A 112723-nucleotide genomic window follows, 5' to 3' on the forward strand; every position below is an offset into this window, starting at 1 on the left:
AAGCCGCGGTTTTAATCCATTCTGACCAGGGTTCACAGTACGGCAGCGATGACTGGCGTCGTTTCTGTGCCGCCAATAGGCTCGAACCCAGCATGAGTCGGCGAGGGAACTGCTGGGACAATGCGGTCGCTGAATCTTTCTTCAGTAGCCTGAAAAAGGAACGTATCCGTAAGCGCATCTACAAAACGCGTGAATTGGCTCGCGCCGATGTATTTGACTATATCGAAGCGCTTTACAACCGTGTCCGCCGTCATAGCCATCTTGGCGGCGTCAGTCCCGAGGCCTTTGAACTAGCCGCGGCGTGAGGCTGGAGGTTGTCTACCGTTTCCGGGACAGTCCAGATTTGGTGTCTAGCTGATGCGGGACTAGCGTAGACATTTTTCTGCACACTGGTTGAGGAAACAAAACACACCAAGCCTCGGGGGAAGTACGCCATGAGGCATATGCAGGCAAAACCGCTATTACGTGACCCGATTTTTCTACATCACAGCCTGGATTGATACCTCCGCATCCTCCCCCAAAAAACCACCACTCTGATGCGCCCACAAGCGCGCATACAGCCCGCCCTTGGCCAGCAGTTCAGCATGGCTACCCTCCTCCACAATCCGCCCCTGATCCATCACGATCAGCCTGTCCATGGCCGCAATCGTGGATAGCCGGTGTGCAATCGCCACCACGGTCTTGCCTTGCATCAGCCGGTACAGGCTGCTTTGAATCGCGGCTTCCACTTCGCTGTCGAGCGCGCTGGTGGCTTCGTCCAGCAGCAGGATGGGGGCGTCCTTGAGCATGACGCGGGCGATGGCGATGCGCTGGCGCTGGCCACCGCTCAGCTTCACGCCGCGTTCGCCCACATGGGCGTCGTAGCCCTGGCGGCCCTTGGGGTCACTCAGGGTCTGGATGAAGTCGTGCGCTTCGGCGTGGCGGGCGGCGGCGATCATGTCGGCCTCGCTCGCGTCGGGGCGGCCGTAGAGCAGGTTGTCGCGCACGGATCGATGCAGCAGGCTGGTGTCCTGGGTGACCATGCCGATATGGCGGCGCAGGCTGTCTTGCGTGACGTGCGCGATGTCCTGGCCATCGACCAGAATACGGCCGCTATTCAGGTCGTAAAAGCGCAGCAGCAGGTTGACCAGGGTGCTCTTGCCGGCGCCCGAGCGGCCGATCAGGCCGATTTTTTCGCCGGGGCGTATGGTCAGGTCGAGTTGTTCGATGACCGGCTTTTGCGCGTCGCCATAGGCAAAGCGCACGGCTTCGAAGCGCACTTCGCCCTGGCTGACCTGGAGCGGCTTGGCGTCGGGCGCATCCTGCACGGCCACGGCGCGCGACAGGGTGTTGATGCCGTCCTGCACGGTGCCGATGTTTTCGAACAGGCTGGCCATTTCCCACATGATCCAGTGCGAGATGCCGTTCAGGCGCAGGGCCATGGCGGTGGCGGCCGCCACGGCGCCCACGCCCACTTCGCCCTGAATCCACAGCCAGAGCGTGAGGCCGGCCGTGCTGGCGATCAGCCCCATGCTGAGGATGTGGTTGACGATTTCGAAGCCGCTGATCAGGCGCGTTTGCTGGTAGAGCGTGCCCAGGTAGTCCTGCATGGCGTCGCGCGCGTAGTGGGCTTCGCGCTGGGTGTGGGCGAACAGTTTGACGGTGCTGATATTGGTGTAGGCATCGGTAATGCGCCCGGTCATCAGGCTGCGCCCATCGGCAGTGGCCTGGGCCAAACGCCCGAGGCGCGGCACGAAGAACCACAAGGTGGCCACATACAGCGCCAGCCAACCCAGGAAGGGCAGCAGGAGGCTGATATCGAAGGCGCCCACCACGGCCACCATGGTGATGAAGTAGATGCCGACGAAGACCAGGATGTCGCAGACGATGAGCACGCAGTCGCGCACCGCCAGCGCGGTCTGCATGACCTTGGCCGACACGCGGCCGGCGAATTCATCCTGGTAGAAACCCATGCTCTGGCCGAGCAGATGGCGATGGTAGTGCCAGCGCAGGCGCATGGGGAAGTTGGCGAACAGGCCCTGGTATTTGCACAGCGCCTGCAGCGCAATCAGCACCGGGCTGGCCAGCAGAATGCCGGCCAGCAAGAGCAGCTTGTCGCCTTCGCGTTCCCACAGCTGCTGGGGCGGCACATCGGCCAGCCAGTCCACCACCGAGCCAAGCATGCTGAACAGCAGCGCTTCAAACGCGCCAATGGCGGCGGTGAGGACGATCAGCGCCAGAATCAGCCCGCGCATGCCGCGCGTGCCGGCCCATAAGAAGGCCATGAAACCGGCCGGGGGTTGCTTGGGGTGGGTGTCGGGGTAGGGATTGACGCGTTTTTCGAACCAGTGAAACAAGGGGGGCCTCCTCAGGCAGGGCTGGCTATCGCTGTGTTTGTGGCCAGTCCGCCCGATTCTGCCCGCCCGCTGTGGCGCTGCCAATGCACGGGGCGCACAGCAATGCTGCGCTGTGGCGGATACGGGAATATATTGCTGATCAGGCGCTTACCCGCGCCCCGCCACCCGACCGTGCAACCCATGAGGAAGCGCATGTTCCGCCCCGCCGCCCTCATCGTCTTCCTGCTCGCCCTGCCGCCGGCCCAGGCGCAGTTACGCGTGTGCGTGGAAAACGATTGGGCGCCGATGGCCTTTGCGCGCGAGGGCAAGCCGGCCGGCGCGATGGTGGACCTGGCAGCCGAGGCTTTTCAGGCGGCCGGGCTGACGGTGAGCTTTGAAAGCGGCAGCTACAACCGCTGCCTGGCACTGACCCGGCGCGGTCACTACCAGGCCATGCTGGATGTGGCGCAGAACAGCGAGCGCCAGCCGCAATTCATCTGGCCCAGCCAGCCGCTGCTGGTACTACCGCTGCACTTGATTGGTAGCAAGCCCGGCACGGCCAGCCCCGGCGATTACAGCGTGCTGCGCGGACTGCGCGTGGGCATGACCCTGGGTTATGAATACCCGGATGCGCTGTTGCAGCAGCGGCTGGTACGCGTGGTGTCGCCCAGCGAGCAGGCGAACTTCCACCAGCTACTGGCGGGCGGGATTGATGTGATGGTGTTGTCGGCCGGTTCCTACCAGGCGCTGCGCGAGGCGGCGCAGCTGAAGGAGGGCGAAGCCCCGCATGATTGGGGGCGAGTGGATGAGCTGGCGCTGTATATCGCCTTCCATGCGCGCCACCCACAGGCAGCACACTGGGCCACGGCCATCAGCCATAGCCTGCAGGGCCTGCAGCGTAGCGGTGCGCCGCAGCGCATTCTGCAACGCTGGCAGGCGCGCCCCTAGGGAGGCAGCCCAGTCAGACGAGTAAGTCGACGCCTCAATAGCGCTTGAGCTTGCAGTCGATCTTCACATAGCCAAGCTCCAGGCTCAGCTCATAGCTGTCCTTGTTCACCACCATGCTCAGTACATCGGTGGAGAAATTGAACATCATCTTCAAATAGGCCTTCAGGTCTTCCTTGCTGGCATGGCCTAGCCCGGTCTCGCGGTCTTGCAGGAACTTGTCGATGCGGGTGAGCACGGCGGCGATCTCCTTGCGGGCATCGTCAGCGGGCGAGATATCGAAATCGAGAATCATGATGGGCTTTGCATTCGCAGCGAGGGATAACAGATAGCGCTGATTTTGCCAGATAGTTTGCTGCTACTGACTAAGGCAATCGCTCGCTTGGCGGGCTTTGGCCGGATAATGGCCAGGCAGCGCCGCCCAACCGCCACCGAGCCGACAGCCCCATGCCCACTACGCCCCCCAAGCCACCTAGCGCCGGCTATCTGCCCGCCGCCAAAGCCGCCTTCGAGCAGACCGCCGGCCAGGTGGAAGCCATGCATAGGGCGATTGCCGACAAGTCCTTCGACACCCTGCAGCGCGTGCCGGTGATCAGCGTGCCAGTCAAGCTGGTGCGCAGCGTGCACGACGCGGTGCTCGGTGGCGCGTATGGCGCAGTGCGCCTGGGCGGGCGCGGACTATTGGGGCTGGCCGGGGCCATCTGGCGCCCCAAGCCCAGCCAGCAGCCGGCCAGCCGGCTGCAAAGCGCGCTGAATGGCGCGTTTGGCGATGCACTGCAGGCCGATGCCAATCCGCTGGCCTTCGAGATGGCGCTGTACGCACATGGCGCGAGCGAGCCGCTGAGCCGCGCAGCGCTGGCCGATGCGCTGCAGGCGCACAACGGCAAGCTGTGCGTGCTGATCCACGGCCTGGCGCTGGATGAGCGCTGCTGGCAGGGCGAGGGCGCCTTCGGACCGCGCCTGCAGGCGGAGTTCGGCTATCTACCCGTCTACCTGCGCTACAACAGCGGCCTGCCGATACAGGCGAATGCAGCGGCACTGGCCGGCTATCTGGAAGACAGCCTGGCCGGGCTGCCTGGCCTGCATGAGCTAGTGCTCGTCGGGCACAGCATGGGCGGTCTGCTGGCACGCAGCGCCAGCTACCAGGCCAGCCAGCAACAGCTGCGCTGGCTGGGCGCGCTACGCATGGTGGTGTGCGTGGGCTCGCCGCATCGCGGTGCACCGCTCGAACGCATCGGCCGCCTGCTTACCGTGGCCATGCAGGTGAGCAAGGTCAGCAGCCCGCTGGCTGAGCTGGCCGCCCAACGTAGCCAAGGCGTGCAGGACCTGCACCACGGTCTGCTCGACCCGATCAGCGGCCAGACCGAGCCGCTGGTGGCCGGCGTGGCCTACCGCCTCGTGGCCAGCACCATGTTGCGCCACCCGCAGCAGCCAGCCGCGCAGATGCTGGGTGATGGCCTGGTGCCGCTGCGCAGCGCGACCGACCCTGATCTGATGGGTGATGTGGCACGCGTCGAGCTGGGTGGCATCGGCCATATGGGCCAGCTCAGGCACCCGGCCGTGTATGCGGCGCTGCAGCAGTGGCTGAGGAGCATCACGCCACACTGATCAGGCAGGCCTTGCCTATAGTGTTGGATAGCTGCCTCGGCCACAGGCCCGCCAGGCGCTCGCCACGGAGACAAAGCCATGCTGAAAGCCTTTCGCAATGCCCGTATTTCCCTGCAGGTACTGATCGTCTGCAGCCTGGTCTGCACCATCGTATTCAGCGCCATCACCGTTTACGTGGCCACCCAGACCCGTGCCGTGGCGGTGTCGGAAGCCAAGCGCAATCTGGGCAATACCCTGAATGTGCTGAATGGCCTGCTGGATGTGGCCTATAGCGCGGCCAAGCGGCGCGGTGAACGCGAGATTTCCATCTTCCATGACTATATCGGCGGCACATTGAAGCCGAATGGCGAGACTGTGGAGCTGGCCGGCATGAGCGTGCCGGTGCTGGCCACCGATACCCAGGTGATGACCGGCAATCTGGCCCCGCTGGAAGCGTTCAAGAAGGCCAGCGATGGGCTGGAAGGCGCGGTGGTGCAGCGCGTGGGCGACAAGTTCGTGCGCACCGCCACCCTGCTGAAGAAGGACGACAAGCCCATGGTGGGCAGCATCATCAAGGACGATGACCCGGTGGCCGCCGCCATCCTGGCCGGCAAGCCTTATCTGGACATCATCCTGCGCAATGGCAAATACAGCGTAAGCCGTGCCGAGCCGATCAAGGGGGAAGACGGCGCCCTACTCGGCTATTACTCGGTACGCGTGCCGCTGGCGGGCGATATCGAGGCGGTGAACAAGATCCTCGCCGGCATCACCATCGGCCGAAGCGGTTCCGTCTTCGCCATGGCGCCCGAGGAAGGGGAGGACCTGGGGCGGCTGATGATCGCGCGCGACAATGTCGGCAAGACCGTACGCGAGCTGGGTGACCCGGCCATGCAGGACGTGGCGCGCGAGCTCTTGGCCAACCCGCAGGGCGACTTCCATTACCAGACGGCACGCGATGGTGACCAGGCCGAGAAATTCGTCGTGTATGCCTACAACCCGAACTGGAAATGGCATATCGCGGCTGGCAGCTTTACCGATGAGTTCATCCAGGGCGCGCTCGATCTGCAGCGCAAGCTGATCCTGCTGAGCGTGGTATCGGCGCTGGTGACCGTGCTGCTGCTGTATCTGACCATCTCGGCGCGCCTGCAGCCGCTGAAAAGCGTGCAATCGGGCCTGGCAGCCATCGGCCAGGGGCGCTTCTCCACCCGCCTGCCGGAAGGACAGCCGCGTTCGCATAACGAGATGGACAATCTGGCCCAGGAGATCAATGGCATGGCCGGCAAGCTGGGCGAGCTTGTGCACGGCGTCAGCGTAGCCTCGACCCAGGTGAATGAATCGGCCGCCGCGCTGAAGAATCAGACCAGTGAAATTGCCGATGCCAGCCAGCAGCAAAGCCGCGCAGCCTCGGAAATGGCTGCCGCCATGGAAGAGCTGTCGCAAAGCATTGCCGAGGTGGCCAGCCATACCCAGTCGGCCAGCCAGCTGACCCACGCGGTGCGCGACTCGGCCAATCTGGGCCGCCAGCGCATCGAATCGAGCATGCAGGAAATGGGCAATATCTCCAGCGCGGTGGACGAGAGCGCACAGGCCATCGTCAGTCTGGGCGAGCATTCCAAGGAAATCACCGGCATCGTGAGCACGATCCGTGATATCGCCGAGCAGACCAATCTGCTCGCGCTGAATGCCGCCATCGAGGCAGCCCGCGCGGGCGAGTATGGGCGCGGCTTCGCGGTGGTGGCCGACGAGGTGCGCAAGCTGGCTGAGCGCACCAGCAGCTCCACCGGCGAGATTACCCAGATGGTGGCCGGCATCCAGACTGAGACGCAGAACGCCGCACAACGCATGCAGGTGGTGAATCGCATGACCCAGGATGGCGTGCAGACCGTGCGCGCCGCTGGCGAAGTACTGGCGGAGATCAGCCGCCAGTCCGAGCAGGTGGTGACCATCGTCAGCGATATTGCCGATGCCACGCGCGAGCAGACCACGGCCAGCCATGTCGTGGCGCAAAGCGTGGAGCGCATCGCCAATATGGCGCAACAGAACGCCGAGGCATGCGCGCTGGAAGATGAAACCGCCAACCAGCTGGCTGGCGTGGCCGTTACCCTGAACGGCCGCCTGAGCGGGCTGAGCGCCTAGCGCATCACGCACCGGGGCTTTCACCGGCAAGGCGGTTACAATGCCGCCTTGATTCCCTTATCCAAACTGTCCCGTGCAAAGCAGCCGCGAACTCTATTTCCGCATCCTCAGGCATACGCTGGTCTACAAGTGGCCGCTGCTGGCCTCGATGCTCTCCCTAGGCCTGGTGGCCGTGACCGAGGCCAGCTTCGGTTGGCTGATGCAGCCCCTGATCGATATGAACTTCGGCGGCAAGGCCGGCGAGCTGCCGCTGATCGGTAAGATTCTGCCAGGCGACATCACCAGCAACTGGCCGCTATGGGGGGTGCCGGTCGCGCTGCTTGGCGTGGCCGTGCTGCGCTTCGTGGCCACCTATGTGAATGCCTATGCCGCATCCTGGCTGGCTGCGCGCGTGCAGCACGATCTGCGCGGCCTGATGTTTGCGCGCCTGATGCGCCTGCCAGTCGCCACCTATGACCAGGAATCCGCCGGTGTGCTGCTGTCGCGCGTGGCCAACGATGTGGGCGCGATCACCCAGGCGAATACCCAGGTGCTGACCGTACTGTTCAAGGATTCGCTCACCGTCATCCTGCTGCTCACCTCGCTATTCATCATCGACTGGCAGCTGACCCTGTTCTGCTTTGCCGTGATCCCCGGCATTGCCATCTGCGTGACCCTGATGGGCAAGCGCATGCGCCGGCTGAGCCTGTTCGGCCAGAACGCGGTAGCCAATCTGGTGCGCATCCTGGATGAATCGTTGGGTGGTCAGCGCATCGTCAAGGTATTCGGCGGCCAACCCTATGAGGAAGCCCGCTTCGACCAGGCGGCCAAGCATGTGCGCCATGCGATGGTGAAGCTCGATACCACCTCGGCGCTGAATTCGGGCGTGGTGATGCTGATCGTGGCCGTGGTACTGGCGGCCATCATCTATTTCGCCTCGCTGCGCAGCCAGGCCGATGTCCTGACTGCCGGCGCATTTATCACCTTCATCATGCAAATGCTGCAGCTGCAGCAGCCGATCAAGAGCCTGACCAAGGTGAACGAGCAGCTGCAGCGCGGTCTGGCGGCCGCCGAAACCGTGTTCGGCCTGATCGACCGACCGAGCGAGCCCGATACCGGGACCCATACCGTGGCGCGCGCGCGCGGCGAAATCCGCTTCGAGAATGTGCGCTTTCGCTATGGCAGCAGCGAGCGTTGGGCGCTGGATGGCGTGGACCTGACCATTGCACCGGGCGAAGTGGTGGCGCTGGTCGGTGGATCGGGCGGCGGCAAGACCACCATGGCCACGCTGTTACCGCGTTTCTACGACCCACTGGAAGGCGCGCTGAAGCTGGATGGCGTGGACCTGCGCGACTACCAGCTGGCCAATCTGCGCCAGCAGATCGCCATGGTCAGCCAGGACGTAGTGCTGTTCAACGACACCCTGGCCGCCAATATCGCCTATGGCGCCGGCCAGATCGATATGGACAAGGTGCGCGCCGCCGCCAAGGCCGCCTATGCGGCCGACTTCATCGAAGCGATGCCCAAAGGCTATGAGACCCAGATCGGCGAGAACGGCGTACGTCTATCGGGCGGCCAACGCCAACGCCTGGCCATTGCCCGCGCGCTGTACAAGGATGCGCCGATCCTGATCCTGGACGAAGCCACCAGCGCGCTGGACAGCGAATCGGAACGCCAGGTGCAGGCTGCACTCGACGTGCTAATGAAGGGCCGCACCACCCTGGTCATCGCCCACCGCCTGTCCACCATCGAAAACGCCGACCGCATCGTGGCCATGCAGGGCGGACGGATCGCCGAGATCGGCACTCATGCGGAACTGCTGACCCGTGGCGGGGTATATGCGCGCTTACACAGCAAGCAATCTATGTCCGCCATATCGCCTTCCGGCGAGGAGCAAATTTAAGTGGCCATCGCAAAAGTATCCATCCTGATTCCATATTACAACGACACGGCGCATATTGAGGCGGCCATTCAATCGGCTTATGCCCAGACCTACCCGAACTGGGAGGTGATTGTGGTTGACGACTGCTCTCCGAAACCGGAGGCAGCGGCCTTGATACGTTCCCTGCAGCAGAAATATGGCTTTACGCTGCTCAGTCCTGCGCGAAATGGCGGGGCCACGCGCGCCTTGCAGCTTGCGTTTGAACATGCGAGTGGCGATTACATCTCGATCTTGTCTCAGGATGATCTCTACACGCCGGATAAACTTGCCAAGGCCATGCAGGCCATCACGTCCGAAGCGCTAGATGCCGTTTATTTCAATGGGGCCATCATCGGTGACGACTATCCGAGTACGCCCCCTAAGCCCTTCGAAACGGCTGAAGTAGAGCACGCCCAGTCAAGCGGAGGCTGCGCAGCGGTTTCCAGCCTACTGGCATCCAATGACACCCATGGTTGCCTGCTGACCCAAGGGGCCGTCTACTCGCACCGCCTCTACGGCGAACTAAGCTGGGTCAGAGAGAAATTCATCCTCGACGACTATCCCATGTCGGTCATTGTCTGGCGGGACTACAAAGTCCGCTTTTACCCTGATGTCGTGTATCTGTATCGGCATCACGATAACAATATCCACAAGCAGTATTGGCGCTGGTTCCCCGCGCGGCTGCAGGTCGTCGCCGAGCTTGTGGAGCCGGAACGAAGGCTTGATACGCTGGCGTTCTATCTGATGAATATGGGGGAGTTTTCCATGCAGAATCGACGCCACGATGATGCGGCTCGTTTCATCGCGGCGGGCATGATGCTGGCGGACTCCAGCGGCAACCAGAAGCTTGCGATGAGCCTGTTCAGCAAATTGGCCGGCAAGATGAGTCGCGAGTCAAGCCAGGCGCTCAACAGCCGCATGCATGCGCTCTTGGGTCGGCAGTCCTTAAAAGGGCGTTTGGTCGGTGTCATGAAGCGAATACTGATCGGCCTGGTGCCCGTGCGCGCTTGGCGCAAGCAGTTGCGCAAGAAGCTGGCCATTTAGGCCTGTCCGTCCTTGGAATACCTTCAAAATGCAACAGCCCAAGATCAGTATTCTCATCCCGACTTACAACTATGCCCGCTTTATCGGCCAAGCCCTGCAGTCCTTACTGAGGCAGGATTGCACAGATTTCGAAGTTATCATCAGTGACGACGCCTCCACAGATGGCACCGAGGCGGTGGTGCGCCAACACATCGGCCATGATCCGCGCTTCATCTTCCATCGGCACACCACCAATCTTGGCATGGTGGCCAATTGGAATTGGTGCCTAGCCCAGGCCAAGGGGGAGTATGTCCAGTATTTGTTTGGTGATGACTTTTTCATTAGCCCTGCGACTTTATCGACCCTTGCCAAGGCCCTGGATGCCCACCCGCGCGCAACACTTGCAGTTTCTGCCCGGCGTACAGCGGATGAGCATGACATGCTGGGCAGACGTATGCTCGACCTAGGGAAGGGCGGGCTTTATTCTGGACAAGCCGTTATCTGGCACTGTTTAACCCACGGAGAGAATAAGGTGGGCGAGCCCTCGGTCGTGATGTTCCGCCGAGCATACGCCGATCAAGGATTTGACCCGCATTACAAGCAGCTGGTCGACTTAGCGTTGTGGTTACGTCTTTGCCAGCAGGGAGAGCTGGTCTTTATCGACACGCCTTTGTGCGCGTTTCGTGTCCATGGCCTGCAGCAAAGCGCGGTCAATGCACAGAACAAAAGCACGCGTCTGGAACTGTATGAACTGTTTCGCAGCTATCTGCCATCCAGTTCCCACGCAGTTGCATCGCCGCTATTGCGTCTTAGCTATCGGACAGGTGTGTACCGGATCATGTACCAACTAAGGAAGGATGGCTTGTCTGCGCCGCCCATCATGGCAGCCCATCAGTATCTGGCGCGACTTCTACCGCGGCCTTGGTATTGGATAGCGGCGTGCCATTATCGCCTGCAACGGATTCAAGCCAATTTCCGGCGCATTTTGGACAAGTAATTCGCTAGCCATTAGCAATGGTTCGGCAGCCACCCTGCCGGGCTGATCAATGCGATCAAAGAAGAATCAACTATGGATATTCGGCTGTTCCCCTTACAAAAGCACGGTGATGATCGCGGCTCGCTGATTGCGCTGGAAGAGGGGCGTAATGTGCCCTTCACCGTGCGGCGCGTGTATTACCTGTTTGAAACCAAGCCTGGCGTACGGCGTGGCTTTCATGCCCATCGCGATTTGAAGCAGCTGGTGGTGGCGGTGCGCGGTAGCTGCCGCTTTCTGCTCGACGATGGTCGCGAGCAGATCGAACTGCTGCTCGACAATCCGGCGCAGGGGCTGCTGGTGGAATCGATGATCTGGCGTGAGATGTATGACTTCTCGGAAGACTGCGTATTGATGGTGCTTGCTAGCGCGCTGTATGACGAAAGCGACTATATCCGCGACAAGGCCCAGTTCATGGCCTTGGTCGAACAGGAGCCGCAGGCATGATTCATCCGCTTAGCGATGTGCAAAGCACGCAGATTGGTGCCGGCAGTCGGGTGTGGCAGTTCGTGGTCATCCTGGCCGGCGCGCGCATTGGCCGCGATGCCAATATCTGCTCGCACTGCCTGATCGAGAACGATGTGCTGATTGGCGACCGGGTGACGGTAAAATCCGGCGTCCAGCTGTGGGACGGCATCACCCTGGAAGACGATGTGTTTGTCGGGCCGAACGTGACCTTCAGCAATGATCCGTTTCCGCGCTCCAAACAATATCCGGCCAGTTTTCCACGCACGTTGGTTCAGGCGGGTGCCTCCATTGGTGCCAATGCCACGATCCTGCCCGGCATTACCATAGGCGCAGGCGCCATGGTGGGTGCCGGTAGCGTGGTGACCCGCGATGTCCCGCCGCATAGCGTGGTGGTCGGCAATCCTGCCCGTGTGCTGCGCACGCTGTAATCCGTATTCTCCGAGTCTTCTTATGTCTATTCCCTTTCTCGATCTCCAAGCCATCAACCAGCGCCAAGCCGATGCCCTGAAAGCCGCGTTTGCACGCGTGCTCGAATCCGGCTGGTACATCCTGGGTAAAGAGGTGCAGCAATTCGAAGCTGATTTCGCCCAGTATTGCGGCAGCCAGCATGCGATTGGTGTCAGCAACGGCCTCGACGCCCTGCACCTGATCCTGCGCGGCTATGGCATCGGTGCCGGCGACGAGGTCATCGTGCCCTCGAACACCTATATCGCCACCTGGCTTGCCGTGACTTATGCCGGCGCCACCCCGGTGCCGGTTGAACCGGTGGAAGCCACTTACAATCTCGACCCCGCGCGCATTGAAGCCGCCATCACGCCGCGCACGCGCGCCATCATGGCCGTGCACCTGTATGGCCAGCCGGCGGATATGGACCCTATCCTGGCCATTGCCGCCAAGCATGGTTTGAAGGTGATCGAGGATGCCGCACAGGCGCATGGCGCGTACTACAAGGGTCGCCGTGTCGGTACCCTAGGCGATGCCGCCGGCTTCAGCTTCTATCCGGGCAAGAATCTCGGCGCGCTGGGCGACGCGGGCGCCGTCACCACCAATGACCCGGTCTTGGCCGAGCAGGTGCGCGTCTTGCTCAACTACGGCTCGCGCACCAAGTATGTCAACGAGGTGCAGGGTTACAACTGCCGCCTGGATGAGCTGCAGGCCGCGCTGCTCGGCGCCAAGCTGAATCTGTTGGATGCCGATAATGCCCGCCGACGTGCCATAGCGGCGCGCTATCTGGCCGGCTTGCAAGGCTTGCCGCTCCAGCTGCCCAGCGTGCCAGAGGGTATGGAACCGGTCTGGCATCTATTCGTCGTACGCCATGCACAGCGCAACCAGCTACAGGCGCGCCTGCAAGCAGCAGGGGTTGGCACGGTCATTCATTACCCCACGCCACCGCATCTGCAACCCGCCTATGCCGAGCTGTCGATTGCGCGCGGGCAGTTGCCGATTGCCGAGCGCATCCATGAGGAAGTACTGAGCCTGCCCATGGGACCACATCTCTCCGACGCCGACGTCGACGCCGTGATTGCAGCTGTACGTGCGGCCCTTTAATCCGACAGCTTGCCAACCTCCATTACCCACCTCTAGGCCATGACCCAAGCCCCCCAATCCGTCGGCCTTGTCACCGCCCAGTGCGCGGTGTTCGATGCGCCTTTCCAGCTGCAGGGCGGTGCCGTGCTGCCTGGCTTCCAGCTCATGTACGAGACCTATGGCCAGATGAATGCCGAGCGCAGCAATGCGATCCTGATCTGCCATGCGCTATCCGGGAACCACCATGTGGCCGGGCGTTATACGGCGGAGGACAAGTATCCGGGTTGGTGGGACAGCATGGTGGGGCCGGGCAAGCCGATCGATACCAATCGTTTCTTCGTGGTGGGTCTGAACAATCTGGGCGGCTGCCATGGCTCGACCGGACCAGCCAGCCTGAACCCAGCCACCGGCAAACCCTGGGGCTCGGCCTTTCCGGTGGTAGTGGTCAACGACTGGGTGCAGTCGCAGGCCTTGCTGGCCGACCGACTCGGCATCGATAAATGGGCGGCCGTGATCGGCGGCAGCCTGGGCGGCATGCAGGCGCTGCGTTGGACGGTAACCTTCCCGCAGCGTGTACGCCACTGCCTGACCATCGCCTCGGCCCCCAAGCTGACGGCACAGAATATTGCCTTCAACGATGTAGCGCGTACCGCCATCCTGGCCGACCCGGATTTCCACGGCGGCGACTACTACGATAAGGGCGTCGTGCCGCGGCGTGGCCTGAAGCTGGCGCGCATGCTCGGTCACATCACCTATCTGAGCGACGAAGGCATGGGCGGCAAGTTCGGCCGTCAGCTGAAGGCGGAGGGTGGCTATCAGTTCAGCTACGAGACCGAGTTCGAGATCGAAAGCTATCTGCGCTACCAGGGCGACCGCTTCGCCGATGTGTTCGATGCGAACACTTATCTCCTGATGACCAAGGCACTCGACTATTTCGACCCGGCACGCCACTTTGGCGGCAGCCTGCCCAAGGCGCTAGAGGCCACACCGGCCAAGTTCCTGGTGGTCAGCTTCACCACCGACTGGCGCTTCTCACCCGAACGCTCGCGCGAGACGGTGAAGGCGCTGCTGGATGCGAAGAAATCCGTCAGCTATGCCGAGATCGAGTCAGTGCATGGCCACGATGCGTTTTTAATGACCGATGAACCGTATATGCAATTGATGCACGCCTACCTGAACCGCGTGGCAGAGGAGGTGGGCGTATGAGTACGAAAACAGAACTGCGTCCCGACCTCGCGCGTATCGCCAGCTGGATTGCGCCGCAGACACGCGTGCTCGACCTCGGTTGCGGAGATGGCGAGCTGCTCGCCCATCTGCGCGATGCCAAGGCTGTCAGCGGCTATGGGGTCGAGATCGATATGCAGGGGGTGATCGGCTGCGTGGCACGTGGCGTGAACGTGATTCAGCGCGACCTGGAATCGGGCCTGGCCGGCTTCGAGGCCGACAGCTTCGACTATGTGGTGCTATCGCTGACCATCCAGTCGATGAAGCATGTGGAAGCCATCATCGACGAGATGCTGCGCGTGGGTCGCACCGGCATCGTTACCTTCCCCAACTTCGGTTACTGGGAAAACCGCTATCAGCTGGCGCTGGGCCGCATGCCGGTGTCGGAGACGATACCCTACCAGTGGTACAACACGCCGAATATCCACCTGTGCACGCTGAATGACTTCGATGCGCTACTAACCAGCCATGGCGCGCGCATCACCAGCCAGATGGTCATGCACCAGGGGCGGCGCATCACCTTCCTGCCCAATCTGCTCGGCAGCCTGGCCCTGGTGCGCTTCGAGCGTCGCTAGCCACTGTTTTGAACCACCGGGCGCGCCGATGCGCGCCTTTTTTATTTGGAATACGCAGCGCAATGCATGGTTTCGAGCAAGCTTTACCCAGCTATATTGACCGCCTGGCCGAGGATGGCTGGGTAGTCGTGGATGATTTCCTCAATCCGGCCCAGATTCGCGCCCTGCGCGAAGAGGGCGCACGGCGTCTGGAGGCCGGGGAGTTCCACCGCGCCGGTGTGGGCCGCGCCCAGCAGCAGAGCGTGCGCGACGATATCCGCAGCGATGCGGTGCGCTGGCTGGACCCGCAGCAGCACCAGCCGGCCGAGCAGCCATACTGGCAACAGATCGAGCAACTACAGGCCGCGCTGAATGCCCACCTCTTCCTCGGCATCCGCGAGGGCGAGTTCCACTATGCGCACTACCCGGCGGGTGGCTTCTACCAGCGCCATCTCGACCGCTTCCGCGATAACGATGCGCGGGTGATTTCCTGCGTGCTCTACCTGAACGAGGATTGGCAAGAGGCGGACGGCGGTCAGCTGCGCCTGTGGCTGGATGCCGAAGGTAGTCGTGAATACCGCGATATCGCCCCGCAGGGCGGGCGACTGGTGCTGTTCCGCTCCGAACGCTTCTGGCATGCCGTACAGCCAGCCTCGCGGCCGCGCTGGTCGGTAACCGGCTGGCTGCGCCGCGCAAGCTAGCCGACCACCAACAAAAAAGGACGCCATAGCGTCCTTTTTTGCATCTTGCTCCCCAGCGATCAGTGCTTGGGCTGCATCAACTTGTCGGTGTACGCCATCACGATGGCGGACAAGAGGAAGGTGCAGTGAATCAGCACCTGCCACATCACGCTGGCATGGTAGCCGGCTGGGTGGGTGGTCGACGGGTCGCTCAGGCCGATAAAGGTCTTCAGCAGGTGAATCGAGGAAATGCTGATCAGCGCCAGCGCAAGCTTGGTCTTCAGCACGCCGGCATTCACATGCGACAGCCACTCGGGACGATCCTCATGCTTGTCGAGCGAATCGATCTTGGACACGAAGGTCTCGTAACCGCCAATCACCACCATGATCAGCAGGTTGGCGATCATCACCACATCGATCAGGCCGAGCACGATCAGCATGATCTGGGTCTCGGTGAAGGTGGTGGCATGGCTGACCAGATGCACGAGTTCGTGCAGGAAGTGGTACACGTAGACGCCCTGCGCCACGATCAGACCCAGGTAGAGCGGGGCCTGCAACCAGCGGCTGGCGAAGATCAGGGATTCCATGCGGGAGATAGCGGGCTTCATCGGTTCATTCTCGGTAGGGCAAACGACAGGACGCGTAAGTATCCATAGCTGGCGCGCCTTTGCAAGCCAGGCGCGCAGTAAAAAGCCCGCCCTTTTTAGGGGGCGGGCCTTTTGCTTCGATGCGAAGCTACACGCTGATTAGAGCGAGTAGTACATATCGAATTCGACCGGGTGCGTGGTCATGCGGATCTTGTTCACATCGTTCATCTTCAGTTCGATGTAAGAGTCGATCCACTCATTGGTGAACACGCCGCCGCGGGTCAGGAACTCGCGGTCTGCATCGAGGGCTGCCAGGGCTTCGTCCAGCGAAGCGCACACTGTCGGGATCAGCTTATCCTCTTCCGGCGGCAGGTCGTACAGGTTCTTGTCGGCCGGGTCGCCCGGGTGGATCTTGTTCTGCACGCCATCCAGACCGGCCATCAGCAGGGCCGAGAAAGCCAGGTAGGGGTTGGCCAGCGGATCCGGGAAACGCGCCTCGATACGGCGGCCCTTGTCGGATGCCACGTGCGGAATGCGGATCGAGGCCGAACGGTTGCGAGCCGAGTAGGCCAGCTTGACCGGTGCTTCGTAGTGCGGAACCAGACGCTTGTAGGAGTTGGTGCCCGGGTTGGTGATCGCGTTCAGTGCCTTGGCGTGCTTGATGATGCCGCCGATGTAGTAGATTGCGAATTCGGACAGACCGGCATAGCCGTTACCGGCGAACAGGTTCTTGCCATCCTTCCAGACCGACTGGTGCACGTGCATGCCCGAGCCATTGTCGCCCACGATGGGCTTGGGCATGAAGGTAGCGGTCTTGCCGTACTGGTGGGCCACATTGTGCACCACGTACTTGAGGATCTGGGTCCAGTCAGCGCGCTGGGTCAGGGTGCTGAACTTGGTGCCGATTTCGTTCTGGCCGGCGTTGGCCACTTCGTGGTGGAACACTTCCACCGGCACGCCCAGCTCTTCCAGCACCACGACCATGGCAGCGCGGATGTCCTGATGGCTGTCGACCGGGGGAACCGGGAAGTAGCCGCCCTTGACGCGCGGACGGTGGCCGCTGTTGCCGCCTTCGCTGTCAGTCGCCGATGCCCAGGCGCCTTCGTCCGAAGTAATCTTCAGGAAGCAGCCAGTCATGTCGACGTTCCACTGCACGCCGTCGAAGATGAAGAATTCAGGTTCCGGACCGAAGTAGGCGGTGTCGCCGAGGCCCGAGGCCTTCAGATAGGCTTCAGCGCGCTTGGCGATGGAACGCGGGTCACGGTCGTAGCCCTTGCCGGTGTCCGGCTCGATCACGTCGCAGGTCAGGAACAGGGTCGGCTCATCGAAGAAAGGATCGATATTGGCGGTGCTCGGATCCGGCATCAGCAGCATGTCGGAAGCCTGAATGCCCTTCCAGCCAGCAATCGACGAACCGTCGAAGGCGTGACCGTTCGAGAACCACTCTTCATCGACCACGTGCGACGGCACGGTCACGTGCTGTTCCTTGCCGAGGGTGTCGGTGAAACGCAGATCGACGAAACGGATATCGTTTTCTTTAATTTGCTTCAGAACGTCGGCGACCGCCATGCTCATAACTCCTGTGGATGTCCGGGGTAACCGGCCATCGAATAGGCCGGCGGGGAATCAGATTGTAGAGAGTCGTCGCGCACTTTGCAGCCGCAGCATGCGCGCTCGGCAGCAATTTAGCATGAAGCGTGCCACGGCCTGGCGACTAGCAAATGCGCCATACAGGGGCATGTGCGCCAAATGAAATGCACCGTTATGGTTCATAATTTGCCATTGCGCATTGTTTTGGTGCATTTCGTCGCCGCATCTGGTTCTTTGCCATAATCCTGTCATCCAGCCTCACCTCGCGGAGATCACCATGTCGCAACAGAACGAGCTGCTCCAACGCGCCCATGCGCGTGCCGAAGCCCAGAACCTGCCCTATTCCGGCGCGCTGACCCCCGATGAAGCGCATGCCTTGCTCAGCAGCCTGCCGAATGCGCGCCTGATCGATGTACGCACCCAGGCCGAGTGGCAGTTTGTCGGCGCGCCCGAGCAGGCCATCAAGGTGGAATGGAAGAGCTGGCCCGGCATGGTGCCCAATCCGCATTTCCTCGAGCAGCTCAAGCACCAGACCGATGCCGAACAGCCGCTGTTCTTCCTGTGCCGCACCGGCGCGCGCTCGCATGAGGCTGCCGCCCTGGCTGCCGCCAATGGCTACAGCGAGTGTTACAACGTGCTGGAAGGCTTCGAAGGCGACCGTGATGCGGCCGGCCATCGTGGTCAGACCAATGGCTGGAAAGGTCGCGGCCTGCCCTGGTCGCAGGGCTGACCCCGTCACATGCGCGCCGGCTAGGTGCGCACCTCCCTTAACTGATTGAGACGCGGGTGCCAAAGCCCCGCGGAGCCCACGCTTAACATGACAGATCGCTACGCCGTCATCGGCCACCCGGTAGCCCATAGCAAATCCCCGCTTATCCACGCCGCCTTCGCCGCGCAAACCCAGCAAGTGCTCAGTTACACGCGCCTGGAAGCGCCGCTGGACGGTTTTATCGACAGCGCAGCGGAATTCTTCGTGATGGGCGGCAATGGGCTGAACGTGACCGTACCCTTCAAGGAACAGGCTTACGCCTTTGCCAATGTGCTGACCGAGCGAGCCGAGCTGGCCGGCGCGGTGAATACGCTCTGGCTGGACGACGAGGGCGTGGTGGGCGACAACACCGATGGCGCCGGCCTGGTGCGCGATCTGCAGCGTCATCTATCGCTGGCGGGTCTGCGCATCCTGCTGCTGGGTGCCGGCGGTGCCGCGCGTGGCGTGATTGGACCGCTGCTGGATGAGGAACCAGGGCAACTGCTGATTGCCAATCGCTCCGCCGCCAAGGCGGTGGCGCTGGCCGAGCAGTTTGATGAGCCGGACCTGCTGCAGGGCTGCGGCCTGAACGAGCTGCCTGCGCAGTCCTTCGACCTGATCATCAACGCCACCTCGGCCAGCCTGGCCGGCGACAGCCTGCCGCTGCCCGCCACGGTATGGCAGGCCGATGGCCTGGTCTACGACATGATGTATGGCAAGCAGGAAACCGCCTTCCTGCGCCAAGCCGCCGCCGCGGGCGTGCAGTGCCGCCTGGATGGTTTGGGCATGCTGGTCGAGCAGGCCGCCGAGGCCTTCTTCCTCTGGCGCGGCGTGCGCCCCGATACCGCACCCGTGCTGGCCGAGCTGCGCGCCGGCCTGTAAGCGCATCCAGCCAACCATCGCTCTACCAGGAAACCCACGCTCACCATGTCTACCGCCCTGCTGATCATCGATGTCCAGGCTGCCTTGTTCGACGTCTCACCGCGGCCCGAGGAGGCCGAGGCGGTGATTGCGCGCATCAATAGCCTGAGTGCACGCGCGCGCTCGGCCGGCGCGCCGGTGCTCTTCATCCAGCACGAAAGCCTGGCCGGACGGCTCGCCTACCAGTCGGCCGGCTGGCAGTTGGCCGAGGGCCTGCAGCAAGCGCCAGGTGATGCCTATTTGCGCAAGACCACGCCGGACAGCTTTCTGCGCACCGCGCTGCAGGACTGGCTGACCGAGCGCGGTGTGCGCGATCTGGTGCTATGCGGCTATGCAACCGAGTACTGCGTGGACAGCACCACGCGCCGTGCCGCTGCACTCGGTTACCCGGTGCAATTGGCCGCCGATGCGCACACCACACACGACAAGGCGCATGCCAGCGCCGTGCAGATCCGCCAGCACCACAATGCCACCCTGCCCGATCTGACCAGCTTCGGCCCGCCGATCGTGGCGAGACCCTGCGCACAGATCGTGTTCACGCCCGGCGCTAGCTAAGCGCCACATAAAACAAAGCCCCCGCCAGCGCAAGCCGACGGGGGCTGATGTTTTGCAGCCCGCGTATTTACCAGCTAGGCAAGGCGCGGCCAAACGCCGCCTGGTAATCCGCTGCCAAGCTAGCACGGTCGAAGCGGTGGTTCTGTCCGCCGCGCTGGGCAATCTTGATCGCGCCAAGCAGCGAGGCCAGCCGACCGGTGGTTTCCCAGTCCCAGCCCTTTTCCATGCCAAACAGGATGCCGGCACGGTAGGCATCTCCGCAGCCGGTCGGGTCGACCAGGGCCGTAGCCTTGGCGGCTGGAATACGGATTTCACGCCCATCGACAAAGATCTGCGAGCCATCGCCCCCCAGGGTCACGATCAGCACCTCGGTCAGGGCGGCTAGCTCGGCCAGGCTCTTGCCGGTCTTCTGGTGCACGAGCTCAGCCTCGTAATCGTTGAGGGTCACGACCTTGGCCGCGCTGATGCAGTCGATCAGCTGCTCGCCGCTGAACAGCAGCGTGCCCTGGCCCGGGTCGAAGATAAACGGCACCTTGGCGGCGGCCAGCTCGCGGCAGCGGGCCAGCATGCCATCCAGACCATCCGGGCCGACAATCGCATAGCGCAGCTCGGCCGCGACCGGCGCAAAGCTATTGTGATGCGATTCGCTCATCGCACCCGGGTGGAAGGCGGCGATCTGGTTATCGTCGAGGTCGGTGGTGATATAGCACTGCGGGGTGAAATGGCTGGCTAGCTCACGCACGCAGTCGCGGCGTATGCCCTGCGCAGTCAGATGAGCGGCATAGGGGGCGAAATCCTGGCCTACCGTGGCCATCACGATCGGTTCGCCGCCCAGCAGCTTCAGGTTGTAGGCGATATTGCCGGCGCAGCCGCCGAACTCGCGGCGCATTTCGGGCACCAGAAAGGACACCGACAGCATATGCACTTTGTGCGGCAGGATGTGGCGGTCGAAACGGTCGGGAAAGACCATGATGGTGTCGTAGGCGACGGAGCCGCAGATCAGGGTAGCCATGAGTGAAGTCCTGGATGGGGAATGGTTTGTTATAGCGCCCAGCTTGCCAACATGGCACGCGGCGGCATGAAATAGGCGCTGCTGCTGGCGGCGCGCGTGAAATGCAGCAGCTGGTCGCTGTGTCCATCGCGACGGGTGAACATGCGCGTCAACATCTTGCTGAAGGTGGTCGGCGTCTTGCAGTAGCTAAGGAAGATCAGGCCGGCCTCGCCGCCCAGGCTGCCATAGGGCATCGATTGGCGCACGATCTCCAGCTCCTCGCCCGCCTCCTCGATCACCACGCGGGCAATATGCGCGCTGGCCGGCTTGTCCTCGTCAGCCATCTCCACATCGTCCTGCTTGCTTCGGCCTATCACCCGCTCCTGCGTACCCAGCGGCGTCTGCTGCCACTTGCGCATATCGTGCACATAGCGCTGCACATGCAGATAGCTGCCGCCATTGAAGGCGCCGTCGTCATCGACCAACGCTACCTCGGGGCGCTCGTCCTCGGCCGGGTTTTCGGTGCCGTCGACAAAGCCGGTCAGGTCGCGGCTGTCGAGGTAACGGAAGCCCGCGGTCGATTCGGTTAACACCAAGGCACCCTCCAGCGCCGCCAGCGCTTGCTGGCCGGCCAGATAGCACTGGTCAAAGGCCTCGCTGCGCAAGTGCACGAAGGCGGTGTGGGTCTGGATGGCCAGCGGCTGCACGGCATCGGCCAGGGCGGGAAACGGTGCCAGCTCGCGCGGTGCGGCCGTGGGCAACAGCGTTGACCACTGTTCGGCACCGATGCCGATGGCCCAGCAATTACGCAGGGCGGGCGCGGCCGCCGCCCAGTGGTCGAGCTGCTCGGCCAGGCGGGCCAGCGCCGCCAGTGCGGCTGGCGGCGTGGTCTGTTCAGCCAGGTCCAGAGTTAGGAACTGACCATGCGCATGCATGGCCGGACAGATGGCGCTTTGGGCAAGAGAGAGAGGCGACATGGTCGGCGATAGAGGCAAGATGAGCGACAGGCCTCGATTCTAGCTGGCCTCTCGCGGTACAGGCTTGGACAAATCAGGCCCAGCCGCTATATCTTCCCGCTTGTCTTCCCGCCCGAGTGCCCGCCATGACTGCCGCCCCGCCCCTGACCGTCGACGTGTTTGCCATGCGCTGGGGGGATATGGATGCGCTCGGCCACCTGAACAACACGCTGTATTACCGCTTTTGCGAAGAGGCGCGCGTGAACTGGCTGGCCCGGCATGGCTGGGGCGTGGCGCTGAGTGGCGGCAGCGGCCCCATCCTGGCCGCCAGCAGCTGTCAGTTCCGCCAGCCGCTGGTCTACCCCTGCGCAGTGCGGGTGGAAACCTTCGTCAAGCAGATCGGCAATCGCAGCTTTACCCTTGCCCACCGGTTGAGCCGCGACGATGCCCCCGAGCAGACGGCCGCCGAGGCCGAGGCGGTCATCGTCTGGTGCGATTACACCAGCGGCAGCGCGCTGCCCTTGCCCGACACCCTGCGTGCGCAGCTAAGCGGAGCGCCAGCATGAAGGTCGCCTTTACCACCCGCGAGGCCCGCCCTGGCGATGCGCCGGCCCTGTATGGCCTGGTGCGCGAGCTGGCCGAATACGAAAAGCTCAGCCATCTATGCACGGGCACGGCCGAACAGCTGCATGAGCATCTATGGGGGCCGCGCCCCTATATCGAGGCGCTGATCGCCGAGGTCGATCGGGGCGGCCACGCGCATGCGGTCGGCTTCGCGATCTACTTCCATAACTACTCCAGCTTCGTGGCCAAGCCCGGCCTGTATCTGGAAGACCTGTTCGTGCTGCCCGAGTACCGCCGCAATGGCATCGGCGAAGCGCTGTTCCGCGATGTGGCGCGCCGCGCAGTCGAACGCAACTGCGGCCGCTTCGAATGGGCGGTACTGGACTGGAACACGCCGGCGCTGGAGTTCTATCGCAAGCTCGGCGCCACCATCATGCCCGAGTGGCGCATCTGCCGCGCCACCGGCGGCACCCTACGCGGCATGGCGGAACGCAGCTGAGCCAGCACTGTCGCAGTTCAGCCCGCCAAACGCGGGCTTAGTCGCCAATACCATGCCTTGGCGACCATCGCGTCTTACACTCCGCCCCCATCGGCGCCCAAACACGCCCTACAGAAACCGCAGCCGGGCCCATGCCGCCTGGCGCCCTAGAACAAGGAGATCTCATGCGCATCCTGCCGCTCAGCCTCGTGCTGGCCGTATCCCTCGGCTTTTCCCTGCCCGTCCTGGCGGCCGACGCCGCGCCACTGCCCGCCAGCGTGCAAGCCGGCCCCAGCGTGGAAGGCATCACCGAATACCGACTGCCGAATGGCCTGCGCGTGCTGCTGGCCCCCGATGCTTCCAAGCCGACCACCACGGTCAATATCACCTATCTGGTCGGCAGCCGGCATGAGAACTACGGCGAAACCGGCATGGCCCACCTGCTCGAGCACCTGGTGTTCAAGGGCACCGACAAGCTGCCGGGCAAAACCATCGTGCAGGAATTCGCCAAGCGCGGCATGCGCTTCAATGGTACGACCTGGTTCGACCGCACCAATTACTACGAAACCTTCGCGGCCAGCGAGGAGAACCTCGATTGGGCGCTGATGATGGAAGCGGACCGCATGGTCAACAGCCATATCGCGCGCACCGATCTCGACACCGAATTCTCGGTGGTGCGCAACGAGATGGAGATGGGCGAGAACAGCCCGGCCAATATCCTCATGCAGCAGATGGCCGCAAGTGCCTACCAGTGGCACAACTATGGCAAGAGCACCATCGGCGCGCGTACCGATGTGGAGAACGTCAAGATCGAGAATCTGCAGGCCTTCTACCGCCTGCACTACCAGCCCGATAACGCGGTACTGACCATTACCGGCAAGTTCGACCCGGCGCGCACCTTGGCCAAGGTGGCCGAATACTTCGGCCCCATCCCCAAACCCAGCCGCGTGCTGCCTGCCACCTATACGCGTGACCCGGCCCAGGACGGCGCACGTGAGGTCAGCGTCAACCGCGTGGGTGATACCCAGATCGTGGCGGTGCAATACCATGTCGCACCGGCCTCGCACCCCGATGCGGTGGCGATGAGCCTGTTGACCCAGATCCTGGGCGACACCCCGACCGGCCGCCTGCACAAGGCCCTGGTGGAGAAGAAGCTGGCCGCCGGCGTGGATGCGGGCGTGTTCGAGCTACGCGAACCTGGCTATGTACTGTTCATGGCCCAGCTGAACAAGACCCAGTCGCGCGACGCCGCCCGCAAGGCGCTGCTGGGCGTACTGGAAGGTCTGGGCAAGCAACCGATCAGCGCGGCCGAGCTGCAGCGCGCCAAGACGGCGCTGCTGAACAACTTCGACAAAACCCTGAGTGACCCGGTGGCGTTTGGCGTCAGCCTGTCGGAGGCGATTGCCGCGGGCGACTGGCGCCTGCTCTTCCTGCAGCGTGACCAGATCGAGGCCACCACGCTGGCCGATGTACAGCGCGTGGCCGGCAACTACCTGCGCGAGAGCAATCGCACCCTCGGCCAGTTCATCCCCACCGACAAGCCGCAGCGCACCGAGATACCCGCGGCCCCCGAGCTGGACAAGGTCCTGGCCGGCTACCAAGGCCGTGCCGCGCTCGCCGCGGGCGAAACCTTCGACCCCAGCCCGGCCAACATCGAGGCACGCACCGAGCGGCTGACGCTGAAGAACGGCATGCAGCTGGCCCTCTTGCCCAAGCAGACGCGCGGCAATACCGTCAGCGGCGTGCTCAAGCTACGCATGGGCGATGAAAAGTCGCTGTTCAAGCGCAGCACAGTGATGGAGCTGAGTGCCGAGATGCTGTTGCGCGGCGCCGGCAAGCTGAACCGCCAGCAATTGGCCGACCAGTTGGAACAATTGAAGGCCAAGGTGGAGATCGAGCACAGCGGCCAGACCCTGAGCGTGCAGTTCGAAACCCGCCGCCAGCAGCTGCCGCAACTGCTGGCCCTGCTGCGCAGCGTGCTGCGCGAGCCGACCTTCCCTGCGGCCGAGTTCGACACCCTACGCACCGAAGCGCTGACCGCACTGGAAGACCAGATGCGCCAGCCCGAGGCGCTTGGCCAACTGGCGCTGGCACGCCACGACAATCCGTATCCGAAGGGCGATCTGCGCTATAGCGCGAGCTTCGAGGAGCAGATTGCCGAGCTGAAAGCGGTCAAGCTCTCGGAACTGAAATCCTTCCAGCAGCGCTTCTACGGCGCCCAGAACGCGCAACTGGCCCTGGTCGGCGACTTCGACGCCCCGGCCGCCAAGGCCCAGCTGGCGCAGCTGTTTGGCGACTGGCGCGCACGCGAAGCGTATGCGCGGGTGGCCGAACCGTTCCAGCCAGTCAAACCGGCCACGCTGAGCCTGGAAACGCCCGACAAGGCGAATGCCGCCTATTTCGGCGGACTGCCGGTGCAGCTACTCGACAGCTCGGCCGATTACCCTGCATTGGCACTGGCCGCGCGCGTACTGGGTGGTGGTGCGCTGAAGAACCGCCTGATGGACCGGCTGCGCCAGAAAGAAGGCATCAGCTACGGCGCCGGCAGCTGGCTGCAGGTAGGCGGGCTGGACGATGGCGGCTCGCTGGGCCTGTATGCGATCTACGCACCGAGCAACCGCCTGCGGGTGGAAAACGCCGTGCGCGAGGAAGTGGCCAAGCTGGTCGAGGCAGGCATCAGCCAGCAGGAGTTGGATGAGGCGCGCAGCGGCCTGCTGCAGGCGGCCACCATCGCCCGCAGCCAGGACGGCAGCCTGGCCAGCAGCCTGAGCAACCAGCTCTTCCTGCAGCGCACGATGCGCTTCACCGCCGAGCAGGAAGCACGTGTGCAGGCCGTCACGCTCGAGCAGGTGAATGCGGTGATCAAGCGCTATATCGACCCGAGCAAGCTCGTGCATGTCTACGCGGGCGATTTCGCCCAGGCCAAGCCGGCGGCGCAGTAAGCCCAGACCGGTGCAATGAACAACGCCCGCAGCTTGCGGGCGTTTTTTTATGTGCGGTCCCGATTCAGCCGTCCAAGCCGGCCCAGGTCAGCACCTCGGGCAAGAGGCGCCCCCAGTTCTGGAAACCATGGTCGCCGCCGGCGATCACCGTTTGCCGGCAGCCCGCGTAGTAGTCGAGCGCATCGCGGTAATCGAGCGTCTCGTCGGCGGTCTCCAGCAGTAGCCAGTAACGCGATGGCGTGATGCGTGGCGGCTCCAGCGCAACCAGCTCGTCCATATGGTGGGCCTCGAGCAGGTATTCCTCGCCGGTATACAGATTACGCTGTGGCCCCAGGTAGGCATGCAGCAGACGGGCCGGGCGTACCGCCGGGTTGATCAGCACCACACGCGGCACATCGAAGCGCTCGGCCGCCCAGCTGGCCAGGAAACCGCCCAGCGAGCTACCCACCAAGGTCAGATTGGCCGCGCCATGTGCATCGATCAGCGTGGCGATCGTGGCGGCCGCCGCCTCAGCCGAGGGTGGCAGGGTCGGGCAGATAAAGCGCTCGGCCAGGCCGCGTTCGCGCAGGCTGGCCTCGGTCTGGCGTGCCTTGTCCGACGCCGGGCTGCTATTGAAACCATGCAAATACAGCAGCTTGTTCATGGCGGGCTTGTCTCCTTGGACTGGGATACGAAAAACGCGCCCAGGGGCGCGTTTCGCTCAGCGTGCAGATGGGGGCTAGTCGAGCTGGAACAAGCGGCCGAAATTCGCCACATCCAGCACCGCGCGCACCGTGCCGCGCGACTTGAGCAGTTGGATAGGACGCTCACCGAAGCGTTCCTTCAGCAGCAGCAGCATGCCCAGCGCGGCACTGTCCATATAGTCGACGGCATCAAAGTCCACGCTCAGCAGGCTGACGTCCTCGCTGGCCAGCACCTGCTGGGTCGCCTGCTTGAAGGCCTGATGACCTTCGAAGGTGAAGTCGCCCGCCAAGACGATGCGGGCCTGTCCGTTTTCAATACTGCAGCTTGCTTGCATAGCCATCCATATCCACTACTTAAATCATCCGTCAGCTGGCTGCACCTCCTGATTGGAGGCCGCCAGCGCATCGATCGGCGCGCGCAAGCCGATCAGCAATATCAGTCCAGGCAGGGCCGTCAGCACGGTAAGCAGGAAGAAACTCGCCCAACCGAAAGCATCCACCAACACACCCGACGCAGGCCCCACATACACACGCCCGAAGGCGGCCAGTGCCGACAGCAGGGCAAACTGGGTGGCGGTGAACTGCGGGTTGCACAGCGCCATCAACAGCGCCACGAAGGCCGTGGTGCCCATGCCGCCGCATAGATTCTCGATGCCTACCGCCAGCACCATCAGGCCATAGCTCTTCCCCGAGATCGCCAGCACCCAGTACATCAGGTTGGACACCGCCTGCAGCGCACCGAACAGCAAGAGCGCCCGCCACAGCCCCAGGCGCGGCATCAATAAGCCGCCGAGCAGCGCGCCAACCAGGGTGGCAATCAGACCGAACACCTTGTTGACTTCGCCGACCTCGACCTGGCTGAAACTCATGCCGCGCAGCAGGAAGGCGGTGGTCAGGCTGCCGGCAAACGCGTCGCCCAGCTTGTACAGCACGATTAATGCCAGCAGCATCCAGGCACCGCGCCGGCTGATGAATTCATCCAAGGGACCGGTCAGTGCCGGGAAGCCGGTACGGCGCGCCGCCCACAGTGCAAACGCACCGGCCAGTGCCACTTCACCGACCAGGTAGACGAGGCCCCAGCCCTTGCCCTCCAGCGGCACGCCCAGCAGGGCCAGCGCATAGCGCGCACACAGATAGCCGAGCAAGGCGCCCGCCAGCATGGCGGCAAAGCCTTTCAGCTCCAGGCTGGCGGCCGACTTGGGCGCCTCGGGCAGGGCCAGGCGTGGCGATAGCAAGGTAATCAGGGCCATGCCGGCCATCACGCCGGCCAGCAGGCGGTAGGTGGCCGGCCAGCCCAGCCATTTCTCCGCCGCGATCAGGGCCAGCGCGCCCGAGGCCAGCATGGCTAGCCGGTAGCCGAGCACACCGACCGCCGCGCCGGCTCCACGCTCTTCGTCGCGCAGCAGTTCGGTGCGATAAGCGTCATACGCCACGTCCTGGCTGGCGGACAGAAACGCCACCCCCACGCCGAACAGGGCCAAGAGGCCCGGCGCCTGCACCGGGTCGATCAGCGACATGGCGAAGATGGCCGCGGCCAGCAAGAGCTGGGTGATCAGCAGCCAGCCACGCCGATGCCCGAGCCAGGGCGGCTCGAAGCGATCGAGCAGCGGGGACCAGAGAAACTTATAGGTGTAGGGTTGGCCGATCAGCGCGAAGTAGCCAATGGTGGCGATATCGAGGCCAGCCACGGTCAGCCACGCTTGCAGACTGCCGGCCGTCAGTGCCAGCGGCAGGCCGGAAGCGAAGCCGAGGCCAAGCACCGCCGCCACGCGCCGATTGCCGAAAACCGTCAGATAGTGCGCGAAAGCCATGCTTACAACGCACCCGCGTAATCAATGGTCAGCGGCGCATGGTCGGAGAACTTGATGTCTTTGTAGATGCTGCCGGCTTGGGCCTGGGCGGCGATGCCTGGCGTGCTGATGTGGTAATCGATGCGCCAACCCACATCCTTGGCATAGGCCTGGCCACGGTTGCTCCACCAGGTGTAGCCGGGCGCCTCCGGGTAGAGCGTGCGCCAGACGTCCACCCAGCCATGGCCGAACAGCTCGCTCAGCCAGGCGCGTTCCTCGGGCAGAAAGCCGGAGTTCTTCAGATTGCCCTTCCAGTTCTTCAGGTCGATTGGCTGGTGGGCGATATTCCAGTCCCCACAGACGATGACCTCGCGCCCCTCGGCGATCAGCGCACGCATATGCGGCATAAAGCGCTCGAGGAAGCTGAACTTCACCTGCTGGCGCTCTTCGCTGCTCGAGCCCGAGGGCAGGTAGAGCGAGATCACCGACAGCTGGCCGAAGTCGGCGCGCAGATAGCGGCCTTCGGCATCGATATCGGCAATGCCCAGCCCCTCGACCACACGGTCGGGCGCGCGGCGGCAGTAGATGCCCACACCGCTGTAGCCCTTCTTCTCGGCAGGATGGAAGAAGCCGTGGTAGCCGGCCGGTGCCAGCATGGCTGCGCTCATATCGGGCAATTGCGCCTTCAGTTCCTGTACGCATACCACGTCGGCGCCGCTGCTTTGCAGCCAGTCGAAGAAACCCTTGTTGGCGGCGGAACGCACCCCGTTCAGATTGGCGGAAACAATACGCATGGCAGATGCTCGGCAGGACGAAGGAAGAGCCGGAATGATATGCTATAAAACTTCGAAACCCGCATGCTGTCTTGCTTTTCAGGCCTATCCCATGTCCGCATCCCGTACCGAGTTCATTGCCTTCGCCGTTCAGCAGCAGGTGCTGCGCTTCGGTGAATTCCAGACCAAGGCCGGCCGCCAGTCGCCTTACTTCTTCAATGCCGGCCTGTTCCACGACGGCGCCAGCATCGGCAAGCTCGCTGGCTTCTATGCCGATGCGGCCATCGCTTCGGGCGTGCCCTTCGACATGCTGTTCGGCCCCGCCTACAAGGGCATCTCGCTGGCCGCCACCACCGCGGTCGCCTTGGCCGAAAAAGGGCGCAATGTGCCGTTTTGTTTCAATCGCAAGGAAGCCAAGGACCACGGCGAGGGCGGCACGCTGATCGGCGCACCGCTCAAGGGCCGGGTGATGATCATTGACGATGTGATCTCGGCCGGCACTTCGGTACGCGAGTCAGTCGAGCTGATCCGCGCCCAAGGGGCTGAACCCGCTGGCGTACTGATCGCACTGGACCGCCAGGAACGCGGCCAGGGCACGCAATCGGCCGTACAGGAAGTGGAAGCCCGCTATGGCATTCCGGTGGTCGCCATCGCCAATCTGACTGACCTGATTGCCTACCTGAACGGCCAGCCCGAGCTGGAACGTAATTTGCAGGCGGTGCAACGTTATCGCGCCGACTTCGGCGTCGCTTAAGGAAATTGCTCCCCATGTCTGCTCGTGTTTCCCTGCTCGCCGCCTTGCTGCTCAGCCTGCCCGCCTCCGCCGCCATCTATAAATGGGTGGATGAGAACGGCAAGGTGCAGTACAGCGACAAGCCGCCCCAGCAGCAAACCAAGCAGGGCACGACACGGCTGAACGAGCGTGGCATGGTGGTCGACAAGACCGAAGGCTATCTGACGCCCGAGCAGCGCGCTGTGAAGGAACAGGAACTGGCCAAGCAGCGTGAGCGTGAACAGAAGGAACTCGATGCGCGCCGGCGCGACAAGGCACTGCTGAATAGCTTCGCCAAGACCAGCGAAATCGACACCCTGCTGAATCGCAATCTGGAGCAGGTGCAGGCCGGCATCCAGTCCGACCGCTCGCGCCAGGAAGTGGTGCAGAAACGCCTGGATGAGTTCCAGGCCAAGGCCGACAAGCTGAGTGCGGCGAAAAAGCCGATCTCGGCCGACCTGCAGGAAAAGATCGACACCCGCAAGGCGGAAATCGCCAAGCTGCAGCAGGACATCAAGCAGAAGGAAGGCGAGGCGGCTCAGCTGCGCGAGCGCGCCGAGCAGGACAAGAAGCGTTTGATCGAACTACGCGGCCCGAGTGCCAAATAAAAAGCCGCCCTACGGGGCGGTTTTTTATTTAGCCAAGCCGGCGCCTCAGGCGGGCCAGAATGGGTAGTCGAAGCGCTGCAGCAAGGCCACCGTCTCTGCCAACGGCAGGCCGACCACGCCACTGAAGCTGCCGCGAATTTCCTCAATCAGCACCGCGCCCAGCCCCTGGGCGCCATAGCTGCCTGCCTTGTCGAGCGGCTCGCCGCTGGCTACATAGGCAGCAATCTCTGCAGCACTCAGCTGGCGAAAACGCACCATGCTGCAGGACAGCTGGTATTCACAACGCTGCCCATCGCTGATCGCCACCCCGGTCAGTACCTCGTGCGTGCTGCCCGACAGCTGGGCCAACATGGCGCGTGCATCGGCCGCGTCGATGGGCTTGCCCAAGATCTGCCCCTCCAGCGCCACCGTGGTATCGGCAGCCAGCAAGAGACGCGTAGGCAAGCCGGCTGCCTGGGCCGCAGCAATACCGGCCGCAGCCTTGGCACGCGCCAAGCGCTCCACATAGGGACGAGCCGCCTCACCGGGCAGCGGGGTTTCGTCGATTTCGCAGGCGATGCGCTCGAAGGGAATGCCAATCTGGCCAAGCAGCTCGCGCCGGCGCGGGCTGGCCGAGGCCAGGTAGATCAGGGGCTTGTCGGACATGGGCGATTTACTCGCGATGGTAGGGGTGACCTTGATTGATGGCCACGGCCCGGTACAGCTGCTCAGCCAGCAGCACGCGCACCATGCCATGAGGCATGGTCAGTGCCGACAGCTGCAAGAGCTCATCGGCCTGGCGCTTGATATCGGCATGCAGACCATCGGCCCCCCCGATCACGAAGGCCACATCGCCGCCTTCGCGCTGCCAGCCCTTGAGCTTGTCGGCCAGCTTCATCGTGGTCCAGTTGGCGCCGCGCTCATCGAGGACGATCTTGCGGCAACCGCTCGGTAGTGCAGCCAGAATGCGCTCGCGCTCGGTGTCCATGGCTTTTTCCACCGAGCTGCCGGCGCGCTGGCCGGGCTTGAGTTCGATCAGCTCGACCTGGGCCTCGCGCGGCATGCGCTTCACATACTCCCTGAAGCCGATCTCAACCCAGTCGGGCATCTTGTGCCCAACCGCGATGATGTAGAGCTTCATGCCTTGCCGGCAGGATCGTCATGCGCCTGGATGGCAGCTTCCCACGGACGGGTCGGGTTGAAGGTCGGCTTCTGGCCGCCCCACAACTGCTCGATATTGTAGTAATCGCGCACGGCCGGCAGCATCACATGGATGATCAGCGGGCCGGCATCGACCAGCACCCACTCGCCAGTCACATCGCCTTCCATGCCAAGAATCTCGGCACCGGCTTCCTTGAGCTTCTCGCGCGCGCTATTGGCCAGCGCCTTGACCTGGCGGTTGGAGTTACCGGAAGCAACGATCATGCATTCGAACATGGCGGTCAGCTTGGTGGTGTCGAGCACCAGGATGTCCTCGCCCTTGATGTCTTCCAGGGCGGCGACGGCGATATCGCGCATCTGCTCGATAGTGAGGTGTTGGGTCATATTATTTAGCGGCCTGATAAAGCAAATGCCGCCCGGCGTAATCGAGCACGGTATCGGGCAAGAGGTAGCGGGCAGAGTGCCCGGTGGCCAGTTGCGCCCGAATCGCGGTGCTGGAAATGGCGAGCGGCGTTGTTGGCAAAAGCGCGATTGTACCCGCATCGAGGGGGTCGGTCACGCTAAGTGTTTGAATTCTAGGCAGGACTTGCTCAGCCAGCTCAGGTGACGCCAGTTCTTTCCAACGCAGGAGATCGAAACCGGGCCGGCAGGCGACAGCAAGATGAGCCAGATCGAGCAGCTCGCGCCAGCGATGCCAGCGGTCGAGCGAGAGAAAACTGTCCGCACCGATCAGCCAACTGAGCTTCAGCTGAGGACCTAATTCGGCGCGCAGCTCGCACAGGCTGTCAAAGGTATAGGCCGGCCCGGAACGTTGCAGCTCGCGCGCATCCAGGCCCAGGCGCGGGTTGCCGGCAATCGCCAGCCGCACCATCTCCAGGCGCGCCACGTTGCCGGCCTGCAAGGCCTGGCGGTGCGGCGGATTGGCGGTGGGCAGGAGATCTACCCGGTTCAGCGCCAATAGATCGGCGAACTCCTCGGCAATGCGCAGATGCCCGTAGTGGATGGGATCAAAGCTGCCACCAAAGATGCCCAGGCGCATGCGCGCAACCTCAGATCGACTTTTCGAATTGCTTGACCAGGGCCTTGAGCGCCTTGGCGGTCTGCGACAGGCGCTCAGCCGAGGACGCCACATCGTGGGCCTCACGATTGTTCGCGTCGATGGTGCCCGCCATGCGCTCGATGGTATTCGCCACTTCCTCGGCGGCAGCCGATTGTTGCCGCAGCGTGTCGGCAATCTGCCCGGTCATCGCCACGGTGCGCTCGGACGCCTTGGCCACCGCCTCCAGATCGCGACTGGTCGCCTCGATGGCGGCCGTGCCATTCGCCACCTCGCTGACCGCGTCATCCATGGTCATCAGCGTGGCCTGGGTCACCATCTGGATATTGGTCACGTTATTGCTGATGTCCTGGGTGGACTGCGTGGTGCGCTCAGCCAGCTTGCGCACCTCGTCGGCCACCACGGCGAAGCCGCGGCCCGACTCACCGGCGCGCGCCGCTTCGATCGCGGCATTCAGGGCCAGCAGATTGGTCTGATCGGCGATTTCCTTGATAGTGCCGGTCATGCTGCCGATGCGGGCGACCGCCTGGTTCAGGTCATCCAGCGTGGAACGCGCCTCACCGACCACCTCAACGATGCGGCCGGTGGAGCTGCGGCTGGCCTGCATATTCGCTTCGCCCTCGCGTACGATCACCTTGGCCTGCTGCGCGCTCTCGGCGGTTTCCTGAGTAGCGCGGCTGATCTCGGTCACCGACACACTCATCTGCTCGGTGGCGGCACTCACCTGCATCGCCTGTTCCGACTGCATGCCGGTCTGCTTCGCCAGCGCTTCGGCCGATTGATCGAGATGCTGCGACTGATCAGCGATCTTGTGCGAGGTCGCCAGCACATCGGCAATCAACGCGCGCAGATGCACGGCCAGCGACTGCATGGACAGAATCATGTCGGAGAACTCGTCGGTCTTGTCCACCTTGAGCTGAAAACGGAAGTCACCTTCCTCGATACGCGCGATCGCGGTGCCCACTTTGCGCAGCGAGTTGGCGGCATTGCTGATCCACCAGCCACCGCCGATCAGGGCGGCCAGCGCCCCGAGCCCCGCCAGGCCCCAGATCACGCCGGCGCCGGCATCCAGGCTGGCAGCGAGGCCAGTCGCCAGATTGATCAGCGCCAGGAAGATAAAGGCCAGCCAGGCGCGCTGACTGAACGACAGCTGCTGCAACACGGTGCCACGTACCGTCGCCGGGAAGCTCGCACGCTTCTCGCGCACTTCGCGATACAGTGCCTCGGCGCGCGCCACCTCGCTGCGATCAGGTGCATTGCGCACCGACATATAACCGACCACCTGGCCACGTTCGCGCAGAGGCGTCACATAGGCCTCGACCCAGTAGAAGTCGCCATTCTTGCAGCGGTTCTTGACCAAGCCACGCCAGGGCAGCCCATCCTTGACCGTCTGCCACAGGTCGGCGAACGCCTCCTGGGGCATGTCCGGGTGGCGCACCACATTGTGCGACTTGCCCAGCAATTCCTCATGGCTGAAGCCGCTGATCTCCACGAAGGCCGGATTGGCATAGGTAATCACGCCAGCCAGATCGGTATGGGTCACGATCGGTTCGGCAGGCTTGAGGAAACGCTCAAGCTGAGTGACGGGCAGATTGGTCTTCATTTCTTCGTTTCTCTGAGAGATGGCAGGACAGGAAGGGCCGAACAGGACTCTTCAAGGTAGCCGAAAGCCTGCAGGGGCACAAACCGGCGGCAGAAATATAAACGCACGCCAGCGCGGCCGTTTTAGGCCGCTTGGCGTGCGTGAAAACCGCGCCGCGCGAGGTAATGAAGTAAATTCTAATGCACTAGGCGCGCACTTGCCCATCTCCCAGCACAATCCATTTCTGGCTAGTCAGCCCATCCAGCCCCACCGGCCCGCGCGCATGGATCTTATCAGTGGAGATACCGATCTCGGCACCCAGGCCATACTCGAAGCCATCAGCGAAGCGGGTCGAGGCATTCACCATCACGCTGGCCGAGTCGACCTCGCGCAGGAAGCGGCGCGCCTTGCTGTAGTTCTCGCTCACGATGGCATCGGTGTGATGGCTGCCGTACTCATTGATATGGGCAATCGCCGCATCCAGATCGTCCACCACGCGGATGGCCAGAATCGGCGCCAGGTATTCGGTGCGCCAGTCGTCCTCGCTGGCAGCCAACGCCGCCGGCACGATATCGCGCGTGCGAGGGCAGCCGCGCAACTCCACCCCCTTGGCGGCGTAAATGGCGGCCAAGGGCGGCAGGATCAGTTCGGCGACGTTCTCGTTCACCAGCAGGGTTTCCATCGTATTGCAGGTGCCATAACGGTGGGTCTTGGCGTTGTCGGCAATGCGCAGCGCCTTGTCCGGGTCGGCCTCGTCATCGATATACACATGGCAGATGCCATCCAGATGCTTGATCACCGGCACACGCGCTTCGCGGCTGATACGCTCGATCAGCCCCTTGCCGCCACGCGGCACGATCACGTCCACATACTCACTCATGGTGATTAGCTCACCGACCGCGGCACGGTCGGTGGTTTCCACCACCTGCACGGCCGCCTCAGGCAGGCCGGCGCTACGCAAGCCTTCCTTGACCAGCGCGGCAATCGCCTGATTGCAACGCGACGCCTCGGAGCCACCACGCAGAATGGCGGCATTGCCCGACTTCAAACACAGGCCAGCCGCATCCGCAGTCACATTCGGGCGCGCCTCGTAGATGATGCCGATCACGCCCAGGGGCACGCGCATCTTGCCGACCTGAATGCCGCTCGGGCGATAAGCAAAGTCGCTCATCTCGCCAACCGGGTCCGGCAGGCTGGCAATCTGACGCAGTCCCTCGGCCATGCTGGCCACGCCCTTGGGCGTCAGTGCCAAGCGGTCGAGCAGGGCAGCGTCGAGGCCGCCGGCGCGGGCGGCAGCGAGATCGGCCGCGTTGGCGGCCAGCAAAGCCTCGGCCTCGCGCTCAATGGCATCGGCAATCGCATTCAGCGCCGTGTTCTTGGCATTGGTGTCGGCACGGGCCATCAGGCGCGAAGCCTTGCGCGCGGCACGGCCGAGTTCATTCATGTATTGCTTGATATCCATCTGCGGCTCCATCCAGTCAGGCTCTGCAAACGATTCTGCCAGATTCGCCCCGCCCTTGTCGGACCGAATCGGCACGTTTATATTCGCCTGCGATTGGGCCGATAGCTCAGCTGGGAGAGCGCCGCGTTCGCAATGCGGAGGTCGGGAGTTCGATCCTCCTTCGGTCCACATTCCCGATTCGCGCTGCAGCCGCAGCGCTTGCCGCGCACTGCGATCAGCGCGCAGCCGATACGCCATCCGGCACCGTGGGCGCCGTCTGCTCATCCAGATCGAACCACAGGCTGGCGATCAGCCCCGGCTGTGCATCATCAAGCTGCAAGCGCCCGTGATGGGCTTCGCTGATCGCGCGCACCAGACTCAGCCCCAGGCCGCTGCCTGCGGTGCTGCGACTTTCGTCCAGACGCACGAAGGGCTGCAGCACCCGTTCGCGGTCAGCGGCAGCAATACCGACACCATGGTCCCGTACGCTCAGATGGGCAGCCTGTAGGCTGACTTCGATATCGCCCCCGCCATGCCGGAGCGCGTTTTCCAGCAGATTGGCCACCGCCTGGAACAGCAGATCGCGGTCCACGCTGCGCCGGCAGCTGGTGCCGGTAAAGCGGATCTGCCGCCCTGCCGCCTCGGCCATCGGCTCGTATAGCGCAACGGCATCGCCGATCAGCTCAACCATATCCACCGTCTCCAGGTGCAGCGGATAGGCGCCCGCTTCCAGTCGCCCCAGGCGCAGCACGGCCTGGAAGATGCGCAGGATCTGATCGATATCGGCGGTCAGCCCCTCCAGGCGTTGGCGGGTTTCCGGGTTGTCGGTCGTTTCAGCCAGCACTTCCAGCTCATTGCGCAGACGGCTGATCGGGTGACGCAAGTCGTGGGCAATCGCGCTGGAAGTCGAGCGCGCGTGCTGCATCAGCGCTTCGACCTGATCGAGCATCAGATTCAGCTGGCCGATCAGCGCTTCGATTTCATCGCGGCGCCGGCCTTGCGGAATGCGCTCGTCCAGATGACCGCGGCGGATGCGCTCGGCAGTCGCGGTAATACGGCCCAAACGCCGCCTTTGCAAGCGGGTGAATGCCCAACCGCCCGCCACCGAGGCAAATAGGAAAGTCGTGACCAGCACCGCGTAGTTGCGCCACAGATGCCGACCGACGTTCTCGAACACCGCGCGCCGCCCCACCAAGAGGCGCTGGTCGGCATACAGCAGAAACACCACCGCCACCACGGTGTCGCCGCTGATCGGGTCGATGAATTGCAGCGAACTCTCATCCTCGGCGCTGACGGCGGAAGGCCAGGCCGGCAGATTACCGGCCAGCTTCTTGCCCTTGGCATCGGTCAGCAGATAGACCGCGACCGGCTCATTGCCGCTCGAATCAACATTGGCATTCGCACGTGCCGTCACCACCTCGGTCAGCGCCTTACGGCCCTGCAGCTGGTAGATGGTTTCCAGCAGGGTGGTTTCTTCACGTAGCGCCGCCTGGAACTCGGCAATCATCACGCCCTGGGTTTCGCGGTAGCTGATCAGGGCAAACACCGTCACCCCACCCAAGGCGAGGGCGGACAGGCCAATGATGAACCAGGTGTAATAGCTGATGCGCATGGCGCGCACACGTGCGGGTTTACTGTTCGGCATTGCCAAGCCGGTAGCCGGCACCACGCACGGTCTGCAGCAGGCTGAGCATATCGGGCAGATCGATCTTGGCGCGCAGCTTGCTCATATGCACATCGATCACATTGGTGCCCGGGTCGAAATGGTAGTCCCACACCGCTTCCAGCAACATGGTGCGGGTCACCACCTGGCCGGCGTGCCGCATCAGATATTCCAGCAGCTGGTACTCGCGCGGCTGCAGCTCAACCGGCTGGCCGGCGCGCCGCACAGTGCGGCTCAGGCGGTTGAGTTCCAGATCGGCCACGCGCAGCAGGTGCGGATCGGCTTCGGCCTGGCTGCCACCGCGCCGGGTCACGGCATCCAGGCGGGCCAGCAGTTCAATGGTGGAAAACGGTTTGACCAGGTAATCGTCGCCGCCGGCACGCAGGCCATCGACACGGTCATCGATCTCACCCAAGGCGGACAGGATGACCACCGGAATACGGATCTCCGAGGCACGCAGTGTGCGCAAGATGGTCAGGCCATCCACCTTGGGCAGCATGCGATCCAGAATGATCGCGTCATAGGGTTCGGTTGTGGCCAGGAATAGGCCTTCCTTGCCATCGGGCGCATGATCGGTGGCATGGCCGGCTTCACGCAGCGCTTTCAGGATAAACGCCGCGGTATCCAGCTGGTCTTCGATCAGCAAGAGGCGCATGACTCAAGCGCTTCCATTCGCCGCCGGAGGCGGCACGGGCGTTTCCGGGGTATCAGGCCAGGGCAGCAGCTCGGCCACATAGCCCTTGCGCGCCTTGCTGTAGCGTTTCTTCAGCTTCTCGTCCGGTAGGGTCAGCGCCAGGATGGTGCAACGCTTGTCGTCCAGCTGCACCCGGTCCTTGCCAATCTTGATATGGCGGCGGTCGGTGGTCACGCTGATCGCGCGCGCGCGTTTCAGGCCATCGCAGCCGTAGGAAAGCGACAGCTGCCAGACCTCTTCCTTGCCAGTCCATAGCAGTAGGTTCTGGTCGTCTAGCGGCTGCCAGCCGAACAGCTTGGCCACGCGAATCTGCTGGCGGCTGCTGGCGCTGGGCGGCGTCTGCGGCTCATCCGCAACCTGGGCGAGGCTCGGGGTGGCGCTTGCCAGCAAGGCCAGACTGGCAGAAACAGCCAATAGCAAAGACGTGGCACGGGGCACGCGTGCTCTCCTAGGCGGCGTCGGGGTATTCATTGGCGTATTTTGCACGAGCGGCATGCGAGGCGGGAGACGGATAAGTGGCGGCGGCAAGAAAGCGCGCACGCTGGCAACACAAGGGGGCTGGATATTACTCGACATCCGGCCGGGTAGAACAACAGGCAAAAAAATGGGGGGCTGGCTCCCCAACCCCCGAATGCTCGTTGCTACGGGGTGAATAGTAGGGCCCGGCGGCTTGCCCGCCCATGAAGGAAAAATTAAGAGAAATTAATGTTGGCCGCACAGCTTGCGCCGTGCATGTGCCGTCAAGCGTTGCCAACCGCAGTTGCACGGCCTGGCCAGCCAAGGTACATAAGGTTTCTTCATCGGCCGGCCAAGGTATTGCACGTGAATCCCAGCACCTTACAGATCATCGGCGCCGCACTGTTTGCGATTGCGCTGCTGCATACGTTTTCGACCAAGTTCTTCGAGCAGCAGGCGCAGCGCCGTCCCAATCATGCCGGCCTGTGGCATCTGCTTGGCGAAGTCGAGGTAGTGTTCGGCTTCTGGGCCATGGTGCTCATGCTGTGCATGTTCGCCCTACAGGGCAAGGCAGCCGCCACCCACTATATCGATACGCGCAACTTCACCGAGCCGATGTTCGTCTTCGCCATCATGGTGATTGCCGGCACACGGCCGGTACTGCAGTGTGCGACCTTTTGCGTGCAAGCGGTGGCGCGCTTCATTCCCTTGCCGGGCAAGCTCGCGCATTACTTCGTGGTATTGGCCCTGGTGCCGCTGCTCGGCTCCTTTATCACCGAACCGGCGGCGATGACCCTGGCCGCGCTGATGCTGCGCGATCGCTACCTTGGGCAGGCGGTATCGACCAAGTTCAAATACGTGACCCTGGGTGTGCTGTTCGTGAACATCTCCATCGGCGGCACGCTGACCCCCTTCGCCGCCCCGCCGGTGCTGATGGTGGCCAGCAAATGGAACTGGGATATCTGGTTCATGATCTCCACCTTCGGCTGGAAAGCCGGCCTCGCGGTCGTGTTCAACGCACTGTCAGCCACCTTGCTATTCCGCCGCGAGCTGGCCGGCCTGCCCGTCGCCACTGCTACCGATGCTGCCGCCAGCCGGGTTCCAGCCGTGCTGATCCTGATCCACCTGCTGTTTATGCTCGGCGTGGTGGTCTTCGCCCACCATCCGGCCATCTTCATGTCGCTGCTGCTGTTCTTCCTGGGTGTTGCCCATGCTTACGAGCGCTACCAGGACAGGCTGATCCTGCGCGAAGGCCTGCTGGTGGCCTTCTTCCTGGCTGGCCTCGTGGTCTTGGGCGGCCAGCAGCAATGGTGGCTGCAGCCGCTGCTGATGGGTATGAGTACCGATGCGGTCTATTTTGGTGCCACCGTGCTGACAGCGATCACCGACAATGCCGCGCTCACCTATCTGGGTTCGCTGGTGGAGGGCCTGACGCCGGAATTCCAGTACGCGCTGGTGTCCGGTGCAGTCACCGGCGGCGGGTTGACGATTATTGCCAATGCCCCCAATCCAGCCGGGGCCGCCATCTTGCGCGACAAGTTCGAGGATGGCGCCGTGCACCCACTCGGTCTGCTGATCGCCGCCCTACCGCCCACGGTGGTGGCGGTGCTGGCCTTCCGTCTGCTGTAAGCCAGTACGGCATGACTAAAGTAGGGCGACTGACTTGATCTGCGCCCATACCGGCATGCCTGGCTGCAGCTGCAGCGTGGCGCAGGAATAGCGGGTGATGCGCGCCAAGAGCTGGCTAGCACCGAGCGTGAGCTGCACCAGCACATGGGCGGGATGATTGGCCGGGCGTATCGCCTGCACCACGGCGGGCAGGCGATTCAGGATGCTGACTGCTGCATCAGCTTGCAGGGCCAGGCTCACATCACGCGCCAGAATGCGTACACGGCGCCGCCTCGTGCTTGTGGGCGATCCGGCCGGCACCAGCAGCTGGCCGCCGGCAAAGCCCAGCCGCAGCAGCTGGTATTCGGCCAACTCTTCCTGCAGCTCGGTCTCCAGCACCACGCCCAGCTCCTCATCCAGCCAAGCGGGCAGATCGGTACGCGACAGCACCTCGGACAGCCCACCCTGCGCCAGCAGCTTGCCCTCGGCCAACAGCAGCAAGTGGTCGGCCAGGCGGCTGACCTCGTCCAGCGCATGGGTGATGTAGACCAGGGGCAGGGTTAGTTCCTGCTGCAGGCGGCTGAGCAGGGGCAAGATTTCCTGCTTGCGCACCAGATCGAGTGCCGCCAGCGGCTCGTCCAGCAGGAGCAGCTCGGGCGAGGTCAGTAGCGCGCGGCCTATCGCCACGCGTTGACGCTCGCCGCCCGACAGCGTGCTGCTGCGCCGCGCCAGCAGCGGCCCGAGGTCCAGCAGATCCACGATCTGATCCCAGGCCAGACGCCGTGCCGCTGCCGGCGTGCGCTGGTAGCCGAAAGCCAGATTGGCGCGCACATCCAGATGCGGGAAGAGGCGGGCATCCTGGAACACCATGCCGATGCTGCGCTGATGGGCAGGCAGACACCGACCCTGGGCGCTATCCAGCCAGCACTGCGTACCAAACTGCAGGCGGCCACGCACGCCCTGCTCCAGGCCGGCCAAGCAGCGCAATAGCGTGCTCTTGCCAGCGCCGGACGGACCGAACAACACGCTCACGCCCTGTGCCGGCAAGCTGAAGTGCGCATCGAGCTGAAAGCCCGGCAGGGCGAGCTGGATATCGGCCTGCAAGCTCATGCAGCACTCCTGCGCCGGTTCAACAGCTGCACCGCCAGCAGCACCAGGAAGCTGAACAGCAGCAGGCCGCCTGCCAGCCAATGCGCTTGTGCATATTCGAGCGCCTCGACCCGGTCATAAAGCTGTACCGAGATCAGCCGGGTCTCATGCGGGATATTGCCGCCTATCATCAGCACCACCCCGAATTCACCCACGGTATGGGCAAAGCTCATCACCGCCGCGGTGAGCAGACCGGGCCGGGCCAGCGGCAAGACCACGCTGAAGAAGGTATCGCGCGGCGAGGCACGCAAGGTAGCCGCCGCCTCCAAGGGCCCTGCGCCAATGGCCTGAAAGGCCTGTTGCAGCGGCTGCACGGCAAAGGGCAGCGAGTAGATCAGGGAGGCGAGCAGCAGGCCGCCAAAGGTGAAGGGCAGCAGGCCCAAGCCCAGCGCCTGAGTCAGCTGGCCGATCGGCCCCTGGCTGCCCAGTGCCAGCAATAGATAGAAGCCGAGCACCGTAGGCGGCAGCACCAGCGGCAGGGTGACCACCGCAGCGATCAGCTTGCTGGCCAGGCTCTGGCTGCGCGCCAGCCACCAGGCCAACGGCGTGGCCAAGATCAGCAAGATCACCGTCGTCAAGGCGGCCAGTTTGGCGGTCAGCCAGATGGCCGCCCAATCGTCGCCGCTCAGCAGCATGGCGCTGGCCTAGTTGGCATAGCCGAAGCCGCGGATCTGCGCCTGTACCGGCACGCTGCGCAGATAGGCGAGCAGGGCCCGGGCCGCCGGCTTGTCGCGCCCTGGCAGCAGCAGGACTGCATCCTGGCGGATCGGTTGATGCAGCCTGGCCGGCACGCGCCACAAAGAGCCGGCAGTGGCTTGGCTATCGGCTTGCACCTGGGATAGCGCCACGAAGCCGAGTTCCGCCGCGCCGCTGGCCACGAATTGGTAGGTATGGGCGATGTTCTCGCCACTCACCAGCTTGCCGGCCAGGCTATCGGCTAGGCCAAGCGACTGCAGAGTCTCCTGGGCGGCGCGCCCATAGGGGGCGAGCTTGGGATTGGCGATGGCTAGGTGGCGGAAGGCATTGCCCTTCAGCACCGCACCCTGTGCATCGACTAGGCCGGGCTTGGTGCTCCACAGCACCAATTGACCGATCGCATAGGTGAAGCGGCTGCCGGGCACCGCCAGTTGTTCGTTCTCCAGGCGCAGGGGGATTTCGTCGTCGGCCGACAGCAGCACATCGAACGGCGCGCCATTGCGGATCTGCGCATAGAACTTGCCGCTGGAACCGCTGGACAGCAGCAGCTGATGGCCACTCTGCTGCTGGAAACGCGCCGCCAGCTGCTGCATGGGTGCGTGGAAATTGGCGGCCACCGCCACATTGACGGTATCAGCCTGCGCGGCAAGCGCGGTGCTGAGCAGCAGAAAAGGTAGTAGGCGTAACACGATGAACTCCGCAGCAGGGGACAGCGCCAGCATGGCCTGTCTGCCCGAATTAGCGCAAATTCAGGCCGGGCGCACCATCCACTGGAAGGTGTAGATACCCGCCGCTGTCATCAGGAAGGAGCCGAGCATATGTAGGCCCGCGGTGGCCAGCGCCCAGGCCATCTGGCCCTTGAGCAGCATGCCGACCACTTCGGCGGAGAAGGTGGAGAAGGTGGTCAGTCCGCCCAGAAAGCCGGTAATGGCGAACAGCCGCCACTCGGGCGCCAGGCTGGCATGGCTGGTGAAAAAGGCCAGCGCCAAGCCAACCAGATAGCCGCCGACCAGATTGGCGGCCAGCGTGCCCAGCGGCAGCTGCGGCGCCAGCGGATTCAGCCACAGGCTAAGTCCCCAGCGCCCCAGCGCCCCGAACGAGGCCCCCAGCGTAATGGCGGCAATCGCCCAGCCCATCAGCCCTTCCCCCGCTTAGGCGCGTGGACGCTTGACCACCTGTACGCCCAGTTGCTTGAGCTTGCGGTACAGATGCGTGCGCTCCAGGCCCACCTTATCGGCCACGCGGCTCATATTGCCGCCCTCCTGGCCGATGTGGTGCTCGAAGTAAGCGCGCTCGAACTCATCACGCGCATCGCGCAGTGGCTGTTCGAAATTAAACTGCGGACCACTGACGGTGACGGTCTGCGCGCGCGGCGGCGAGAACTGCGCGAGCACACGGCTGACCGGCACCGCATCGATATCGCTCTCGGTCGAAGTCAGCGCCAGGCTTTTGACGATATTGTGCAACTGCTCGTGATTGCCCGGCCAATCATGCTGGCGCAGCGCATTCAGGGCCGCCGAGGCAAAACGACGCGGGCCGATCTTGTTCGACTCCACCACACTGGCCAGGATGTGCTCGGCCAGCTCGGGAATATCATCGCGATGCTCGCGCAGCGCCGGCAGCGGCACCACCAGCTGGGATAGATAGGTAAACAGGCCCGGATCGAAGCGGTCGATCAGCTCGGGCAGGCTTTTCGAGGTGGCGCAGATCAGGCGCACATTGTGTTTTTCCAGCTTGGGCAGGAGGCTGACCAGGGCCACCTGCGCGCGCCGTTCGTAATGGCCGATATCGCGCAGGAACAGCGTGCCATTGGCCGCGCGCGACACCAGGTCCGCGCCGCTTTCCACAATCGCATCCTGGCTGTCCGGCGCCACAAAGGCCGCGGTCGGCGCGGTCAGGTAGCGCGCACAGGCCACGAAGCCGCTGCCCGGCTCGCCGGTCAGCAGCAAGGGCAGGGCCAGATTCTGGGCCTGATCGAGCTGCTTCTTCAGAATCAGCACCAGCGGGCTTTTGCCCAGCGCCGCCAGTGAGTTCTCCGCCACCTTGGGCTGGACCTCACCGTGCTTGAGCGCGCGCTTCACCGTGGCCAGCAGCTTTTGCAGGCCGATCGGCTTTTCCAGGAAATCGAAAGCGCCGATGCGGGTCGCCTCGACCGCGGTATCGATGGTGGCATGACCCGACATCATCACCACCGGCATGGTCAGCTGACCATTACTGCCCCACTCCTTGAGCAGGGTGACCCCGTCGGTATCGGGCATCCAGATATCCAGCAGCACCAAGGCGGGACGGCCCTGGTTGCGGTACTGGCGCGCCTGCTTGGCATTTTCCGCCACAACAACGCGGTAACCCTCGTCCTGCAGAATTTCCGACAACAACTCGCGAATACCGATTTCGTCGTCAACGATCAGAATATCGTTACTACCCACGCGCGCTCTCCCCAGATGCTATTTGCGTATCGGTTTCTGCCAGAGGCAGGTCGATCCGCACGCATGCGCCGTGCGGATCGACATTGAATGCTGCAATCTGGCCGTGGTGTTCGTCGATGATCTTCTTCACCACAGCCAGCCCCAGACCCGTGCCCTTGAGCTTGGTCGTTGCATAAGGCTCGAATATACGTTGTAAAATCGCCTCATCAAAGCCCGGACCGTTGTCTTCTACCGACAATCGTACCGTGTTCTTGCGCTGTTCGGTACGCAGTCGAATGCGCGCCAGCATATCGCCACTGGCCGCTTCCTGGGCATTCTTCAGCAGGTTGTGCACAACCTGGCGCAGCTGGGTCACGTCGGCCATCACCCAGAGCGGGCCCTCGCCCACATCTTCGCGCTCGATCGGCGCGGTTTCGTACAGCACCAGCACCTCGTTGAGCAGCGCGCGCACATCCACCGGCGCCAGCACGGCCGAGGGCTGGCGCGCGTATTCGCGGAACTCGTCCACCATGCGTTTGAGCGCGCCGACCTGGGCCACGATGGTCTGGGTGGAGCGGGTCAATACATTGCGCCCGGTCTCATCGAGCTGATCGGTCAGCTTGTGCTCAAGGCGCTCGGCCGCCAGCTGGATAGGCGTGAGCGGATTGCGGATCTCGTGCGCGAGGCGCTTGGCCACCTCGCCCCAGGCCGCATCGCGCTGATTGCGCAGCAGCTCGGTCACATCATCGAACACCACCACCGCCCCGCCCGGATTGTCCGCAGCCTCGAACAGCTTGGCGCCACGCACCAGCAGGACGCGCTTGCTGCCATCGAAGCTCACCTCCAGCTGGCGCTGCCATTCGCCGTTATTCTCCTCAAACGCCGCCAGCAGGCCCTGGGCGAAACCAGCCAGGTGCGGATAGCTATCGGGCCAGTCGGGTAGGCGCATCACGTCCAAGAGGCCGATCTCGGCATGCAGGATGCTGGTCGCGCTCAGATTGGCCGCGCGCAAGCGCCAGCGCTCGTCGAAGGTCAGCACGCCGGCAGTCAGGCTGCCCAGCACGGTTTCCAGATAGGCCTTGGCGGCAGTGGTCTCCTGCTGCTTCTGTTCAAGCTGGTCGCGCGCTTCGGCCAGCTGGCGTGTCATGCGGTTGAAGCTATGGGTCAGCGTGCCCAGCTCATCCTGGCTGACCACCGGCTGCACCTGCGAATAATCGCCCTGCGCCACCGCGCGCGTACCGGCCGCCAGCACGGTCAGCGGCGCGGCCAGTTTTTCGGACAGATACATACCCAGCACCACCGCGGCTAGCAGGGCCAGCAATAGGGCCAGGGTCAGGGTCAGGCCGTAATTGAGCTTGAGGCCGCTGCGCGATAGCGATAGCTGCTTATAGGCATTGCGCACCTCCTCGACCTTCTCGGCATCCTCGGCCAGCTTCTTTGGCACCGGCTGAATCAGTTGCAGCGCACGCGTCTCGGGGCCAAAGCTGACCCGGCTGCTGTAGTTGGGATTGACCGGCACGATCACGCGCAGGCTCAGGCCATAGTCGGGCGTGGACTCCAGCGCGCGGTAGGGCAGCTGGGCCAGCACCTGCTTGAGGATAGCGCGCTCGGGCACCAGCGGCACCGGGTTGGCGAACTCATCGCCGACATGGCCGATCACGCGGCCGCGCGCATCGAACAGGCTGATTTCCTGCACATTGGCCTGTTCACGCAGGCGGGTCAGTGCCGCCAGCGCCTCGGAATCGAAATCGCCGGCCAGCTCGCCCGACATCACGCGTGCCTTTTGCATCAGGTCGTCGAGCGAATAATCGAGCGCGCGGCTGCCCAGGCTCAGGCCGCTGTCCAGCGCATTGTCCACCCGCACATCGAACCAGGTTTCGATCGACTTGGTGAGGAACTGCACCGAGAGCGTGTAGACGAGTGCGCCAGGCAGCACCGCCACCAGGGCGAACATCAGCGTCAGCCGCCAGGCCAGGCGTGAACCGAACAGGCGTGCCGAGACCTGCTTGCGCAGCCGTAGCAGGCGGGTGATCACCAGGCCGGTCAGGCCGGCGGCCATCAGGGCATTCAGCCCGACCAGCCATTCATAGTACTGGCCGAACACGGTGGTATTGCTGCTGGCAGTGGCCAGCAGGAACAGCAGGATGGCGGCCAGGGAACCCAGCAGCACCAGGGTGTTACGCATCGGCATGTGGGGTCAGCAAGGTCCGGGCAAGAAAGGGATGGGACGCGCGGCTAAGGTTGCGCGCTGAATTCTACCGTGCTCGGCACCGAGCCGAGTTTCCACTCGGCATCGCCCAGCAGGCTCAGCTGCAGCGGTTTGGGCAGGCTGGCGGTATCGAGACGCATGGACAGCTGGCCGGCAAAGCGGCTATCGAGCTTGCGGGTAATCGTGCCGCGCTCGGCTACGCGCCAGTCGCGCACCACGCCCAGCGCGCGCAGCGCCTCGCTCAGCGTGTCATAGCTTTGATAGAGGGTGCCGACGCCAACCCGGTAAGTGCGGGTCAGGCTGTGATAGGAGAGCTTGAAGTCGAGCCGTGCACTCGGGTCGAACCAGTCGGCCACCCGGCGCCAAGCCCAGTACCAGCGCGGCTGGGTCAGGGTGAATTCCACCGCGAAGGTCAGGGGTACACCCGATAGCAGGGCATTTTCGTGATTGCTGTCCAGGCTGACCCGAAAACGGGCATCGATGCTCAGCCGACCATCCTGCTCGATGCCCTCACTGCTTTCCAAAACAATGCCGCTGGCGCAGGCCTGGGCCAGCATCAGGCAGGCACACAGGCGCATCAGCCAGCGGGCGATCTCAAGTCTTGGCAAGCAGCGCGTAAAAAAAGCCATCGTGGCGGTCGTTGGGCAGCAATTGGCCACTGGCCGGTAAGTCTGCCGGCAGCACTCGCTGCCGGGCATCGGGATGTCTTTGCAGGAACTCGCTGATCTGTGCCTGGTTTTCCTCGGGAAACACCGAGCAAGTCGCGTAAAGCAGTGTACCACCGGGCTTTAGACAGCCCCACAATGCATCCAGCATACCGGCCTGTTGCGTGGCAAATTGCGCAAAATCCTCCGGGCGACGCAGCCATTTGATGTCCGGATGGCGGCGTGCCACCCCGGCTGCCGAGCAGGGCACATCGGCCAGAATGCGATCGAACGGTTGGCCATCCCACCAGTCGGCCGGCTTGGCCGCATCGCCCTGCTTGAGCGTGGCGCGCAGGCCCAGCCGGTCCAGATTCGCCTGCACGCGTTGCAGGCGCACCGCGTCCACATCGAGGCCGGTCAGCGCGATATCGGCCCGCTCGAGCAGATGGCCGGTCTTGCCGCCCGGTGCGCAGCAGGCGTCCAGCACGCGCATGCCGTCACGCACATCCAGCAGCTCGGCCGCGTATTGCGCGCCGATATCCTGTACCGAGCACAGTCCGTCGAAGAAGCCAGGCAGCTGATCGACCGGCACCGGCTTATCGAGGCGCAGGCCGGCGCTGCCCAAGGCCTCGGCTGCGATGCCGACGGCGAGCAGCCGCGCCAGGTATTCGTCACGGCTGAGCCGGCGGGTGTTCACCCGCACGCTCATGGGCGGATGCTGGTTATTGGCGCGCAGGATGCTGGTCCAGGCCTGTGGATAGGCACGCCGCATGGCGGCCACCCACCAGCCGGGATGATTCCAGCGCGCACGCTCGTCCTTGGCTGCAGCGGCCAGCAGTTCATCCTTCTGGCGCAGGAAGTTGCGCAGCACGGCATTGACCATGCCCTTGGCGAAGCCGCCGTTCAGCTGGCTGGCCACCTTGACTGCATGGTCGACCACCGCATAGGGCGCCGCGCGCCCCCAGGCCAGCTGCGCCACGCCGGTGACCAGCAGTGCACGCACGGCCGGGTCGGTGTCCGGGCGCTTGAGCAGCTGACGCAGGACATGGTCAATCTCGCCATAGTGGCGCAGGGCGGTGTAACTGATGTCCTGGATGGCCGCGCGCTGGCGTGGCTCGAGTTCGCCGTGCTGCTGACGCTGACGAGCCAGCACATCGGACAGATTCCGGCCGGCCAGTACGGCAAGCACCGCTTCGCTGGCAAGACGCTGACTCAAAAGCATGATGGAGTTCCCACGGGGGCGCCATGACGCCCGGTTGGTATAAACAGAGAAATGCGCAATCAGCGCAACACTTCACCGACCTGCAGCTTGCCGCCGGCCAGGAAGTCGCGCGCTGACAGGCGCTTGCCGCCGGGGCGCTGCAACTCGGTCAGGCGCACCGCGCCGCTACCGGCTGCCACCAGCACACCCTGCGCATCGGCGGCCAGCACCGTGCCCGGTGCGCCGCTGCCCGCCGCCAACTCACCCGACCAACACTTGATCAGGGTTTCGCCCTGCAGGGTGGTGCAGCCGGGGAACGGATCGAAAGCATGCAGGCGGCGAACGATCTGCTCGGCCGGCCACTGCCAGTCTATGGCCGCCTCATCCTTGCGGATCTTCTCGGCATAGGTCACGCCGTCGGCGGGCTGCGGCTGGGCGCCGGCCTGCAAGGTCGGCAAATCCGCCAGCGCCGCAACGATGGCATAGGCGCCGGTCTCGGCCAGCTTGTCGTGCAGGCTGCGACTGCTGTCCTCGGCGCTGATCGGCACAATGTGCTTGCTTAGCATGGCGCCGGTATCGAGGCCGGCATCCATCTGCATGATGGTGATGCCGGTCTCGGCATCGCCGGCCTGGATTGCGCGCTGGATAGGTGCAGCACCACGCCAGCGCGGCAGTAGCGAGGCATGGATATTCAGGCAGCCCAGGCGCGGCAAATCGAGCACCCGCTGCGGCAGGATGATGCCGTAGGCCGCCACCACCATGACATCGACCTCGATCGCCGCTACCGGCGCCTGCTGCTCGGGCGTGCGCAACTTTTCCGGCTGGTAGACCGCAATGCCGTGCTGCTGCGCCAGCTGCTTGACCGGCGAGGCGAGCAGCTTCATGCCGCGTCCGGCCGGCCGGTCGGGCTGGGTCAGCACCAAGGCAATGTCATGCCCAGCATCCAGCAGCGCCTGCAAGGCTGCTGCGGCAAAATCCGGCGTACCGGCGAAAATTAGTTTCATGGTGGCGCGTATTCCCAGATAAACCGCGAGCGGCAATCACAAAAACAAGAAGGCCGACCACCTGGCCGGCCGATGCATGCCAAGCAGGCAAGCGCTTACATATTCTTGCGCTGATTCTTTTTCAGCTTGTTCAGAATGCGGCTTTGCTTGAGGCGCGACAGCTTTTCCACGAATACCTTGCCATCGAGATGGTCGATTTCATGCTGGATACAGATCGCCAGCAGGCCATCGGCCTCGAGCCGGAAAGGCTGGCCGTTGCGATCGAGCGCCTCCACAACGATATGGCTGGCGCGCTCGACTTCCTCGTAAATACCGGGCACCGACAAGCAGCCTTCTTCATAGGTGGTATGCCCGTCCGCTTCCACAATGCGCGGATTGATAAAGGCACGCAGGGCGGTTTTATCTTCGCTGATATCCACAATCAGCAGGCGCAAATGCACATCGACCTGCGTGGCCGCCAGGCCTATGCCGGGGCAGGCATACATGGTCTCGGCCATATCGTCGATCAGGGTACGGATTTGATCGTCGACTTTTTCCACCGGCTTGGCGACTTTATGCAAACGCTCGTCCGGGTAATGCAGGATATTCAGGATCGCCATAATTTCTTGCTAGCTTAGGTATTTGAATGCAGAATTTGAACCATTGGTTTAAATGCACTCGGCATAAATGCCGGTTTAAGCTGCGGTCAAACAAGGACTTAGATAATGCCCCCGTCAGCAACTCGTACTTCGCTCATTTCCCGCCTGGTAACTGGCGCCATTATAGCCCTTAGCATGGCCGTCCCGGCCATTGCCGATGAGCTACGCATGCAGGAAAACGCGCCTGAGCGCTATGTCGTCGTCAAGGGCGACACCCTGTGGGATATCTCCGGCAAATTCCTCAAGGATCCGTGGCGCTGGCCGCAAATCTGGAATATGAACCGCGACGAGATCAAGGATCCGCACTGGATTTATCCCGGTGATGTGATCGTGCTCGACACCAGCGGCGGCTCACCGCGCCTGCGCCTATTAGGCAATGAGAAGAACGACGGCCTGCGCTCGCGCATGAAGCTCGATCCGCGCATCCGCATCACCCAGTTCGAATCGCAGGCCGCGGCCACCATTCCCCCGCATGCCATCGAGCCCTATCTGGCCAAGCCACTGATCGTGGACGAGCAGGAGTTCAAGAACGCTCCGCGCGTGGCCCTGGGTCCGGACAACCGCGTGGTGATGAGCACCGGTGACAAGCTGTACGCGGTCGGCCTGAGCGGCGAGCGTGGCGCGACCTGGCAGGTGTTCCATGGTGGCAAGGAAATGCGTGATCCCGACACCAAGGAAGTGCTCGGCTACGAAGTGAGCTTTGTGGGTGAAGCCGATGCGCGCGAGGTCGGTGAGGTCAGTACCTTGCAGGTGCAGAAGATCCATCAGGAGATTTCCATCCACGATCGGCTGATCCTCAAGCCACGCCGCGAGTTCCCCAACTATGTACCGCGCGTCCCGGATACCGAGGTGCGCGGCAAGGTGATCTCCACCTATGGCGGCGTGAACGATGCCGGCCCCTACACCACCGTGGTGATCAACCGCGGTGAGCGCGATGGCGTGGTCAATGGCCATGTGCTGCAGGCCTTCAAGGCACCGCGCGCCGTGGTAAAGGAAAATAAGGGCGAGGACACCAAGCTGACCCCGGCCGAGAAGAATGGCTTCGTGCTCATCTATCGCGTCTTCCCCAAGCTGTCCTACGGCCTGGTGTTGAACAGCAATGAGCCGGTCAATCTGCTCGACGAAGTACGCAAGCCCTAAGTAGTTAGCAAGCAGCAAGACCGGACCGGGGTACGAGCGCACTGCGCCGATACCCCGGCCAAGCCTGAGGGGGATGGCATGCGCGATGGCGATAGCGAGGCATGGCTGAGATTGATGCTGGTGCCCGGTCTCGGCCCCGCTTATGCGCTACGCCTCCTGTCCGCCCTTGGCTCCCCCAGCCAGGTTCTGCACGCCAGTGCGAGTACGCTCGCGCAGTTCATCCCCACCAAGCTCGCCCAGACCCTGAAGCAAGGGCCGGATGACGCGCAGCTGCAGCTCAGCCTGCAGTGGCTGACTGCCGCAGAAAACCGCCTGCTGACCCTGGCCGACGCCGACTATCCGCCCCGCCTGCTCGAAATCGCCGATCCACCGCCGCTACTCTATATAAAGGGCGAGGCTGGCCTGCTGACGCGCCCAAGCCTGGGTGTGGTCGGCAGTCGCAATGCCACGCCGCAAGGCATCCAGAATGCTGAAGCCTTCGCGCGCGAACTATCGCAGCGCGGCTGGTGCATTGCCTCCGGCCTCGCGCTCGGCATCGATACCGCCGCACACCGCGGTGGGCTGGCCGGCCCCGGCTCGACCATCGCGGTCGTCGGTACCGGCCTCGACATCGTCTACCCAGCACGTAACCACGCACTCGCGCATGAGATTGCCAAAGCCGGCGTGATCATTTCCGAGTTCCCGCTCCGCACCCAGGCCAAGCCCGGCCACTTCCCACGCCGTAACCGCATCATCTCGGGTCTGGCGCGCGGCGTGCTGGTGGTGGAGGCCGCCTTGCAAAGCGGTTCGCTGATCACCGCGCGCGAAGCCGCCGAGCAGGGGCGTGAGGTGTTCGCCATCCCGGGCTCCATCCATTCGCCCCTGGCCAAGGGCTGCCACCAGCTGATCAAGCAGGGGGCCAAGCTGGTGGAAACCGCGGCCGACATCCTGGAGGAATTGGGCGAGCCTGCCTGCACGCCCGGCCCGGTTTTTAGCGGCGCCATGGAAAGCCCACCCGAAGACCCGCAAAGCGCGGCCCTGCTAGCGGCGCTTGGGCATGACCCACTCGATATCGACACGCTGACCCAGCGTGCTGGCTTGACGCCTGAGCAGAGCTACGCGATGCTGTTGACGCTGGAGCTGGAAGGCCAAGTGGCCCGCCTGCCCGGTGGTCGCTACCAGCGACTGGCCTGAAACGCGCCACAAGCGCGGCTCATGCCGGCCTGCAGCAGTCCGTTCTACCCTGTTACCGAGGTCTATTGCCCCATGTTCGATGTGCTCGCTTTCCTCTTCGAACAATACGTCTCGCTCGACGATTACCCCGACCGCAGCGCGCTGGCCAAGCAGCTGTCGGCCGCCGGTTTTGACGAAGACGAGATAGACGAGGCGCTGGACTGGCTCTCCGAATTCGATCAGCTTGATCCGGCACCGTATGCAATGCTCGATCGCGGCGAGCTGTTGCCGCGCGTGCTACACCCGCGCGAGGCCAGCCGGCTGAGCGCAGAAGCGCAATCGCTGTTTCATTACCTGTCGAGTTCCGGCGCGCTGAGCGCCGGCCAGCGCGAGCTGCTGATCGACCAGCTGATGCAGAGCAATGCGCAACTGATCGATGACGAGGCGGTAAAGCGGGTGGCGCTGATGGTGCTGTGGCGGCAGGGTAATGATTTGGCCAATCTGCTGATCGAAGAATTGCTGTTCAGCGAAGCCGACGTCGCCATGCACTGAGCCTGGCGGCATCGCGCAGTATTGCCGGCTGCGGCGCATTGGCAAATGCCACCCCCGCACCTACATTGTTCCTTAAGATACGCGCCGGCCTGGGCACATCTGCCCAGGCTTTTCTACGTTGCATGAAACCGCCGCTCGCGGAGCCCGCATGGCCGATAACCTGTTGATCGTCGAATCGCCTTCCAAGGCGAAGACCCTGAAAAAATACCTGGGCAAGGATTTCGAGATCCTGGCCTCCTACGGGCATGTACGCGGCCTGGTACGCAAGGATGGCTCAGTGGATACTGAGCATGACTTCGCAATGAAGTACCAGGTGATCGCCAAGAATGCCAAGCATGTGGATGCCATCGTCACCGCCGCCAAGGCCGCCCAGAACGTCTATCTGGCAACTGACCCGGACCGCGAAGGCGAGGCGATTTCCTGGCATCTGCTGGAAATCCTCAACGGCAAGAAGGCGCTGAAGGACAAGCTGGTCAAGCGCGTGGTGTTCCACGAGATCACCGAAAGCGCCGTGCTGGCCGCGGTGGCCAATCCGCGCGATGTGGACAGCCACCTGGTCAATGCCCAGCAGGCGCGCAGCGCGCTCGATTATCTGGTCGGCTTCAACCTGTCGCCGCTGCTGTGGCGCAAGGTGCGCTCGGGCCTGTCGGCCGGCCGTGTGCAGAGCCCGGCCCTGCGCCTGATTTGCGAGCGCGAAAAGGAAATCCGCGCCTTTGTATCGCAGGAGTACTGGTCGATTCACCTCGACAGCCATAAGGGCCGCACCAAGTTCGGTGCCAAGCTCAATGAGTGGCGTGGCAAGAAGCTCGAGCAGTTCGATGTGCCGAACGAGGCGACCCAGGCCGAGATTCTGCAGGCCATCGAAGGTCAGCCCGCCACCGTCAGCCATGTTGAAAAGAAGCGCAAGAGCCGTAATCCGACTGCACCGTTCACCACCTCGACCATGCAACAGGAGGCTGTGCGCAAGCTGGGCATGACGACTGACAAGACCATGCGTACCGCCCAGCAGCTGTATGAAGGTATTGCGCTCGCCGATGGCACCACCGGTCTGATCACCTATATGCGTACCGACTCGGTGGCGCTGGCCAATGAGGCCGTGGCCGAGATTCGCGAATTCATCGGCAATAACTTCGATGCCGAGTCGCTGCCGGCCAATCCGGTCGTGTACAAGAACAAGTCCAAGAATGCCCAGGAAGCGCACGAGGCGATCCGCCCGACCTCCATCCTGCGCACGCCGGCCTCGGTGAAGGCCTTCCTGTCGGCCGAGCAGTTCAAGCTGTACGAGATGATCTGGAAGCGCACGCTGGCGAGCCAGATGGCGCCGGCCAAGTTCGATACCACCAGCGTGGACATCGTGGTGGGCGAGGCGGTGTTCCGCGCCAGCGGTCAGGTGCAGGTGTTCGCTGGCTTCCTGGCCGTGTACGAGGAAGACGTGGACGACGCTGAGGATGAGGAAAGCGCCAAGCTGCCGGCGCTGGAAGCGGGCGAAAGCATCCCGGTCGACAAGCTGTTCGGCGAGCAACACTTCACCCAGCCACCGCCGCGTTTCTCGGAAGCGAGCTTGGTGAAGGCGCTGGAAGAGTTCGGCATCGGCCGGCCGTCCACCTATGCGTCCATCATCAAGACGCTGAAGGACCGCGAGTATGTGAACCTGGACAAGAAGCGCTTCCTGCCTACCGATACCGGAGAGGTGGTGAACAAATTCCTCACCGATCATTTCGCCCAGTACGTCGACTACCAGTTCACCTCCAAGTTGGAAGACAAGCTGGACGAGATCTCCAATGGCGAGCGGGACTGGATCCCGGTCATGGAAGAGTTCTGGAATGGCTTCTCGGCGCAAGTGGAAGAGAAGAAGGCGCTCAAGCGTTCGGAAGTAACGCACGAAGCACTCGATGAAGCCTGCCCGAAGTGCGGCAAGCAGCTGACCGTGCGCCTGGGCAAGCGCGGCCGCTTCGTTGGCTGCACCGGCTACCCCGAGTGCGATTACACGCGCGATATGAACGAGACCGCCGAGCAGAAGGCCGAAGAGGCGGTGCAGGTGATCGAGGACCGCGTCTGCCCGGATGATGGCGGCCAGCTGATCGTCAAATCGGGCCGTTACGGCAAGTTCATCGGCTGCGCGAACTATCCGAAGTGCAAGCATATCGAGCCGCTGGAAAAGCCCAAGGACACCGGGGTCAGCTGCCCAAGCTGCAAGGCCGGCATGCTGATCGAGCGCAAGTCGCGCTATGGCAAGCTGTTCTACAGCTGCAACACCTATCCCAAGTGCACCTACGCAACCTGGAACCCGCCCATCAACGAAACCTGCCCGAAGTGCCAATGGCCGGTGATGACGCTGAAAACCACCAAGCGCCGCGGCCTGGAGAAGGTCTGCCCGCAGAAGGAATGCGGACATAGCGAAGTGGTGATGACGCCCGAGCAGCTAGCGGCCCAGGCCGAAAGCAGCGAGTAAGCCCCAGACACAGGCCCGATCAAAACGATCGGGCCTGTGTCGTCTGATAAGCCGGATTGGCGCTTGCACATGTTGGCGTCATTTCGGGAGTAAGATGCGCTTCCAGCCCCGCTCCGGGGCTTGGGGGAGACCACCGACATGAACGCCCGTCGCCAGTTTGACGACGCCACACGTACCCAGCGCGACGCCACCCAGGATTATCTGGAAGCCCTTGATGCGGCCGGCCAGCTGATCGGGGATGACAGCTCGGATGCGCTGGAACGCGCGCTGGCCGCCATTGCAGCGGCGGCGCAGGCCGATGCCTCGGCGCTGTATCGCCACGCAGCAGGCGGCATGCGCGCCGAACATGTGGGCGCCTGGCGCGGCGAAGTCAGCCTGCCGGACGAGGTGAACGAGCGCCTGGCGCGCCTCGACTACCGGCTGTTCCGCGATCTGCACGACACGCTGTCAGCCGGCCTGATGCTGGAGCGCCACATCAGCGAGCTGCTGCCCGCCACCCAGATCATGCTGTCGCCCCTGGGTGTGCAGAATCTGCTCTGCCTGCCCCTGCTGGATGCCGGTGAGCTGATCGGCTTTCTGGCGCTTGCCTATATGGACGCGCCGCCCAAGCGCATTTCCAGCGAACCACGATTTCTCTCCACGCTGGCCAATTACCTGGCCATGGCCCTGGTCCGCCAGGAGGCCGAGAGCCGCCTGCGCGTGAATGCCACCCGGCTAGCCTGCCTGGTCGGCGCCACCGAGGACATGGTGTTCGAACTCAATGACGCCGGCGTGGTAGTCAATGTCTGGTCCCATCACCCGGCCTTGCCGAATGCCAATCTGATCGGCTTACCGCTGGACAAGGCCTTTCCGCACGATATGGCCTGGGCGCTCGGCCAGGCGTTGCCGCGCGTGCTGGCGCGCGAGGACGGGCGCGAGCAGATCGAATTCACCCTGCCCAAGCTCGATGGCGCCATCTACTGCATCGGCCGCCTGCAGGGCGTGCCGGATGAAGCCGGCCAGACGCGCCATGCGGTGGCGCTGATCCGCGATGTGAGCGAGCTGATGCGCGAGGAAGCGCGTCGCCGCACCATGGTGGAGACCTTGGACGTGCTGGAGGAGGCGGTAATCGAGCTGGCCCCGAATGGCCATCTGCAGCGCCTGTCGGCCGCCTGGTCCACGCTGCGCGGTCTGCCCGGTGCTAGCCAGCTCGACCTCGACCAGTCGCTGCTCAGCTTCGTGCATGAGGAAGACCATATCGTGCTCGCGCAGGCTTATGCCGAGGTGGTGCGCGAGGGTGCGCCGCTCACGCTGCGCTTTCGCCTTCTGCGCGACGAGGACAACCCGCTCTGGCTGGAAGCCAAGCTGCTGCCCACCTGGGGGGCCAATGGCGAGGCAATCGGCCTGCGCGGCGTGCTGCGCGATGTGACCACCGCCCATCTGCACGAAACCCATATCCGCCAGCTGGCCCTGTACGACGGGCTGACCGGCCTGCCCAACCGCGTGCTGCTCGACGATCTGCTCCATCAGGCATTGGCACGCTCGCAGCGCCATGGCAGCCGGGTGGCGCTCGGCTTTATCGACCTCGACCACTTCAAGCAGATCAACGATGCCTTTGGTCACCATGCGGGTGACCAAGTGCTGGCCACGCTGGCGCGCCAGATCCGCTCGGTGCTGCGCGAGGAGGATGTGTTGGCGCGCTGGGGTGGCGATGAGTTCATCGTGCTGCTGCCCGATCTGCCCGATCTGTCCACGCTGGCCCAGGTGGCCGAGCGCCTGCGCGAGATCGCCCGCCAAGGCGTGATGCTGGAAGGCATAGAAACCCGTCCGACGATTTCCATTGGCATGGCCGTCTACCCGGACAACGCCAATAGCGCCGAATCGCTGCTGCGCGCGGCGGACAGCACCATGTATCACGCCAAGAGCATGGGGCGAAACAATGTGCAGTTCTACGGCGATATCGTGCATCTGAAGAGTCTGGGGCGCGAGCATATGGCGCTGCAGACCCGCCTGAACCATGCGGTGCTGAACAATGAGCTGCAGGTGTTCTACCAGCCCATCGTGAATGCGCGCACCGGTGAAGTGACCGCAGTGGAAGCCTTGGCGCGCTGGCATGACGACAGCGCCGGCTGGATCACCCCACAGCTGTTCATTCCCATGGCCGAGAAGCTCGGCTTGATCAGCGAGCTGTCCGAGCAGATCACCGTGCAGGCGCTGACCAAGCTCAAGGGCTGGCGCTCGCGCGGTCTCAAGCAACGCCTGAGCCTGAACGTGTCGCGCAATCTGCTCTTCTCGCCACGCTTCGTGCGCAATCTGATCGCGCTGACCGACGAGTACAGCCTGCGCCCGGACGACATCATCGTCGAGGTGACCGAGAGCCTGGCACTCACCGATCAGGCGCGTCAGTCGCGCCATCTGCGCGGTCTGCACGAGGCCGGCTTCAAGATCGCCATCGATGACTTCGGCACCGGCTATTCCTCGCTCTCGCAGCTGCACGAGATGCCGATCGATATGCTCAAGGTCGACCTGAGCTTCACTGCCCGCCTCAATAGCGAGGCCGGCCGGCGCATCATGCAGGCGATTGTGCAGATGTCTCAGGCGCTCGGTCTGGAGGTGGTGGTGGAAGGGGTGGAAACCCTGAGCGCCGCCCGTTTCCTGCAGGGTCTCGGTGTGGAGAAGATGCAGGGTTTCCATTTCAGCGAGCCGATGCCGGCCGGCGTGTGCGAGCTGCATATGCAGCTTGGTCTGGACGGCAAGGTTTGAGCAATAACCCTACCGACTGGCGGGTCGATTTTGTTTTTTGCCCGCCAGCGGCCAGAATGCCGGCCTTTCGCCTTTATTAGCCGGTTTTCATGTTCAAGCTGCTGTCCGCTATCTACAGCGTTTACCTGGGTCTGCTGTTCGGCCTGTCGCTGATCCTGGTCGCCCTGACCTATCCCTTGGCCATCTGCCTCGGCGAGCGCCGCAAGCTGGCCGCCATCTATGCGATCAACCGTTACGCGATGCGCGTGTGGAGCTGGCTATGCGGCATCCATGTGCGCATCGAAGGCCAGGCGCAGTGGACACCCGCGCCGGTTATCGTCGGCAATCACTGCAATATGCTCGATATGCCGGTCTGCGCAATTGCCTGCGCCCATCCGGTCAAGGTGCTGGCCAAGGCTGAATTCGCCAAACTGCCGGTGCTCGGCTTCATGTTCCGCACCTTCGCCGTGCTGGTCGAGCGCGAATCGGCCGAAAGCCGTCGCGCCGGCGTCAAGGTGCTGAATGCCGCCCTGCAGGATGGCTGGCCCATCTTCATGTTCCCGGAGGGCACGCGCAACCGCGGCAACACCCCGCTGCAGGACTTCAAGGATGGCGCCTTCCGCACCGCGATTGCCGCCCAGGGGCCAATCCAGCCCTTCGTGCAACTGCGCATGCGCCGCATTCAGCGCCATAACACCCTGCTGTTCCGCCCCGGCCTGATCATCTTCCGCTGGCTGGCGCCGATCGATACGCGCGGCATGAGCGACGCCGACCTGCCCGCTCTGCGCGCGCGCGTCTATGCGCTGCTGGAAGCCGAACTGCGCCGCGACGACCCCGACTTCGCCGCCACAGCAGCCCAGTAAAAAGGCGCCCCGCGGGGCGCCTTTTTACTGCGACAACTGACTAGGCACCGCTCAGGCCGTGCCATCGCCCTTGCTGACCGTCAGCGGCGCAGGGGCTGCCTCACGCGGGGCGATAAAGAAGTGCTGCGGCGCGCGCAGGAAGCGCTGCGCCAGCTTGCGCACCAGCGCGCCACGGTCCACAAAGCGGATGCGACGCGAGCGCAGCGCGACCAAGAGGGCCAGACCAAAGCTGACCGCCAGATTGGTCAGACCGATCAGCGCCACCCCCACGCCAGCGGTCAGCCAGGTCTGCCAGCTGAGCTGGAAGTCCAGCGCCACCGCCGCATAGGCGAGGTTGGCCGAGGAGAAGGTGATATGGCGGATATCGAGCGGCAGACCGAGCAGGAAGCCGATGGTGCCCATGGAGCCAAGCATGATGCCGAAGAAGAAGTTACCGGCCAGCGCGCCCAGATTATTCTCGATATAGGTGCACACGCGTTGCCAGCGTGCCTCGCCAAATAGGCGGCGTGGCCAGTACAGCTGCATCAACCGCGCTGGGATGCGGTTGTAGATCGCCTTATTGTCGTAATAGCCGGAGATCAAGCCGGCCAGGAACAGGCAGCAGCCGGCAATCGCCGCATGCGGAATGGCCAGGCTGCGGATCGGGTCGAGGTCATGCAGCAGATGCAGCGCCTTTTCCGGCGACACCGGCTGGCTGCCCAAGCCGTATTTGAGCCCCAGCGCAATCGCCAGCGCGGTCGGAATCGCGATCAGCACATTGCCGAGGATGGCGATGAACTGGGTACGCGCCACCGCCTCGATCAGGCTGGCCAGACCATCGAGCTGATCGCCGGCCTTGGCCTGGCGCTCGATGCTGGCGGCGATCTTGGCCGCGGTCATGGCCGGCTGCTTGGTGGCGATGGTGAAGTGCAGCATATGAATCAGCATGAAACCGAGCGAGTAATTCATGCTGAAGGCGAAGGCCTCGATCAGCGGCGCCAGCTTGAGCTTGGCCGTCAGAATCTTGATCAGCGCCATGAAGCCGACGATAAAGCCTGCCCCCATCGCCGACTTGGCCATGGCCAGCCATTCGCGCCGGTTGGCGGCGATATAGTGCTCGCCGGTTCGGCCCGCATGCTCGGTAATCTGCAGCGCAAGCAAGTCGGTATTGGTGGCAAACAGGTCGCGCACGCTGGTCTTGCGGTTCTCGGCCTCCACCAGCTGCTTGAAGAAGCGCACCGCGCGCTCGGGCATCTTGTGCGCATGCTCGGGCTCGAGCAGATCGAGCACCAGGCGCAGACGCTCCAGATGCTGAGACAGGCGCACCATCAGATAGGTGAGGCTGACACTGACCCCTTCGCGCGCGGCGGTCTTGCGCACGCGCGCCACGATGTCATCGCACTGGCCCAGCAGCACGCGCACCGCACGGTCGTCCTCGCGGCTGCGCGCCGGGTCGACCAGCTGGGCCTTGTAATCCTCCAGATAGTCGCGCAGCGCCACATTCTGGGTCAGGAAGGGCGATTCGAACTTCTCAATGGCCGGGTGATTGCGCACCAGCTCGGGCTCGAGGCCAATCGCCGAAATGCGGTAGGACAGCACCTGGGCCGCTTCAACCAGCTCGAGCCGGGTATTGCGCTCATCCTGCGCATGTTCGCCCTCGGCGAAGTTCAGCGCCTGCCAGACTTCCAGCCAGATCGCATCGGGCACCGCTGCCACCCACTGGTAATCGGTCTTGCGGCTGAACACCCGCCCGAATACATCGCGCAGATAGTCGTCGCGGTATTCGCTCGGCAACAGCTTCTCGCCCAGGCGGCGGCTGAAGGCGGTCGACAGCCCTTCATTGGAGAGGATGCCAGCGTCGGTATACAGATGCAGCTGGCGACGCGAGCCGACCAGCTTCATCAGGTAATGGCGCAGCGCGCGCCGGTAATCGGCATGCTGGTTGAGCAGCCAGGCCAGCGAACGTAGCGAGTTGATGACCAGATCGCCTTGCTCGGGCTTGCTCGGGCGCAAGGCGGCGATCAGATCGGCCAGCGGTACCGGCGAAGTGTCGTGTTGCGCCAGCACAATGGCCTGCAGGGCGCTTTCCAGCGTGACGTGTTGGGTCATAGGCAGCACTCGGCAAAAAAGGCGGGAATGTTTCAAGAGCGGCTGGTGCGGCAAAAGTTCGCCGCCAGCGAGGTGGTCCGGCCGTAAGCGGGTCGCTTCATGGTAGCAAGTACGCTCTGGTGCCGCAGCGCAACATCGCTTGTTATAGTGTGCCATCGCCTACTTTTCCGTCCCGCCATGTCGGCCCTGCCCCGCATCGAAATCCACTACTGCACCCAATGCCGCTGGCTGCTGCGCGCCGCCTGGCTAGCGCAGGAGCTGCTGTCCACCTTTGAGCAAGAGATCGGCGAAGTGGCGCTGCAGCCGGGCACTGGCGGTGTGTTTACCGTGCATGCAAACGGCGTGCTGGTGTGGGAGCGCAAGGCTGACGGCGGCTTTCCCGATGCGGCGGCGCTCAAGCAGCGCGTGCGCGATGTGATTGCGCCGGAAAAAGGCCTCGGTCATAGCGAGGCCAAACCCGTCAGCGAATGAACGCGGGCTGAATCGCCGTCTGGCAGGAATGCATGGTGGCAACCATGTCATCGGTATATCATCGCCGCCTGTTATTACCTGTTCTGACGGAGTCGTCGATGTTGCGAATGTCCTCTGCCGTACTGGCCGCCTTGCTGGCCGCCGGCATGCTCAATAGCCAGGCCGCCGATACCGGCGCCATTGTCGGCGGTGCCCTGGGTGGCGCAGCCGGTGCCGCCATCGGCAGCGAAATGAATGGCAAGAATGGCGCGATCATCGGCGCCGCCATCGGTGGTGCCGCCGGCGCCGCCATCGGCTCCAAGCCCAAGACCGTGGTGCGCGAAGTGCATGTGGTCGAGCGCGACCGCCATGGCCACCACCCTGGCAAGCACAAAGGCTGGCACAAGAAGCACCGCAAGCATAAGCACCACGACTAAGCGCGCTGCTGCGGCCATGAAAAAGGCGACCCGTTGAGGTCGCCTTTTTCACGCACCTACACGCGCGGCTAGTCTGGCCTTTGCAGCTGCAGGAAGAATTCGTGATTGCCATCGCCGCCCTCGATCGGGCTGTTGAACCAGGCCAAGCAGCGCAGCTGCAGCGCCGCAGCGGCCGCTTCAACCTTCTCGCGCACGCCCGCATACAGGGCCGTATCGCGCACGATGCCGCCCTTGCCTATGCCCTCGCGCCCGACCTCGAACTGCGGTTTGACCAGCAGCAGGAAATAGCCGCCCGGCCGAACCAGCTCGGCAAACGCCGGCAGCACCAGGGTCAGCGAGATAAACGATACATCGGCAACCGCCAGATCGAAGGGCTGGCCGGCATTGGCGGCCAGGATGGCGCTCTGGTCGAGCGCGCGCGCGTTCACGCCTTCGAACTGCTGCACGCGCGGATCGGCCAGTAGGCGCGGGTGCAGCTGGCCATGGCCGACCTCCACCCCCACCACACGCGATGCACCGGCCTGCAGCAGGCAGTCGGCAAAGCCGCCGGTGGAAATGCCCACATCCAGGCAGTGCCAGCCGGCGACCGCGAGACCGGTCTGGGCCAGGGCGCCCGCGAGCTTGAGCCCACCGCGCGAGACATAGCGGTCGGCCGCATCGGGCGTGACCTCCAGCACAGCATCGTCGAGCAGTTTTAGACTGGGTTTGCTGATGGCAGTGCGCCGGTCAGCTTCAAGCAGAAAGACCCGCCCGGCCGCGATGTATTGCTGGGCAGCGGTACGGGAGGGGGCAAGGCCGAGTTCGGCTAGGCGCACGTCGGCGCGGATCAAGGTGGTCATGGCGTGATTTTAAGCCCCTTGCTGGCCGGCAGGCGACAAGGGGCGGGAAACCGGCTTAAATAGCGGCCATCCAAGCGGTGGCCGTCTGGCCACCATCCAGGGCCGCCCCGGCTTCCACGGCCCCGCCAACACAGGTTCTGCGCAGCATATGAAGAAGCTCCACCTCACCCGCGGCCACGGCGATCAACGCCTGTCCATCAGTGCCTTGGTCAATGCGCTGATTGACGAAGGCCATCTGCCCGCCGCGCTGGCCGAAGCCTTTCTTATCCCGGCACGTACCTCGGCGCATGGCAAGACCCATCCGTTCAGCTCCATCGTGCCGCAGGGCTGGCGCAGCCTGAAAACGGGCGAGCTGATCGATATGGCCTGGCTGGGGCGTTGGCTGGGCGCCAAGATTGCGCTGCCCTGGTTTCATATCGACCCGCTCAAGATCGATGTGGCGGCCGTGTCGGGCGTGGTCAGCCATGGTTATGCCAGCCGCTACGCCATCCTGCCGGTGGCGGTGGATGCCCAGTCGGTAACCCTGGCCACGTCCGAGCCCTTTGTGCGCGACTGGGAAGATGAGCTGGGGCGCATCCTCAAGCGCGAGATTCGCCGCGTGCTGGCCAATCCGGACGATATCGCCCGCTATCTGCCCGAGTTCTACAATCTGTCGCGCTTCGTGAAGCAGGCAGTGGCGCAGACCGGCCAGCAGAACCAGCTGGCCAATTTCGAGCAGCTGGTGCAGCTGGGACGCACCGGCAATGTGGATGCCAACGACCACCACATCGTCAGCCTGGTCGACTGGCTATTCCAGTACGCGTTTACCCAGCGCGCGTCCGACATCCACCTCGAACCGCGCCGCGAAGCCGGCCATGTGCGCTTCCGCATCGATGGCGTGCTGCACTCGGTGTATCAGGTACCGCCGGCGGTGATGAATGCCATCCTGTCGCGCATCAAGGTGCTTGGGCGCATGGACCTGGCCGAGAAGCGCCGTCCGCAGGACGGCCGGGTGAAGACCAAGACCCCGGACGGACGCGAGATCGAGCTGCGCCTCTCCACCATGCCGACCGCCTTTGGTGAAAAGCTGGTGATGCGGATTTTCGACCCGGCCATCCTGGTCAAGGATTTCGCCGCGCTGGGCTTTGGGGCCGAGGACGAGAAGCGCTGGCAGGGCTTTGTCACCCAGCCGCACGGCATCGTGCTGGTAACCGGGCCGACCGGCTCGGGCAAGACCACCACGCTGTACACCACGCTCAAGCAGCTGGCCACCGAGGACGTGAATGTCTGCACGGTGGAAGACCCGATCGAGATGATCGAATCAAGCTTCAACCAGATGCAGGTGCAGGCCAATATCGACCTCAGCTTTGCCGAATGCGTGCGCACGCTGCTGCGCCAGGACCCGGACATCATCATGGTGGGCGAAATCCGCGACAAGGAAACCGCCGATATGGCCATCCAGGCCGCGCTGACCGGCCACCTGGTGCTATCCACCCTGCACACCAATGATGCACCGAGCGCGATCACCCGCCTGCTCGAGCTCGGTGTGCCGCCCTATCTGGTCAGCTCCACCGTGGTGGGGGTGATGGCGCAACGCCTGGTGCGCACGCTGTGCCCGCACTGCAAGCAGCCAGGCGCGCCGCTGGAAGCGGAATGGAATGCGCTGGTCGCCCCCTGGAAGGCGCCGCTGCCCAAGACCGCCTACCGGCCGGTCGGCTGCCTGGAATGCCGCAATACCGGCTATCTGGGCCGGCTGGGCCTGTATGAAATGCTGTCCATGAGCACCGAGCTGCGCCGCCTGATCGCACTGCAGACCCATCCGGGTGCGATTCGGGAACAGGCGATCAAGGACGGACTCAAACCGCTCAAGCTCGCGGGTGCGCAGAAGATCGCCGCCGGCCTCACCACCCTGGAAGAAGTGCTGAAGGTGGTGCCCGCCGAGCCGGACTGACACGCGGGATTCCCGCCGCGCGGTCTCTGCCTTACCATGCGCGCCGTCATGCCCGATCGGCATTCGCGCAAGCCAAGCGCTCGCAACATCGGCGCGCTGCCCGGCCAAGGCGGGCACCAGCCAGTGCTTCAACCCATCCGTGCTGATGGTGTCCAGTCCCCGCGCGGGCGCCTCGCCCAGGCGAGATGGTGGATACTCAGCGTCGTCTTAGCCCGAACCCTTACAACGGAACACCATGCAACGCCGCACCCTACTGCTTAGCCTGCCCCTGTTGCTCGCCGCCTGCACCACCACACCACCGGCCGTGGTTGCACCGGTGCTCCCTCCTGCCCCACCCAAGGCCAAGCCCATGCCGCGCATCGGCATTGCGCTCGGTGGCGGCGCCGCCAAGGGCTTTGCCCATGTGGGCGTGATCAAGGTGCTGGAAGGCCAGAACCTGACTCCGGCCGTAGTATCGGGCACCAGTGCCGGCAGCGTGGTCGGCGCGCTGTATGCGTCGGGCCTGAATGGCTTTGCACTGCAGGAACAGTCATTCGCGCTGGATGAAAGCCAGGTGCGCGATCTGACCGTGGGCGGCGGCGGACTGGTGAAGGGCGAGAAGCTGCAGGACTATGTGAACCTGCTGATCAAGAACCGCCCGATCGAGAAACTGGCCAAGCCCTTCGCCGCGGTGGCCACCAATCTGGACACCGGCAACCGCGCGTCCTTCGTGCGCGGTAACACCGGCCAGGCCGTGCGGGCCTCCTGCAGCATTCCCGGCGTGTTCCAGCCGGTGCTGATTGCCGGCAAGCGCTTCGTGGACGGCGGCGTGGTCAGCCCGGTGCCGGTGGATGCCGCGCGCGAGCTGGGCGCCGACATCGTCATCGCGGTGGATATCTCCTCCAAAGCCCATTATGGCAAGCCGGCCGAGGGCATCGCCTCTATCCTCAACCAGACCGTCACCATCATGGGTCAGAAGCTGGGCGAGCAGGAACTGGCGCGCGCCGACATCGTGATCAGCCCGCGTGTGGGCCGCATCGGCGCCAGCGACTTCGACCAAAAGCATGTGGCCATCCTGGAAGGCGAGCGCGCCACCCAGGCCGCCCTGCCGGCCATCCGTGCCGCGATTGCCAAGTGGCAGGCTGCCCAGCCGTGATCGCCCAACTGGAAAAGCTGCTGGATGGCCCGCGCGATGGCGCCCTGCTGCGCTTTTCGCTCGGCAATGAATACTTGAAAGCCGGCCAGCCGGAGCGGGCGGTCGGCTACTACCGCGACGCGCTGGCACGCGACCCGCATTACTCGGCCGCCTTCAAGGGCCTGGGCAAGGCCCTGCTCGAGGCCGGCCAAGCCGACGCCGCCTTGGCCGCTTATCGTGACGGCATCGCGATTGCCGAGGCGCGGGGCGACAAGCAGGTGGCGAAGGAAATGACCGTCTTTGCCCGCCGCATCGAACGCCAGCTCAACCCACCGGACCAGCCAGCATGAACCAGCACACCTTTACCCTGAGCAGCGACTACATCGAACTGCACAATCTACTCAAATTCCTCGCCATCGCCGATTCGGGCGGCATGGCCAAGCAGATGGTGGCCGAAGGCCTGATCGAAGTGGACGGCGAAATCGAGTTCCGCAAGACACGCAAGGTCTATGCGGGCAGCGTGGTGCGCGCCTTCGATGAGGAGATTCATGTGGTGGCTGGGGCGGGTGAGGCGGCGGCCGGATAGCCGCGCCGAACCAATATGTAGTCGGGTGCTGGTTAGCAACGGTTTGCCAGCCCTTGGCTTGGCCAAGAACCCAGTCAAGCCCGACGCTGCAGATGCGAAGCGGCCTCAACACCAACTTCAGCCAAGTAGGGTGGGCAAGCACTTGCCCATCAGCACTCACCGTCCCAGCACGGCTTCGCGCTTCCCCCCCTCAATGCAATCCCCCCAATTCCTCTTCCGCCACCACTCGCGCTTCAGCATGGCGCTGGCGGCGCTCGGCCAGTTTGCGGAATAGCCAGCCGGCCGGCGGTTCGATGCCGGTGCGTACGTAGTCGATCAGGCGGTACTGGTTGACCGTGGCCTGCTGGTCGCGCCGTGCGCTTGGCTGGCCGACGAAGAGCAGGCGGTCGCCGAAGTGCAGGGCGGTTTCCGGTGGTGGCAGCAGGATTTCCTGCTCGCTCTGGATCAGCAGCAGCGGCATGCAGGCCAGCTGGCGCTCGGGCGCATGCGGGTCGAGCAGCAGGTGGCGCAGGGTCAGTGGCGGCTGTGGCGCCATCATCAGCGCATACATGGCGCCCTGGTGGGCGCTGTTCAGCTCCACCACCCAGTTGTCGGGCACTGTGCCGGCGCACAGGCTGTCGATCTCGCGCAGCAGGGCGGCCGCCCAGACTTCGCTGCGCAGCTGGATCAGCTCCATGAAGCGCGCGAGGGTCGGCGTGGTCATCGCGCGCAGGCATTCCTGCGCCACCACCTCGCTGCGCACTACGGTCACATCTGCGCGGAAGGCGTCGAACAGTACATGGTTCATGGCCAGGTTCTGGCGCGCCACCACGAAGAGCTCAGGCTTGAGCTGGCGCGCGGTGGCAATGGCGGACAGATTGTTGGCGTCGTGGTCGATGCAGGCAACGATGCCGACCGCGCGCTCAAGGCCGGCCGACTTCAGCGTGGCCGCATCCACGCCCAGGCCGACCACGCAGGATTCGCGCGGCAGGTCGTCGGGCGGGGCCAGGTCAATGACCGTGACGGTGGAGCCTTCGGCATCCAGTGCCGCGCGGATCGCATGACCGAAACGGCCATAGCCGACCACCACCCAGTGGCCGCGTGGCGGGCGCACCAGCGGCGGCAGGGGCTCGCCCTGGAAGGCGGACAGCACCGACCACAGCCGGCTGGTCTGCGGCGCGTGCAGGGCCATGCGAAAGCGCTGCCCGACCGCGTCGAACATATTCACGATGCGATTGGTGCCGAAGCTAGCCATATTCTCGGCCACCGCATGGGTCTTGGCGCGGCATACCGAGACCAGGGCCGGGCGCAGCACATAGGCCGAGATGGCAATGGCTAGATTGACCTGCTCATCGCCGGTCAGCGCCAGCACACCACGGCACTGCGGGTGCAGGATGCCGGCCAGCTGCAGCATTTCGGGGCTGGCCGCGTCGCCCGCATAGGCGGGCACATCAAACACATAGTCGGCGAACATCACCTCGTTCACGCGTTCCTCGCGGTTTTCCAGCACCACGAAGCGCAGGCCGCGCTGTTCGAGCTGGCGGCCGAGCAGACGGCCGGTCTGGCCATAGCCGCAGATCAGGAAGAAGGGCTCGGTGATATGGCGCACCTTGCGTGCAAAACGCGCCAGCTGCACCGCCTGCTGGAAGCGCTTGTCCTGCAGGATGGCGAACAGGGTGCCAAGGCCAAAGGCCCAGCCGATCACCGACAGATAGATGCACACCACCACCCACATGCGCTGCAGATAGGTGAAGGCATAGGGCACTTCGCCAAAGCCGATGGTGGTGGCGGTGTAACTGATGAAGTAGAAGGCATGGAAGAAATCCATGCGGTAGGGCTGGCCATTGCTGTCCACGCCTGGAATCAGCACAAGACCGAGCACCGAGATCGCGTAGATCAGGATCAGCGTGATCAGCGGCGCGCGCATGCGCCGCAGCACCAGGAAGAAGATATTGGGCATGCCGAGCGGGGCTCCGGTTGGCCGTCTGGGACGCGATGATGGGCGAGGGCCGCGCAGCTGCACGGCCCAGCAATGCACTGCTTAGCGACGCAGTTGCAGCGTTTCGCCGATCAGCAGCACCACCGACACCACATTGGCCATCAGCGCACCGCCCGAGAGCGACACCACGCTCGAGGTCACGCCCGGCGTCATGCCCACGCCCGATACATACAGGCAATAGCCCCACACGCTGGCGGCCGCGATCAGCTGTAGATCGGCGACCAGGCTGGTGGCCAGGTGCAGGGCGCCCAGCTGGGTGCGGTCGCCGAACTTGAGCACAGTGGCGATCAGGTTGACCACGATGGCGGCAAACAGCTCGAACACATCGTGCTGGTGCGGCACATCGATATCGCCGATGAAGAAGCCGAAGTTCAGCGTGAAGGCCAGCAGGATAAAGAAGGCGAAGATGACTTTTTCGAGGTTCATGGCAGACCGTGGCAGCGAGAGGACGCCTGCATTGTAGATCAGCGCTGCATGCGCCTAGAGTTGGCGCTTGCCCAGCTGCGCGAGCGCCGTGGCATCCAGCTCGCACCATTCGCCTTCCGCAAGACCCAAGAGGCAGCCCTCGCCCAGGCGCACATCGCCCATGGCCAGCCTGTGCAGGCCCTCGACCCGGTTGCCGGCTGCGGCCAGCATGCGTTTGACCTGGTGATATTTGCCCTGGTCTATGCATAGGTCGAGGCGATGGCTATCGACGAGCATCGCAGCCAGGGCCGCTAGCGGCGCGGGCTCATCATGCAGCTGCACGCCAGCCAGCAGGGCATCGATCTGCGCAGCGCTGACCGCATGCTTGCACTGCACGCGATAGGTCTTCGGCACATGGCGCTTGGGCGAGGCCAAGGCATGGTTGAACGCGCCGTCATCGGTCAGCAGCAAGAGCCCGCTGGTATCGGCATCCAGTCGCCCCACCGGCTGCACGCCGCGCGTCACGAAATGGGCTGGCAAGAGGCTAAGCACGCTCGGGTAGTGCTGCGGGGTACGCGAGCATTCGAAGCCGGGCGGCTTGTACAAAGCAAGGTAGAGCTGCGCGCGCCACGGCCAGTCCTGCCCATCCACCTGCAGCAGCAGGCCTTCGCTAAGAAAGCTGGTGCCCGCATCGGTGCAGGCTTGTCCGTTCACCTGCACGCGGCCGGCCTCCACCAGCTGGCGGCAGGCCTTGCGGCTGCCAAAGCCTTGCGATTGCAGCAGTTTATCGAGCGGAACGGCTTTGCCCGGCATGGTGACACTCTCCCAAAGAAAACGGCCCCACCCGAAGGTGGGGCCGTCGCGGATGATAAGGCATCTCAGCCACTAGGGCCTGTCCACCCTATTTTCTTGAGATGCGTTGCGGAGCAAACAGGTCATGCGCAAGGCACGAAACACCGCCGGGGTAAACCCCGGCAAGGCTTCGTAACGCCGCGCATGGCCTGTTTGCTCCGCAACCCGAAGGGAACTGGGCGCAAACCTCGCCACTCGTCGTTGCACGCCTTGCCCAGACAACCAGTCTGGGCTGCGTCGCGCGCCTAGATTGGCAAGGTTTACACCCAGTTCGCACTCAAGAAAATAAGGTGGACAGGCCCTAATCATCCCAGCGATCGCGGCGGTCGTGATCGCGGTCACGCCAGCCATCGCGGTCATGGCGATGGTGCTTCCAGTGTTTGCGGTGCTTCCAATGGTGATGGTGCGAGTGGCGGTCCACATAGACGACGCGTTCATAGCGGCGCTCCGGCACATAGATGACGCGGGTCGGTACAGGCTCGCGGTAGTAACGCACCGGCTCGCGATAATGCTGGATGACCGGCTCACGATGCCGAACCATGACTTCGCGACGGTGCTGGCTACCCACTGCGGCACCAATCGCACCGCCCAGGGCGCCGCCTACGATGGCGCCATCGCGCCCGTCCATCTTGTAACCAATGGCAGAACCGGCTGCCCCGCCCAGGGCGCCGCCCAGCACGGCATCGGCCATGGCGGGGGTGCTCAGCATTGCGGCCAGCAGCAACAGCAGGGAAATCGGCTTACGCATGATCTTGCTCCGTGAACACAGCCTTCTGGCTGCAGTGCGGTGCATTCTGCGTCGGCGATACTGAATCTTGCCTGAACTGCCAGCGTGCCTGCTGCACGCGTATCCCTACGTATCTGGCTATCGATCCGATAGTTAATTTAAAATTGTGTGCAATTTAATTGCTTACTATTATTCAATCCGTCGCAGCCCTGCTCACAACCCAAGCAAAGGAAACCATCATGTCTGTTCAAGTCCTCTATACCGCTCAAGCCACCGCCGTTGGCGGCCGTGAAGGCGTCATCGAATCGTCCGACGGCGTGCTGAAGGCCAAGCTGGCCCTGCCCAAGGAAATGGGTGGCCCCGGTGGTGCCGCCACCAACCCAGAACAGCTGTTCGCCGCTGGCTATGCAGCCTGCTTCGAAGGCGCAGTGCGCTTCGTGGCACGTCAGCAGGGCGTGAAGATCGAATCGGCCTCGGTGACCGCCCGGGTGGGTGTAGGTCCGCGTGCTGCCGGTGGCTTCGGCATCACCGCCGAGCTGGCCCTGTCGCTGCCCGGCATCGAACGCAGCCTGGCCGAGCAGATCGCCGAAACCGCCCACCGCGATATCTGCCCGTACTCGCACGCCACACGAGGCAATGTGGATGTGAAGATCAGCGTGATCTAAGCATCGCTTCACCGCCCATCGCCCCAGCGTTCGGGGCAGCGGGCCGGTAGAATCGACGGCGGCACTGCGGTGCCGCCGTTTTGATTGGAACCGTCATGAACCAAGCCCCCGACTGGCTGCGCCTTGATGCCCAGCTGTGCTTTCGTCTGTATGCCGCCTCGCGCACGGTCACGCGCTGCTATCAGCCACTGCTGGCCGAGCTGGGGCTCACCTATCCGCAATACCTGGCCATGCTGGTGCTGTGGGAGCAGGACGATGTAACCGTGAAGGCGCTCGGCCAGCGCCTGCTGCTCGATTCGGGCACGCTGACCCCGTTGCTCAAGCGCCTGGAAGCAAGCGGGCTGATCGTGCGTGAACGGCGCGCAGAGAACGAGCGCGAGGTGCGCGTCTGCCTGAGCGAGGCCGGCCGCGCGCTGTGCGCCAAGGCCGAAGCCGTGCCGCCCGCCCTGCTGGCCGCCATGGGGCTAAGCCTCGATGAAGTCGGCGCGTTACGCACTCTGCTCGACAAGTTGCTGCTGAGCGCCGCCCCCGGCCCGCTCGAGCTGCCATGAAAAAAGCCGCCCCCTTGGGCGGCTTTGCACGCAACGCTCAGAAAAAGTCGGCGTAGCGCTGACGCTCCCAGTCCGACACATGGCGTGAATACTCGATCCACTCCATGCGCTTGAGGCGCACGAACTCGGCCACGAAATCGGCGCCGAGCGCCTGGCGCAGTACCGAATTGGCCTCCAACGCCGTCACCGCCTCGCCCAGATTTTGCGGCACCGCCTTGATGCCGGCGCGCTTGAGTTGCTTCTCGTCGTACTCGTACAGATCGTCATCGACCTTCTTGCCCGGCTGCAACTGACGCTCAATACCATCCAGACCGGCAGCAATCATGGCGGCGGTGACCAGATAGGGGTTGGCGCCCGCATCGGCCAGCCGCCATTCGATGCGCCCACCCGGGCAGCGGCCAAGCACGGTACGGTTATCGCCATAGGCGATGTAGGCCGGCGCCCAGGTGGCGCCCGACAGGGAATTGCCCACCACCAGGCGCTTATAGCTGTTCACCGTCGGCGCGCAGATCGCGGTCAGCGCAGGCGCGTGGTGCAGCAGGCCAGCCAGGAAGTGATAGCCGAGCTGACTGAGCGCATAGCCATTCGGGTCGGCCTTGTCCTCGAACAGATTGCGCCCCTTGGCATCGGCGATCGAGACATGGAAGTGCAGACCGGAGCCGGCGCGGTCGGCAAAGGGCTTGGGCATGAAGCTGCACAACATGCCGAGCTGCTCGGCCGCATGGCTGGCCGCCATCTTGAACCAGATATAGCGGTCGGCACTGGTGAGCGCATCCGAGTACACATAGTTGATCTCGTACTGGCCGGGTGCGTCCTCGTGGTCGATCTGGTAGACATCGGCCCCCACCGCAGCCATCGCCTCGGTCACCTGCTCCAGGAAGACGCGGTTGGCCGGGCGGCTGAGGCCCTTGTAGTCGTAGCTGGCCTTGTCCAGCACATCCAGCGCATCGGCCGGCTGGTAGTCGCCCGCGCCATCGCGCTTAAGCAGAATGAACTCCGGCTCCACGCCGGTGTTCAGCGTCCAGCCACGTTCAGCCAAGCGCGCAAGCTGGGTCTTCAGCAGCACGCGTGGGCAGAGCGGATGCGGCTGACCATGCACATGGCCATCACCGACCACGCGCGCATAGCCGGGCAGCCAGGGCACGGGCGCCAGCGTGCTCAGGTCGGCGCGCGCGTAGAAATCACCGCCATTGCGGGCGATGCCCGTGCCCCAGATTGCATAGCCAGAAAAGCCGGCACCGGTATGGGTGATCAGGTCGAGATGGCGGGCCGGTACCACCTTGGTCTTGGCCGCGCCGTGGATATCGACGAACTGGGCCAGCAGGTAATGGATCTGATTGTCCTGCAACCATTGCTGGGCTTGCGCCAGCGCCTTGTCTTGCTGCTTGGCCATGGGGCCACCTTGTGTGCGATGCGGGAGGCGGCATGCTAACCGGGCATAGGGGGTGTTGAGAACCTGGCGAGCGGCGAAGGCAGCGCTCGGGAAAAGCGATGGCTGCCTAGGGCGGCGGCGCACTTTCCGCCGCCGCGCGGTAGCTACCCTCGATCAGGTCACGCCCGATGACCGGCATGAAGGCGCGGTGTACAGGCAGCATCTGCTGGCGCAGCCGTTCGCGTTCGGCCCGCGGCAGTACGTGCACCTGGGTGCGCCCGGCTGCGCGCACACGCGCCAGGGCCTGGCGATTGTCCTCGCGGGCAATCTGGCGCTCGAATACGGTGGCCAGGCGCAGTGCTTCCTCAAGTGTCAGGCGGATATCGTCGGGCAGGCCGCGCCAGACGCGTAGATTGACCACCACCACATAGCCCAGATAGCCGTGCTGCGACAGGGTCAGGTGCGATTGCACGCGGTCCATCTGCTGGCTGAAGAAATTCGATTCCGGGTTCTCGGTGCCATCGACCACGCCGCGCTCCAGCGCGCCATAGACTTCGGCAAAGCCCATGGGCTGCGGCTGGGCGCCCAGCGCACGCATCTGGGCCGCCAGCACCTGCGAGGGCTGGATGCGCATGCGCAGGCCCTTGAAGTCCTCCAGCTTGTGCAGAGGCCGGTTGGCCGAGAAATGCTTAAAGCCGTTATCCCAGTAAGCCAGCCCAAGCAGGCCCTTGCTTTCCAGGCGCTGTAAAAGGCGCTGGCCGATCGGGCCATCCATCACGCGGTGCAATACCTGCTCATCCGGAAATAGATAGGGCAGGTCAAACAGCTCGAATTCGCGCAGGCCAAGCGGGCCAAATTTGGACAGCGAGGGCGCCAGCATCTGCACGGCATTGATCTGCAGCGCCTCCAGTTCCTCGCGGTCCTTATACAGCTGGCTGTTCGGGTAAACCTGCACGCGCACCTTGCCGCGCGTCATCTTCTCGGCCAGGTCCTTGAACTTGAGCGCCGCCCGCCCCTTCGGGGTGTCAGGCGCCACCACATGGCTGAACTTGATGATCAGGGGTGCGGCCTGGGCCGGTAGGGCCAGAGCAGACAGCACCAGCAGCAGGCATAAGTGCCGGGACATGCGCGTTTCTTCTCCATTTGTCCTGCTAGTGCCTGCCCGCCGCGAGCGCGCGGAACAGGCTATTTGTAGGGATAATCTAGGCGAAATCGCCGCAGGCCATATAGGGGTTTAGCCCAATGCGGGAAAGCCCCAAGCGGCACAAGCCCCTCTCGGGCATAGGGTTCAGCTGATGAAACGCCACACCAATCTTCCCCGCCCGGCTCGCTGGCTTTGGGCCATGCCCAATCTAGCGCTGATCTCCTTTCTGGCGGTCGGTGTGGCCCTGCTCTGGTTCGTGCGCAGCAATGAGCGCGACGCGCAACGCGATGCGCTGGTGGAGGACGTGCTGTGGCAGGAACAGGTGCTGCGCACCGAGGTGACCAATCGGCAGACCCAGCTGGAAGCGCTGGCTCACGACCAGGTACGCGGCGATCTGAGCGAGGGCAGCTTCTATGGTCGCGCCGCCACCATCATGACCGCCAGCCCGGAAGTGATCGCCATCGCCTTTGCGAATGAATACGGCGAATCGGTATGGAGCTATCCGGCCCAGGCGCTGGCCCCCATCCAGCAGGTGCCGGCCGCGTTGGAACCCATGCAGCGCGCCGCGCGCATCGGCCTGCCGGCCAGCTCGCCACCCTTCAACTATCCGGGCGCCGGCCAGGTGGTCGCCATCGCCTTCCCGGCCGTGCAGGGCAATAACACCACCGGCGCCTTTATCGCGCTGATCTCGCTGCAGGGCCTGTTGCGCACCTATGTGCCGTGGTGGATCGCCCAGCGCTACCAGCTGGCCTTTATCGATATCGAGGGCAAGGTGCTGGCCGCCCGCCCCGACCAGCTGGTCAGCGAGAGCAGCGGCCTGAACAGCTATGACATCGCCTTCGACCCGCCCGGCTATGGCTTGCGCCTGCGCGCCGTCATGTACCAGACCGGCTGGCCGTTCTGGCAACAGGCCCTGTATGGCGTGCTGGCCGGCCTGTCGGCACTGATGCTGTGGTCGCTCTGGGTGCTCAAGCGCCATATGCAGGAAAGACTGAGTGCCGAGCGCGCGCTACAGCGCGAGATGAATATGCGCCGCGCGATGGAGGACTCGCTGGTGTCCGGCATCCTGGCCACCGACCGCGAGGGGCGCACCCTGCATGTGAACCGCGCCTTCTGCCGCATGGTCGGCTACGAAGCTGAATCACTGCTCGGCTGTAAACCGCCATTCGCCTTCTGGGCGCCGGAAACCCGCCAGCATTGCGAACAGGTATTCGAAGCCATCCAGCGTGGTGAATCGCCGGTCAAGGGCTTCTCGATGCGCTTTGTCCGCCGCAATGGCGAGCGCTTTGATGTGCGGCTTTACTCCAGCCCGCTGATCGATGGCGAGGGCCGCCACACCGGCTGGGTATCGTCGATGACCGATGTGACCGAGCTCAAACGCGAGCGCGAGGCGCTGAAGGCCTCGCATGAACGCTTTGTGACCGTGCTGAACGGCCTGGATGCGGCGGTGGCGGTGACCGACCGCAGCAGCGGCGAACTCCTGCTGTCCAACCGCGCTTTCCGCGAGGCCTTTCACCTGGGCGAGGCCGACGGCGCCTTCTGCGCGCTGCCGCTGCGCGAAACCGACCCGGACGATGAATGGCGCGACCCGGTGCTCGGGCGCTGGTATCACAACCACCGCCGCGAAACGGTCTGGGTCGATCAATCGCCAGTCTGGCTTGATATCGCCACCGATGTGACCGAACACAAGCTGGCCGACGAGCGCGAGCGCACCCAGGCCGAAAAGCTGCAGCAGACCGCGCGCCTGATCGCCATGGGTGAAATCGCCTCCAGTCTCGCGCATGAGCTGAACCAACCGCTGGCCGCCATCTCCAGCTACAGCACCGCCTGCCGCAATCTGGTCGGCAGCGGCCAGATCACCCCGGCCGAGCTCGATGGGGCACTGGAGAAGATCGTCGAGCAGTCGCGTCGCGCCGGCGCCATCATTCGCGGCATCCGCGAGTTCGTGCAGAAGCGCGAACCCAAGCGTTCGATCTGCCGCGTCGGCGACCTGGTCGATACCGTGTTGTCGCTGCTAGCCGCACCGCTGAACCGCCACGATGTGCGCCTGGTGGAAAAACGCGACGCCGATGCGGCCGAGCTATACGCCGACCGGGTCATGCTCGAGCAGGTGCTGTTCAATCTGTGCAAGAACGCCATCGAAGCCATGGTCGACTGCGAGCACGAGCGGCGCATCCTGACCCTGGAAACCCGCGCGCGTGAAGGCTGGCTGGATATCTCGGTTTCCGACCTCGGCGCCGGCATCGCGCCCGAGGACGTGGAGAAGCTGTTCCGCCCGTTTTACACCACCAAACCGGAAGGGATGGGCATGGGGCTCAACATCTGTCGTACCATCGTGGAACACCATCAGGGCCGACTCTGGGTGGAGGCGCGTGCCCAAGGCGGCAGCCGCTTCGTGGTCAGCTTGCCGCTGCAGGCCGAGCGCACCGACGCCGCGCGGCCCACGCTGAGCGCCGATACGCGTCCGGCCTGAACCGGCATCATCATTTACAAGGAAGCCTCACATCATGCTGTCAGATCCCCGTATCGCCCTCGTCGATGACGACGCCGCCATACGCGATGCCCTGAAATGGCTGTTCGCCTCGCGCGGCCATCAGCTCGCCTCCTTTGAATCCAGCGCCGCGCTGCTGGCCGACCGCGATGCCAGCCGCTTCGGCTGCCTGGTGCTGGATCTGCGCATGCCCGGTATGGGCGGCTTCGAGCTGTTCCAGACCCTGGGCAGCCGTGGCTACTGCCCGCCCACCATCTTCCTGACCGGCCATGGCGATGTGCCGCAGGCGGTGGCTGCGCTCAAGCAGGGCGCGGTCGACTTCCTGGAAAAGCCCTTCGACGACAATGCCCTAGTCAGCCTGGTGGAAAACTGCCTGTCGCTGGATGTGGAGCGGCGCGCCGCCTACGAGCGCAAGCGTCAGATCGAGCGCCGCCTGGCCGAGCTGACCCCGCGCGAGAAGGAAGTGATGGCGCTGTTCCTGGAAGGCAAGCTGAACAAGCAGATTGCCGATGCGCTCGATATCAGCATGAAGACGGTGGAAGTGCACCGCGCGCGCGTGCTGGAGAAAATGGGCGTGAAGTCGGCGGTGGAGCTGGCCAATCTGCTCAAGGAAATGGACTAGGCGCCCGACCCACCCACTGGCTGCTATAACAAGGCCAGTGTCGGCCGCCGGCCGGCCTTGCAATGGATACGCATGCTGCTTCGCGCCCGACTCCTGCTTCTCCTGCTCGGCACCAGTGTCCTGGCCGCGCCGCTCAGCCTGCGCAGCGCGGCACAGGAGGACTCCGCCCCGAAGTTCGTGCGCTTGGCCGATGGTCGCATTAGCGGCATTTGCATCGAGCTGCTACGCGCCATGGAGGCCATCGACCCCGGCCTGCGCATCTCTGGCCTTGAGCAGTCGCTGCCCCTGCCCCGCCTGGAACGCATGCTGGAGCAGGGCCAGCTTGATCTGGCCTGCGGGCTGATCCACAACCCGCAGCGCGCCGAGAAATTCCGCCTGCTGCGCCCTGCGCTCTACACTGCCAGCTATGGCTTCGCGATCCGCCGTGGCGATAGCGCCCGACCGCAAAGCTGGGCCGAACTGGCCAGGGTAGACGGCCCACGCACCGTGCTGGCGGTCAGCGGTAGCGGGGTGATCAGCAAGCTGAGCAGCCTGCCCGGCGTCAGCATCGATACCTCGGCCATCTCACCGCGTCAGAACCTGGTCAAACTGCAATACGGACGCGGGCGCTTCTTCTACTACCGCCTGCAGGGCCTGCAGCGCGAAATCCTCGAAGCCGGACTGGGCGAGCAGATCGAGGTTCTACCTAGCGTCATCGATGAGTACAGCTTCCACCTAGCGCTGAGTCGCTCTCTGCCCAGCCCGGTAGTGGAGCGCCTGCAGGCCGCCTTGCTCAAGCTGCACGCCGATAAGACGCTAGCGCGCTTGATCCTGACCTGGCAGCCCTGACTGCGATGCATAGCGCCATGAAAAAAGCCGCTCCAAGGAGCGGCTTTTTTTTGCCCAGTTAGCTTAGCTGAGCTTGCCGTGGCAGTGCTTGTACTTCTGGCCCGAGCCACAGGGGCAGGGGTCGTTACGGCCAATCTTGTCGAAGGCACGCACCTGCGGCTGGGCAGCGGCGGCCGGCTCGGCATTCGCCTGGGCCAGTGCCTCGTCGTAGTCGGCGTGGTGATACTGCACATCGGCCGGTTCGTCGTGCTGCTCGAGTGCCGCCACATCCTCTTCCGAGCGGATCTGCACGGTCATCACCAGCTGCACCACATCGCGACGCACGCGCATCAACAGGCCTTCAAACAGTTCAAACGCCTCGCGCTTGTATTCCTGCTTGGGGTTCTTCTGCCCATAGCTGCGCAGATGAATACCCTGGCGCAGATGATCAAGCGCAGACAGATGCTCGCGCCATTGCTGGTCAAGAATCTGCAGCATCAGCGCGCGCTCGAAGTGACGCATCACATCGGCACCCACGCGTTCGGTCTTGGCCGCATAGGCGGCTTCGGCGGCGTCCACCACACGCTGGCGCACGGTTTCGATTTCCAGCGTGGTGTCGTCCTTCAGCCACTGTGCGACCGGGATTTCCAGCTGGAATTCGCGCAGCGCGGTTTCCAGGCCAGCAGCATCCCACTGCTCTTCCATGCTGCCCGGCGGCAGGTATTGGTCGACCAGATCACCGATCACGCCCTGGCGCAGATTGGTGATGGTCTCGGCCACATCTTGCGAGTCGAGCAACTCATTGCGCTGGGCGTAGATGGCCTTGCGCTGTTCGTTCGACACATCGTCGTATTCGAGCAGCTGCTTACGGATATCGAAGTTGCGGCCCTCCACCTTGCGCTGAGCATTTTCGATCGCACGGCTGAGCAAGCCCGATTCGATCGCCTCGCCCTCAGGCAGGTTCAGGCGCTGCATCAGCGCGCCGATACGCTCGGCGGCGAAGATGCGCAGCAGCGGGTCTTCCATGCTCAGGTAGAAGCGGCTCGAGCCGGCATCGCCCTGGCGACCCGAGCGGCCACGCAGCTGATTGTCGATACGGCGGCTTTCATGCCGCTCAGTGCCGATGATGTGCAGACCGCCAGCGGCCAGCACCTGATCGTGCACGACCTGCCATTCGGCGCGCAGCTGCGCGATGCGCTGCTGCTTGTCCAGCTCCACAAGGCTGTCATCGGCTTCGATGGCCTTCACCTGCGGTTCGATATTGCCGCCCAGCACGATGTCGGTACCGCGACCGGCCATATTGGTGGCGATGGTGATCATGCCGGGGCGGCCGGCCTGGATGACGATCTCGGCTTCGCGTGCATGTTGCTTGGCGTTCAGCACATTGTGCTCGTAGCCGGCGGCCTTCAGCTGGCTGGACAGCAGCTCCGAGTTTTCAATCGAGGTGGTACCGACCAGCACGGGCTGACCACGGTCCTGACAGGACTGGATATCGGCCACGATGGCATTGAATTTCTCGGCCGCGGTGCGGAACACCTGGTCGTTCATGTCCTTGCGGACCATGGGGCGGTTGGTCGGGATAATCACCGTTTCCAGACCGTAGATCTGCTGGAATTCGTAGGCCTCGGTATCGGCCGTACCGGTCATGCCCGACAGCTTGCCGTACATGCGGAAGTAGTTCTGGAAGGTGATCGAGGCAAGGGTCTGGTTTTCCTTGTTGATCGTCACGCCTTCCTTGGCTTCGATGGCCTGATGCAAGCCTTCCGACCAGCGCCGGCCCGGCATCAGGCGACCGGTGAATTCGTCCACGATGACGATCTCGCCGTCCTGCACCACATAGTGCTGGTCCTTGTGGAACAGCGCATGGGCGCGCAGCGAGGCATACAGATGGTGCATGAGGCCGATATTGCTGGTCGCGTACAGGCTGTCGCCCGGCGCGATCAGGCCGGCGGCAGCCAGCAGCTGTTCGGCGTTTTCGTGACCCGCTTCCGACAGCAGCACCGAGTGGGCCTTTTCGTCCACCCAGAAGTCGCCCTCGCCGTCTTCCTTTTCCTGACGCTTGAGCTTGGGCGCAATCAGGTTCATGCGCGCATAGATGTCGATATTGTCGTCGGCCTGGCCGGAGATGATCAGCGGGGTACGCGCTTCGTCGATCAGGATCGAGTCCACTTCGTCGACCACGGCGAAGTTCAGGCCACGCTGCACGCGCTCGGTGGTCGCGTAGACCATATTGTCGCGCAGGTAGTCGAAGCCGAATTCGTTATTGGTGCCGTAGGTGATGTCCGACGCATACGCCTGCTGCTTGCGGTCGTGCGGCATCTGGCTGAGGTTGATCCCGACCGACAGGCCGAGGAAGTTGTACAGCTTGGCCATGGTGGCCGCATCGCGCTGGGCCAGGTAGTCGTTCACCGTCACCACATGCACGCCCTTGCCAGACAGCGCATTCAGGTAGGCAGGCAGGGTGGCGACCAGGGTCTTGCCCTCACCGGTACGCATTTCGGCAATCTTGCCGTCGTTCAGCACCATGCCACCGATCAGCTGCACATCGAAGTGGCGCATATTCATCACGCGCTTGGACGCTTCGCGACACACGGCGAAGGCTTCCGGCAGGATGGCCTGCAGGGTTTCGCCCTTGGCGATACGCTGCTTGAACTCCTCGGTCTTGGCCTGCAAGTCGGTATCCGACAGGGCCTGCATGCTGCTTTCCAGCGCATTGATCTGCCGAACCGTTGCACCATATTGCTTGAGCAGACGGTCGTTGCGGCTGCCGAACACTTTTTTGAGGAGGGAAGGGATCATCGTGTATCCAGGTGGGCCTGCGCCCTGATGCATGTCGAAGTGGTGTGCTGCTACGCAAAAACAAGGCGGATCGTCATTAGCGATCCGCCGTGATATCCATCAATCTGCCGAACCAGCCGGGAATATGGGGCTGGACAGGCAGATTTCAATCACTTGCTGGCGAGACTGCCGCCATTGCCGCGTCCGGCAACATTCAAGAAGAACAAGGGATTCTGTGGCACGCCCTTGTAACGGATCTCGAAGTGCAGATGCGGCCCGGTCGAGCGCCCGGTACTACCCAAGAGGGCAATCTTCTCACCGGTTTTCACCGTCTCGCCCTCCTTGACCAGCAGGCGCGAGGCATGCGCATAACGGCTGGTGATGCCATTGCCGTGCTCAAGCTCAACGATATTACCATATTCATTATGGTACTCAGCCCGCAGCACTTTCCCGCCTGCTGCGGCATAAATCGGCGTACCAACATCGCCAATGAAGTCCATGCCTTCATGGAAAGTCTGCCGTCCATTGAAGGGGTCGATACGCCAGCCGAATACCGAGGAGCGCAGGCCGGACGAGGTGGGCAGATTGGCCGGTGCCTGGAAGGTATTGAGCTTACGCTGGGTCAGAATCACATCCACCAGACCATAGTGATCGAGACTGGTTTCAATCTGCTTGTCGGCATCCTGAATGCTGGCCATCAGCTCGTTCAAGCTCATGGTGCGTGCCGGTACGCCGCTGATTGCACCGCCCTGCGGAGCATTGATATCGCTCTGGAATGGTTTGGGGTCGATGCCGGTCTGGTCGGCTACCCGACGGGTCAGGCCATCCAGGCGCAGCAGCTGGGCCTGCATCTGGCCGAGCTTGACCGCCAAGAGGTCGATCTGGCGCTGTTGCGAGGCGGGCGTACCCGGTAAAGTGGGCAGGCTGACCCCGAAGGAGCGGGTCAGGCTATAGGTAGCCCAGCTGGCCAGGGTGAGCGAACCGAGGATGGCCAGCGCGATAAAGGCCCCAACCAGCCACAGATGGCGCGGCCCGAGCGTGACCGCGCGGGATAATCGATTGGAAACCAGGATGATATTCATAGTTGGCGCAGTTCCTTCTGCCGACGCCGCAGTTCAAAGCCCTGCACAGCGCGCCGACGGGGTGTGAGCATGTCCTTGCACAACTTCCGCCCCCTGCTGAGTTCTCCCGAGCTGGCCCGCCTGCAGCGGCTGGCGGCGGCGCAGCGCGAGCTGGAGCGCCTGTGGCAGGCCGCCGTGCCGGCTGAACTGGTGGGGCTGAGCAGCGTGGTGAATCTGGAAGGGGGTTGCCTGCAGGTGGCCACGCGCAGCCCCGCGCTGATGGCCAAGTTCAAGCAGATGGAAGCGCGCCTCTTGGTGCAGCTCAATGACGTTGGCGTGAAAATTAACGCAATACGCTGGCGGGTACAAGTCGAGCTGCTGCCGCACCAGCGCAAGAAAGCCAAGCCGAATCTGGAACTTAGCGAGGCCGCGCTGCAGGCTTTCGAGCAAGCCACCCAGCGTTTGCAGCCCTCGCCGCTGCGCGATGCGCTGGCCGAGATCGTGGCCAAGCGGCGTAAACCTACTGGCTGAGACGCCTCAGGGCAGCAGGGCCAGCGCGCGTGCGACGGCGCCGCGGTGCTGGGCCACGAAAGCCCGCCCTTGCTCCCCCATGCCCTGTCTGGCCGTCGGATCGGCCAATAGACGCGCCACCTCGACCAGCACCGCATCCGCATCCTGGCGCTGCAACAAGGCACCCAGCGCGCTGGCCTCACGCACTGCATCAGCGAAGTTGTAGCTGGATGGACCGATGAGCACCGGCACGCCCTGTGCGCAGGGCTCGATCACGCTATGGCAGCCGAGCGGCAGCAGGCTGCCGCCCACGAAGGCCAAGTCCACCGCCGCATAGTAGGCAGCCAGTTCACCCAGACTATCGCCCAGCAAGACCTGCACCTCAGGCGCCACCGGCATCTGGCCATCCCAGGCGCTGCGGCGCAACACCCGCAGGCCACGCTGCGCGAGTAGGGCCGCCACTTCGTCAAAGCGTTGTGGGTGACGCGGCACCAGCACTAGCAGCGCATCGGCGGGCAAGGCCGCGCGCGCCAGTGCATCGAGCAGCAAGCTCTCCTCACCTTCACGCGTACAGGCGGCCGCCCACACCGGACGCGTACCGAACTGGCGGCGCCACTGCTGGCCAAGCGCCAACAACTCAGGATCCAGGCTCAGATCGAACTTGATATTGCCCGTGCACCGCAGCTGGACCGGGGCGAGCGCACGCAGGCGCGCCGCATCGTCCTCGCCCTGGGCAGCGATGCCGGCCAGGGTGGCCAGGGCCGGACCGACCAGCTTGGCCACTTTGCGATAGCCACGCAGCGATTTCTCGGACAGGCGCGCATTGAGCAGATACAGCGGCATCTGCGCGGCAGCCGCGCCGTGCAGCAGATTCGGCCAGATCTCCATTTCCATCAGCACGCCGAACTCGGGGCGGAAATGGCGCAAAAAGCCGCGCACGGCAAAGGGCAGGTCGTAAGGCAGATAGGCAACTGTCACGCTATCGCCAAACAGCTGGCGCGCGGTGTCGCGCCCAGTCGGGGTCATCTGGGTCAGCAGGATATGGTGGCCCGGGTGGCGGGCGCGTAGCGCCTGCACCAACGGCGCCGCAGCACGGGTTTCCCCCACCGAGACCGCATGCAGCCAGATCAGCGGCCCGGCCGGGCGGGCCGGATAGCGACCGAGTCGTTCCGCCCAGTGCAGACGGTAATCGGGCTGTTTGCGCCCGCGCCGCCACAGGTAGAGGAACGCCAGCGGCAGGGCCAGATACCAGGCCAGGGTGTAGAGCGCGCGCCAGATCACGCCAGCGCCTCGGCGACCTTGGCTTCCACCTCGGCCAAGCTGGGTGGGCGGCCATTGCCGCCCAGATTGCAGGCATAGGCACTGCCCAGCACCCCGGTCAGCCCCGGTTCGGACGCGCAGAACAAGGCGATGGTCGGCACATGCACGGCCGCGGCTAGGTGCACGAGACCGGTATCCACGCCCACCACCAGACGTGCATCGGCCAAGAGGCGCGCCGCCTCACCCAAGCGCAGACGCGGCGCCACCACGGCGCGCGGCAACGGGGCCGCCAGGCGCTCGGCACGCTGGCGCTCGTGTTCACCGCCCCAGGGAAAGACCGGGCACAGGCCGCGCGCCAGCAGACTGTGCGCGAGGGCGACCCAGTGCGCCTCGTCCCACAGCTTGTCGTCGCGGCTGGTGGCCGTCAGCAGCACCGCGTAGCCGGCGGTCGGGCGCCAATCCAGCGCCACGTTTGGCGCCTGTATGCCGTAGTGGAGTGGCGCATCCGGCGTGTAGCCGAGCGCGCGGCCGGTGATCAGGCGGTTGCGGGTAATCGCATGCTCGAGCCGGCTGACCGGGTAGCGCGCGTCGTAGAATAGGCTGGCCAAGGGCTCGCGAATACTGTGGCGGTCGTAGCCGGCAATCGGCGCGCCGGCCAGACGCGCCACCACGGCGCTTTTGAACAGACCTTGCGAATCGATGACCAGATCGTAATGGCCGGCCTGCAGGCGGGCGCGGAAGGCTGCCATCTCGGCGCGGTTGGCCGCCGTCCAGAAGCGCTTGCGCCAGCGGCGGATCGCGCAGGGGATGACCCGGTTCACACCTGGGTGCAGAGCCGCCAGTTCGGCGAAGCCCTCTTCCACCACCCAATCGACCTCGGCATTCGGGAAATGGCTGCGCAGATCGGTGATGGCGGGAAAGTTATGGATCACATCGCCCATGGACGACATGCGAATGATGAGGATGTTCGGCATGGCGCGATTATAGCGGCGCCAGCGCACACACCCGACTCGGCTAAACTAGGCAGGTTTATTTCCTCCCTTTCGGCCCACCGTGTCCCAGCTCAAGCTCAGCCTCGTCCTGATTACCCATAACGCCGCCGACCAACTGGCCGCCTGCCTCGATTCGGCGCGCGACCTGGTCGACGACATCATCCTGGTCGATTCAGGCAGCAACGATGGCACCCAGGCCCTGGCTGAAGGCTATGGCGCGCGCATCATTGCCCAACCGTTCCTGGGTTTCGGCCCGCAGAAGCGTCTGGCGGTCAGCCATGCGCTGCACGACTGGGTGCTGTGCCTGGATGCGGATGAACGCCTGACGCCCGAGCTGCTGGCCAGCATCCGCCGGACCTTGCAGGGCGCCCCCACGCATAGTGCCTTCCGCTTGGCGCGGCGTAATCGCTTCTTCGGCCGCTACCTCGGGCATGGCGAAGGCTATCCCGATTGGAATATCCGCCTGTTCGACCGCCGCGCAGCCAACTGGACCGAGGATCTGGTGCATGAGTACGTGCGCTGCCAGGGTGAACCGGGCAGCTTGCAAGGTGATCTGCTGCACGATTCGGCCGAGCAGATCGGCAGCTATATCGCCAAGCAGAACCGCTACACCGATATGCAGGCCGAGCTGCTGTTCAAGACCGGCAAGCGCGTCGGTGCGGCCAAGCTGTTCACCTCGCCCTTGGCGCGCTTTATCCGTTTCTATCTGCTGCGGGGCGGCTGGCGTGACGGTGCGGCCGGCTTTGCCCACATCGCCATCGGCAGCTTCTTCGCCATGATTAAGTACGCCAAGCTGATGGAGCGCTGGCGCCAGCACGACGGGCGCTAAGCTCGCGCCGACTTGCCCGGCCAAAACCCGCGCGGCCGACTAAGCTGGAGCGTCGGCCGTGGTCTGCACGCCCTTGGGTGTTACACCGCTGCCACATTGCTATGGTTTGCTAGTGCGCAGGGGGCGGCGAATACGCGACCCGCGCCCAGGGGGAGCAAGATGCTGGAGCAGGAAGACGGCGAGAACGACCTGAACGAGATCCTGGCGATTCTGCGCGCCAGCCGGCTGTTTGGCGGGCTGGATACGCCCTGGCTATATGCCTTGGCGCAAAGGCTGCAGCTGCAACGTCTGGCGGCCGGCGAGCAGGTGTATGCCGAGCGCGACGAGTCCAACAGCCTGATCATCGTGCTCAGCGGCCGTTTGCGCGTGAAGCGGCAGGATCGCGAGGGCAAGCTGCAGCTGTATAACGAGCTGTGCCCGGGCGAGTGCATAGGCGAAACCGGCATGATCCTGCGCCAGCCGCGTACTGCCGATGTGATCGCAGTGCGCGACTCCACGATTGCCGTGCTGCCGCGCGCCGGCTACGAAGCGCTGATGCTGGGCAATCCACTGCTGTTCAACCAGCTGTTCTCGCAAGCGATCTACCACTTCCTGCGCCACACGCCGCAGCTGTCCGAACGCCGCCGTGCACAGACCTATGTGGTGCTGCCGCTGCATGCGGGCAATAGTGCGCTCGCGCTGTGCCAGCAGCTGGAAAGCAGCCTGGGCAAGCTGGGCAAGGTGCATCTGCTACGCCCCGAGTCTGGCGCAGACAATGGCGCCAGTCTGAACGCCATCGATGCACTGGAAACCCATTTCGACTATCTGATCTACCAGGCCGAGGCGAGCCTGAGCGACTGGACGCGCCATGCGGTGCGCCAGGCCGACCAGGTGGTGTTCGTGGCTGAACACGATGCCAGCCCGGCGCCGGGCGAGCTGGAAGCCCGGCTGCGCGAAGAGCCCGGCCTGTCCTACAAGCGTCAGCACATCGTGCTGCTGCACCCGGGCAATACGCTTCAGCCGGTGGCCCCGGGGCCATGGTGGCAGGGGCGCACCTTGGAGCGCATCTATCTGCTGCGCCGTGACCACCCGGAAGACGGCAGCCGGCTCGCGCGCTTCCTCACCGGCCGTGCGGTCGGCATTGTGCTCGGCGGTGGCGGTGCGCGAGGCTTTGCTCACCTGGGTGTACTGCGCGCCTTGGAAGAGGCCGGCATTCCCATCGACCTGATCGGCGGCAATAGCATGGGGGCCTTGATCGGCGCGCAGTACGCGTGCGGCGCGCGGCCGGAGGAAATTCTGGCGCGCACGCTGGCCTTCGCGGCCGGTGGCGAGCGGCCCACCGTGCCGGTGGTATCCATGCTGTCGGGTAAGCGCCTGGAGCGCGATCTGCAGCGCATGTTCGGCGACACCACCATAGATCGGCTCTGGCGGCCCTACTTCGCCGCCGCTTGCAATCTGAGCCGCGCCTGCACCTCGGTGCAGGATAGTGGCCCGCTGTGGCGCGCCGTGCTGGCCAGCAATTCACCGGCCGGCCTGCTGCCACCGGTGCTCTGCGATGGTGAGCTCTTGGTGGACGGCGCGATTCTGGACAATGTGCCGGTGGAAGCGATGCGCGTGCGCCTTGGTACGCCGCTGGAAAAGCGGCGTGGCAATGGCACCATCATCGCCATCGATGTGGATGTGCGCGAGCAGCTGAGCGTGGACCCGGCCATTCCGCGCCTATCACCCTGGCGCAAGATCCACAGCCACTGGTCGAACAAGGTCGAAACCGCGCCCGGCATCGGCGAGATCCTCTACCGCGCCAGCCATATGGGCAGCCTGACCCAGCGCGCACGCACCATCTCGCTGGCCGACTTCTACCTCGAGCCGCCGGTGGCCGACTTCCCGCTAATGGGCTACCGCCGCGCCGCCGAGATCGTCGAAGTCGGCTATCGCTACACGCAGAACGAGATCGCCAAGTGGGATCGACACGCCATCCTGCATTAGAAACAACGGTGCTGCCGCTATCGCTGAGCCAACGCGAGGTCTGGCTCGATCAGCGCGCCTGGCCCGATAGCGCCCACCTGGCCATCGGCGGCGGTGTCTTCCTGGCGGGCGAGCTCGATCTGGCCCGCCTGCAAGCCGCGCTGCACCGCCTGATCGCCAGCCAGGAAGCGCTGCGCTTGGCCCCCTTGGCCGAGGGCGGCCAGCATCTGTTGGCCGATTACCGCCCCACGCTGCGCCAGGACTGGCTGGACGAAGCCGACGACTTTGCCAGTGCCGCCGAGCGCATCTGGCGCGAGCGCACGCGGCAGGCCTTCGTGCTGGACGGCCAGCAGCCGCCCTGGCGCATCGAGCTGCTCAGCCGTGCCGATGGCCGGCACTGCCTGCTGCTGCAATTCCACCACCTGGTCATGGATGGTTGGGGCACGGCCCAGCTCATCCATCTCTGGGCCGATTGCTATGCCGCGCTGGACGCGCCGCCACCCACCCCGGCCGGCGACTACCTGGCCTTCATCGCCGACTCGCAAGCCTATCTGGACAGCCCTGAAGGGCGTGCCGATGCCGAGTTTTGGCAGGCTCAGCTGCCCAGCCTGCCCGCGCCGCTGCTTGAGCGCCATTACCCACCAGCCAGCGGCCCGGATTCGCTGCCGCCGGCGCTGCTGGCCGTGCTGCATCTGGCCCGTCCCGACTACCAGTGCCTGCTCGGCTTTGCTGCCCAGCAGGGCCAGAGCGAGTTCTGCGTGTTCCTCAGCCTCTTGGCGCTGTATTTCGCGCGCGTGCAGCAGCTGGACGAGGTGGTGATCGGTGTGCCCTGCCTGAACCGCACCGGGCGCCGCTATCGCAACACCCTGGGCATGTTCGTCGGCGTGATGCCGCTGCGCATCACGGTGGACCCGCAGGCCAGCGTTGCCAGTCTGCTCGCCAGCGTGAGCCGCGCCCTGCGCCAGGCGCTGCGCCATGCGCGCTATCCGCTCAGCGAGGTTGGCCGGCGCCTGCAGGCGATACGCCAGAATCGCGACAGCCTGTTCGATGTGCTGCTGTCCTTCGAAAAGCAGGACTACAGCGCCGAGTTCGGCGCCGCGCGCACGGTTGGCTCGCGCCAGTTCTTCACCGGTACCGCGCGCTATCCGCTTGGCGTCACCGTCTGCGAATTCGCCCAGGACCAGGACGTGGAACTAATCCTGGAAGGCAGCGCACTGTGCTTTCACGGTGGCGAGGTCGAGTTGCTCGGTCGCCGCCTGCTGCATCTGCTCAAGCAGATGCTGGCCGACCCGGACCAGCCCCTGGCCGCACTCAGCCATCTGCCCGAGGAGGAGCGCTGGGCGCTGCTGGATGGCCTCTACCACGACCAGCCGCGCCACGACGCCGTGCAGCCATTCATCTCACTGTTTGAGCACCAGGCCGCGCTGCGCCCCGAGGCTATCGCCCTGCGCTGGGACGGCGGCCTGTATGACTACGCCGAGCTGCAGCAGCGCGTGCGCCTGCTAGCCGCCCATCTACGCAGCCTGGGCGCCGGGCCCGAGCGCATCATCGCGCTGTGCATGCGTCGCTCGCCCGAGGCGGTGGTGGCGCTGCTAGCGATTGCCCGCGCTGGGGCGGCCTTCCTGCCGCTGGATGTCGACGCGCCCGACGCACGCCTGGCGGGCATCCTGCAGGAGAGCGGCGCGCTGGCGGTGTTTGCCGATGCCGAGGCGCGCCCGCGCCTGGCAGCGCTGCACCCTTTGGTGCTGAGCGGGGCGGAGCAGGGCGAGCCCGGCCTGGCCACTTGGCCGTGGCCACAGCCCGAGCAGCTCGCCTATGTGTTGTTCACCTCGGGCTCCACCGGCCGACCCAAGGGCGTGATGATGGAGCATGGTGCGCTGGCACGCCGGCTGGCCTGGCTATCGCGCAGCTATGCCGTCACCCATGCCGACTGCGCCGGCCAGGCCACCCAGCTGACCTTCGACCCGGCCCTGATCGAGCTGTTGCTGCCGCTGGTACATGGCGGCAGCGTGGCCCTGCCACCGCCCGGCCGGCTGGCACCCGAGGCCATGGCCGCCTTCACGCTGCGCCACGGTGTCAGCATCATGGCCTTCGTGCCCTCCACGCTGCAGCGCTTTCTTGATGCGCTGCAGCCGGGTGACGACTCGCGCCTGCGCGTGGCCTGCTGCGGCGGCGAGGTGCTGACCCCGGCCCTGGCTGCACGCTATCTCGATCAGACCCGTGCGCGCCTATTCAATGTGTATGGGCCGACTGAGGCCTGCATCTTCGCCACCGCCTGGGAATGTGAGCGGCGCGGGCCGGATATGGCGCTGCCGGTGGGACGCGCCGTCGACGACACGCGCATCTATGTACTCGACAGTGCACGCCAGCTGCTCCCCTTCGGCTGCGCGGGCGATATCTATATCGGCGGGCCGGGTCTCGCGCGCGGCTATCTGCACCGCCCCGACCTGGACGCGCAGGCCTTCTGCGCCGATCCCTTTCTGCCCGGCCAGCGTCTCTACCGTACCGGCGACCGCGGCTGGCTGAGCAGCGATGGCGATCTGCACTTCCTCGGCCGCAGCGACCGCCAGGTCAAGCTGCGTGGCTACCGGATCGAGCTGGGCGAGATCGAACATGCGCTGCTGGCGGTGGCCGGCGTGCAACAGGCCATCTGCCTGCTTCAGGACGAGGACGGCAGGCCGGCCCTGCATGCCTGGGTGGCGGCGCCCGGCCTGCGCGCCGACAGCCTGCAGCGCCATCTGCGCAGCCGTCTGCCCGACTATATGTTGCCCAGCTGGATCTGCGTCTTGGACCTGCTGCCGCTGAATGGCACCGGCAAGATCGACCTTGCAGCACTGCCCAGCCACCAGCCCGATAGCCAGGCCAGGGCCGGGCGTGCGCCGGTCAGCGAACTGGAAAAAGCCCTGCTGCCGCTCTGGCAGGCGGCGTTGAACCGCCAGACCATCGGGGTGGAAGACAGCTTCTTCGAACTGGGCGGCGATTCGCTGGCCGCCATCGACATCCTCAGCGGCATCGACCAGCTGACCGGCAAGCACAGCTCGCTGCTGATGCTGACCGAGCACCCGAGTGTGGCCGAGATGGCGCTGGCGCTGGAAGCCAATCTCGGCCCGGCCGGCATCCTGCTGCCGCTTAGCCAGCATGCGCAGGGCCAGCCGCTCTATCTGGCGGCGTCCGGGCATGGTGATCTCTTGCGCTTTCAAAACCTGGCCCGTGCGCTGGGGCCAAGCTGCGCGCTGAGTATGCTGCAGCCACCCGAGGCCGGGCGCTTTCACGATATGCGCGAGCTGGCCGAGCTGTACGCGAACCGCATCGCAGCCACCGGCCAGACCCGCCTGGCCCTGGCCGGCTTCTCGGTCGGCGGCATTGCCGCGCTGGAAACCGCGCGCAGCCTGCAGGCGCGCGGCATCGAGGTCAGCAGCCTGATCCTGATCGATAGCGTGTTCCCGCGCTCGCTGTGGCGCCGGCCGCGTTTCTGGCGCTTGCTCGGCTGGTTGACGCGCAATCTGTATGTGCAGGAATTGAGCATGAACGGCCGCCGCCTGGGCGCCATGTTTGGCGACACCGGCCTGGTCTCGCAGGTGATGGCCCTGGGCGGTTACCGGCCGAGCGGCTGGTCGGGACGCACACTGTTGATCAAGTCCTCGGGTCTGGCCAACTGGGAGCGCGCGCTGTTCCGCCCATGGTTCCAGCTGATGCCGGGGCAGCTGCGCAGCTGCGAAATCGATGGCCTGCATGGCTCGATCTTCGAAACCGGCCATGTCGGCGCGCTGGCCGAGGTCTTGCAGCACGAATTACATACCGAGGAAAAGCAGGATGGCTAGCACGCCGGACCACGAATTGCAGCAGCTGCGCCGCAAACGCGGCCTGTTCATCCTGATCGTCCTGCTGCTGCTCGGCATTGCCATCGGCCTGCAATGGACGCCGGCGCGCGAGTGGCTGAGCCTGAGCGGCCTCGCGCAATCGCTGCGCACCTGGGGCGAACAGCTTGGCCCCCTGGCCGCGGTGCTGATCTTCGCACTGGCCTGCATCGTGGCCATCCCGCTCAGCCTGCTGGCCGTGGTCACCAGCCTGGCCTTCGGCCCATGGCTGGGCGCGCTGTATTGCCTGCTCGGCGCCAGCCTCGGTGCAGCGGTCAGCTTTCTGTGCGGACGCTGGCTGGGCCAGACCGCCATCCAGCGCCTGGCCGGCCCCAAGGTCAACCATGTCAGCACCCAACTGGCGCGGCGTGGCGTACTGAGCGTGATCGCCATCCGCATGGTGCCGGCTGCCCCGTTCGCTGTGGTGAATATGGTGGCCGGCGCCAGCGCGCTACGCCTGGCCGACTTCCTGCTCGGCAACGCGATCGGCATGCTACCGCTGCTGCTGATGAGCGGCCTGTTCGCCGAGCAGCTGCTGCGGGTGAACGAGCAGCCGCTATGGCTGAGCGCGCTATTCATCGCGCTGACCCTGGCACTGATCATCGGCGGCGGCGCCCTGCTACGCCGCTGGTGGCGCGACGCCTGAGCGCCGCACCGCTCAATCCCAAGCGGGCGCCAGCCCCTCCGGGTTGACCAGCCGCTCGCCGCGCTCCAGCGCATCGATGCGTGCCATGTCCGCCGCCGACAGCCTGAGTGTGCGGGCGTCCAGATTGCTACGCAGATGAGCAGCCTGGGTAGAGGACGGAATCACCGCATAACCATGCTGCATGGCCCAGGCCAATACCAGCTGGGCAGGCGTTGCCGCATATTGCTCGGCCAGAGCCAAGATCAGCGGATCGGCCAGCACCTTGCCATAGGCCAGGGTCATATAGGAGGTCAGCTTTACCCCCTGGCTGCGCGCATAGGCGGCCAGCGCACGGTTCTGCAGATAGGGGTGCAGCTCGACCTGGTTGGTGACGATCTCGCCCGGCCCGCAGAGGGCGATCGCCTCGCGCAGCAGCGCAATCGGGAAATTGGACACGCCGATCTGCCGAGTCAGCCCCTGGGCCTTGGCCGCTTGCAGTGCGGCCAGCGTGTCGGCCAGCGGCACGGCTGCTGCGGGTGAGGGCCAGTGGATCAGCACCAGATCGAGCTGGCTCAGGCCCAGCTTGGCAAGACTCTGTTCCAAGCTGGGCATCAGCTGCGTGCGCCCCAGATGCTCGGTCCAGATCTTGGTGGTAACGAATAGCTCGTCACGCGGCACGCCACTGGCGGCAATCGCCTGGCCAACCTCGGCCTCATTGCCGTAGATCTGTGCGGTATCAATATGCCGGTAGCCGAGCGCAAGGGCCTGGCTGACCGAGTCGATCACGGTCTGGCCTTGCAGGCGGAAGGTGCCGAGGCCGAAAGCGGGGATACTCATGGATGGTCCTTATCGGGATGTAACAGGATTCGGTTTAATGGGTTTGCAGCAGCGGCTTGCTGGCCGGGCGGCTGGGCCGCTGCGGGTCGCGCGCATCCAGCCGGCCGCTCAGCGTGGTCAGAGCCAGTGCGCCCAGCACCACCAGCGCGCCTATCCAGGGCGTGTGGGCCAGGCCGATGCTGTCCACGATCAGGCCCCCACTCCAGGCGCCGCCGGCAATGCCGAGATTGAAGGCCGCGATATTCAGGCCGGAGGCCACGTCCACCGCCGTCGGGCTGAAGCGTTCGGCCTGCTGAACCACATACACCTGCAAACCGGCCACGTTGCCAAAGGCCACCGCGCCCCAGGCCAGTACGGTCAACACCATCAACCACGGGTTGGTCGCGGTCACGCTGAGCACCAGCAGCACCAGGGCCAGCAGGGCGAAGATGCGTTGCAGGGCGGCAATTGGCCCCAGCTTGTCGGCCAGCCGACCGCCCCAGATATTCCCGACCGCCACCGATAGCCCATAGGCGAGCATGACCAGGCCGACTGCGCTGGCTTGGAAGCCGGTGATCTGCTCGAGCATCGGGGCCAGATAGGTAAAGGCGATAAAGGAGCCGCCATAGCCGACCGCCGTCATCGCATACACGAGCAGCAGGCGCGCCTGCTTAAGCACGCCCAGCTGCGCCAGCACCGAGGCGGGCGGTGTGTGGGCGAGGCGTTGAGGCACGAAGCGCGCACTGGCGAGCATGGCCAGCACACCGAGCGCAGCCACGGCCAGAAAGGTGGCACGCCAACCTAAGTGCTGGCCGATAAAGGTGCCCAGCGGCACGCCGCTGACCAGGGCCACGGTGAGCCCGCTGAACATGGTGGCGATCGCTCTGGCCGCCTTGTCCTTATCCACCAGGCTGGTGGCAATGGTCGAACCGATGGAGAAGAACACGCCATGGGCCAGGCCGGTCAGCACACGCGCTGCCACCAGCGTGGCATAGCCGGGTGCCAGCCAGGCGAGCAGATTGCCGACGGTGAACAAAGCCATCAGGCCCAGCAGCAGGCTTTTACGCGGCAGCCTGCCGGTCAGAGCGGTGAGCAGCGGCGCGCCGAAGGCGACGCCCAGCGCGTACAGGCTGACCAGCAGGCCGGCCGAGGGCAGGCTGACGCCCAGATCGGCGGCGATGGTCGGGATCAGGCCAACGATGACGAACTCGGTCGTCCCGATGGCAAAGGCGCTGATGGTCAGCGCCCAGAGGGCGAGGGGCATGGCTTGGACTCCGGCAAGAAAGAGCGCGCAGTGTCCGCCGCTTTTTACTTGAGAAAAACCGGCCGCCAGGCACAATATTGTTGATGGAGAATCAACAATGAAAACAACGCTGGATGAAATGCTCGGTTTTATCCGCGTGGTCGATAGCGGCTCGATCACTGCTGCCGCACGCCAGCTTGCGCAGACCACCTCGGGTATCAGCCGCACGCTAGGTCGGTTGGAAGAGAAGCTCGGCATCACCCTGCTACGCCGTACCACGCGCAAGCTGGAGCTGACCGAGGAGGGCCAGGCCTTCCTCGTGCATGCGCGTGGCATCGTGGCCGCGGTGGAGCAGGCCGAGGAGCAGATGCGCATCCGCCGCCAGCAACCGGCCGGCCGCCTGCGCGTGAATGCCGCCTCGCCATTCATGCTCCATCAGCTGGTGCCGCTGGTGGCCGCCTTCCAGCAGCGCTATCCCGATATCGCACTGGAGCTGCACAGCAGCGACAACATCATCGACTTGCTGGAACAGCGCACCGATGTGGCGATCCGCATCGGCAAGCTGCGCGATTCCAGCCTGCACGCCCGCCCGCTCATGCATTGCCCGCTGCGCGTGCTGGCCAGCCCGACCTATCTGGCCCGCCACGGCAAGCCGGCCACGCCCGAGCATTTGGCCCAGCACCGCCTGCTCGGCTTCACGCAGCCCGACAGCCTGAATACCTGGCCGCTGCAACACGCGGGTGGCGACGGCTACACAATACAAGCCGCCCTGCACGCATCCAGCGGCGAGACCCTGCGCCAGCTGGCTCTGGCCGGCAATGGCCTGGTCTGTCTATCCGACTTCATGACCGGTGCCGACCGGGCCAGCGGACAGCTGGTACAGGTGCTGGCCGAATACACGCTGCCCACGCGCCAGGCCGTGCATGCGGTCTACTACCAGAACACCGAGTTGGCCGCGCGCATACGCTGCTTCGTGGACTTCCTGCTTGAGCAACTGGCGGCAGGCGGGACGGCGCCCTGAACAAGGGTGAATCCCGCTGCTGCCAGCGCCAGCCGTGCTCAGTCGAGGCGGCAGGCTTCCTGCATGCCGGGCAGGCTGGCCGTGCCCTGGCTCAGATTGACCACCACCTCGCCAGCACTGAAGCCGCGCCTGAGCACGGTGTCATGCGGCAAACCATTGGCCAGCACCGGGTCGATGCTGTAGGGACCGGTCGGCGCACCCAGCTCCAGCGCGTAATCGGGGCAGTTCAAAAAGCGCTCATAGCGCTGCCCACCGCCCTCGCTATCGTGCAGATTGAATACCGTGTCCGTCCCCTGCGCGACCAGCAGATACATGCCATAGGCAAAGCGTGCCTCACGCGCCAGCTTGGCAGGGTCGCCAAAGCGGGTCGGCGCGGCCAGCATGGCCTGGCGCGGCAGGCTACCAACCTTGTCGGCCTGCCAGTGCGCAACCGTCTCCAGCTGCTGTAGCAGTACCGGCACGCTCCACGGCCCCTCGCCTCCCCAGCGCAGCGCAAAGCTTTCTATCATCGCGCCATTCAAACTCTGGCCGGCCTGATAGGGCGCCCAGTTCTGCTCATCGCCCAGATTGCCCCATAGGTGGTAGCTCGGATCACGCGCAGTGAGCACAGCTCGTGTACGTGCGGCCAGCCCGGCAATCGCCGCCGCATAGTCGGCATGGCGCGGCTGACCGGCGGCATCGCGGTACTCGACCGGCCAGCCATTCGGCACGAACAGACCGCGATTGAACTTGTGCAGGGTGCGCTCGATATTGTCGAGAAAGATGCCAGTCTGCGCAGGCGGGTAGTCGCCCACTGCCGCCTGATGGTTTGGGGCGCCGCTGAGCTCGCGCAGTGCACGGCGCGCCACATATTCGCGCCAGCCCGGTGCGGCCGGATTGGTGCGGTACTCATAGCCCGCCGCGCTGTTCGCACCGCTGAGCGACACGATACGGCGCCCATCCGTGCCATGCACGAACCAGCTTTCATCCGGGTAGATATCCGGGTAGTCGGCCAGCGCTTGACCCGTGTGGATCGCGCTGATGATCTCGCAGAAATCGCCACGATCCATGGCCGGCCGGTTCTGATAACCCTGGAACTGCCAGTCGGCCGTCGTGCAGGGCACGCCAGGCTGGCTGTGCAGATTGCTGCGCGCGGCAATACCGGAGAAGTTCAGGTAGACCAGCGACTGTCCGCGCCAGCCCTGGCTGCGATAGCTGGGCAATTTGGCGCGCATCTGGTTGCGCGCGTAGACGAGTTTCTCGAACAGCGCCGGCACCCGCTCATCCGCCACCGGCTGCGCATTGCGCGCATCGACCGGGTATTGATAAACGATGACCAGCCGGGCATTGCTGCCCGGATCCTTGGGCTCCAGCGACAAGGCCGCCGGTACTGCCAGCGGCAAGAGCGCGAGGCCCAGACGAAGTGATGTGATAGGCATGGAAACGACCTCCTGAGAAATTTAGGACTTGTGGTTTCCAGCCAGCCCGCCACACGCAGGCCGGCCAGGCTTGCCGCCGGCAGCGAAAAGCAGGCGGACAAACGCGGTGCAGCGCAGGCTGCGGGCTAGTCGCGAGCGGGCAGGAGGTCGGTAGCGGCCGTATCAGTGCGATGGCGGCGAGGCGGGTGGTGGCGGGACATAATTCCTCCTGGCAAGCGACGGGCGCTTAACACATGGTCGATCCGGTCTGTGCCGGACTGGACGATGCGCCAGTCTATGCCAGCCACGCCGGCCAAGAAATCTTTCGGTCCCACCGCGGAGCGGAAAAAGCAGAAGGCCCCAGCTGCTTGCGCGGCTGAGGCCTTGGTATCTTGGTGGGGCGTCACAGATTCGAACTGTGGACCTACGGATTAAGAGTCCGCTGCTCTACCAACTGAGCTAACGCCCCAAGATTTACTGCGTTTTTCCTTTGGTGGGTCGTGCGGGACTCGAACCTGCGACCAACGGATTAAAAGTCCGCTGCTCTACCAACTGAGCTAACGACCCGAAAGGAGCCGCGCATTATAGCGACGTTTTTCAGGGTGTCAACTGCTTTGTGGCAATGAACTTTCGGGCCAGCCGGTTAAACTAACGGCCTTTCCTTCGTTCATCCCGTACAGGACCAACCAAAGATGCGCATTTTGCACACCATGCTGCGAGTAGGCAACCTTGATCGCGCAATTTCTTTCTACACCGAGGTATTGGGCATGCAGTTGCTGCGCCGCCACGACTATCCAGAAGGCCGTTTCACGCTGGCTTTTGTCGGCTATGGCCCGGAGTCGGAAGGCGCCGTCATCGAACTCACCCATAACTGGGATACCGAGCAATACGAGCTGGGCACCGGCTATGGCCATATCGCGCTGGAAGTCGACGACGCCTACGCGACCTGCGAGGCGGTACGCGCCAAGGGCGGCAAGGTGACGCGCGAGGCTGGCCCGATGAAGCACGGCACCACAGTGATTGCCTTCGTGGAAGACCCGGACGGCTACAAGATCGAGTTCATCCAGAAGAAAGCCAACCCGGCGGCGCGCGACTGAGCGCAAGCGCGGCTTGGCAGCCAGCCCTGCCTCGTGCCAAGGTAATAGGCGCCTCAAGCCTGCCCTTGTGGCGGCCACCGGGCCTTCGCCCAACCTGAACAGTGAGTGCTGCCATGCCCGTGCCAAGCTGCGCCAATTTGCCTGAACCCACTGCCGGGATGCCCGCATGCAGCTAGCCTGGCTCGCCCTGCTGCCCTTCTTGGCTGCGCTGGTGCAAGCCGCGCTGCCGAATAGCGCCCGGCGTAGCGCGGCCTGGTTGGCCGGCGGTACAGCGCTGGCGGTGCTCGGCCTCCTGCTGAGCCAGGCGCCAGCCGTGTTCAGCGGCGCGGTGCTGCGCTGGTCAACGCCCTGGGTGCCGGCGCTGGGGCTGGATCTGGGCTTTCGTCTCGATGGCCTTGCTTGGCTGTTCGCCCTGCTGATCAGCGCGATCGGCGTGCTGGTCCTGCTGTATGCGAGCTACTACCTGAGCCCGCGCGAACCGGCCGCGCGCTTCTTCCTGTTTCTGTTGCTATTCATGGGCGCCATGCTAGGCGTGGTGCTGGCCGACAATCTGCTCCTGCTGGTGGTGTTCTGGGAGCTGACCAGCCTGAGTTCCTTCCTGCTGATCGCCTTCTGGCAGAAGGAGCCCGCCGCGCGGGCCGGCGCGCGCATGGCGCTGCTGATTACCGGCTGCGGTGGTCTGGCGCTGCTGGCCGGCGTGCTGCTGCTGGGGCATATCGTCGGCAGCTATTCGCTCGACGTGGTTTTGGCCAGCGGCGCACAGATACGCGCCCATCCGCTCTATCTGCCGACGCTGCTGCTGATTCTGCTTGGCTGCTTCAGCAAGAGCGCGCAGTTCCCCTTCCACTTCTGGCTACCAAACGCGATGACGGCCCCGACCCCGGTGTCGGCCTATCTGCATTCGGCCACCATGGTGAAGGCCGGCGTCTTCCTCTTGGCGCGGCTTTATCCGGCGCTTGGCGATTCCAGCGCCTGGTTCTGGATCGTCTCCAGCACCGGCCTCGCCACCCTGCTGATCGGCGCCTATGTGGCGCTGTTCAAGCACGATCTCAAAGGTCTGCTCGCCTATTCCACCATCAGTCATCTGGGCCTGATCACGCTGCTGCTGGGGCTGGACCAGCCGCTGGCCGTAGTGGCGGCGCTCTTTCATATCCTCAACCATGCCTGCTTCAAGGCGGGGCTCTTCATGGCGGCCGGCATCGTCGACCATGAAACCGGCACGCGCGATATGCGCAATCTGAACCAGCTCGGCCGCTACCTGCCGGTCACCGCGACACTGACCATGCTGGCCTGTGCGGCCATGGCCGGGGTGCCGCTGTTCAATGGCTTCCTATCGAAGGAAATGTTCCTCGCTCAGACCCTGCAGCCCGGCCTGCCCGCACCGCTTCGGTGGGGCCTGCCACTGGCCGCCACCCTGGCCGCGGCGCTCAGCGTCGCCTATAGCGTGCGCTTCGTGCACGATGTGTTCTTCAATAACCCGCGCAGCCGTCCTTCCCCGCAGCTGCCGCATGAGCCGCCCTGGGGCATGCGCGCGCCGGTGGCCTTGCTGGTACTGATCTGCGTGCTGGTGGGCTTGATGCCGCAGATGGTCGGCCCGCTGCTGGCCAGCGCGGCCCAGGCCAGCCTGTTTGGCGGGCAGCCCGGCCAGCTGCCTGCCTATGAGCTGGCGATCTGGCACGGGCTGAACCTGCCGCTGGGCATGAGCGTGCTGGCCCTGCTGGGCGGCGGGCTGCTGTATCTGTTCTGGCACCAGCGCGTCGACCTGCACACGCTCGAGCAAAGCCCGCTGCTCGGCCGGCTGAATGGCCAGCGCGGTTTCGAACGCCAGCTGGCGCGCCTGCGCAGCCTGGCCGCCTTGCTCACGCGTGGGCTGCAGAACGGCAGCCTGCAGCGCTATCTACTCTGCTTCGTGCTGATGGCCTTGCTGGCCGGCGCTGCGCCCTATCTGGCCCAGTGCAGCCTTACCTTCAGTTGGCGGCCCGGCAGCCCACCCGGCTATGTCTTCAGCGCGCTGTGGTTGATTGGCCTTTTGTGCACACTGGCCACCCTGCATGCCTTCCGCCAGCGCCTGCTCACCCTGGTGCTGCTGGGCGCGGTAGGCCTGCTGCTTAGCCTGGCCTTCGCCTATTTTTCGGCGCCCGATCTCGCCATGACCCAGCTCTCGGTCGAGGTAGTGACCACTCTGCTGATGATGCTGTCCCTGCACTGGCTGCCCAAGGAAAGCCGCCCCGAGCGGCAGCGCTGGCGCACGGGGCGCGATGCGCTGATCGCCATCCTGGCCGGCCTTGGCAGCGCGGCGCTCGTGTATGCGGTGCTAACCCAGCCTTTCGATTCGATCGCGCGCTTTTATCTGGAAAACGCCCCGGCGCTGGGCGGCGGCAATAACGCGGTGAATGTGATCATCGTCGACTTCCGCGCCTACGACACGCTGGGAGAAATCGCCGTGCTGGGCATTGCCGCCCTGATCATCCTGGCCCTGCTGCGCGAGCGCGGCCTGCCGCCCCTGGCCGCGCAGCTAGGCGGCGCGGACAACGATCGCCACCCGCTGATGCTGAGCGTGGCGGCGCGCCTCTTGCTGCCGCTGGCCCTGCTGGCCGCGCTGCACTTTTATCTGCGCGGGCATAACCAGCCAGGCGGCGGCTTTGTGGCCGGCCTGGTGCTGGCGATTGCCCTGCTGCTCCAATACGTGGCGCAGGGCCGTCAGTGGATGGCGGCGCGCAGCGATGGCGATCTGCGCCCCTGGATAGGCTGGGGCCTGTTGCTAGCCGGGCTAACCGGCGTGGGTAGCTGGTTGTTCGCCGCGCCCTTCCTGACCAGCAGCTACGACTACCCGCGCTGGCCGCTGTTCGGCCATGTGCCGCTGACCAGCGCGATGGCCTTCGACCTCGGCGTGCTGCTGACGGTAACCGGCGCTACGGTGGTGATGTTGAACGCGATTGTGCGCCTGAGCGCCAGCAAGGAGAGCGCACGATGGAAATGATGCTGGCCCTGGCCGTGGGCACCCTGACCGGTAGCGGCGTCTACCTGATGCTGCGCGCGCGGGTCTTCGACCTGATCGTCGGCCTGACCCTGCTGTCCTATGCGGTCAATCTATTCCTGTTCCTGATGGGGCGGGCCCGCATCGGCGCCGCACCGATTCTGGACGGCCAACGCGCCGCCAACCTGGCCGAGTACGCCGACCCGCTGCCGCAAGCCCTAGTACTGACCGCCATCGTGATCAGCTTCGCCATGACCGCGCTGATGCTGGTACTGGCCCTGCGCACGCGCGCCGAAACCGGTTCCGACCATGTGGATGGCGAGGAGCCACGATGAGCAGCTGGCCGCACTGGATGATCATGCCGGTGGTGCTGCCGCTGCTCTGCGGCGCGCTGCTGATCCTGCTCGAGCGCAATCGCCCGGCCTGGGCGCCCTGGCTTAGCGTCGCTAGCCTGCTGGCCCTGGTCGGCCTGTCCACCCATCTGCTGATCGCCGCCGATAGCGGCGAGATCGGCGTGTATCTGCTGTCCAATTGGCGCGCACCGTTCGGCATCGTGCTGGTGCTCGACCGGCTGAGCGCGCTGATGCTGCTGCTGAGCAATCTGCTCGGCCTCGCCTGCGCGCTGCATGCCTTGGGCGGCGATGCGCAGCGCGGCGCGCATTTCCACGCCCTGCTGCAGTTCCAACTGATGGGTCTGAACGGCGCCTTCCTGACCGGCGACCTGTTCAATCTCTTCGTGTTCTTCGAGGTGCTGCTGATTGCCTCCTACGGCCTGCTGCTGCATGGCGGTGGTGCGGCACGCCTGCGCGCGGCCATTCACTATGTGAGCTTCAATCTGGCCGCCTCGGCGCTGTTTCTGATCGCGGTGGGTCTGCTGTACGGGCTGACCGGCACCTTGAATATGGCCGACCTGGCCCTGCGCGTGGCCGCGCTGGAGGCCGAGCAGCTGCTGCTGGCCAAGAGCGCCGCCCTGCTGCTCTTGGTGGTATTCAGTGTGAAGGCCGCGCTGCTGCCGCTGTATTTCTGGCTGCCGGCTACCTATGCCAGCGCCAGCAGCTCGGTGGCCGCGCTGTTCGCGCTGATGACCAAGGTGGGCATTTATGCGATTGCGCGCGTGTTCACGCTGATCTTCGGCGCCAGCGCCGGCCTGATGGCCGAACCGGCCGGCTCCTGGCTGGCCATCCTGGCCCTGGCCACGCTGGTACTGGGCAGCCTGGGCGCGCTGGCGGCCGAGCACTTGCGTGGCCAGATTGCCTATCTACTGGTCGCCTCGGCCGGCACCCTGCTGCTGGCCATCGGTCTGGGCAGCCCCGGTGCGCTGGCCGCTGCGCTCAGCTATCTGCCTGGCAGCACGCAGGCCTGCGCCGCACTCTTCCTCTTGGCCGGGCAGCTGAGCGCCGCACGCGGCAGCCAGGCCGATGCCCTGCAGGCCGCCCCATTTGCCTATGGGCGCCAGCGCCTGGGCCTGCTGTTCTTCATCGCCGCCATCATCGTCGGTGGTCTGCCGCCGCTATCCGGCTTCATCGGCAAGGCCCTGCTGCTGCAGGCCAGCCAGACGCATGCGCTGATGGCCTGGGTGTGGGCGGGCGTGCTGCTGAGCAGCCTGATCGTGCTGCTGGCGCTGGCGCGGGCGGGCAGCACGCTGTTCTGGGCCTCGGACGATGCACCGGTTCCCTGTAGCGGACCCGCCCCCGGCGTGGCCGCACAGCTCAGCTGCTATGCGCTGCTGGCGCTGGCCATCGCCAGCGGCGTGCTGGCCGGCCCGCTCTACCGCTATGCCAGCGCCAGCGCCGCGCAACTGTATGCGCCGCAAGCCTATATCGACGCGGTGTTGGCCCAGGACAGCGCACCGGCGCGCTTCGATGTGCGCAAGGAAATGCGGGAAGCCGGCCTGAGCAAGGGAGGTGCGCAATGAAACGCTGGCTACCCGCCCCACGGCTGTCGCTACTCCTGCTGCTCGTCTGGTTATTGCTGAATGGCAGCCTGTCGGCCGGCCAGATCGCGCTTGGGCTGCTATTCGCCGTGTGCATTCCGCTCGCGCTGCGCGCCTATCTGCCCGATGCGCTGCGTCTGCGCCGTCCGGACGTGCTACTGCGTCTGCTCGGCGTGGTGCTGCTCGATATCGTGCTGTCCAATCTGACCGTGGCGCGGCAGATTCTGGGCCGCGAGGCGGCGCTGAATTCGCGCTTCGTCTGGGTGCCGCTCGATCTACGCGAACCGGCCGGCATTGCCACGCTGGCCAGCATCATCACCATGACGCCGGGCACGCTGTCCTGCGACCTGAGCGCCGATCGCCGCCATCTGCTCGTGCATGCGCTGCATGTGGCGGACGAGGCCGCACTGATCGCCACCATCAAGGCGCGCTATGAAACACCTTTGCGGGAGATTCTCGAATGCTGAGCTGGGCGCTTCCCCTCGCCATCGCGCTGTTTGCGCTGGCCATGCTGCTCTGCCTGTTCAGGCTGCTGCGCGGCCCCAGCCTGCCCGACCGCATCCTGGCGCTGGACACCCTGTATGTGAACGGCCTGGCCCTGCTGATCCTACTCGGCCTGCAGCAGCGCACGCCGCTGTATTTCGAAGCCGCGCTGCTGATCGCCATGCTCGGTTTTATCGGCACGGTGGTGATGGCCAAATTCATCAGCCGCGGAGATATCAGCGAATGAGCGCACTCGCCCCCTGGCTCGACTACCTAGCGGGCAGCCTGGTGCTGCTTGGTGCCATCTTTGCCTTGCTCGGCGCGCTTGGCCTCGCGCGCTTTTCCAGCTTCCTGCGCCGACTGCACGGGCCCACCAAGGCCAGCACGCTGGGCGTGGGCTGCGTGCTGATCGCCTCGATGCTGGTGTTCAGCCCGGGGCCACAGGCCAGCCTGCATGAGCTGCTGATTACCCTGTTCATCTTCCTGACCGCGCCGGTCTCGGCTCATCTATTGGTCAAGGCCGCCTTGCAGCAACAGCCCGAGCTACGTCCGGCCGCGCCACCGGCCGAGCGGGACTCGCCCAACTAGGCAGGCATGAAAAAAGCGCCCCGCAGGGCGCTTTTTCGTACATGAGCCGATTTACTTCTTGGCCGCACGTTCCTTGGCGATCAGTTCGTTCAGCACCTGGAAGAAACGGCGCTCGTCGCCGATCTTGGACGGCGAGGTCTTGTACTTACCGTTCACGATAAAGGTCGGCACACCGTCAATGCCGTAATCACGGGTCAGCTGCATGGCACGGGTCAGCTGGGCCTGGGCGCCGAAGCCCTTGTAGGCAGCTTCGAACTGGGCGCGGTTCGCGCCAGCCTGCTTGCCCACCCAGTCGAACAGCGTCTTCTCGTCGCGCAGCTCGATGCGCTCGCGCTGCACGGCGCTGAATACCTGCGGGGTCAGCGTCTCGACCTGCTTGCTGGCCTTCAGCGCATTGAAGATCTTGGCGTGGCCGGCCATATCGCTGCGGCCATCCCACATCACATGCTCGCGGCGCAGCACCACATCGGCCGGCAGGCTCTTCTTCCAGGCCTGCACGCCCGGCTCCAGGTTGTAGCAATGCGGGCACCCATACCAGAAGAACTCGATCACCTCGATCTTGCCCGGTTGTTCAACCGGCATCACCTTGGGCAGGTAGTCGAAATCGACGCCGGCGCGGGTGTCGGCCTGGCAGCCAAGGGCGGCCAGCGCGAGGCCAGCAGCGAAGAAACGAGTGAACATTTTGGCAATCCGCATGGTGACTCCTGTAATTGAAATAAGCGGGTCTTACTGTTTGACCAGGCTGGCGTCGATGCCATTGACCTTGAGCTGGGCACGCACCCGATCAATATCTTCGGCTCGCGCCAGCGGGCCGATGCGTACCCGGTGCCAGACACCCTTGCCCGGTACTTCCGCGGTCTGGATATTGGCTTCCACCCCCACCAGGGCGAGCTTGGCCTTCAGATTATCGGCATCGGTTTCGTTCTGGAACGCGCCAGCCTGCAGATAGGTGCCGCTGGGCGGCACCACCTTGGCTGGCGGCGCATTATCGGGGGCTTTGGCTACCGGCGCGGGTTTCGGTTCCCCACCCAGCTCGGGCAGCATGGTGTAGAAGTCGAAACGATCGCCCTCGGGCTGAGCCGGCGTGGGCTTACCGGCAGCCGGATTGGCCGGGTCGGCCGGCTTCTGGCCAGGCGGCAGAAGGATTTCCGGCTTGGGCGGCGTGGCCTCGACCTTAGGCGGCTTGGGCTGTGCCTGCTGGGCAAACGGATTCGGGGTCTTGTTCAGATACAGGGCCGCCGCCACGGCGATGGCGATGCCGATGCACAGGCCGATCAGGAGGCCGGCGAAAATCGAACTGCCGCCACCGCCGCTGCGCCGGGCGCTGCTGCTTTTACGGCTGCTTTGCTTGTAATCCTTGCTCATGGTCTGCCTTGTTGCGGCGCGGCCTATTGCCACGCGAATCGGCGCATTATAGCGGCGCTGCCTGAACCGGCGCTTACTTGTCGCACTGCGGCAAAAGTACCGATTCCCTTATAATCGCCCCATCCCCTCAAACTGGAACTCGCGTTCATGCAAGACGCCTCGCAAAAAACCTGGTCTGGCCGTTTTTCCGAGCCAGTCGCCGAACTGGTCAAGCGCTACACCGCCTCGGTCTTTTTCGATAAGCGCCTGGCTGAATTCGATATCCAGGGCTCACTCGCCCACGCCCAGATGCTGAACAAGGTCGGTGTGCTGAGCAGCGAGGATCTGAGCGCGATCACCGATGGCATGGCCAAGATCCTGTCCGATATCCGTGCCGGCAGCTTCGAGTGGTCGCTCGACCTCGAAGACGTGCATATGAATATCGAGAAGCGCCTGACCGATCTGATCGGCGATGCGGGCAAGCGCCTGCATACCGGCCGCTCGCGCAATGACCAGGTCGCCACCGATATCCGCCTGTGGCTGCGCCATGAGATCGACAGCCTGATTGCGCTGGCCAATGATCTGCAGGCCGCCCTGCTGGAACTGGCCGAAGCGAATGCCGAAACCGTGATGCCCGGCTTCACCCATCTGCAGGTCGCCCAGCCGATCACCTTCGGCCACCATCTGCTCGCCTATGTGGAAATGCTCGCGCGCGATGTGGAGCGCCTGCACGACACGCGCCGCCGCACTAACCGCCTGCCGCTCGGTTCGGCCGCGCTGGCTGGCACCAGCTACCCGATAGACCGCGAATACGTGGCCAAGCAACTGGGCTTCGACGCAGTCTGCTACAACTCGCTCGACGCGGTGTCCGACCGCGATTTCGCAATTGAATTCACCGCCGCCGCCGCGCTGATCATGACCCATCTGTCGCGCCTGTCCGAAGAGCTGGTGCTGTGGATGAACCCGCGCTTCGGCTTCATCGACATGAGCGACCGCTATTGCACCGGCTCGTCCATCATGCCGCAGAAGAAGAACCCCGATGTGCCCGAACTGGTGCGCGGCAAGACCGGGCGCGTGAATGGCCATCTGGTCAGCCTGTTGACCCTGATGAAAGGCCAGCCGCTCGCCTACAACAAGGACAATCAGGAAGACAAGGAACCGCTGTTCGACACGGTCGACACGGTCAGCGCCACCCTGCGCATCGTGGCCGACATGATGCGCGGCGTGGTGGTGAAGCCGGAGGCCATGCGCCGTGCCGTCAAGCAAGGCTATGCCACCGCCACCGACCTGGCCGACTACCTGGTCAAGAAGGGCCTGCCCTTCCGCGATGCACATGAGGCGGTCGCTCTGGCGGTGCGCTATGCGAGCGAGCAGAAGAAGGACCTGGAAGAGTTGAGCCTGGTTGAGCTCGGCACCTTCTCGCCCCTGATCAGCGCCGATGTGTTCAGCGTACTGACCCCGGAAGGCTCGCTGGCCAGCCGCGACCATATTGGCGGCACTGCGCCCAAGCAGGTGCGCGCCGCCATCCTGCGTGCGCGCCAGCGTCTGGCCGGCGCATGAGCTTGCACTGGCAATGGGCCACGCTGGACGCGCTGAGCGCGCGTGAGTGGCACGAGGTCGGCATGCTGCGCCAGGCGGTGTTCATCGTCGAGCAGCGCTGCGCGTTTCCCGATCTGGACGAGCTTGATCTGAACAGCCTGCACCTGCTCGGCCGCAATGACGCGGGCGAGCTGTGGGCCTATCTGCGTCTGGTGCCACCGGGCGGCAAGTACGACACGCCCTCGATAGGCCGCGTGGTCACCGCCAGTGCAGCACGCGGCAGCGGCGCCGGCCGCGCGCTGATGCTGGAAGGCATGGCCGAGCACCAGCGCCGCTATCCGGGCCAGCCCAATACCATAGGCGGGCAGGCCTATCTGAACGCCTTTTACGAATCGCTCGGTTTCGAGACCATTTCCGAGGTCTATCTCGAAGACGATATCGAGCACTACCACATGCGCTGGACGCCACCGGCTTAAGCCTGCGTCCCGCCAGTCAGGAACCCGCATGCATAGCAATCGCCACTTCCCCGCCTTCCGCGCGCGCCGTATGCGCCACGATGAATTCAGCCGCCGCCTGATGCGCGAGAACGTGCTGACAGTGAACGATCTGATCTGGCCGGTGTTCGTACTGGAAGGCGCGGGCAAGCGTGAGCAGGCGATTGCCTCCATGCCCGGCGTGCAGCGCATGAGCCTGGAAACCCTGCTGCCGCAAGCCGAGGAAGCGCTCAAGCTGGGCATCCCGGCCATTGCGCTGTTCCCGGTGATTACCGGCAACAAGACCGCCGATGGCGCCGCCGCCTACGATCCGACGGGCCTCGTGCCCAGCGTGGTGCGCGCGCTGAAGGCCAATTTCCCCGAGCTGGGCGTGATCACCGATATCGCGCTCGACCCCTATACCAGCCATGGCCAGGACGGCCTGATCGATGCCAGCGGCTATGTGCTGAACGACGAGACGGTGGACGTGCTGGTCAAGCAGGCGCTTTGCCATGCCGAGGCCGGCGTGGACATCGTCGCACCGAGCGACATGATGGATGGCCGCATCGGCGCCATCCGCCAGGCTTTCGATGCGGCCGGTCATATCCATACCCGCATCATGGCCTATTCGGCCAAGTACGCATCCAGCTATTACGGCCCCTTCCGCGATGCGGTCGGCTCAAGCGGCAACCTCGGCAAGAGCAATAAGTACAACTATCAGATGGATCCGGCCAATAGCGACGAGGCGCTGCACGAGGTGGCGCTGGATCTGGCCGAAGGCGCCGATATGGTGATGGTCAAGCCCGGCCTGCCTTATCTGGACATCGTGCGACGCGTGAAGGAGGAATTCCGCGCGCCGACCTATGTCTACCAGGTGTCGGGCGAGTACGCGATGATCAAGGCCGCCGCCCAGAACGGCTGGCTGGACGAGCAGGCGGTGGCCATGGAAGCACTGCTGGCCATGAAGCGCGCCGGCGCCGATGGCGTGCTCAGCTATTTCGCCCCGCAGGCCGCGCGCTGGTTGCAGCCGCGCTGATAACACCATCAGCGCATGCAAACGGGGCCAGCTAGCTGGCCCCGTTTGCTTTTAACGCGTCGCGCAGGGCGGGAACCTATACTCCGCAGCGCCGCTCTCCATCTCTTTCAGGCCAGCGCCATGCCGCCAGCTCCCAGCGCCGAGATAGCTCTTGACCCCAGCCAAGCCGATTGGCGCAGTTTCCTGCGCGCACGGCGTGTACTGCTGCTCTGGCTAGGTGTTGCGCTCGCGCTGATGATGGCCTTGATAAGCTGGGAGCTGCGCAGCTCCTATCTCGACACGCGCCATAGCGCCCAGCTGGCCGCGCAGAACCTGTCGCTACTACTGCGCGAGCAGCTGGACGGCGCCCTGCGCGAAACCGATCTGGTGCTGCGCGATCTGGCCGGCAAGGTCGACCCCGCCACGCTGGCGAAGCTACGCGTGCTGCCCGTGGCTGAGCGTGCTGCACTCAGCCAGCTGCTGGATGAAAAGCTCAGCACCTTACCCCAGGTCGACAATCTGGCCTTCGTGGCGCCGGATGGCTATGGCGTGCTGACCCACGAGCGCCTGCTGCCCATCGATACCCATCTGCAGCCCTTCTACAGCCAGCTGCTGGACAACGGCGGCCTGGAGATGAGCTTCTCCAAGCCCTTCGTGCTGCCCGGTGGCAATGAGCTGGGCATGATCATGGCACGGCGGATTCCCGGCCTCGATCAGCCGCTGGGCGGGGTGGTGACCGCCCTGGTCAAGCTCGAATACTTCAATCAACTGGCCCGCCGTCTGGATGCCCAGGCCGGCAGCAGCTTCACGCTTTACGACGCCAATAACACGGTGGTCAGCCGCTATCCGGAGCTCAAGCACATCATGGGCAAGACCGATAGCGCGAACGCCGCGCTGACCGCTTGGACCAATGGGCGCAGCAGCGGCTATCTGGTCGCCCGCTCCACCGACGATGGCGTGGAGCGCGGCTATAGCTTTCATCGCCTTGATCACTTTCCCTTTATCGTCATGGTCGGGCTGGAGGAAGGCAGGCGCTTCGGCGACTGGCGCATGAAGGCCGCTGCCTATGTATGCCTCTTCCTCCTGCTGATCGGCTTTTCGCTACTGATGGTATGGCGCGGCTGGCGCGAGAGCCTGCTGGCGCTGAGCCTGCAGGCCAATCGCCAAAAGCTGGAACAGCATGACGCGCATATCCTGCGCGCACTGGAAACCCTGAGCCGGCCGATTTTGCTGATGCGCGCCAGCGATAGCCGCATTCTGGTCGCCAATGCGGCGGCGGCCACGCTGTGCGGGCGCAGCCAGGCCGAGATGAGTACGCTCAGTCTGCCCGAGCTTTATCTGCGCGCCGAGCATCATCAGACGGTGGCGGCGCAGCTGGCGGAAAAGCACTCGCTCAGCGATTACGAGATCAAATTCCAGCGCCCCGATGGCAGCGTGTTCTGGGCCGAGCTATCCGGTTCGGCGATTGCCTATGCGGGCGACAATGCCTATTTCCTGACCCTGGGTGATATCAGCGCACGCAAGCAGGCGCAGGAATCGCTATGGCGGCGCGCCACGCTCGACCCGCTGACCAGCATCGCCAACCGCGGTTATCTGCTCGAACGCGCGCAGATCGAGTGGCTGCGTGCCAAGCGCTATCGCCACCCGCTGACGGTGCTGATCCTGGATCTCGATCACTTCAAGCTGGTCAACGACAACTACGGCCACCCGGTGGGCGACGAGGTGCTGCAGGCGGTAACCCAGCGCGTGCAGCAGACGCTGCGCGAAACCGATCTGTTCGGCCGCCTGGGTGGCGAGGAATTCTGTGTGCTGCTGCCCGAGGAGGGCGAGCACGGCATGCTCGAGAATGCCGAGCGCCTGCGCCAGGTGGTAGCGGCCACACCCATCGTGCTGCGCGATGGGCGCAGCCTGCCCATCACCGTCAGCATAGGCTGCGCCTGCTCGCGCCCCGACACGGCCGACCTGAGCCAGTTGCTCAAGCAGGCCGACCAGGCCCTGTATGCAGCCAAGCACGCCGGGCGCAATTGTGTGATGGCCTTTTCGCCCAGCCTTGATACCCTGCACGGCTGATCCGCATCCCCCCTCACGGAGAACCTCATGCTGCTGTACTTCACGCCCGGCGCCTGTTCGCTGTCCGTCCATATCGCCCTGCAGGAATCCGGCCTGCCCTTCGAGCGCGAACGCGTCGATCTCAAGCAGCACCGCACCGCCAGCGGCGATGACTACTTCGGTCTGAATGCCAAAGGCTATGTGCCGGCCCTGCGTCTGGACGACGGCAGCCTGCTGACCGAGGGTGCCGCCATCGTGCAGTACATTGCCGACCTGGTGCCCGAGCGCGGCCTGGCCCCCAGTGCCGGTTCGATGGCGCGCGTGCGCCTGCAGGAATGGCTGTCCTTTATCGGCAGCGAGATCCACAAGGGCTTTGGCCCGCTGTGGAACCCGCTGGTCCCTGCCGAGACCCGCAGTGCGGCCGAGGCGCGCCTCTACCACTGGTTCGACTGGCTGGCCCCGCAACTGGCCACGCGCCCCTATCTGCTGGAAGGCGGTTACAGCGTGGCAGATGGCTATCTGTTCACCTGTCTGAACTGGTGCAACTTCCTGCAGCTGAGCCTGGATAAATGGCCGAGCCTGCAGGCCTATCTCACCCGCATGAGCGAGCGGCCAGCCGTACAGGCCGCCCTGCGTGCCGAAGGCTTAAAGGCTTGATCCCCATGCAAGGCGTCTATTTCCTGTTCGCATTCGCCATCGGCTGCGTGGTGCCGCTGCAGGCGGCGGTCAATAACCAGCTCAAGGGGCATATCGGCGGCAGCACCGTGCTGGCAGCCTTTATTTCCTTCCTGGTCGGCACGCTAGCCCTGGCCCTGCTGGCCACCCTGAGCGGCCAACGCTGGCAGAACCTGGCCGGCCTGAGCCAGATCAGCTGGTGGCATCTAAGTGGCGGTCTGATGGGCGCGGCCTTCGTATTCGGCACCACCCTGCTCGCGCCGCGTATCGGCGTGGCCGCCATGCTGTCGCTGATCATCAGCGGGCAGATCGTGCTCTCGCTGCTGTTCGACCGCTTTGGCTGGCTGGGCCTGAGCATGCGCGAGATTTCCACCCCGCGCCTGATCGGCGCCTTGCTGGTGGTGGGCGGCGTGCTGCTGGTGAATTTCGGCGACAAGCTGGGCAAATAGCATGGAATGCCGTCGCGGCTGCGCCGCCTGCTGCATCGCACCCTCGATCTCCAGCCCGATTCCCGGCATGCCGCAGGGCAAGCCGGCCGGGGTACGCTGCGTGCAGCTCGACGAACACAATGACTGCCGCATCTTCGGCCAGCCCGAACGGCCGGCCGTCTGCGGCAGCCTGCAGGCCAGCCAGGAGATGTGCGGCACAGACCGCGAGCAGGCACTGGCCTATCTGAGCCGGCTCGAACAGCTGACCCGCTAGGGCCAGCGTCCCTCCGACCGGTGGGCGCATCTTCCTCGCCTGGCGCAAGTCCAAACCCTAGCAGGACCTTGCAAACCGAACCGTATGCGAGAGGGGGTGAGCGTATGCGAGTACAACATTGGCAGGATATCGCCAGTCTGGCGGTCGGCGTCTGGCTGCTTGCTTCGCCCTGGGCCTTGGGCTTCAGCGGGGTAGCGGCAGTAATGACGGCCGTGCTGGGCGCGGCGGTCGTGCTGTTTGCCGTGGAGGGACTGTGGCTGCCGTCCTATCTGGAAGCTTGGTGCGAGGGCGGCGTCGGGCTGGTCCTGGTGCTGCTGCCCTGGCTGACCGGCTTTGCCGATCAGGCACAGGCCAGCCGCAATAGCGTGCTGGCCGGTCTGTGCGTGCTGCTGTTTGCCGTCTGGGAAATGGTGGACGACCCCGAGCTGCAGTCGCGCTGGCAAGCTTGGCGACGCACCCATCTGCCGCACTGAGCAGCACAAACCCGGCGTGCAGGCCTGCTCAAGGCTGGCGCGCCGGACCTGATGCGCTGCGCTAGAGAAAGCGCTGGGTGTCGATCTTCCACTTGCTCGGACTCTCGTGGCTGACGATCTTGTCCGCGCCGCCCTTACCCATGGGTTTGGCCAAGTCCACCTCGGTAGGTGGGATATAGCCCTTTCTCACATCGAAGATCACCTTCACCTTGGGCTGCAGCAGACTCTCTTCATTGTGCTCGGTCACCAGGCCAAGCCGCCCGCTTTCCAGCAGCACCAGCGTACCCACCGGATAAATGCCCACGCAGCGCATAAAGGCCTTCACCAGGGTCGGATCAAAATGGTGCTTGCTCCATTCGAATAGCTTGCGCAGCGCATCAGTGGGCGGCATGCCCTTGTGGTAGACCCGATCGGCGGTGATCGCGTCATACACATCCACAATGGCCGCCATCTTGGCCAGCGTGGTGATCTGATCGCCCGCCAGCTTGTCCGGATAACCGGAACCATCGACCCGCTCGTGGTGATGGAGGGTGATATCGAGCGGAATCTCACCGATGCCCGGGGTCTTCAGCAGCAGCTCATAGCCGTCGCGCGGATGCTTACGGATGATGTCGAACTCCGCGTCAGTGAGCCGGCCCGGTTTGTTCAAGACCTCGTCCGGCACCAGGGCCTTGCCGGTATCGTGCAGCAGGCCACCCAGGCCGGCCTGCCGGGTCGTTTCCGCATCCAGGCCCACCGAACGGCAGAAGGCCACCAGGAAGGTACACACGCTGACCGAGTGCAGGAAGGTGTAGTCGTCCTTGTTCTTGATATGCATGAGGCCGATCAGCGCGCCCGAGTTGCGCAAGATCGACTCGGTGATGCCCGCCACCACCGGCTCGACCGCCTCAAGCGAGACCGCCTTCCCCAGGCGTGCATCCTGCATCACATTGCGCACCAGATTGGCCGCCTGGCTCTTGATCGCGCGCGCGCGGCCCATTTCCTCGCTGGTGGAAATACGGATGCGCGGCGCCGGCTCCTGCTCAACCACGGCCAGCATCTCGGCCTGCAGCGCGCGATCGACCTCTTCCTTGGTCGGCGCATCCGCCACATCCAAACCACGTTCGCTGTCGATATACACCTCGTGGATGCCGCATTGCAGGATGGTCTCGATCTCCTGCTCGCTCT

The 112723-nt window shown here is 64.3% G+C and carries 107 protein-coding genes and 3 tRNA genes (1 of these 110 cut by a window edge); 61 read left to right on the forward strand and 49 right to left on the reverse strand.

From position 1 onward, the window contains the following. Positions 1-305 (forward strand): IS3 family transposase (locus BT173_RS00005; RefSeq protein ID WP_139255971.1); only part of this gene is annotated, 305 nt, incomplete at its 5' end. A 174-nt stretch (positions 306-479) separates the two neighbouring features. On the opposite strand, the gene BT173_RS00010 is transcribed toward BT173_RS00005, so the two are convergent. Then, positions 480-2336, reverse strand: coding sequence for an ABC transporter ATP-binding protein (locus tag BT173_RS00010; RefSeq protein WP_072426570.1), 1857 nt, complete (start codon positions 2334-2336; stop codon positions 480-482). Between the two features lie 192 nt (positions 2337-2528). On the opposite strand from BT173_RS00010, the gene BT173_RS00015 reads away from it, so the two are divergent. Then, on the forward strand, positions 2529-3263 hold the full coding sequence (locus tag BT173_RS00015; protein WP_072426571.1) for a substrate-binding periplasmic protein: 735 nt from the start codon (positions 2529-2531) through the stop codon (positions 3261-3263). Between the two features lie 34 nt (positions 3264-3297). Here BT173_RS00015 and BT173_RS00020 read toward each other — a convergent pair whose 3' ends face one another. After that, positions 3298-3555 (reverse strand): hypothetical protein, encoded by a 258-nt coding sequence (locus BT173_RS00020; RefSeq protein WP_072426572.1) that lies wholly within the window; start codon positions 3553-3555, stop codon positions 3298-3300. A gap of 152 nt (positions 3556-3707) precedes the next feature. Here BT173_RS00020 and BT173_RS00025 point away from each other — a divergent pair, with 152 nt between their 5' ends. The 11 genes from BT173_RS00025 (at position 3708) to BT173_RS00075 (ending at position 15413) form a co-directional block, all read left to right on the forward strand. After that, positions 3708-4868 carry an alpha/beta hydrolase gene (locus BT173_RS00025; protein WP_072426573.1) on the forward strand — a complete coding sequence of 387 codons (1161 nt, stop codon included), beginning with the start codon at positions 3708-3710 and terminating at the stop codon, positions 4866-4868. Positions 4869-4946: 78 nt separating this feature from the next. Further along, positions 4947-6983: a methyl-accepting chemotaxis protein gene (locus BT173_RS00030; protein WP_072426574.1), complete on the forward strand. Its 2037-nt coding sequence runs from the start codon at positions 4947-4949 to the stop codon at positions 6981-6983. A gap of 73 nt (positions 6984-7056) precedes the next feature. Beyond that, a complete protein-coding gene (gene msbA, locus BT173_RS00035; RefSeq protein ID WP_072426575.1) occupies positions 7057-8865 on the forward strand; it encodes a lipid A export permease/ATP-binding protein MsbA in 1809 nt (602 codons plus the stop codon). Beyond that, positions 8866-9927, forward strand: a complete 1062-nt coding sequence (locus tag BT173_RS00040) for a glycosyltransferase family 2 protein (RefSeq protein ID WP_072426576.1) — start codon at positions 8866-8868, stop codon at positions 9925-9927. A gap of 28 nt (positions 9928-9955) precedes the next feature. Then, entirely contained in the window at positions 9956-10903 is a 948-nt protein-coding gene (locus BT173_RS00045; RefSeq protein ID WP_072426577.1) for a glycosyltransferase family 2 protein, read from the forward strand. Between the two features lie 72 nt (positions 10904-10975). After that, positions 10976-11386 carry a sugar 3,4-ketoisomerase gene (locus BT173_RS00050; protein WP_072426578.1) on the forward strand — a complete coding sequence of 137 codons (411 nt, stop codon included), beginning with the start codon at positions 10976-10978 and terminating at the stop codon, positions 11384-11386. After that, positions 11383-11835 (forward strand): acyltransferase, encoded by a 453-nt coding sequence (locus tag BT173_RS19910; protein ID WP_072426579.1) that lies wholly within the window; start codon positions 11383-11385, stop codon positions 11833-11835. Before BT173_RS00050 ends, BT173_RS19910 begins: the two co-directional genes overlap by 4 nt. Before the next feature lie 22 nt (positions 11836-11857). Next, on the forward strand, positions 11858-12955 hold the full coding sequence (locus BT173_RS00060; RefSeq protein ID WP_072426580.1) for a DegT/DnrJ/EryC1/StrS family aminotransferase: 1098 nt from the start codon (positions 11858-11860) through the stop codon (positions 12953-12955). Between the two features lie 39 nt (positions 12956-12994). Beyond that, positions 12995-14140: a homoserine O-succinyltransferase MetX gene (gene metX, locus BT173_RS00065; RefSeq protein WP_072426581.1), complete on the forward strand. Its 1146-nt coding sequence runs from the start codon at positions 12995-12997 to the stop codon at positions 14138-14140. Beyond that, entirely contained in the window at positions 14137-14733 is a 597-nt protein-coding gene (gene metW / locus BT173_RS00070; protein WP_072426582.1) for a methionine biosynthesis protein MetW, read from the forward strand. Before metX ends, metW begins: the two co-directional genes overlap by 4 nt. A gap of 62 nt (positions 14734-14795) precedes the next feature. Next, entirely contained in the window at positions 14796-15413 is a 618-nt protein-coding gene (locus BT173_RS00075; protein WP_072426583.1) for a 2OG-Fe(II) oxygenase, read from the forward strand. A 59-nt stretch (positions 15414-15472) separates the two neighbouring features. Here BT173_RS00075 and BT173_RS00080 read toward each other — a convergent pair whose 3' ends face one another. Both BT173_RS00080 and glnA read right to left on the reverse strand, forming a co-directional pair. Beyond that, positions 15473-16000: a TIGR00645 family protein gene (locus BT173_RS00080; protein WP_072426584.1), complete on the reverse strand. Its 528-nt coding sequence runs from the start codon at positions 15998-16000 to the stop codon at positions 15473-15475. A gap of 138 nt (positions 16001-16138) precedes the next feature. Beyond that, positions 16139-17548, reverse strand: a complete 1410-nt coding sequence (gene glnA, locus BT173_RS00085) for a type I glutamate--ammonia ligase (protein ID WP_072426585.1) — start codon at positions 17546-17548, stop codon at positions 16139-16141. A 298-nt stretch (positions 17549-17846) separates the two neighbouring features. Here glnA and BT173_RS00090 point away from each other — a divergent pair, with 298 nt between their 5' ends. The 3 genes from BT173_RS00090 (at position 17847) to BT173_RS00100 (ending at position 19793) form a co-directional block, all read left to right on the forward strand. After that, complete coding sequence (locus BT173_RS00090) at positions 17847-18299, forward strand: rhodanese-like domain-containing protein (RefSeq protein ID WP_072426586.1); 453 nt, start codon at positions 17847-17849, stop codon at positions 18297-18299. A gap of 87 nt (positions 18300-18386) precedes the next feature. Next, entirely contained in the window at positions 18387-19199 is an 813-nt protein-coding gene (gene aroE, locus BT173_RS00095) for a shikimate dehydrogenase (RefSeq protein WP_072426587.1), read from the forward strand. Between the two features lie 45 nt (positions 19200-19244). Beyond that, complete coding sequence (locus BT173_RS00100) at positions 19245-19793, forward strand: cysteine hydrolase family protein (RefSeq protein ID WP_072426588.1); 549 nt, start codon at positions 19245-19247, stop codon at positions 19791-19793. Positions 19794-19860: 67 nt separating this feature from the next. Here BT173_RS00100 and BT173_RS00105 read toward each other — a convergent pair whose 3' ends face one another. Both BT173_RS00105 and BT173_RS00110 read right to left on the reverse strand, forming a co-directional pair. After that, on the reverse strand, positions 19861-20805 hold the full coding sequence (locus tag BT173_RS00105; protein ID WP_072426589.1) for a carbohydrate kinase family protein: 945 nt from the start codon (positions 20803-20805) through the stop codon (positions 19861-19863). A gap of 29 nt (positions 20806-20834) precedes the next feature. Then, positions 20835-21761: a Dyp-type peroxidase gene (locus BT173_RS00110; RefSeq protein ID WP_072426590.1), complete on the reverse strand. Its 927-nt coding sequence runs from the start codon at positions 21759-21761 to the stop codon at positions 20835-20837. A gap of 125 nt (positions 21762-21886) precedes the next feature. On the opposite strand from BT173_RS00110, the gene BT173_RS00115 reads away from it, so the two are divergent. The 3 genes from BT173_RS00115 (at position 21887) to BT173_RS00125 (ending at position 25724) form a co-directional block, all read left to right on the forward strand. Continuing rightward, entirely contained in the window at positions 21887-22306 is a 420-nt protein-coding gene (locus BT173_RS00115; RefSeq protein ID WP_072426591.1) for an acyl-CoA thioesterase, read from the forward strand. After that, on the forward strand, positions 22303-22803 hold the full coding sequence (locus tag BT173_RS00120; RefSeq protein WP_072426592.1) for a GNAT family N-acetyltransferase: 501 nt from the start codon (positions 22303-22305) through the stop codon (positions 22801-22803). The genes BT173_RS00115 and BT173_RS00120 overlap by 4 nt, the downstream gene beginning before the upstream one ends. Positions 22804-22967: 164 nt before the next feature. Continuing rightward, positions 22968-25724: a M16 family metallopeptidase gene (locus BT173_RS00125; RefSeq protein WP_072426593.1), complete on the forward strand. Its 2757-nt coding sequence runs from the start codon at positions 22968-22970 to the stop codon at positions 25722-25724. A 64-nt stretch (positions 25725-25788) separates the two neighbouring features. On the opposite strand, the gene BT173_RS00130 is transcribed toward BT173_RS00125, so the two are convergent. The 4 genes from BT173_RS00130 to BT173_RS00145 form a co-directional block, all read right to left on the reverse strand. After that, on the reverse strand, positions 25789-26367 hold the full coding sequence (locus BT173_RS00130) for a YqiA/YcfP family alpha/beta fold hydrolase (protein WP_072426594.1): 579 nt from the start codon (positions 26365-26367) through the stop codon (positions 25789-25791). A gap of 75 nt (positions 26368-26442) precedes the next feature. Next, positions 26443-26748, reverse strand: a complete 306-nt coding sequence (locus BT173_RS00135) for an STAS domain-containing protein (RefSeq protein WP_084657992.1) — start codon at positions 26746-26748, stop codon at positions 26443-26445. 18 nt (positions 26749-26766) lie between these two features. Further along, entirely contained in the window at positions 26767-28218 is a 1452-nt protein-coding gene (locus BT173_RS00140; protein ID WP_072426596.1) for an AmpG family muropeptide MFS transporter, read from the reverse strand. Between the two features lie 2 nt (positions 28219-28220). Further along, positions 28221-28991 carry an exodeoxyribonuclease III gene (locus BT173_RS00145; protein WP_072426597.1) on the reverse strand — a complete coding sequence of 257 codons (771 nt, stop codon included), beginning with the start codon at positions 28989-28991 and terminating at the stop codon, positions 28221-28223. Positions 28992-29082: 91 nt separating this feature from the next. On the opposite strand from BT173_RS00145, the gene pyrE reads away from it, so the two are divergent. Then, positions 29083-29724, forward strand: coding sequence for an orotate phosphoribosyltransferase (pyrE, locus tag BT173_RS00150; RefSeq protein WP_072426598.1), 642 nt, complete (start codon positions 29083-29085; stop codon positions 29722-29724). 14 nt (positions 29725-29738) lie between these two features. Continuing rightward, positions 29739-30350, forward strand: a complete 612-nt coding sequence (locus tag BT173_RS00155) for a DUF4124 domain-containing protein (protein WP_072426599.1) — start codon at positions 29739-29741, stop codon at positions 30348-30350. 45 nt (positions 30351-30395) lie between these two features. On the opposite strand, the gene BT173_RS00160 is transcribed toward BT173_RS00155, so the two are convergent. The 6 genes from BT173_RS00160 to BT173_RS00185 form a co-directional block, all read right to left on the reverse strand. Next, positions 30396-30995: a Maf family protein gene (locus BT173_RS00160; RefSeq protein WP_072426600.1), complete on the reverse strand. Its 600-nt coding sequence runs from the start codon at positions 30993-30995 to the stop codon at positions 30396-30398. Between the two features lie 7 nt (positions 30996-31002). Beyond that, complete coding sequence (rlmH, locus tag BT173_RS00165) at positions 31003-31470, reverse strand: 23S rRNA (pseudouridine(1915)-N(3))-methyltransferase RlmH (protein ID WP_072426601.1); 468 nt, start codon at positions 31468-31470, stop codon at positions 31003-31005. Then, the gene (gene rsfS / locus BT173_RS00170) at positions 31467-31874 is read right to left on the reverse strand and encodes a ribosome silencing factor (RefSeq protein WP_072426602.1); all 408 of its coding nucleotides are present in this window, start codon (positions 31872-31874) and stop codon (positions 31467-31469) included. Before rsfS ends, rlmH begins: the two co-directional genes overlap by 4 nt. Position 31875: 1 nt before the next feature. Continuing rightward, entirely contained in the window at positions 31876-32529 is a 654-nt protein-coding gene (gene nadD, locus BT173_RS00175; RefSeq protein WP_072426603.1) for a nicotinate-nucleotide adenylyltransferase, read from the reverse strand. Between the two features lie 10 nt (positions 32530-32539). Beyond that, complete coding sequence (locus BT173_RS00180) at positions 32540-34150, reverse strand: methyl-accepting chemotaxis protein (protein WP_072426604.1); 1611 nt, start codon at positions 34148-34150, stop codon at positions 32540-32542. 184 nt (positions 34151-34334) lie between these two features. Further along, the gene (locus BT173_RS00185; protein WP_072426930.1) at positions 34335-35591 is read right to left on the reverse strand and encodes a glutamate-5-semialdehyde dehydrogenase; all 1257 of its coding nucleotides are present in this window, start codon (positions 35589-35591) and stop codon (positions 34335-34337) included. A gap of 95 nt (positions 35592-35686) precedes the next feature. Between BT173_RS00185 and BT173_RS00190 the strand changes: the two genes are divergently transcribed. Then, a tRNA-Ala gene (locus BT173_RS00190) sits at positions 35687-35759 on the forward strand. Between the two features lie 46 nt (positions 35760-35805). Here BT173_RS00190 and BT173_RS00195 read toward each other — a convergent pair. Genes BT173_RS00195 through BT173_RS00205 form a run of 3 tightly spaced genes read right to left on the reverse strand, consistent with a single transcriptional unit; the run spans position 35806 to position 38365 of the window. Next, positions 35806-37215: a sensor histidine kinase gene (locus tag BT173_RS00195; protein ID WP_084657994.1), complete on the reverse strand. Its 1410-nt coding sequence runs from the start codon at positions 37213-37215 to the stop codon at positions 35806-35808. Beyond that, a complete protein-coding gene (locus BT173_RS00200; protein WP_072426606.1) occupies positions 37202-37888 on the reverse strand; it encodes a response regulator transcription factor in 687 nt (228 codons plus the stop codon). The genes BT173_RS00195 and BT173_RS00200 overlap by 14 nt, the downstream gene beginning before the upstream one ends. Positions 37889-37891: 3 nt before the next feature. Continuing rightward, on the reverse strand, positions 37892-38365 hold the full coding sequence (locus BT173_RS00205) for a DUF6491 family protein (protein ID WP_139255972.1): 474 nt from the start codon (positions 38363-38365) through the stop codon (positions 37892-37894). Positions 38366-38749: 384 nt separating this feature from the next. Here BT173_RS00205 and BT173_RS00210 point away from each other — a divergent pair, with 384 nt between their 5' ends. Then, positions 38750-40012, forward strand: coding sequence for a putative Na+/H+ antiporter (locus tag BT173_RS00210; RefSeq protein WP_072426608.1), 1263 nt, complete (start codon positions 38750-38752; stop codon positions 40010-40012). Positions 40013-40027: 15 nt separating this feature from the next. Here the strand turns inward: BT173_RS00210 and modC are convergent, their stop codons facing one another. The 10 genes from modC to def all read right to left on the reverse strand — a co-directional run bounded on the left by modC (position 40028) and on the right by def (position 49898). Next, complete coding sequence (gene modC / locus BT173_RS00215; protein ID WP_072426609.1) at positions 40028-41101, reverse strand: molybdenum ABC transporter ATP-binding protein; 1074 nt, start codon at positions 41099-41101, stop codon at positions 40028-40030. Further along, a complete protein-coding gene (modB, locus tag BT173_RS00220; protein WP_072426610.1) occupies positions 41098-41775 on the reverse strand; it encodes a molybdate ABC transporter permease subunit in 678 nt (225 codons plus the stop codon). Before modB ends, modC begins: the two co-directional genes overlap by 4 nt. A gap of 9 nt (positions 41776-41784) precedes the next feature. Then, entirely contained in the window at positions 41785-42558 is a 774-nt protein-coding gene (modA, locus tag BT173_RS00225; RefSeq protein ID WP_072426611.1) for a molybdate ABC transporter substrate-binding protein, read from the reverse strand. 27 nt (positions 42559-42585) lie between these two features. Further along, the gene (gene crcB, locus BT173_RS00230; protein ID WP_072426612.1) at positions 42586-42972 is read right to left on the reverse strand and encodes a fluoride efflux transporter CrcB; all 387 of its coding nucleotides are present in this window, start codon (positions 42970-42972) and stop codon (positions 42586-42588) included. A 15-nt stretch (positions 42973-42987) separates the two neighbouring features. Further along, on the reverse strand, positions 42988-44262 hold the full coding sequence (locus BT173_RS19970) for a sigma-54-dependent transcriptional regulator (protein ID WP_072426613.1): 1275 nt from the start codon (positions 44260-44262) through the stop codon (positions 42988-42990). Further along, on the reverse strand, positions 44255-46432 hold the full coding sequence (locus BT173_RS00240; protein ID WP_217651368.1) for a sensor histidine kinase: 2178 nt from the start codon (positions 46430-46432) through the stop codon (positions 44255-44257). The genes BT173_RS19970 and BT173_RS00240 overlap by 8 nt, the downstream gene beginning before the upstream one ends. A 44-nt stretch (positions 46433-46476) precedes the next feature. Further along, positions 46477-47079: a DUF4390 domain-containing protein gene (locus BT173_RS00245; RefSeq protein ID WP_072426614.1), complete on the reverse strand. Its 603-nt coding sequence runs from the start codon at positions 47077-47079 to the stop codon at positions 46477-46479. Continuing rightward, the gene (gene rsmB / locus BT173_RS00250; RefSeq protein WP_072426615.1) at positions 47045-48316 is read right to left on the reverse strand and encodes a 16S rRNA (cytosine(967)-C(5))-methyltransferase RsmB; all 1272 of its coding nucleotides are present in this window, start codon (positions 48314-48316) and stop codon (positions 47045-47047) included. The genes BT173_RS00245 and rsmB overlap by 35 nt, the downstream gene beginning before the upstream one ends. Positions 48317-48375: 59 nt before the next feature. Further along, the gene (fmt, locus tag BT173_RS00255; RefSeq protein WP_072426616.1) at positions 48376-49299 is read right to left on the reverse strand and encodes a methionyl-tRNA formyltransferase; all 924 of its coding nucleotides are present in this window, start codon (positions 49297-49299) and stop codon (positions 48376-48378) included. A gap of 95 nt (positions 49300-49394) precedes the next feature. Beyond that, positions 49395-49898, reverse strand: coding sequence for a peptide deformylase (def, locus tag BT173_RS00260; RefSeq protein ID WP_072426617.1), 504 nt, complete (start codon positions 49896-49898; stop codon positions 49395-49397). 174 nt (positions 49899-50072) lie between these two features. Here def and BT173_RS00265 point away from each other — a divergent pair, with 174 nt between their 5' ends. The 6 genes from BT173_RS00265 (at position 50073) to BT173_RS00290 (ending at position 58817) form a co-directional block, all read left to right on the forward strand. Beyond that, complete coding sequence (locus tag BT173_RS00265; RefSeq protein WP_072426618.1) at positions 50073-51077, forward strand: LysM peptidoglycan-binding domain-containing protein; 1005 nt, start codon at positions 50073-50075, stop codon at positions 51075-51077. A 78-nt stretch (positions 51078-51155) separates the two neighbouring features. Beyond that, positions 51156-52250 carry a DNA-processing protein DprA gene (dprA, locus tag BT173_RS00270; RefSeq protein WP_072426619.1) on the forward strand — a complete coding sequence of 365 codons (1095 nt, stop codon included), beginning with the start codon at positions 51156-51158 and terminating at the stop codon, positions 52248-52250. 21 nt (positions 52251-52271) lie between these two features. Next, the gene (locus BT173_RS00275) at positions 52272-52781 is read left to right on the forward strand and encodes a Smg family protein (protein ID WP_084657999.1); all 510 of its coding nucleotides are present in this window, start codon (positions 52272-52274) and stop codon (positions 52779-52781) included. Between the two features lie 148 nt (positions 52782-52929). Further along, on the forward strand, positions 52930-55233 hold the full coding sequence (topA, locus tag BT173_RS00280; RefSeq protein WP_072426621.1) for a type I DNA topoisomerase: 2304 nt from the start codon (positions 52930-52932) through the stop codon (positions 55231-55233). Between the two features lie 138 nt (positions 55234-55371). Continuing rightward, positions 55372-57975, forward strand: a complete 2604-nt coding sequence (locus BT173_RS00285; RefSeq protein ID WP_072426622.1) for a bifunctional diguanylate cyclase/phosphodiesterase — start codon at positions 55372-55374, stop codon at positions 57973-57975. Between the two features lie 89 nt (positions 57976-58064). Continuing rightward, positions 58065-58817, forward strand: coding sequence for a lysophospholipid acyltransferase family protein (locus BT173_RS00290; protein WP_072426623.1), 753 nt, complete (start codon positions 58065-58067; stop codon positions 58815-58817). A gap of 51 nt (positions 58818-58868) precedes the next feature. Here BT173_RS00290 and BT173_RS00295 read toward each other — a convergent pair whose 3' ends face one another. Then, positions 58869-60905: a site-specific recombinase gene (locus tag BT173_RS00295; protein WP_139255973.1), complete on the reverse strand. Its 2037-nt coding sequence runs from the start codon at positions 60903-60905 to the stop codon at positions 58869-58871. Positions 60906-61082: 177 nt separating this feature from the next. Here BT173_RS00295 and BT173_RS00300 point away from each other — a divergent pair, with 177 nt between their 5' ends. Further along, positions 61083-61376 (forward strand): Rdx family protein, encoded by a 294-nt coding sequence (locus BT173_RS00300; RefSeq protein ID WP_072426624.1) that lies wholly within the window; start codon positions 61083-61085, stop codon positions 61374-61376. Positions 61377-61483: 107 nt separating this feature from the next. After that, positions 61484-61792 (forward strand): YMGG-like glycine zipper-containing protein, encoded by a 309-nt coding sequence (locus BT173_RS00305; RefSeq protein WP_072426625.1) that lies wholly within the window; start codon positions 61484-61486, stop codon positions 61790-61792. Positions 61793-61860: 68 nt separating this feature from the next. On the opposite strand, the gene BT173_RS00310 is transcribed toward BT173_RS00305, so the two are convergent. Then, positions 61861-62631, reverse strand: coding sequence for a TlyA family RNA methyltransferase (locus BT173_RS00310; RefSeq protein ID WP_245794105.1), 771 nt, complete (start codon positions 62629-62631; stop codon positions 61861-61863). A 148-nt stretch (positions 62632-62779) separates the two neighbouring features. On the opposite strand from BT173_RS00310, the gene tfpB reads away from it, so the two are divergent. The 4 genes from tfpB to BT173_RS00330 all read left to right on the forward strand — a co-directional run bounded on the left by tfpB (position 62780) and on the right by BT173_RS00330 (position 66261). Then, on the forward strand, positions 62780-64561 hold the full coding sequence (tfpB, locus tag BT173_RS00315) for a type IV pilus assembly ATPase TfpB (protein ID WP_072426626.1): 1782 nt from the start codon (positions 62780-62782) through the stop codon (positions 64559-64561). A gap of 235 nt (positions 64562-64796) precedes the next feature. Next, positions 64797-65696 carry a patatin-like phospholipase family protein gene (locus BT173_RS00320; protein ID WP_072426627.1) on the forward strand — a complete coding sequence of 300 codons (900 nt, stop codon included), beginning with the start codon at positions 64797-64799 and terminating at the stop codon, positions 65694-65696. Continuing rightward, entirely contained in the window at positions 65693-66025 is a 333-nt protein-coding gene (locus BT173_RS00325; RefSeq protein WP_245794106.1) for a tetratricopeptide repeat protein, read from the forward strand. The genes BT173_RS00320 and BT173_RS00325 overlap by 4 nt, the downstream gene beginning before the upstream one ends. Beyond that, complete coding sequence (locus BT173_RS00330) at positions 66022-66261, forward strand: RNA-binding S4 domain-containing protein (protein ID WP_072426629.1); 240 nt, start codon at positions 66022-66024, stop codon at positions 66259-66261. The genes BT173_RS00325 and BT173_RS00330 overlap by 4 nt, the downstream gene beginning before the upstream one ends. 190 nt (positions 66262-66451) lie before the next feature. Here BT173_RS00330 and BT173_RS00335 read toward each other — a convergent pair whose 3' ends face one another. From BT173_RS00335 to BT173_RS00350, 4 genes are all read right to left on the reverse strand, one after another. Continuing rightward, positions 66452-68200, reverse strand: a complete 1749-nt coding sequence (locus tag BT173_RS00335; RefSeq protein ID WP_072426630.1) for a potassium channel family protein — start codon at positions 68198-68200, stop codon at positions 66452-66454. An 81-nt stretch (positions 68201-68281) separates the two neighbouring features. Further along, entirely contained in the window at positions 68282-68665 is a 384-nt protein-coding gene (locus BT173_RS00340) for a DUF6394 family protein (protein WP_072426631.1), read from the reverse strand. Positions 68666-68719: 54 nt separating this feature from the next. Next, entirely contained in the window at positions 68720-69457 is a 738-nt protein-coding gene (locus BT173_RS00345) for a pseudouridine synthase (protein WP_072426632.1), read from the reverse strand. Positions 69458-69797: 340 nt separating this feature from the next. Next, positions 69798-70244, reverse strand: a complete 447-nt coding sequence (locus tag BT173_RS00350) for a YMGG-like glycine zipper-containing protein (protein WP_084658001.1) — start codon at positions 70242-70244, stop codon at positions 69798-69800. A gap of 218 nt (positions 70245-70462) precedes the next feature. Here BT173_RS00350 and BT173_RS00355 point away from each other — a divergent pair, with 218 nt between their 5' ends. Together BT173_RS00355 and BT173_RS00360 are read left to right on the forward strand one after the other, a co-directional pair. After that, on the forward strand, positions 70463-70888 hold the full coding sequence (locus tag BT173_RS00355) for an organic hydroperoxide resistance protein (protein WP_072426634.1): 426 nt from the start codon (positions 70463-70465) through the stop codon (positions 70886-70888). Positions 70889-70983: 95 nt separating this feature from the next. After that, positions 70984-71439 (forward strand): MarR family winged helix-turn-helix transcriptional regulator, encoded by a 456-nt coding sequence (locus tag BT173_RS00360; protein WP_072426635.1) that lies wholly within the window; start codon positions 70984-70986, stop codon positions 71437-71439. A 37-nt stretch (positions 71440-71476) separates the two neighbouring features. Here the strand turns inward: BT173_RS00360 and glnT are convergent, their stop codons facing one another. Both glnT and BT173_RS00370 read right to left on the reverse strand, forming a co-directional pair. Beyond that, positions 71477-72832: a type III glutamate--ammonia ligase gene (glnT, locus tag BT173_RS00365; RefSeq protein ID WP_072426636.1), complete on the reverse strand. Its 1356-nt coding sequence runs from the start codon at positions 72830-72832 to the stop codon at positions 71477-71479. 106 nt (positions 72833-72938) lie between these two features. Beyond that, on the reverse strand, positions 72939-73937 hold the full coding sequence (locus BT173_RS00370; protein WP_072426637.1) for a TRAP transporter substrate-binding protein: 999 nt from the start codon (positions 73935-73937) through the stop codon (positions 72939-72941). A 217-nt stretch (positions 73938-74154) separates the two neighbouring features. On the opposite strand from BT173_RS00370, the gene BT173_RS00375 reads away from it, so the two are divergent. From BT173_RS00375 to BT173_RS00385, 3 genes are all read left to right on the forward strand, one after another. Further along, positions 74155-76428 (forward strand): PAS domain-containing sensor histidine kinase, encoded by a 2274-nt coding sequence (locus tag BT173_RS00375; RefSeq protein WP_072426638.1) that lies wholly within the window; start codon positions 74155-74157, stop codon positions 76426-76428. A gap of 34 nt (positions 76429-76462) precedes the next feature. After that, the gene (locus BT173_RS00380; RefSeq protein WP_072426639.1) at positions 76463-77068 is read left to right on the forward strand and encodes a response regulator transcription factor; all 606 of its coding nucleotides are present in this window, start codon (positions 76463-76465) and stop codon (positions 77066-77068) included. 72 nt (positions 77069-77140) lie between these two features. Then, positions 77141-77896, forward strand: a complete 756-nt coding sequence (locus BT173_RS00385) for a substrate-binding periplasmic protein (RefSeq protein ID WP_072426640.1) — start codon at positions 77141-77143, stop codon at positions 77894-77896. A 63-nt stretch (positions 77897-77959) separates the two neighbouring features. On the opposite strand, the gene secA is transcribed toward BT173_RS00385, so the two are convergent. Both secA and BT173_RS00395 read right to left on the reverse strand, forming a co-directional pair. After that, positions 77960-80674, reverse strand: coding sequence for a preprotein translocase subunit SecA (gene secA / locus BT173_RS00390; RefSeq protein ID WP_072426641.1), 2715 nt, complete (start codon positions 80672-80674; stop codon positions 77960-77962). Between the two features lie 149 nt (positions 80675-80823). Beyond that, positions 80824-81735, reverse strand: a complete 912-nt coding sequence (locus tag BT173_RS00395; RefSeq protein ID WP_072426642.1) for a M23 family metallopeptidase — start codon at positions 81733-81735, stop codon at positions 80824-80826. A 69-nt stretch (positions 81736-81804) separates the two neighbouring features. On the opposite strand from BT173_RS00395, the gene BT173_RS00400 reads away from it, so the two are divergent. After that, positions 81805-82245 (forward strand): DciA family protein, encoded by a 441-nt coding sequence (locus BT173_RS00400; protein ID WP_072426643.1) that lies wholly within the window; start codon positions 81805-81807, stop codon positions 82243-82245. A 6-nt stretch (positions 82246-82251) separates the two neighbouring features. On the opposite strand, the gene waaA is transcribed toward BT173_RS00400, so the two are convergent. Both waaA and waaC read right to left on the reverse strand, forming a co-directional pair. Next, the gene (waaA, locus tag BT173_RS00405) at positions 82252-83505 is read right to left on the reverse strand and encodes a lipid IV(A) 3-deoxy-D-manno-octulosonic acid transferase (RefSeq protein WP_072426644.1); all 1254 of its coding nucleotides are present in this window, start codon (positions 83503-83505) and stop codon (positions 82252-82254) included. Then, the gene (gene waaC / locus BT173_RS00410; RefSeq protein ID WP_072426934.1) at positions 83502-84458 is read right to left on the reverse strand and encodes a lipopolysaccharide heptosyltransferase I; all 957 of its coding nucleotides are present in this window, start codon (positions 84456-84458) and stop codon (positions 83502-83504) included. Before waaC ends, waaA begins: the two co-directional genes overlap by 4 nt. A gap of 79 nt (positions 84459-84537) precedes the next feature. Between waaC and BT173_RS00415 the strand changes: the two genes are divergently transcribed. The 4 genes from BT173_RS00415 to BT173_RS00430 all read left to right on the forward strand — a co-directional run bounded on the left by BT173_RS00415 (position 84538) and on the right by BT173_RS00430 (position 91752). Further along, positions 84538-85305: a glycosyltransferase family 2 protein gene (locus BT173_RS00415; RefSeq protein ID WP_072426645.1), complete on the forward strand. Its 768-nt coding sequence runs from the start codon at positions 84538-84540 to the stop codon at positions 85303-85305. Positions 85306-85464: 159 nt separating this feature from the next. Beyond that, complete coding sequence (locus tag BT173_RS00420) at positions 85465-87270, forward strand: cyclic nucleotide-binding and patatin-like phospholipase domain-containing protein (protein ID WP_072426646.1); 1806 nt, start codon at positions 85465-85467, stop codon at positions 87268-87270. Between the two features lie 8 nt (positions 87271-87278). Continuing rightward, entirely contained in the window at positions 87279-91070 is a 3792-nt protein-coding gene (locus BT173_RS00425) for a non-ribosomal peptide synthetase (protein WP_072426647.1), read from the forward strand. After that, complete coding sequence (locus tag BT173_RS00430) at positions 91063-91752, forward strand: TVP38/TMEM64 family protein (RefSeq protein ID WP_072426648.1); 690 nt, start codon at positions 91063-91065, stop codon at positions 91750-91752. Before BT173_RS00425 ends, BT173_RS00430 begins: the two co-directional genes overlap by 8 nt. A 12-nt stretch (positions 91753-91764) precedes the next feature. Here BT173_RS00430 and dkgB read toward each other — a convergent pair whose 3' ends face one another. Together dkgB and BT173_RS00440 are read right to left on the reverse strand one after the other, a co-directional pair. Then, a complete protein-coding gene (gene dkgB / locus BT173_RS00435) occupies positions 91765-92568 on the reverse strand; it encodes a 2,5-didehydrogluconate reductase DkgB (RefSeq protein WP_072426649.1) in 804 nt (267 codons plus the stop codon). Between the two features lie 34 nt (positions 92569-92602). Then, a complete protein-coding gene (locus tag BT173_RS00440; protein WP_072426650.1) occupies positions 92603-93811 on the reverse strand; it encodes an MFS transporter in 1209 nt (402 codons plus the stop codon). A 97-nt stretch (positions 93812-93908) separates the two neighbouring features. On the opposite strand from BT173_RS00440, the gene BT173_RS00445 reads away from it, so the two are divergent. After that, complete coding sequence (locus BT173_RS00445; RefSeq protein WP_072426651.1) at positions 93909-94811, forward strand: LysR family transcriptional regulator; 903 nt, start codon at positions 93909-93911, stop codon at positions 94809-94811. Positions 94812-94849: 38 nt separating this feature from the next. Here BT173_RS00445 and BT173_RS00450 read toward each other — a convergent pair whose 3' ends face one another. The 3 genes from BT173_RS00450 to BT173_RS00460 form a co-directional block, all read right to left on the reverse strand. Beyond that, positions 94850-96229, reverse strand: coding sequence for a putative glycoside hydrolase (locus BT173_RS00450; RefSeq protein WP_072426652.1), 1380 nt, complete (start codon positions 96227-96229; stop codon positions 94850-94852). Between the two features lie 372 nt (positions 96230-96601). Continuing rightward, positions 96602-96677, reverse strand: a tRNA-Lys gene (locus BT173_RS00455). 22 nt (positions 96678-96699) lie between these two features. Beyond that, positions 96700-96775 (reverse strand) — tRNA-Lys (locus tag BT173_RS00460). A 125-nt stretch (positions 96776-96900) separates the two neighbouring features. Here BT173_RS00460 and gloA point away from each other — a divergent pair. From gloA to BT173_RS00495, 7 genes are all read left to right on the forward strand, one after another. Then, entirely contained in the window at positions 96901-97305 is a 405-nt protein-coding gene (gene gloA / locus BT173_RS00465) for a lactoylglutathione lyase (protein ID WP_072426653.1), read from the forward strand. 166 nt (positions 97306-97471) lie between these two features. Then, positions 97472-100285, forward strand: a complete 2814-nt coding sequence (locus BT173_RS00470; RefSeq protein WP_072426654.1) for a monovalent cation/H+ antiporter subunit A — start codon at positions 97472-97474, stop codon at positions 100283-100285. After that, positions 100276-100617: a Na+/H+ antiporter subunit C gene (locus tag BT173_RS00475; protein WP_072426655.1), complete on the forward strand. Its 342-nt coding sequence runs from the start codon at positions 100276-100278 to the stop codon at positions 100615-100617. Before BT173_RS00470 ends, BT173_RS00475 begins: the two co-directional genes overlap by 10 nt. Beyond that, complete coding sequence (locus tag BT173_RS00480; protein WP_072426656.1) at positions 100614-102197, forward strand: monovalent cation/H+ antiporter subunit D; 1584 nt, start codon at positions 100614-100616, stop codon at positions 102195-102197. Before BT173_RS00475 ends, BT173_RS00480 begins: the two co-directional genes overlap by 4 nt. Continuing rightward, positions 102194-102682 (forward strand): Na+/H+ antiporter subunit E, encoded by a 489-nt coding sequence (locus BT173_RS00485; protein ID WP_072426657.1) that lies wholly within the window; start codon positions 102194-102196, stop codon positions 102680-102682. The genes BT173_RS00480 and BT173_RS00485 overlap by 4 nt, the downstream gene beginning before the upstream one ends. Then, positions 102676-102945 (forward strand): K+/H+ antiporter subunit F, encoded by a 270-nt coding sequence (locus BT173_RS00490; RefSeq protein WP_072426658.1) that lies wholly within the window; start codon positions 102676-102678, stop codon positions 102943-102945. Before BT173_RS00485 ends, BT173_RS00490 begins: the two co-directional genes overlap by 7 nt. Next, positions 102942-103286, forward strand: coding sequence for a Na+/H+ antiporter subunit G (locus tag BT173_RS00495; RefSeq protein WP_072426659.1), 345 nt, complete (start codon positions 102942-102944; stop codon positions 103284-103286). The genes BT173_RS00490 and BT173_RS00495 overlap by 4 nt, the downstream gene beginning before the upstream one ends. Before the next feature lie 51 nt (positions 103287-103337). On the opposite strand, the gene BT173_RS00500 is transcribed toward BT173_RS00495, so the two are convergent. Further along, positions 103338-103982 (reverse strand): thiol:disulfide interchange protein DsbA/DsbL, encoded by a 645-nt coding sequence (locus BT173_RS00500; RefSeq protein ID WP_084658009.1) that lies wholly within the window; start codon positions 103980-103982, stop codon positions 103338-103340. A 30-nt stretch (positions 103983-104012) separates the two neighbouring features. Beyond that, a complete protein-coding gene (locus BT173_RS00505) occupies positions 104013-104651 on the reverse strand; it encodes an SPOR domain-containing protein (RefSeq protein ID WP_072426660.1) in 639 nt (212 codons plus the stop codon). Between the two features lie 147 nt (positions 104652-104798). Between BT173_RS00505 and argH the strand changes: the two genes are divergently transcribed. From argH to BT173_RS00545, 8 genes are all read left to right on the forward strand, one after another. After that, on the forward strand, positions 104799-106190 hold the full coding sequence (gene argH / locus BT173_RS00510; RefSeq protein WP_072426661.1) for an argininosuccinate lyase: 1392 nt from the start codon (positions 104799-104801) through the stop codon (positions 106188-106190). After that, positions 106187-106645 (forward strand): GNAT family N-acetyltransferase, encoded by a 459-nt coding sequence (locus BT173_RS00515; RefSeq protein WP_072426662.1) that lies wholly within the window; start codon positions 106187-106189, stop codon positions 106643-106645. Before argH ends, BT173_RS00515 begins: the two co-directional genes overlap by 4 nt. A gap of 28 nt (positions 106646-106673) precedes the next feature. Beyond that, positions 106674-107678: a porphobilinogen synthase gene (gene hemB / locus BT173_RS00520; RefSeq protein WP_072426663.1), complete on the forward strand. Its 1005-nt coding sequence runs from the start codon at positions 106674-106676 to the stop codon at positions 107676-107678. A gap of 120 nt (positions 107679-107798) precedes the next feature. Beyond that, entirely contained in the window at positions 107799-109727 is a 1929-nt protein-coding gene (locus BT173_RS00525) for a sensor domain-containing diguanylate cyclase (protein WP_072426664.1), read from the forward strand. A 27-nt stretch (positions 109728-109754) separates the two neighbouring features. Continuing rightward, positions 109755-110363: a glutathione transferase GstA gene (gstA, locus tag BT173_RS00530; RefSeq protein WP_072426665.1), complete on the forward strand. Its 609-nt coding sequence runs from the start codon at positions 109755-109757 to the stop codon at positions 110361-110363. Positions 110364-110368: 5 nt separating this feature from the next. Then, positions 110369-110830 carry a DMT family transporter gene (locus tag BT173_RS00535; protein WP_072426666.1) on the forward strand — a complete coding sequence of 154 codons (462 nt, stop codon included), beginning with the start codon at positions 110369-110371 and terminating at the stop codon, positions 110828-110830. Position 110831: 1 nt separating this feature from the next. Further along, the gene (locus tag BT173_RS00540) at positions 110832-111083 is read left to right on the forward strand and encodes a YkgJ family cysteine cluster protein (RefSeq protein WP_072426667.1); all 252 of its coding nucleotides are present in this window, start codon (positions 110832-110834) and stop codon (positions 111081-111083) included. 104 nt (positions 111084-111187) lie between these two features. Next, positions 111188-111556, forward strand: coding sequence for an SPW repeat domain-containing protein (locus BT173_RS00545; protein ID WP_072426668.1), 369 nt, complete (start codon positions 111188-111190; stop codon positions 111554-111556). Between the two features lie 61 nt (positions 111557-111617). Here BT173_RS00545 and BT173_RS00550 read toward each other — a convergent pair whose 3' ends face one another. After that, on the reverse strand, positions 111618-112723 hold the 3' portion of the coding sequence (locus tag BT173_RS00550) for an HD-GYP domain-containing protein (protein ID WP_072426669.1). Its footprint extends 106 nt past the window's final position; only the last 1106 of its 1212 coding nucleotides appear in the window; its start codon lies off the right edge, out of view; its stop codon occupies positions 111618-111620.

The organism is Chitinimonas taiwanensis DSM 18899 (genome assembly GCF_900119825.1).
Classification (GTDB): domain Bacteria; phylum Pseudomonadota; class Gammaproteobacteria; order Burkholderiales; family Chitinimonadaceae; genus Chitinimonas; species Chitinimonas taiwanensis.

Coding starts and splice junctions, on each gene's coding strand:
- BT173_RS00015 (WP_072426571.1), top strand. CDS start 2,529: ATGTTCCGCCCCGCCGCCCTCATCGTCTTCCTGCTCGCCCTGCCGCCG.
- BT173_RS00020 (WP_072426572.1), bottom strand. CDS start 3,555: ATGATTCTCGATTTCGATATCTCGCCCGCTGACGATGCCCGCAAGGAG.
- BT173_RS00025 (WP_072426573.1), top strand. CDS start 3,708: ATGCCCACTACGCCCCCCAAGCCACCTAGCGCCGGCTATCTGCCCGCC.
- BT173_RS00030 (WP_072426574.1), top strand. CDS start 4,947: ATGCTGAAAGCCTTTCGCAATGCCCGTATTTCCCTGCAGGTACTGATC.
- BT173_RS00045 (WP_072426577.1), top strand. CDS start 9,956: ATGCAACAGCCCAAGATCAGTATTCTCATCCCGACTTACAACTATGCC.
- BT173_RS00050 (WP_072426578.1), top strand. CDS start 10,976: ATGGATATTCGGCTGTTCCCCTTACAAAAGCACGGTGATGATCGCGGC.
- BT173_RS19910 (WP_072426579.1), top strand. CDS start 11,383: ATGATTCATCCGCTTAGCGATGTGCAAAGCACGCAGATTGGTGCCGGC.
- BT173_RS00060 (WP_072426580.1), top strand. CDS start 11,858: ATGTCTATTCCCTTTCTCGATCTCCAAGCCATCAACCAGCGCCAAGCC.
- metX (WP_072426581.1), top strand. CDS start 12,995: ATGACCCAAGCCCCCCAATCCGTCGGCCTTGTCACCGCCCAGTGCGCG.
- metW (WP_072426582.1), top strand. CDS start 14,137: ATGAGTACGAAAACAGAACTGCGTCCCGACCTCGCGCGTATCGCCAGC.
- BT173_RS00075 (WP_072426583.1), top strand. CDS start 14,796: ATGCATGGTTTCGAGCAAGCTTTACCCAGCTATATTGACCGCCTGGCC.
- BT173_RS00080 (WP_072426584.1), bottom strand. CDS start 16,000: ATGAAGCCCGCTATCTCCCGCATGGAATCCCTGATCTTCGCCAGCCGC.
- glnA (WP_072426585.1), bottom strand. CDS start 17,548: ATGGCGGTCGCCGACGTTCTGAAGCAAATTAAAGAAAACGATATCCGT.
- BT173_RS00090 (WP_072426586.1), top strand. CDS start 17,847: ATGTCGCAACAGAACGAGCTGCTCCAACGCGCCCATGCGCGTGCCGAA.
- aroE (WP_072426587.1), top strand. CDS start 18,387: ATGACAGATCGCTACGCCGTCATCGGCCACCCGGTAGCCCATAGCAAA.
- BT173_RS00100 (WP_072426588.1), top strand. CDS start 19,245: ATGTCTACCGCCCTGCTGATCATCGATGTCCAGGCTGCCTTGTTCGAC.
- BT173_RS00105 (WP_072426589.1), bottom strand. CDS start 20,805: ATGGCTACCCTGATCTGCGGCTCCGTCGCCTACGACACCATCATGGTC.
- BT173_RS00110 (WP_072426590.1), bottom strand. CDS start 21,761: ATGTCGCCTCTCTCTCTTGCCCAAAGCGCCATCTGTCCGGCCATGCAT.
- BT173_RS00115 (WP_072426591.1), top strand. CDS start 21,887: ATGACTGCCGCCCCGCCCCTGACCGTCGACGTGTTTGCCATGCGCTGG.
- BT173_RS00120 (WP_072426592.1), top strand. CDS start 22,303: ATGAAGGTCGCCTTTACCACCCGCGAGGCCCGCCCTGGCGATGCGCCG.
- BT173_RS00125 (WP_072426593.1), top strand. CDS start 22,968: ATGCGCATCCTGCCGCTCAGCCTCGTGCTGGCCGTATCCCTCGGCTTT.
- BT173_RS00130 (WP_072426594.1), bottom strand. CDS start 26,367: ATGAACAAGCTGCTGTATTTGCATGGTTTCAATAGCAGCCCGGCGTCG.
- BT173_RS00135 (WP_084657992.1), bottom strand. CDS start 26,748: ATGGCTATGCAAGCAAGCTGCAGTATTGAAAACGGACAGGCCCGCATC.
- BT173_RS00140 (WP_072426596.1), bottom strand. CDS start 28,218: ATGGCTTTCGCGCACTATCTGACGGTTTTCGGCAATCGGCGCGTGGCG.
- BT173_RS00145 (WP_072426597.1), bottom strand. CDS start 28,991: ATGCGTATTGTTTCCGCCAATCTGAACGGGGTGCGTTCCGCCGCCAAC.
- pyrE (WP_072426598.1), top strand. CDS start 29,083: ATGTCCGCATCCCGTACCGAGTTCATTGCCTTCGCCGTTCAGCAGCAG.
- BT173_RS00155 (WP_072426599.1), top strand. CDS start 29,739: ATGTCTGCTCGTGTTTCCCTGCTCGCCGCCTTGCTGCTCAGCCTGCCC.
- BT173_RS00160 (WP_072426600.1), bottom strand. CDS start 30,995: ATGTCCGACAAGCCCCTGATCTACCTGGCCTCGGCCAGCCCGCGCCGG.
- rlmH (WP_072426601.1), bottom strand. CDS start 31,470: ATGAAGCTCTACATCATCGCGGTTGGGCACAAGATGCCCGACTGGGTT.
- rsfS (WP_072426602.1), bottom strand. CDS start 31,874: ATGACCCAACACCTCACTATCGAGCAGATGCGCGATATCGCCGTCGCC.
- nadD (WP_072426603.1), bottom strand. CDS start 32,529: ATGCGCCTGGGCATCTTTGGTGGCAGCTTTGATCCCATCCACTACGGG.
- BT173_RS00180 (WP_072426604.1), bottom strand. CDS start 34,150: ATGAAGACCAATCTGCCCGTCACTCAGCTTGAGCGTTTCCTCAAGCCT.
- BT173_RS00185 (WP_072426930.1), bottom strand. CDS start 35,591: ATGGATATCAAGCAATACATGAATGAACTCGGCCGTGCCGCGCGCAAG.
- BT173_RS00195 (WP_084657994.1), bottom strand. CDS start 37,215: ATGCCGAACAGTAAACCCGCACGTGTGCGCGCCATGCGCATCAGCTAT.
- BT173_RS00200 (WP_072426606.1), bottom strand. CDS start 37,888: ATGCGCCTCTTGCTGATCGAAGACCAGCTGGATACCGCGGCGTTTATC.
- modC (WP_072426609.1), bottom strand. CDS start 41,101: ATGAGCTTGCAGGCCGATATCCAGCTCGCCCTGCCGGGCTTTCAGCTC.
- modB (WP_072426610.1), bottom strand. CDS start 41,775: ATGCTGCTGAGCGGCGACGATTGGGCGGCCATCTGGCTGACCGCCAAA.
- modA (WP_072426611.1), bottom strand. CDS start 42,558: ATGCTGGCGCTGTCCCCTGCTGCGGAGTTCATCGTGTTACGCCTACTA.
- crcB (WP_072426612.1), bottom strand. CDS start 42,972: ATGGGCTGGGCGATTGCCGCCATTACGCTGGGGGCCTCGTTCGGGGCG.
- BT173_RS00240 (WP_217651368.1), bottom strand. CDS start 46,432: ATGCCGATGCGTAACACCCTGGTGCTGCTGGGTTCCCTGGCCGCCATC.
- BT173_RS00245 (WP_072426614.1), bottom strand. CDS start 47,079: ATGGCTTTTTTTACGCGCTGCTTGCCAAGACTTGAGATCGCCCGCTGG.
- rsmB (WP_072426615.1), bottom strand. CDS start 48,316: ATGCTTTTGAGTCAGCGTCTTGCCAGCGAAGCGGTGCTTGCCGTACTG.
- fmt (WP_072426616.1), bottom strand. CDS start 49,299: ATGAAACTAATTTTCGCCGGTACGCCGGATTTTGCCGCAGCAGCCTTG.
- def (WP_072426617.1), bottom strand. CDS start 49,898: ATGGCGATCCTGAATATCCTGCATTACCCGGACGAGCGTTTGCATAAA.
- BT173_RS00265 (WP_072426618.1), top strand. CDS start 50,073: ATGGCCGTCCCGGCCATTGCCGATGAGCTACGCATGCAGGAAAACGCG.
- dprA (WP_072426619.1), top strand. CDS start 51,156: ATGCGCGATGGCGATAGCGAGGCATGGCTGAGATTGATGCTGGTGCCC.
- BT173_RS00275 (WP_084657999.1), top strand. CDS start 52,272: ATGCCGGCCTGCAGCAGTCCGTTCTACCCTGTTACCGAGGTCTATTGC.
- topA (WP_072426621.1), top strand. CDS start 52,930: ATGGCCGATAACCTGTTGATCGTCGAATCGCCTTCCAAGGCGAAGACC.
- BT173_RS00285 (WP_072426622.1), top strand. CDS start 55,372: ATGAACGCCCGTCGCCAGTTTGACGACGCCACACGTACCCAGCGCGAC.
- BT173_RS00290 (WP_072426623.1), top strand. CDS start 58,065: ATGTTCAAGCTGCTGTCCGCTATCTACAGCGTTTACCTGGGTCTGCTG.
- BT173_RS00295 (WP_139255973.1), bottom strand. CDS start 60,905: ATGACCCAACACGTCACGCTGGAAAGCGCCCTGCAGGCCATTGTGCTG.
- BT173_RS00300 (WP_072426624.1), top strand. CDS start 61,083: ATGTCGGCCCTGCCCCGCATCGAAATCCACTACTGCACCCAATGCCGC.
- BT173_RS00305 (WP_072426625.1), top strand. CDS start 61,484: ATGTCCTCTGCCGTACTGGCCGCCTTGCTGGCCGCCGGCATGCTCAAT.
- BT173_RS00310 (WP_245794105.1), bottom strand. CDS start 62,631: ATGACCACCTTGATCCGCGCCGACGTGCGCCTAGCCGAACTCGGCCTT.
- tfpB (WP_072426626.1), top strand. CDS start 62,780: ATGAAGAAGCTCCACCTCACCCGCGGCCACGGCGATCAACGCCTGTCC.
- BT173_RS00320 (WP_072426627.1), top strand. CDS start 64,797: ATGCAACGCCGCACCCTACTGCTTAGCCTGCCCCTGTTGCTCGCCGCC.
- BT173_RS00330 (WP_072426629.1), top strand. CDS start 66,022: ATGAACCAGCACACCTTTACCCTGAGCAGCGACTACATCGAACTGCAC.
- BT173_RS00335 (WP_072426630.1), bottom strand. CDS start 68,200: ATGCCCAATATCTTCTTCCTGGTGCTGCGGCGCATGCGCGCGCCGCTG.
- BT173_RS00340 (WP_072426631.1), bottom strand. CDS start 68,665: ATGAACCTCGAAAAAGTCATCTTCGCCTTCTTTATCCTGCTGGCCTTC.
- BT173_RS00345 (WP_072426632.1), bottom strand. CDS start 69,457: ATGCCGGGCAAAGCCGTTCCGCTCGATAAACTGCTGCAATCGCAAGGC.
- BT173_RS00350 (WP_084658001.1), bottom strand. CDS start 70,244: ATGCGTAAGCCGATTTCCCTGCTGTTGCTGCTGGCCGCAATGCTGAGC.
- BT173_RS00355 (WP_072426634.1), top strand. CDS start 70,463: ATGTCTGTTCAAGTCCTCTATACCGCTCAAGCCACCGCCGTTGGCGGC.
- BT173_RS00360 (WP_072426635.1), top strand. CDS start 70,984: ATGAACCAAGCCCCCGACTGGCTGCGCCTTGATGCCCAGCTGTGCTTT.
- glnT (WP_072426636.1), bottom strand. CDS start 72,832: ATGGCCAAGCAGCAAGACAAGGCGCTGGCGCAAGCCCAGCAATGGTTG.
- BT173_RS00370 (WP_072426637.1), bottom strand. CDS start 73,937: ATGTCCCGGCACTTATGCCTGCTGCTGGTGCTGTCTGCTCTGGCCCTA.
- BT173_RS00375 (WP_072426638.1), top strand. CDS start 74,155: ATGCCCAATCTAGCGCTGATCTCCTTTCTGGCGGTCGGTGTGGCCCTG.
- BT173_RS00380 (WP_072426639.1), top strand. CDS start 76,463: ATGCTGTCAGATCCCCGTATCGCCCTCGTCGATGACGACGCCGCCATA.
- BT173_RS00385 (WP_072426640.1), top strand. CDS start 77,141: ATGCTGCTTCGCGCCCGACTCCTGCTTCTCCTGCTCGGCACCAGTGTC.
- secA (WP_072426641.1), bottom strand. CDS start 80,674: ATGATCCCTTCCCTCCTCAAAAAAGTGTTCGGCAGCCGCAACGACCGT.
- BT173_RS00395 (WP_072426642.1), bottom strand. CDS start 81,735: ATGAATATCATCCTGGTTTCCAATCGATTATCCCGCGCGGTCACGCTC.
- BT173_RS00400 (WP_072426643.1), top strand. CDS start 81,805: ATGTCCTTGCACAACTTCCGCCCCCTGCTGAGTTCTCCCGAGCTGGCC.
- waaC (WP_072426934.1), bottom strand. CDS start 84,458: ATGCCGAACATCCTCATCATTCGCATGTCGTCCATGGGCGATGTGATC.
- BT173_RS00420 (WP_072426646.1), top strand. CDS start 85,465: ATGCTGGAGCAGGAAGACGGCGAGAACGACCTGAACGAGATCCTGGCG.
- BT173_RS00430 (WP_072426648.1), top strand. CDS start 91,063: ATGGCTAGCACGCCGGACCACGAATTGCAGCAGCTGCGCCGCAAACGC.
- dkgB (WP_072426649.1), bottom strand. CDS start 92,568: ATGAGTATCCCCGCTTTCGGCCTCGGCACCTTCCGCCTGCAAGGCCAG.
- BT173_RS00440 (WP_072426650.1), bottom strand. CDS start 93,811: ATGCCCCTCGCCCTCTGGGCGCTGACCATCAGCGCCTTTGCCATCGGG.
- BT173_RS00445 (WP_072426651.1), top strand. CDS start 93,909: ATGAAAACAACGCTGGATGAAATGCTCGGTTTTATCCGCGTGGTCGAT.
- BT173_RS00450 (WP_072426652.1), bottom strand. CDS start 96,229: ATGCCTATCACATCACTTCGTCTGGGCCTCGCGCTCTTGCCGCTGGCA.
- gloA (WP_072426653.1), top strand. CDS start 96,901: ATGCGCATTTTGCACACCATGCTGCGAGTAGGCAACCTTGATCGCGCA.
- BT173_RS00470 (WP_072426654.1), top strand. CDS start 97,472: ATGCAGCTAGCCTGGCTCGCCCTGCTGCCCTTCTTGGCTGCGCTGGTG.
- BT173_RS00475 (WP_072426655.1), top strand. CDS start 100,276: ATGGAAATGATGCTGGCCCTGGCCGTGGGCACCCTGACCGGTAGCGGC.
- BT173_RS00480 (WP_072426656.1), top strand. CDS start 100,614: ATGAGCAGCTGGCCGCACTGGATGATCATGCCGGTGGTGCTGCCGCTG.
- BT173_RS00485 (WP_072426657.1), top strand. CDS start 102,194: ATGAAACGCTGGCTACCCGCCCCACGGCTGTCGCTACTCCTGCTGCTC.
- BT173_RS00490 (WP_072426658.1), top strand. CDS start 102,676: ATGCTGAGCTGGGCGCTTCCCCTCGCCATCGCGCTGTTTGCGCTGGCC.
- BT173_RS00495 (WP_072426659.1), top strand. CDS start 102,942: ATGAGCGCACTCGCCCCCTGGCTCGACTACCTAGCGGGCAGCCTGGTG.
- BT173_RS00500 (WP_084658009.1), bottom strand. CDS start 103,982: ATGCGGATTGCCAAAATGTTCACTCGTTTCTTCGCTGCTGGCCTCGCG.
- BT173_RS00505 (WP_072426660.1), bottom strand. CDS start 104,651: ATGAGCAAGGATTACAAGCAAAGCAGCCGTAAAAGCAGCAGCGCCCGG.
- argH (WP_072426661.1), top strand. CDS start 104,799: ATGCAAGACGCCTCGCAAAAAACCTGGTCTGGCCGTTTTTCCGAGCCA.
- BT173_RS00515 (WP_072426662.1), top strand. CDS start 106,187: ATGAGCTTGCACTGGCAATGGGCCACGCTGGACGCGCTGAGCGCGCGT.
- hemB (WP_072426663.1), top strand. CDS start 106,674: ATGCATAGCAATCGCCACTTCCCCGCCTTCCGCGCGCGCCGTATGCGC.
- BT173_RS00525 (WP_072426664.1), top strand. CDS start 107,799: ATGCCGCCAGCTCCCAGCGCCGAGATAGCTCTTGACCCCAGCCAAGCC.
- gstA (WP_072426665.1), top strand. CDS start 109,755: ATGCTGCTGTACTTCACGCCCGGCGCCTGTTCGCTGTCCGTCCATATC.
- BT173_RS00535 (WP_072426666.1), top strand. CDS start 110,369: ATGCAAGGCGTCTATTTCCTGTTCGCATTCGCCATCGGCTGCGTGGTG.
- BT173_RS00540 (WP_072426667.1), top strand. CDS start 110,832: ATGGAATGCCGTCGCGGCTGCGCCGCCTGCTGCATCGCACCCTCGATC.
- BT173_RS00545 (WP_072426668.1), top strand. CDS start 111,188: ATGCGAGTACAACATTGGCAGGATATCGCCAGTCTGGCGGTCGGCGTC.